Genomic DNA, 110696 nt, shown 5'->3' on the forward strand with positions numbered 1-110696 from the left:
CAGGATGATCATCGCCACCTGGATGTTGGCGACGACGATGTCCCAGAGCACCACCAGCACGTATTCGATCGCCACGAAGGGATGGCTGACCTTGGGCCGGTTCGGCCAGTAGGGCCCGGTCAGGGCGGGCACGACCAGCGCGAGGATCGCGCCGAGCAGCAGGTTGCCGAGGCTGACGTGGTTGACCAGCATCAGCCAGACCAGCACCAGCGCGACGCTCAGGATCGGGTGGGGCATCAGGCGTTTGAGCATCTCAACCCTCCAGGTCCGTGCCGAGCACGGCGCCGACATAGCCCGCGCGGTCGAACAGCTGCGCCGACGTGCGTTCGAGGTATCCGGCCGCCGGTCCGGCGAGCAACGAGAGCAGCACCAGAAGAGCGAGCGCCGCCATCGAGGGCGCCAGCTCCATCGGGCGCGCGGCGGGCGGCATCGGGGCCGCGACCTCGTCCCCGGCCAGCACGGCGGCGGGCGTGGCGGTGGATTTCCAGAACAGGACCGAGCCCGCGCGGGCAAAGCCCACGATGGTGAAGAGCGAGCCCGCGAGGATCGCGGTCCAGGCCCAGGGCAGCTCGGCGGGATCGCGCATCACGTCCAGCACGAAGAGCTTGCCGAGGAACCCGCTGAGCGGCGGCATCCCCGCCATGCCGATCGCGGCGGCGAAGAAGAGCGCGGCAAAGAGCCCGTTCTGCTGCGTGACCGGCATCGCCGCGAGCCCGTCGACCTCGCGCCGCGTCACCACGAGGTCGGCGATCAGGAAGAGCGCCGCCGCCGCGAAGGTCGAATGCACGAGGTAGTAGAGCGCCGCCGTCGTCGCCTCGGGCGTGAAGGCCGAGATCGCGATCATCAGCGTGCCCATGGAGCCCACGACCGAGAAGGCGATCAGCGGCATGAGCCGGCGCGCGCCCAGCACCCCGACGGCGCCGATGGCGATCGTGACGATGGCCGCCGGGAAGAGCCAGGAGCCCGCGACGCCCTCGGTCGCCGCGATCTCGGGCCCGAAGGCGAGCGTGTGGACGCGAAGGATGGCATAGGCGCCGACCTTGGTCATGATCGCGAAGAGCGCGGCCACCGGCGCGGGTGCGTTGGCATAGGTGCCGGGCAGCCAGAACTGCACCGGGAAGAGCGCGGCCTTCACCGCGAAGACGATCATCAGGAGCATCGTCGCCACCCGGACCAGCGCCGCGTCCTCGACCGGGATCTCGGCCAGCCGCACCGCGAGATGCGCGATGTTGAGCGTGCCGGTCGTGGCATAGAGCGTGCCGAGCGCGAAGAGGAAGAGCGTGGAGCCCGCGAGGTTGATCACCACGTATTGCAGCCCCGCCTGCAGCCGCGCCTTGCCGCCCGAATGGATCATCAGCCCGTAGGAGGCGATGAGCAGCACCTCGAAGAAGACGAAGAGGTTGAAGACGTCCCCCGTCAGGAAGGCGCCGCAGATGCCCATGAGCTGGAACTGGAAGAGCGCGTGGAAATGCCGCCCCCGGTTGTCCCAGCCGGTGGCGATGGCGTGGATCAGCACGATCAGCGCCAGCAGCGAGGTCAGGAAGACCATGAGGGCCGACAGCCGGTCGAGCACGAGCACGATGCCATAGGGCGCCTCCCAATCGCCGAGCTTGTAGACATGGGTCTCGCCGCTGGTCGCGAGGATCAGCAGCCCGACCGAGATCGCGGCGAGGAAGATCGTGCCGGTGACCGAGGCGGCGCGGGCCAGCGAGATGTCGTGCCGCATGACGAAGCCGATCAGCGGCGCCAGCATGGCGGGCAGGATGACGGGGGCGATGATCCAGTGGTTCATTGCGCGCCGTCCTCCGCATCCGTCCGCGGCCCGTCGAGGTCGATCCGGTCATCGCCGGATTCGAGGTAGGACCCGAGCGCGATCATCACCAGCACCGCCGTCATCCCGAACGAGATCACGATGGCCGTCAGCACCAGCGCCTGCGGCAGCGGGTCGGTGTAGATGCCGTCCCCGTACTTGTCGAGGATCGGCGGCTCGTTCACCACCAGCCGGCCCGAGGCGAAGATGAACACGTTCACCGCATAGGACAGCAGCGCGAGCCCGACGATCACGGCGAAGGCGCGCATCCGCAGGATCAGATAGACCCCGCCCGCGGTCAGCGCCGCCACGGAGCTTGCCACGACGAGTTCCATCCTATTCCTCCTTCCGTGCCTGCGAGACCCGATCGGAAGGGTCGTAGTCCATCGGCTCGACGTTGATCGTCTCGCCCGCGTAGCGCGCGATACGCGACAGCGAGTAGAGCATCAGCATCACCGCGCCCAGCACCGTCAGGAAGACGCCCAGGTCGAAGAGCGCCGCGGTGGCGAGCTCGAATTCCTCGATCGGCGGCAGGTGCACGTAGCCGAAGGCGCTGGTCAGGAAAGGCTTGCCCGCAAGCCATGCCCCTGCCCCGGTCAGCCCGGCGATCACCACGCCGGTGCCGATCATCGCGTGGTATTCGATCCGCTGCCGCGCCTGTGTCCAGGCAAAGCCCGAGGCCATGTACTGCATCAGCAGCGCGATCGAGATGACGAGCCCCGCGACGAAGCCGCCGCCCGGTTCGTTGTGGCCGCGCAGGAATATGAAGATCCCGACCATTGCGGCGATCGGCAGCATCAGCCGGGTCGCGACCACCATCATCAGCGGGTGACGATCCTTGGAGCGGTCGGTCGAATAATCGGTGTTGCGCAGCCTGCGGCCCGCGGGCCCGGCCAGCAGCGCCTCGAGCAGCGCATAGATCGTCAGGCCGGCGATCCCCAGGACAATGATCTCGCCGTAGGTATCGTAGCCCCGGAAATCGACAAGGATCACGTTCACCACGTTGGTGCCGCCGCCCCCGGTGTAGGAATTGGCGAGGTGGTATTCCGAGATCGTTTCGACGTCGCGCAGCATGAAGGCATAGGCCAGCCCGCCGACCCCGGCCCCCGCCGCGATGGCGATCACCGCGTCGCGGAACCTCCGCCCGCCCGAGCTTTCGACCGGCGAGGTCTTGGGAATGTAGTGCAGCGCCAGCAGCAGGAGCATGATCGTCACGGTCTCGACCGAGATCTGCGTCAGCGCGAGATCCGGCGCCGAAAGGTAGACGAAGCCCACCGAGATCATCAGCCCGATGATCCCGATCACCACCAGGGTCCGGAACCTGTCGCGGTGCATCAGCACGACCGAGATCGTGGCGACGAGCAGCAGCATCCAGCCCACCCAGACGACGGGCGGGATCGGGATCATGCCGCGGGTCTGCACCGGCATGCCGCCGCCGCGCCACGCGAGGTAGCCCGAGATCACCGTGGTCACCACGAAGATCGCGAGGTAGCGGCTGATGGCGCCGTTGTGGCTCCGCTCGGAGATCGCGCGGGACAGCGCGACCGTCCCGCCGACGAGCCGGTCGAAGATCGACTTGGCCTCGGGCCGCGGGGTCGCCAGCCAGAGCCGGTCGAGCGGCGCGTGCAGCGCCAGCAGGATGATCCCGCCCAGCACCGCGATGCCGGACATCCACAATGCGGGCGTGACCCCGTGCCAGATCTTCAGGTGCGGGGCGTAGTCCAGCCCGCCGGTCACGGCATCCGCCGCCACGATGACCAGCGGCTCGACCAGCACCGGCATCACGCCGATCAGGATGACCAGCACGGCGAGGAACGCGGGAGAGGCCCACATGCCGGCGGGCGGATCATGCGGTTTCGACGGGTAATCGTCGCGCACCGGGCCGAAGAAGACATGCGCGATGAAGCGCAGCGAATAGGCGACCGACAGCAGCGCGCCCAGCGTCGCGAGCGCCGGCACGATCCACGGGTTCTGCCACCACTCGGTGTGCGAGGCCTCCTCGAGCATCATCTCCTTCGACAGGAACCCGTTGAAGAGCGGGATCCCCGCCATCGACAGCGCCGCCACCGTGCCGATCACGAAGGTGACGGGCATCAGCCGCCGCAGCCCGCCGAGCCGCTTGATGTCGCGGGTGTGCGTCTCGTGGTCGATGATCCCGGCGGTCATGAAGAGCGCCGCCTTGAAGGTCAGGTGGTTGATGATGTGGAACACCGCCGCGAGCGCCGCCGCCTCGGTGCCGAAGCCCAGAAGCATCGTCAGCAGGCCCAGGTGCGAGACCGTCGAGAAGGCCAGAAGCGCTTTCAGATCGTCCTTGAAGAGCGCGATCAGCGCGCCCAGGACCATCGTGACGAGGCCGGTGGTGGCGACGATGTAGAACCAGGCGTCGGTGCCCGACAGGACCGGCCACATGCGGGCCATCAGGAAGACGCCCGCCTTCACCATGGTGGCCGAGTGCAGGTAGGCCGAGACCGGGGTCGGCGCCGCCATCGCATGCGGCAGCCAGAAGTGGAACGGGAACTGCGCCGACTTGGTGAAGGCGCCGAGCAGGATCAGGATCAGCGCGGGCATGTACCATTCCGACGCGCGGATCGCGTCGCCCGCCTGCAGGATGTCGCTGAGGTTGAACGAACCGACGATGTTGCCGAGGATCAGCATCCCCCCGATCATCGCGAGCCCGCCGGCGCCCGTCACCGCGAGCGCCATGCGCGCGCCCTGCCGGCCCTCGGGCAGGTGCTTCCAGTAGCCGATCAGCAGGAAGGACGAAAGCGAGGTCAGCTCCCAGAAGATCAGCAGAAGCAGGATGTTGTCCGACAGCACGATGCCCAGCATCGCGCCCTGGAAGAGCAGCAGGTAGGTATAGAACTGCCCCATCGGGTCCTCGCCCGACAGGTAGAAGCGCGCGTAGAGGATGATCAGCAGCCCGACGCCGAGGATCATCCCGGCAAAGAGCAGCCCCAGCCCGTCGAGCATGAAGCTGGCCGAGAGGCCGATCTGCGGCATCCATACGAATTCGTCGTGAACCACCTCGCCGTTCATCACGCGGGGCGCGAGGATGAGCAGCATGGTCAGGGCCAGCAGAGTGGGCGCCGCCGTGAAGATCGCGCAGGCGTTGCGTCCGGCGCGGATCATGACGCCGGGCACGAGGGCTCCGATGAACGGCAATAACGCGATGATGATCAGGAAATTGCCGCCGCTCGTCATTGCCTCTCCTCTGTGTCGACTTCCGACGGAATATGCACATACCAGCCCCGGGGTGTCGAGCAAGCCGGTTTCGCAGGCTTTCGGCGCGATCGCGGAAAATCGGCGGCGCTGACGGCGCGCGAAGACCCGGTATTTTCGGGCTCCGCGCCCTCGGATCACGCCGCCCTCACACCATCGTGAAGACGCTGACGTGCCTGCGCCAATCGTCGCAGGCGCCCGGAATGATGGGGGAAACCCGCCTCTGGTCGTCCGTCGCGCGGCGGCACCTGACGGCGGCCCGGGGCGCGCGCGCGCCAGACCGTCATGCCTGCTTCGTGGTCAGGGCCCGCCGCCCGAGCACGCGCCGGGGCCCCTGCCCCTCGCAGAGGGCGGGAAATGGTGCTAGGCCGCCGTGGGTAGCCTTCCCGCGGCGCTGCCCCGGCCGCCGCCCGCATCCCGGACGCCCCTCATGCTGCGACAATTCTACGAATATTACCGCCCCTGGAAGCGGCTCTTCTGGCTGGATTTCGGCTGTGCCGTGCTCTCCGGCCTGCTGGAGCTCGCCTTCCCGCTGGCCGTCGCGGCTTTCATCGACGACCTGCTGCCCTCGGGCGACATGAGCCTGACCGTGCTCGCCGCGATCGGCCTCCTGCTGATCTATTTCGTGAACGCCGGGCTGATGACCATCGTGATCTACTGGGGCCACAAGCTGGGCATCAACATCGAGACCGAGATGCGGCGCCGTGCGTTCGAGCATCTCCAGAAGCTGTCGTTCTCGTATTTCGACCGGGTCCGGACGGGCAAGCTCGTGGCCCGCGTGACCCGCGACCTCGAAGAGATCGGCGAGGTCGCGCACCACGGGCCCGAGGACCTGTTCATCGCCGTGATGACCTTCGTGGGCGCCTTCCTCCTGATGCTCACCATCGACGCGCCGCTGGCGCTGATCACCGCGGCCATCGTGCCGGCCTGCGTCGCCATCGTCACGATCTACGGCGGGCGGATGACCCGGACGTGGCGCGCGATCTATGCGCGGGTGGCCGATTTCAACGTCCGGCTGGAAGAGAACGTCGGCGGCATGCGCGTCGTGCAGGCCTTCGCCAACGAGGACCACGAGAAGGCTCTCTTCGCCAGGGACAACGAGGGCTACCGCACCACCAAGCTGGAGGCCTACAAGGTCATGGCCGCCTCCTCGGCGCTCAATTACATGGGGATGCGGCTGATCCAGGTGGTCGTGATGGTCGTGGGCGCGGTCTTCGTGCTGAAGGGTTCGCTCACCACCGGCGGTTTCGTCGGCTTCCTGCTGCTGGTCAACGTCTTCTTCCGCCCGCTCGACAAGATCGCGGCGGTGATCGAGGTCTATCCCCGCGGCATCGCGGGCTTCCGCCGCTACCTCGACCTCATGTCGACCCGGCCCGACGTTTCCGACCGCGCGGGCGCCACGCCCGCGCCCGCGCTCAAGGGCGCGGTCGCCTTCGAGGCGGTCAACTTCACCTATGGCGGCCCCGGGCCGGTGGTCCGCGACGTCTCGCTCTCGGTCCGGCCGGGCGAGACGATGGCCTTCGTCGGCCCCTCCGGCGCGGGCAAGACGACGCTGCTGGCGCTGGTCCCGCGATTCTACGAGCCGCAATCGGGCCGCATCCTGATCGACGGGATCGACGTGGCGGACATGACGCTGCAATCGCTGCGCCGCCAGGTCGGGATCGTCAGCCAGGACGTCTTCCTCTTCGGCGGCACGCTGCGCGAGAACATCGCCTACGGCCGGCTCGGCGCCTCGGAGGCCGACATCCTCGAGGCCGCCGACCGGGCGCAGCTGACCGAGATGATCGCCGGCCTGCCCGAGGGGCTCGAGACGATCGTCGGCGAGCGCGGCGTGATGCTCTCGGGCGGCCAGAAGCAGCGGGTCGCCATCGCGCGGGCCTTCCTGAAGAACCCGCCGATCCTGATCCTCGACGAGGCGACGTCGGCCCTGGACACCGAGACGGAGCGGCTGATCCAGTCGGCGCTGGAGGATCTGTCGCGCGACCGCACCACGCTCGTCATCGCGCACCGGCTGGGCACGATCCGGGATGCCGATCGGATCGCGGTGATGGACCAGGGCCGGATCGTCGAGATGGGCACCCATGACGAGCTGCGCGAGGCCGCCGGCCGCTACGCGAGCCTCAGCGCGGCCTGAGCGCCATCGGGCGATCTTTGCGAACCGTTCTCAGCGGCATTGACTTGCGACTGATTTGCATTAACAATTTAGGGCAGCGATCAACCCCGACCCCTGGAGCCATTCATGACGCCGAAACTGACCCGGACCGCCTCTCTTGCCGCGCTGGCCGCCGTGCTCGGGACCGGCGCGCTTGCGCAGGACAAGCTGAAGGTCGTCACCACCTTCACAGTGCTCGCCGACATGGCGGCGCAGGTGGCGGGCGACGCGGCCGAGGTCGTGTCGGTCACCAAGCCGGGCGCAGAGATCCACGGCTACGCACCGACGCCGCGCGACATCGTTTCGGCCTCGGACGCGGATCTGATCCTGTGGAACGGGCTCGACCTCGAACTCTGGTTCGAGCAGTTCCTGTCGAACCTCGGCGACATCCCCTCCGTCACCCTGACCGACGGGATCGAGCCGATCTCGATCGCCGGGGGCAGCTATGAGGGCAAGCCGAACCCGCATGCCTGGATGGGGCTCGACAATGCGCTGGTCTACATCGACAATATCGAGGCCGCGCTCAGCGAACACGACCCCGACAACGCCCGGACCTATGCCGAAAATGCCGCCGCCTACAAACAGGCGCTGCGCGACACGCTCGAGCCGCTGCGCGACCGGATCATGGCGATCCCCGAGGACAGGCGCTGGCTGGTCACCTGCGAGGGCGCGTTCTCCTACCTCGCGAAGGATTTCGGGATGCAGGAACTCTACCTCTGGCCGATGAACGCCGACCAGGTCGGCACGCCCCAGCAGGTCCGCGCGGTGATCGACGGGGTGCGCGCGCATGACATTCCGGCCGTCTTCTGCGAAAGCACCGTCAGCCAGAAACCCGCCCAGCAGGTTGCGCGGGAAACCGGCGCGGCCTATGGCGGCGTGCTCTATGTCGATTCCCTGTCCGAGGCGGATGGCCCGGTGCCCAGCTACCTCGACCTTCTCACCGTCACCTCGCGGACCATCGCCGATGGGCTCGCGGGCGCCGAGTGACCCTTTCGCCAGGACCCTTTCCCAGCATGGACGCCCTTTCTCCCGACGCCCCTTCCGACCTGCGTGACGGCCTTGCCGCCCGCGACGTGACGGTCACCTACCGCAACGGCCACACGGCGCTGTGGAACGCGTCCTTCGCGATCCCGCGGGGCACGATCACCGCGCTCGTTGGGGTGAACGGCGCGGGCAAGTCGACGCTCTTCAAGGCCCTGATGGGCTTCGTCCCGGCGGCCAGGGGCGAGATCTCGATCCTCGGGCTCCCGGTCCGCGAGGCGCTGAAGAAGAACCTCGTCGCCTATGTCCCGCAGGCCGAGGAGGTCGACTGGGCTTTCCCGGTGCTGGTCGAGGACGTGGTGATGATGGGGCGCTACGGGCACATGGGCTTTCTCCGCCGTCCCTCCGCCGCGGACCGCGCGGCGGTGGATGCGGCCCTCGGCCGGGTCAGCATGCGCGACTACCGCAAGCGCCAGATCGGAGAGCTCTCGGGCGGCCAGCGCAAGCGCGTCTTCCTCGCGCGCGCGCTTGCGCAGGACGGTCAGGTGATCCTGCTGGACGAACCCTTCACCGGCGTCGACGTGCAGACCGAGGCGCAGATCATCGACCTGCTCCGCGAATTGCGCGCCGAGGGGCGGGTGATGCTGGTCTCGACCCACAACCTGGGCTCGGTGCCGGAATTCTGCGACCGCACCGTGCTCGTGAAGGGCACGGTGCTGGCCTACGGGACGACCGAGACGACCTTCACGCGCGAGAACCTGGAAGAGGCGTTCGGCGGCGTCCTGCGGCACTTCACGCTGGGCGGCGAGGCGCTGCACGACGATGCCGACGCGCGCGCCGTCACCATCTTCTCCGACGACGAACGCCCGCTCGTGCATTACGGCGACCGGCTCCAGAAGCGGGACGCGGAATGATCGCCACCCTGCTCGAGCCCTTCGCCTACGGCTACATGACCAACGCGATGTGGGTCTCGGCCCTCGTCGGCGCGGTCTGCGCCTTCCTGTCGGCCTATCTGATGCTCAAGGGCTGGTCGCTGATCGGCGACGCGCTTTCGCATTCGGTGGTGCCGGGCGTGGCCGGCGCCTACATGCTGGGCCTGCCCTTCGCCCTCGGCGCCTTCGCGGCCGGAGGGCTGGCGGCGGGCGCGATGCTGTTCCTGTCGGAACGCTCCGGGCTGAAGGTCGACGTGATCATCGGGATGATCTTCACCTCCTTCTTCGGCCTCGGCCTCTTCATGGTCTCGGTCAGCCCCGTCTCGGTCTCGATCCAGACGATCACCATGGGCAACATCCTCGCCATCACGCCCGAGGACACGATCCAGTTGGCGATCATCGGCTTCGTCTCGCTCGCCGTGCTGCTGGCGAAGTGGAAGGACCTGATGGTCACCTTCTTCGACGAGAACCACGCCCGCACCATCGGCCTGCGGCCGACGCTGCTCAAGGCCGTGTTCTTCGTCCTGCTCTCGGCCAGCGTGGTCGCGGCGATGCAGACCGTGGGCGCCTTCCTCGTGATCGCCATGGTCGTCACGCCGGGCGCGACCGCCTACCTGCTCTGCGACCGCTTCCCCCGGCTGATCGCGCTCTCGGTCGCCATCGGCGCGCTGACGAGCTTCTTCGGCGCCTACGCGAGCTACTTCCTGGACGGGGCGACCGGCGGGATCATCGTGACGCTTCAGACACTGATCTTCCTCGGGGCCTTCCTGCTGGCACCGAAACACGGGCTCCTGGCCGCGCGCCGCAAGGCCGCCGCGGCGCTCCGCGACGGACCGGGGGCCGCATGATGGAGGCGCTCGCCCTGCCCTTCCAGTTCCCGTTCATGCAGAACGCCTTCCTGATCTGCGTGATCGTCTCGGTCCCGACGGCGCTGCTGTCGTGTTTCCTCGTGCTCAAGGGCTGGGCCCTGATGGGCGACGCGGTCAGCCATGCCGTCCTGCCGGGGATCGTGCTGGCCTATATCTTCGGCTTCCCGCTCATCCTCGGCGCCTTCGCCGCCGGCATGACCTGCGCGGTGGCGACGGGCTACCTGTCGGGCAACAGCCGGGTGAAGCAGGATACCGTCATGGGCGTCGTCTTCTCGGGGATGTTCGCCGTCGGGATCGTGCTCTACGCCTCGATCTCGACCAGCATCCACCTCGACCATGTGCTCTTCGGCAACATGCTGGGTGTCGAGCGGCACGAGCTGATCACCTCCGGGGTGATCGCTTCCGTGGTCGCGGGGGCGCTGGTGATGAAGTGGAAGGACCTCCTGCTGCACGCGTTCGATCCGGCGCAGGCGCAGGCATCGGGCCTGCCGGTCGGGCTGCTGCACTACGGCCTGCTCGCCGCGCTGTCGCTGACCATCGTCGCGACGCTCTCGGCCGCGGGCCTGATCCTGGCCGTGGGCCTGCTGATCGCGCCCGGGGCCATCGCCTTCCTCGTCGCGCGGGAGTTCCGGAGCATGCTTCTCGTCTCGGTCCCGGTCTGCATGCTCGCCATGCTGGGCGGCACCTACGCCAGCTTCTACCTCGACAGCGCCCCGGCCCCGACGATCATCCTCATCCTGACCGCGCTGTTCCTGCTGGCCTTCCTGCGGCGGCAATGGCTGACACGCCGGGCGTCCCGCGCGCGGGTGGCGGCGGGGGGCGCCTAGGCGCCCGCGACGCGCGCAGCGTATCGACGGCAGGCGCCGTGCTGGTCAGGTTGAACGGTTTTTGTGGGGGCAAGTGGCGGAGAGACAGGGATTCGAACCCTGGAGACGGTTTCCCGCCTACACACTTTCCAGGCGTGCGCCTTCGACCACTCGGCCACCTCTCCGGTCCGGCCCTATTACCGCGACCCCGCGGGCAGTCGCAAGGGGGAAAAAGCGGGAAATTTCAGACCTGCGCCATCCATTGCAGCGGGACGTGGCGGAAGCCGTCGCCCTCCCGGACGAGGTGACCGACGGCCGGAAAGGGCACGTGGTAGCCCGCGTATTTCACCCCCTCGTCGGCGATCCGGCCGAGCAGGTTCATCCGGGTCTCGACCGCTCGGTCCGGGTCCATGTCGAAGGCCGCCTGCCATTCGGGATGCGCCATGAAGAGCGCGGGGTGGTTGGTCGTGTCGGAGATGAAGATCATCACCTCATCGCCCGAGCGGACCTCGAAGGCGGTGTGACCGGGCGTGTGGCCGCGGGCGTCGATGGCGATGATCCCGGGCGCGACCTCGTCGCCCCACTGGTAGTGATCGACGGCGTCACCTAGGGCGGAGAAGACACGCTCCACCCCGTCGAAGGCGCCCTGCATCGCCTCGGGGGCAGCGGCGCGGTGGTCGGGGTCGGTCCAGAAGGCCCATTCGGGCGCCGGGACGCGCACACGGGCCTTCGGGAAGACCGGATCGCCGGCCTTGTTCACCAGCCCGTTGATGTGATCGCCGTGGAAATGGGTGACGAGGACCGTGGTGACGTCCTCCGGTGCCACGCCGCAGGCGGCGAGCCCCCGGTGCAGGAAACCGGTGGTGGGCGAGCCCGTGTCGGCGAAGCCCGCGTCGATCAGGATGACCTCGTCCCCGGTGCGGACCATGACCGGCGTAAAGGTGATGGGCAGCACGTCGGGCGCCATCCGCGCGGCCTCGAGCGCCGCATTCATCTCGTCGAGCGAGGCGTTGCGGATGAAGCCCCCGGCCAGCGGCCGCAGCGCGAAGCCGTCGTTCAGGGCGGTGACGAGCATGTCGCCCACGCGGTGGTGATAGGCGCTGGCAGGCTGGGCGACGGGATCGGGCATGCGGGGCTCTCCTGAGGTCATGCCACGGATGCTAGGACCGGGCCCCGCAGCGCGCAATGCCGGGGCTCAGTCCACCAGCGAAATCCGCACCCGGCGGTTCAGCTTGCTCTTCTTTTCGATCTTTCCGAAGGCGATGCGTCCGATTTCGCCCGTCCGCTTCACATGGGTGCCGCCGCAGGGCTGGAGGTCGACCTGCTCCGCCCCCTCCCCGATCCGCACCAGACGGATCCGTCCGGCGCCGCGCGGCGGCTGCACCGACATGGTCTTCACGAGCCCCGGGTTCTGGTCCAGCTCGGCCTCGGTGATCCAGGTCTCCGAGACCTCGAGATCGCGGGCGATGAGCGCGTTCAGCGCCTCCTCGAGCGCCTGCTTGTCCTCGGGCGCCTCCGGCATGTCGAAGTCGAGCCGCCCCTGCCCTTCGGAGATCTGGCCCCCCGTCACCGGCAGCGGGATCACGACCGACAGCAGGTGCAGGGCGGTATGGACGCGCATCAGGGAATGGCGCCGCTCCCAGTCGAGATGCTGGTAGAGCTCGGTCCCCACGGGCGGCAGCGCGGCCCCCTCGGCGGGCACGAGGACGATGTCATCCCCCTCCCCCTTCACTGTGGTCACGACCTCCATCGAGCCGCCGTCCCATGTCAGGCGGCCGCTGTCGCCGGGCTGGCCCCCGGCTGTCGCGTAGAAGAGCGAGGCGTCCAGCACCACGCCGCCCCTGTCGGTGTGCGACAGGACGGTGCCGGGTGCTTCGGTCAGATAGGCATCCTCGCGGTAGAGCAATTCGGTCAACGTGCGTCTCCATCTGCGTCGTCGGGACCGGCATCGGTGTCGCTCTCGTCGAGATGCGCCTGCGAGCCGCGCTGCGCCTCGGCGACGTCGCGCAATTCGCCGGGGGTCAGCGTCTCGGTCCGGGCGGTGCCGGTCAGCGCCTCGGGATTGCGGAGCCAGAGGTCCTGCTGCGGGAACGGGATCTCGATCCCCTCCTGCGCGAAGCGTTCGGCGATCTGGTGGTTCATCTCGGTCTGGACCGCGAGCATCTGGTTGATGTCGCGCAGGATCGCCCGCACCTCGAAGTCGAGCGAGGAGGCACCGAAGCCCTTGAAGAAGACATAGGGCGGCGGGTTCAGCAGCACGATCGGCTGCGCCTCGGCGATCTCCTTGAGGATCCGTTCGACCCGGCGCGTGTCGGTGCCATAGGCCACGCCCACGGGCAGGATCAGACGGCCGACGAGGTTGCCGCGCGTCCAGTTGGTGACGGTGCCCGAGATCAGGTCCGCGTTCGGCACGATCACGTCCTGCCGGTCGAAGGTCTCGATCCGGGTGGAGCGGACGGAGATCGAGCGGACGTAGCCCATGTTGGGCCCGACCTCGATCCAGTCGCCCTCGGACACCGGGCGCTCGATCAGCAGGATGATGCCCGAGACGAAGTTCGACACGATGTTCTGCAGGCCGAAGCCGATCCCGACCGAGAGCGCGCCCGCCACGTAGCCGAGCGCCGAGAGGTCGATCCCGGCCGCCATGATGGCGATGAGCCCGGCGAAGAAGATCCCCACATAGCCCAGACCCGAGACGATGGCCGCCTGCGCGCCGGGGTCCATCTTGGTCTTGGGCAGGATCGTCGTCCGGAGCGTGCTCTGCACCAGCCGCGTGGCGAAGACGCCCAAGATCAGGACGATGATCGCCGTCAGGAAGATCGAAGGCGAGATGGTGATGTCGCCGAAGGTGAAGCCGGTGACGAACCGGTTCCACATCTCGGTGATGTCGGTCAGACGCGCGCCCCAGATGATCGCGAAGATCGGCACCGAGGCGACCATGAGCAGGAAGCCCATGAGCACCGGCACCAGCGCATCGCGCGCGCCCTCGCTGTTGCGGGTGGCCAGCACGTAGATCTCGGTCGCGACCCGCTGGAGGATGACGATCACGCCCAGAAGCTGGAGCGAGAAGATCGTCGGGAAGACGATCGCATAGCCCGCGTTGAAATAGCCGATCCCGGCCAGCAGCGGACCCACGATGGCCACGAGGATGACGAAGCGCGCCAGCAGGTGCATGAGCTGGCGCCCGAAGCTGACCGCGGCGTCGTCCTCTGACAATGCCTCGGAATGGCTCAGGATCAGGCGCGCGACGCGGAAGAGCATGACGCCTGCGACGACGATCAGCGGATAGAGCACCACGTTCAGCGAGGCGCCCGACCAATCCTCGGCCTCGCCGAATTCCTTCAGCAGGATGTAGATCCCCATGATCAGGCCGAGGAAGGTGGAGTGCACACGCCCCTCGAGCCGGGCCTGCGAACTCAGCCGCAGCGGTGGCGGCGGCACGTCGCCGATCGGGAAGATGCTGACGCCGACCCAGCGGGCCACCGCGAAGGCGATCACCGCGCCGGGGATCACCTGCAGCAGCGCGGTCAGCTTCGCGCCCGCGGCTCCGAGGATGATGATCGCGGTCAGCAGCGCGATCGTGCCGACCACCGGCAGGACGACCTGCCCGAGCGAGATCACGAAGCCTGCGATGTAGCGCTGTGCCGAACGCTCGTTGCCCAGGACCCGGAGCGTCAGCTTCTCGATCCACCAGCGCCCGCGGAGGATCAGGAGCAGGCCGACCGCGAAGAGCAGCAGCGCGATCGGCAGATGCTCCCGCACGGCGTCGCGGACTTCGGGGTCCCCGAACCTCGTCGCGGCTTCGTCCCAGAGCGCCTCGAACCCGTCGGCGAGCGAGGCGAGCGCCTCGGGCCAGTTCAGCGGGTTGAGCGGCGCGGGCCCGCGTTCCAGGAGGCGCGAGGTGGAGCGTTCGCGCAGCGTCCGGTCGATGGCCCGGATCAACGCATCGGCCCGGTTCCATGCGACCTCGGCCGCGGTGACGGGGGCCTGAAGCTCGGCCAGCTGGGCGTTCAGCGCGTCCCGCTGCTGCGCGATCTTGGGCGCCTCCTCGGTGCCGTCCTCTGGGGGCGGTCCAAGCGCCTCGATCTGCGCCTGCGTGGTCGCGATGGCCTCGGCGTTGACGCTCTGCGCGGCCTCGAACCGGTCGCGCCAGTCGACCAGCTCCTTGCGCAGCGCCTCGAGCTCTTCGTCGGTCGCGTCCCCCGAGGCTATGGTGGTCTGCGCCTCGGCCGCGAAGGTCTCCCATGCGGCATAGTCGATCTCGACCGCGTCGGCGGGCGTCGCGGCGGGCGCGGGCTGGGTGTCCTGCGCGGCGGTCCGGAGCGGCGCCGAGAGGACGAGGCTCAGCGCCAGCAGGCAGAGGCTCAGGAAGGAAGCGGCACGTGACATCGGATCAGGAGAAGACGCCCGGGATGGAACGCGGCGCCTCGGTCAGCCAGCCGGGGGTCGGCAGCCCCTTCTCGCGCAGGAACTCCGGGTTGAAGAGCTTGGACTGGTAGCGGTTGCCGTAGTCGCACAGGATCGTCACGATCGTGTGCCCCGGCCCCATCTCCTTCGCCATCCGCACCGCGCCCGCGACGTTGATGCCCGAGGAGCCGCCGAGGCAGAGCCCCTCGTCCGAGAGCAGGTCGAAGACGTAGGGCAGCGCCTCCTCGTCGGTAATCTGATAGGCGAGGTCGGGCCGGAAACCTTCGAGGTTGGCGGTGATCCGCCCCTGCCCGATGCCCTCGGTGATGGACGTGCCCTCGGGCTTCGCCTCGCCTTCCATGTAGAGGCTGTAGACGCCCGAGCCCATCGGATCGGCGAGCCCCATCTTCACGCCCCTGGGCTGAAGCGCCATGCCGATGCCCGCGAGCGTGCCGCCCGAGCCGACCGAGGCCACCACGCCGTCGACCTTGCCGTCGGTCTGCTCCCAGATCTCGGGCCCGGTGCTGTCGATATGGGCCTGCCGGTTGGCGGTGTTGTCGAACTGGTTCGCCCAGATCGCGCCATGCGGTTCGGATTTCGCGAGCTCCTGCGCCAGCCGGTCGGAATAGCGGACGTAGTTGTTCGGGTTCTTGTAGGGCGCGGCCGGCACCTGCACGAGATGCGCCCCCGCGAGCCGGAGCATGTCCTTCTTCTCCTGGCTCTGGGTCTCGGGGATGACGATGACGGTCTTGAACCCCATGGAGGCGCCGACGAGCGCGAGCCCGATGCCGGTGTTTCCGGCCGTGCCCTCGACGATGGTGCCGCCCGGCTCCAGTTCGCCCCGTTCGATCGCGTCGCGGATGATCCAGAGCGCGGCACGGTCCTTGACCGATTGCCCGGGGTTCAGGAACTCGCATTTCCCGAGGATGGTGCAGCCCGTCTCCTCGCTCGCGCGGCGCAGCTTGATGAGGGGCGTGTTGCCGACGGCCGAGGCCAGGTCCTTGGCGAATTTCATGGATCAGCTCCTCCGAATGCGTCCGCTGGTGGACGAGACTTAGACGCCGCGCGGTAGGGACTCAAGCCATGCCGCGCAAACGGGGACGTTCGCGCTGAAGCCAGAGCATCAGGAGGATGAGTTGCGCGTTGTTCGCCTCCCCGCGGGACAGAAGCTCCATCCCCGCCTCGAAGGGCAGAAGATGCGTCCTGATGTCCTCGCCCTCGTCCTCCAGACCGCCGCCGCCCTCGGGCAGGTCCGGCAGGTCGCAGAGCCCGACATAGGTGTAGAGATATTCCGACAGCGTGCCGGTGCTGGGATAGTAATGCGCGACCGGCAGCAGTTCGCGCAAGGCAAGGCCCGCCTCCTCCTCGCATTCGCGCAGCGCGCAGGCCTCGGGCGTCTCGCCGGGGTCGATCCGGCCCGCGACGGGCTCCAGCACCCAGGGGTAGCGCGCGCCGCGGCACCAAGGGCCAAGGCGGAACTGTTCGGTCAGCAGGATGCGGTCGCGTCCGGGGTCGTAGGGCAGCACCACGGCGGCATCTGCCGCCAGGTAGGTCTCGCGCACCAGCGTCTCGCTCTGGCCGCCCGAAAAAAGCGGATGGCTCAGCCGGTCGCGCCGGGTGACGAAGAAGCCTGCGTGCGGATAGTCGCGTCCGGCAAGCGCGACGCTGTCCGCCCTCATGTCGGTGCCGCGTTCGGGCCGGGCCATGCCATCGGCCCGAAGCGCGGAGGCCGCCCGCCCGAGGAAGCTGCCCCAGAACTGGCCGATGACCGCAGGCTCGACCGCGCCGTGCATCTCCATCGCCTCGGCGGCGGCGCGGCAGAGCATGTCGCCCCAGTCGCGCGTCCACTCCTCCAGCCGCCAGGGCCGGTCCTCGTGCGCCTGCCGCTCGCCGGGCATCCAGACGCGTGCGGTGACGGGGCCCGCGTCGGTCCGGACCTCGCGTTCGATGCCGGGATAGTCCGAGATCATCTCGTACCAGTCGAGCCGGGCGAGCGCCGTCTCGCTCACCTCGTAGAGTGTGCCCTCGGCCACGGCCCCGGGCGCGGCTACGATGGCGGGATAATCCGCGCCTGCGGCCTGCAGCACGGCAAAGCCCGGCAGACGCGCGGGGCGGGCATGGACCCGCTCCCCGGCGACGATTTCCATGAGCGGGACGTGACGGAGAGTGCCATAGGCAAAGACCCGTGGCATCGGCTAGTTCCACCGCCGCGCGGCGATCTCGGTCAGCACGCCCGCGATGCAGCCGCCGATCACCAGCGTCAGGATGATGTTGGCATGCAGCAGGTGCTGGCCGTAATTGCCGCCGATCCGGACCATGTCCTCGATCCCCTCGACCGGGCCGCGATAGCGCCGTTCCAGCGCAAGGCGCAGCATCTCGTTCGCGGTGACGAGCGCCAGCACCCAGAACACCGTCGCGGCGGCGGCGGTCATGCCGACGCTCATCGCGATCGCGGCACCGAGCGCCCCGGTCGCGCGCGAGCCCAGCACCCTGTAGCCGCAGACGAAGCCCACAACCACGGACAGGGTGACGAACCAGCCGAAATTGTAGCTACCGTAGACCGCGAGCAGCTCGGTCTTCACCAATCCGGACACGATCCAGGCCAGGAAGGCGGTGAGCGCCCCCGCGACCACCTTGGGCATCGTCATCATGAGGTCAGCGCGGCCTTGTCACTGTGATCTGGGTCACGTCGCAGTTACCGGAGGCGAAGGTCGCCGCGCAAGACGTCAGGTAGAAATTCCACATCCGCCGGAAGCGGTCGTCGAAGCCGAGGGCGGCGACATTGTCCCACTTCTCGTTGAACGTGTCGTACCAGCGCCGGAGCGTCTGGCTGTAGCTCGGCCCGAACTCGATATGGCGCGCGACCGAAAGGCCCGCCTTCTCGACCTCGGCCTTCAGCACGGCCGGGCTGGGCAGCATGCCGCCCGGGAAGATGTATTTCTGGATGAAGTCGACCCCCCGGCGATAGGCCTGCCAGCGGCCGTCGTCGATCGTGATGATCTGCAGCGTGGCGTTGCGGCCGGGCTTCAGGCTCTTGTGCACGGTGTCGAAATAGGACGGCCAGTAGCGTTCGCCGACCGCCTCGAACATCTCGATCGAGGCGATGCCGTCGTAGGTGCCGCGCTCGTCGCGGTAATCCTGCAGGCGAAGCTCCACGAGGTCCGAGAGCCCGGCCTTCTGGATCCGCGCCTGCGCATAGTTCAGCTGCTCGCGCGAGATCGTCAGCCCGGTGACCTTCAGCCCGCGCTCCTTCGCGGCATATTCGGCGAACCCGCCCCAGCCACAGCCGATCTCGAGCACGTGCTCGCCCGGCTTCACGTCCATCTGGTCGACCATGGAGGCGTATTTCGCCGTCTGCGCCGCCTCGAGGCTTTCCTGCCCGGTCGCGAAGAGCGCCGAGGAATAGGTCATCGTCTCGTCCAGCCAGAGGGAATAGAAATCGTTCCCGAGGTCGTAATGGTACGAGATGTTCCTGCGCGCCTGCTTCTTGGTGTTGCGGTTCATCCAGTGGCGCATCCGCTCGTAGACGCGGACGAAGGCCATGCCCGGGAAACCGTCGTAGAGCGCCTCGTTCCCCATGTAGAGGAAGTCGAGGAAGGCCTGCAGGTCGGGGGTGGACCACCAGCCCTCGAGATAGGCGTCGCAGAAACCGAGATCGCCCTCGCGGATCAGGCGGGCGAAGGTGTCGGGATTGTGGATATGCACCTCGGCCACCGGCCCGGGCGACTGCCCCTCGGCCCGGAAGACGCGCCCGTCGGGCAGGTGAATGTCGAGCCGCCCGGTCGGGATGGTCTTGGCCACGTCGAACACCCGCGCCATGTAGCGCGGCAGGTCCGCCTGCCCCCTGGTCTCGGTCAGGATCATGGGTAACTCCTTACCATTTGGTAAATGCTATGCGCCGCGCGGGGGCGCGGCAAGTCTTTCGGGCCGGCCCGTCAGGACCGTGCCTCCTCATAGGCCGCGAGTGCCCGGTCGCGCCCCTCCTTGAGCCCCACGATCCGGTCGGGGTCCGGATCGCCGGGGTCCATGCGCCAGCTCCGGGGAATCGCGTCGAAATAGCTCAGCGCGGTCCGGGTCGGCTGCGCCTCGCCCTCCGCCAGCCAGCGGCGGCGGTAGGCGCGGTCGGGATCGAAGCGTTCGGCCTGCGTCTCGGGGTTGAAGACGCGGAAATAGGGCGCCGCATCCGGACCGGACCCGGCGACCCATTGCCAGCCGAGCGCATTCGAGGCCGGGTCCCAGTCGACAAGGCATTCCTCGAACCACTTCTGGCCGATCCGCCAGTGGCACAGCAGATGCTTGCAGAGATAGCTCGCGACGATCATCCGCGCCCGATTGTGCATCCGCCCGGTGACGAAGAGCTCGCGCATCGCGGCATCGACCACCGGCTCGCCGGTGCGGCCGCGCTTCCATGCGATGACCTCCTTGCGGCGATCATCGTCGTTCCACGGGAAATCCCGCCATTCCTCGCGCCAGTTCTCCTCGGTGATATGCGGGGTGTGGAAGACGAGGTGATGCGAGAACTCGCGCCAGGCGAGCTCCTTGCGGAAGGTCTCGGCCCCCTCGCCCGAGGCGTCGAGCGACCTCGTCCAGAGCGTCAGCGGAGAGATCTCGCCCAGCGTGAGGTACTGGCTCATCCCCGAGGTGCCGTCCTCGGCCAGCATGTCGCGCGCACCGGCGTAATCGTCGATCCGGCGCGCCACGAACTGCCCGAAGCGCCGGTTGGCGGCCGCCTCGCCCGCATCGACATGCTCCGCCACCACCGCGGCGCCGCGGTTCATCGCCCCGCCGAGGCTCCAGTCGGCCAGCCTGTCGGAGCGGGGCCATCTGTCCGGTGCCGTCAGGTCGGGCTTCGGACAGGGCGCGGGCAGGTCGCGGCCCTTCACGGCCTTCCAGTACGGGGTGAACACCTTGTAGTAGCCGCCCTGCCCCGTTTCCACGGTCCAGGGTTCGAAAAGCAGGTGGCCCGGGAAGCTCCTGGCCTCGAGCCCGTCATCGCGCAGCCCGGCCTTGACCCGCTCGTCCCGCTCGCGCGCGGCGGGCTCGTAGAGGCGCGACCAGTAGATCGTGTCGGCGCCGGTCTCCTCGACCAGCTCGCGCAGCACCTCGAGCGCCGGGCCCGCCCGCAGCACCAGACGGGAGCCGGCCGTCTCGAGCGCCTCGGCGAAGACCTCGAGCCCGCGCTCGAGCCGCCAGCGCGGCGCGGCGCCCATGTCATCCACCACGGCATCGCGGATGAAGACCGGCACGACCGGCCGCCCGCCCTCGGCCGCGGCCCTGAGCGCGGGGTGGTCCGCCAGCCGCAGATCGCGCCGGAACCACATGATACAGGGGGATTTTCCGCTCATCTCTGCCTCGCTCTTTCCCGTGTTACGCACCCCGCCGCCCGGCCGGATCAATCGCGCGCCGCCGGCCCTTGCGGCAGGTCCGCGATGTCAGCCACGAAAAAGGCCGGCCGGAGTTTCCCCCGGCCGGCCCGTGAACGCCCGTCATCGCAAGCCTTGCGCTCAGCCCAGCTTGCGCTCGGCCTGAAGCCCGCTCCAGATCGTCCAGCACATCATCAGAAGCACGATGGTGAAGGGCAGACCCGTCGAGATCACCATCGACTGCAGCGAGGCGAGCCCGCCCGCCGAGAGCAGCAGCACGAGGGCCACGGCACCTTCGAAGACGCACCAGAACACCCGCTGGGGCACCGGCGCATCGACCTTGCCGCCCGCGGTGATCGTGTCGATGACCAGCGAACCGGAGTCCGAGGAGGTCACGAAGAAGACGATCACGAGGACGATCCCGATCAGCGAGGTGATCCCCGTCAGCGGCAGCTCGTCGAGCATCTTGAAGAGCTTCAGCTCGAGCGGCGCGTCGACCGCCGCGGTGTAGCCCGCGTGGACGACCTGGTCGATCGCGACGCCCCCGAAGACCGACATCCACAGGACGCAGACCAGCGACGGGATCAGCAGGACGCAGATCACGAACTCACGCACCGAACGGCCGCGCGAGACGCGGGCGATGAACATGCCCACGAACGGCGACCAGGAGATCCACCAGGCCCAGTAGAACGAGGTCCAGCCCTGCATGAAGTTCACGTCCTCGCGCCCGATCGGGTTCGCCAGCGCCGGCAGGTACTGGAAATAGGCCAGCAGGTAGTCGAAGAAGCCGGTCATGATCGCGACGAAGCCGCCGACGACGAGCACGAAGAGCAGCAGCGCGAAGGCCAGGCCCATGTTGATCTCGGACAGGATCTTCACCCCGCCGTCGAGGCCGCGGAGGACCGAGATCAGCGCGATCGCGGTGATGCTGGAGATCAGCAGGACCTCCATCGTCGGCCCCACCGGGATGCCGAAGAGCTCGTTCAGGCCCGCGTTGGCCTGCGTCGCGCCGAAGCCGAGCGAGGTCGCAAGGCCGAAGAGCGTGGCAAAGACCGCGAGCGTGTCGATGATGTGGCCCCACCATCCCCAGACACGTTCGCCGAGGATCGGGTAGAAGGCCGAGCGGATCGTCAGCGGCAGGCCCTTGTTGTAGCTGAAGAGCGCGAGCGCCAGCGCCACCACCGCGTAGATCGCCCAGGGGTGCAGGCCCCAGTGGAAGATCGTGGCGGCCATGCCGAGGCGGGCCGCCTCGACCTCGTCGCCCTCCGCGGCACCCAGAGGCGCCCAGTCGGTGCGCACGCCGTCCTCGCCCACGGAGACGCCGCCGAAGGACGACGCGTAGTGGCTGAGCGGCTCGGACACGCCGTAGAACATCAGCCCGATGCCCATCCCGGCCGCGAAGAGCATCGCGAACCAGCCGATGTAGTTGTAATCGGGCGTCGCATCGGCGCCGCCCAGACGGACCGAGCCCACGGGGGTCACGATCAGCAGCAGGCAGAACAGCACGAAGATGTTCGCCGCGCCCAGGAAGAACCAGTCGAAGCCCTTGGTCACGGTGTCGAAGAGCCAGCTGAAGGCGTCGCCCGCCTGTTCCGGCAGGGCCAGCGTGTAGAACACGAAGGCCACGATGCTGAGACCCGAGATCAGGAAGACCGGGTTGTGGATGTCGAAACCGAACGGCCCGACCGAGCCGTCGATATTGTCCTGTCCGATCTCGTATTCGGTGTCGATGATATCCGAATGGCCTTCCGGCTCCGGAATACCCTGATTGGCACTTTCATCCGTCATTCTTGTGTCCCTCCTGCCTGTTATCGTTTGTGGGGATCATCCGCGCACCACCAGCACCGAGACCTTCGCATGTGTCGCGATCGTCCCGCCGTTGGAAGGCCAGATGTAGTCGGTGATGTTGGGAACGTGGCTTGCCATGACCACGAGGTCGGCGCCGGTCTCGTCCACCGCCTTGAGCAGCGTGGGATCGAGGTCGGTCGACGGGTCGTGGCTGGTCATCGCGTGCGCCGTCGCCTTGTGGCCGTGCTTGCCCGCCTCGGTCTCGGCGAAGGCCTTGAGCTTCTCGGCGAACTCCTGCGGCGAATGCGCGACCGATGACGGCGTGGCGGCTGAAACGCCGACATAGGTGACCGTGGCGCCGTAGAGCCCGGCGAGGTCGGCCGCGCATTTCAGCGCGTGGCCGAGCTTGTCCACATGGGCAAGATCGACCGGTATCATGATGTTCGAAAACACATTTTCCTCCGTTTCATGCGCGGAGGGCGGCCCTAACCGGGGCCGTCGTCGCACTCGGTCGCGGGGTCATGGGGGCCCCGTCTCCGCGCTGTCCGTCTTGACGGGCCTGCCGATCGCAACGCCCGGTGATGGAGCGAAGGTATAGCTGACCGGGGCCGGCGGACAACCGCCTGCGCCCGTTTTTCGGGCAGAAACGACACCTTGCGCCGTTTCCGCCCCACGTATTGCCGTAACGTCAGCCGTTCACGTCGACAACCACCCGGCCCTTCACCTGGCCCTTCAGGATGTCGGCGCCGAGCTTCGGCAGGTCCGACAGGGTCGCGGGCTGGACCATGGCGTCGAGCTTGTCCATCGGCAGGTCCTTCGCGATGCGCTGCCAGGCCCGCACGCGGTTGTCGTAGGGCTGCATCACGCTGTCGATGCCCAGGAGGTTCACGCCGCGCAGCAGGAAGGGCACCACGGTCGCGGGCAGCGCCGCGCCCCCGGCCAGCCCCACGGCCGCGACCGAGGCGCCGTATTTCATCTGCCCCAGCACCCGCGCCAGCATCGCGCCGCCGACCGCGTCAACGCAGCCCGCCCAGGTCTCGGATTCGAGCGGGCGCTTGGTGGTTTCGGCCAGGTCCTCGCGCGGCACGATCTGCGTCGCGCCGAGGCTCCTGAGGTAATCGGCGGTTTCGGGCCGCCCCGTGACCGCCGCGACCTCGTGGCCGAGGTTGGCCAGGATCGCGGTCGCGACGGACCCCACGCCGCCCGCCGCGCCGGTCACGAGCACCGGCCCGTGGCCCGTCTTCAGCCCGTGATCCTCGAGCGCCATGACCGCCAGCATCGCGGTGAAGCCCGCGGTGCCGACCGCCATCGCCTGCGAGGTCGACAGCCCCTCGGGCAGCGGCACCAGCCAGTCGGCCTTGACCCGCGCCTTCTGGGCATAGCCGCCCCAATGCGCCTCGCCGACGCGCCAGCCGGTCAGCACGACCTTGTCACCGGGCTTGTAGCGATCGTCCGAGGACTCCTCGACCGTGCCGGCGAAGTCGATCCCCGGCACATGCGGATACTTCCGCACCAGCCCGCCGCCCTTGGGCGAGAGGCAGAGCCCGTCCTTGTAGTTCACGGTGGAATACTCGACCGCGACGGTAACCTCGGCCTCGGGAAGGTCCGACAGCGCGAGAGACTTGACCTCGGGGCTGGCGGTGCCTTCGTCGTCCTGCGACATGACGAGCGCGTTGAACATGATATTCCTCCTGGTATTTCAGATATTTTGGGATCGAAGCTCAGGCACCGCCTTCACGACGCCCCCGGCATGACGAACAAATCCGTGTCCTCGGTCTTCGCGCCTGCCGCGGTGAGCATGGCGTGGATCTGACCCCGGTGATGGGTCTGGTGATTGAACATGTGCATGACGCAGAGCGCGTAGGGCATCGTCACCTCGCGCCCGACGGCGCCCGAGACCCAGGTCAGCTTGCCGGTCAGATCGACCGCATGCAGCGACTCGGCCCAGAGCTCGATCCTGCCGTCGAGGCGGAAGCGCTCGGCCTCCCAGGCGGAGGACGTGGGATTGAGATCGCGGCTCTCGCGGATCGAGACCGCGGGCTTCTCGACATCCGAGAAGCGCGACATCCACATCCGGTCGCCCCAGAGAAGATGGTTCGCCGTGCCGAGGATCGACCCGAAGAACGCGCCCCGTTCGGCGGTCAGCTCCGCCTCGGGCAGCTGCGCCATCGCCCGACGGAGGCAGCCGTTCTGCCACGTGTTGTAGCGGGCCATGGTGGCGCAATAGGCAGGCGTGATCATCGGCGCGTCCCTTCGTCCGGCCCGTTGGTTCGGGGGTGGTTCGGCGGGGTGGTTCGGGCGCGATATTCACAACCCCTGCAACCGGATGGCAAGCCCCCCTGCCGGATCACCGCCGGGCGAGCGCCGCGTTCAGGACCGAAACGACGGCCTCGGCCGGCACCTCGGAGGTCACGAAGGCCTGTCCGATCCCGCGCGCGAGGATGAAGCGGAGCTGGCCGTCCACGACCTTCTTGTCCTGCCCCATGAGCGCCAGAAGCGCCTCGGCATCCGGCAGATCGCCGGGAATGTCGGCGAGCGTGGTCTTCATGCCCATGGCCCGCAGATGCGCCGCGACGCGGGAGGGATCCTCCTGCGGGCAGAGCCCCAGCTTCGCCGAGAGCTCGAAGGCCAGCAGGCAGCCGATCGCCACGCCCTCGCCGTGCAGCAGCCGGTCGGAATAGCCGGTGGCGGCCTCGAGCGCGTGGCAGAAGGTGTGGCCGAGGTTCAGCAGCGCCCGGTCGCCCTGCTCGGTCTCGTCACGGGCGACGATCTCGGCCTTCATCTCGCAGGAGCGGCGCACGGCGCGGATCCGCGCCTGCCGGTCGCCGCGGGCGAGCGCCGGGCCCTCGGCCTCCAGCCAGTCGAAGAAGGCCGCGTCGCCGAGCAGGCCGTATTTCACCACCTCGCCGTAGCCGGCGAGGAAATCCCGCTCCGGCAGGGTCGACAGGATCCCGGTATCGCAGAGCACCAGCGCCGGCTGGTGGAAGGCGCCGACCAGGTTCTTGCCGTGCCGCGTGTTGATCCCGGTCTTGCCGCCGACCGAGCTGTCGACCTGCGCCAGCAGCGAGGTCGGGATCTGCACGAAGCGCACGCCCCGCCGCAACACGGCCGCCGCAAACCCCGCGAGGTCTCCGATCACCCCGCCGCCAAGTGCGACGACCACGTCGCGGCGTTCGACCTTCTCGTCGAGCAGCCATTCGACCGCGCGTTCGAACTGCGGCCAGCCCTTCGTCGCCTCGCCCGGCGGCAGGGCCAGCGCCGACATCGCGATGCCCTGCGCCGAAAGCCCCTCCCGCAGCGTGTCCAGATGCAGCCCCGCCACCGTCTCGTCGGTCAGGACCGCCACCCGCGAGCGATGCAGGTAGGGCGCGATCAGGGCCCCGGCGCGCGGCAGCAGCCCCTCGCCCACCTGGATGTCATAGGCGCGTTCGGCCAGCTCAACACGGACGGTTTCGATCATGTCTTCTCCAGGACGTCGGGCCGGTTCAGCAGGACCTTCACCACCCGCCGGGCCATGTCGTGCAGCGTGTAGGACGGGTCGGCGCGCACGCGCAGCTCGGCCAGCGCATAGATCGGCACGCGCTTGCGGTAAAGCTCCGACAGGGTCGCGCGCGGGTTCGGCGTGCGCAGCAACGGCCGCGTGTCGCGGTGGCGCACCCGGCTCCAGAGCAGATCGAGATCGGCATCCAGCCAGACGGCGACGCCCTTGTCATGGATCTCGGCGCGGTTGGCCTCCTGCATGTAGGCGCCACCCCCGGTCGACAGGATGCCCGGCGCCTCGACCAGCAGCCGCGAGATCACCTGCGCCTCGCGCTCGCGGAAGAAGGGTTCGCCGTCGCGGGCGAAGATCTCGGGGATGGTCATGTTGGCCGCGTGTTCGATCTCGGCATCCGAATCGAGGAACGGCACATCGAGGATGTCGGCCAGCACGCGCCCGACGGCGCTCTTGCCTGCCCCCATCATGCCGACCAGCACCACGGTCTTGTTCAGTCGGTACCCCATGCCCATCCGCTTCGGCTGTCATTCGCTCAAAATCTCGCGCGCGGCCCTGAATGACGTGATCTTGATGAAATTGCCAGTTATAAGAGATGAAAAAGGAGCCTACGGGACTCCACGAAAAGACAGGCAAGGTTACAGCGGGCAGGCACGGACATGTTTTTCGTAATACGTTGGCTCTTTTTTCTGGCGGTTCTGCTGGGCATCGCCCTGATCGCCTACGCCTATATCGGACCATTCTTCGGTGTGGATTTCTCACCGCCGCAAAGCGAAGTCAGGACGCCCGTTACCCTGGATGTCGATTAGACCTGCAACCTTTGCCCTGATCCCGTTTCTCGCGGTCGCGCAGACCGCGGCGGCCCAAGCCCCCATCTCCGCCATCCAGTGGCTCGACGAGGTGGATTCGCTCGCGGCCCTCGCGCCGCCGGACCGCCGCACGACCCGGCCGGGCACCTCGCTGCTGACCGAGCCGCCGGTGAGCGACGGTGCCGAGGTGCCGGACGTGGTGGTCATGCCGCTCGACCGGCCGGCCGACGGACCCGTGGGCCTGATGCCCAAGGGAGTGACCGGCCTTCCGGTCGAGCTCTGGCGCGGCTCGGATCCCGAACGCGTGGCAGGGATGCTGGCGCGGCTCGATCTCGAGGATCTGCCCGCGATGCAGGCCCTGCTCTATTCGCTCCTGCTGACCGAAGCCCTGCCGCCGATGGCCGAGGAACAACGCCCCGACATGCTGATCGCCCGGGTCGAGGCGCTGACCGAGCTCGGCGCGGTCGACCCCGCCATGGCGCTCATCGAACATGCCGGGCCCGAGCGTCATCCCGATCTCTTCCGCCGCTACTTCGACCTTGCCCTGCTGTCGGGCGACGAGGGCGCGGCCTGCGCCCGCCTCGCCCTGCGCCCGGACCTGTCGCCCGACTACGCCTCGCGCGTCTATTGCCTCGCCCGGACGGGCGACTGGCAGGCGGCGATGGTGACCTACGGCTCGATGGTCGCGCTTGGCGAATTCTCCCCCCGGCTCGAGACGCTGCTCCAGCTCTTCCTGGAACCCGAGCTGATCGAGGGCATACCGCCGCTCGCCCCCTCGGCCGAGGTGACGCCGCTCGTCTTCCGGCTGGAAGAGGCGATCGGCCAGCCGCTCTCCACCACCACCCTGCCCCGCGCCTATGCGATCTCGGACCTGCGCAAGGTCTCGGGCTGGAAGGCCGAGCTCGAGGCGGTGGAACGTCTCGCCCGGACCGGCGCGGTTTCGGAGGCGCGGCTGATCGGCGTCTACGGCGAACGCAAGCCCGCGGCCTCGGGGGGCATCTGGGACCGGGTCGCCGCCGTGCAGGCCTTCGACGCGGCGATGGAGGCCCGCGACCCCGAAGAGATCGGCAACACGATCACCGCGGCCTGGGCCGCGATGCGCGAGGTCGGCCTGCAGGTGCCCTTCGCCCGGCTCTACGGCGAGCGCCTGATCGACATCCCGCTGGCCAGCCGCCCGGCGCAGCGCATCGCCCTGCGGGTCGCCCTGCTTTCGCCCGCCTACGAGACCGCGGCGCAGCGGATGCCGGCCGAGGGGCGCGAAGAGGCCTTCCTCGTGGCTCTGGCCCGGGGCCGGACCGAGGGCGTCGCCGCGCCCTCCGCCCGCGCCCGCGCCGTGGCGTCGGGATTCGCGCCCGGCGCACAGCCGATCGACCGCAGCTTCGAGCTGGCCAGGGAGAACCGGCTGGGCGAGGCGATCCTGCAGGCGATGGAGCTCTATTCCCGCGCCGCGGCCGGCGAATACAAGGACGCCACCCTCGCCTTCGCCACCTTCCGTTCGGTCGGGCTGGAGGACACGGCCCGGCGCGCGGCGCTGCAGATGCTCATCCTCGACAGGCGGGATTGAGCCCGTGGCCGACACCCGCTGGATCTCGGCTTTCCTCGAGGCGCAGGCCGCCGAGCTCGGGGCCGCCCAGAACACCCTGCTGGCCTACGGGCGCGACCTGAAGGATGTCTCGGCCTGGCTCGCCGGGCGCGACCGCGATTTCGCGACCGCCGCGCGCGGGGACGTGGAGGCCTACCTCGTCCACTGCGACGCGCAGGGCTTTTCGCGCGCCACGCGGGCGCGGCGGCTTTCGGCGATCAAGCAGCTCTACCGCTTCGCCTTCGACGAGGGCTGGCGCGCGGACAATCCGGCGATCCAGATCCGCGGCCCCGGGCGCGACAAGCGGCTGCCGAAGACGCTCACCGTGGAAGAGGTCGACCGCCTGATCGCCGCCGCGCACGACACCGGCCGGACGCCGGCCGACCGGGTGCGCAACACCTGCCTCGTGGAGCTGCTCTACGCGACCGGGATGCGGGTGACGGAGCTGGTCTCGCTGCCCGTATCGGCCGTCCGTGGCGATCCCCGGATGCTGCTGATCCGCGGCAAGGGCGGCAAGGAGCGGATGGTGCCGCTCTCGGCGCCTGCGCGCGAGGCGATGACCGCGTGGCTGGCCCTCCGCGACACCGAGGAGGAGGCCGCACGGGCGAAGGGCAAGCCGCCGTCGCGGTTCCTGTTTCCCTCGCGCGGCAAGCTCGGGCACCTGACCCGGAACCGGTTCTACCTGCTGATCAAGGAGATCGCGGTCGCGGGCGGCGTCTCGCCCGACAAGGTCACGCCGCACACCCTGCGCCATGCCTTCGCCACGCACCTTTTGGCGGGCGGCGCCGATCTGCGCGCGATCCAGACCCTGCTCGGCCATGCCGACCTGGCCACGACCGAGATATACACCCATGTCCTCGACGCGCGGCTCAAGGAACTGGTGGAAGAGCATCATCCGCTGATGAAAGCCCGCGACTGAGCCGCGACATTCCCGACACTGACGCGACGCGGAGGCCGTGCAGATCTTGAACGCCGCCCGCCCGCGGCCCATAACCTGAGCATCCCACCCCTCATCGACGGACCGAAAATGGAAGACGCCAGCACGATCTACGACGCAGCCTTCTGGAGCTTCGCAGGCGCGATCCTTCTGCTGCTGGTGCTGTCGGCCTTCTTCTCGGGCTCCGAGACGGCTCTGACCGCGGCCTCGCGCGGCAAGCTCAAGGCCCAGGCCGACAAGGGCTCCAAGGGCGCCGAGCGCGCCCTTGTCATCACCGAGGACAACGAGCGGCTGATCGGCTCGGTCCTGTTGGGCAACAACCTCGTCAACATCCTCGCCACCTCGCTGGCGACCGCGCTCTTCACCCGGGCCTTCGGCGAGGGCGGCGTGGCGCTGGCCACGCTGGTGATGACCCTCCTCGTGCTGATCTTCGCCGAGGTGCTGCCGAAGACCTACGCGATCACCAATGCCGAGACCGCGGCGGGACTCGTCTCGGCCCCGATCAAGATCGTCATCACCGTCTTCGCCCCGGTCGTGACCGCGGTGCGCGCCTTCGTGCGCCTGGTGCTGCGGCTCTTCGGCATCCGCACCGACCCCGAGGCCAATGTGCTGGCCGTCCGCGAGGAGATCGCGGGCGCGCTGAACCTCGGCCATTCCGAGGGCGTGGTCGAGAAGGAAGACCGCGACCGGATCCTCGGCGCGCTCGATCTGGGCGACCGGACGGTCGAGGAGATCATGCTCCACCGTTCGCGAATCGAGATGATCAACGCGGCCGATGCGCCCGAGGACATCCTGGCCCAGTGCCTCGAGAGCAACCACACGCGCCTGCCGGTCTACGCCGACGATCCCGAGAACATCACCGGCGTGATCCACGCCAAGGACCTGCTGCGCTACATCCACAAGCTCTCGATCGGGAGCGGCCGGACGCCGGATGCCGCGATGCGCGACTTCAACCTGTCCGACGTCGCGATGGCCCCCTATTTCGTGCCCGAGACGACGACGCTGGACGAACAGATGCGGCAGTTCCTGCGGATGCGGTCGCATTTCGCGCTGGTCGTGGACGAATACGGCTCGCTTCAGGGCCTGATCACCCTCGAGGACATCCTCGAGGAGATCGTGGGCGAGATCACCGACGAATTCGACCCGGCCGCCGACCTGCAGGTGCGCCGCGGCGAGGACGGGCAGTTCCTGGTGGACGGCGCGATGACGATCCGCGACCTGAACCGCGCGATGGACTGGACGCTGCCGGACATCGAGGCGAACACGGTGGCGGGGCTCGTGATCCACGAGGCGCAGACGATCCCGACCACCGGCCAGGTCTTTTCCTTCCACGGCTTCCGGTTCGAGGTGGTGGCGCGGAAGGACAACCGGCTCACCCGGCTGAAGATCCGGCCGCTCTGAGCCTGCGGGCGGGCCTGTTCCGGCCCGGGGCCGGATGTCGGGCTGCTGCCGGCGCGGGCGGCGGTCCGCTTCGAGCTTCGGATGTCCGTGCCAATGGCGGTTGCGGAGGGGGCGCTGCCCCCGTCGGGCCGCTGGCCCGACTCCCCCGGAGTATTTCCGGAAAGATGAAGCGGGGACCTGCGCCCGGGCGGCACGCCGGGCGCAGCGGGTCCGGGCGGTTACTCGGCGGCCTCGTGCATCTCGTCGTCGACATGGGCGATCCGGGCGCCGGACTTCGACGTGGTGACCACGTTCAGCGACTTGAGCTTGCGGTGCAGCGCCGAGCGCTCCATGCCGACGAATTGCGCGGTGCGCGAGATGTTGCCGCCGAAGCGGTTGATCTGGGTGAGCAGGTATTCCCGCTCGAAAGCCTCGCGCGCCTCGCGGAGCGGCATGGTCGCCAGCGCGCCGGCCAGGACCACGCGGCCTTCGCTGTCGCCCTTCTCCTCCTCCTTCGGCACCTCGTCGACGCCGATCTCGTCCCGCGCCTCGCCCAGGATCAGCACCCGCTCGATCACGTTGCGCAGCTGGCGGACGTTGCCGGGCCAGTTCATCGTCTGCATCAGAGCCGCGGCCTCTTCGGAGAGCACCCGTTTCGGCAGGCCCTGCGAGGCGTGCAGTTCCTCGATGAAATGCTCGGAGAGCAGGGGGATGTCCTCGCGCCGGTCCGACAGGCTCGGGACCGCGATCGGCACCACGTTGAGCCGGTGATAGAGCTCTTCGCGGAAGGTGCCGGAGGCGATCTCGTCCTCGAGCACGCGGGCGGTGGAGGAGATGACGCGCAGGTCGACCCGCACCTTGTCGGTGCCGCCGATCCGCGTGAAGGTCTGGTCCACCAGCACCCGCAGCAGGCGCGACTGGGTGCCGAGCGGCATGTCCGCCACCTCGTCGAAATAGATCACCCCGCCGTGCGCCTCTTCCAGGAGCCCCTTCTCGACCCCGCGCTCGGGCGTCTCGCGGCCGAAGAGCACCTGTTCCATCCGGTCCGGGTCGATCGAGGCGCAGGGCACCACGACGAAGGGCGCGGTCGCGCGGCTGGAATGGGCATGGACGTAGCGCGCCGCCACCTCCTTGCCGGAGCCGGCGGGGCCGGTGAACATCACCCGCCCGTTCGACTTGGTGACCTTCTCGAGCTGGCCCACCATCGTGCGGAAGGCCGCGGAATTGCCGATCATCTCGGCGCTGACATTGTCCTTGCGCTTGAGCTGGTTGTTCTCGCGCCGGAGCCGCGAGGCCTCCATCGCGCGGCGGATCACCACGAGCAGCTGGTCGATGTTGAACGGCTTCTCGATGAAGTCGTAGGCGCCCTGCTTGATCGCGGCGACGGCGATCTCGATGTTGCCGTGACCCGAGATGATCACCACCGGCACGTCCGGGTTGTTCCGCTTCACGTGCTTGAGGATGTCGATCCCGTCCATCTTGCTGTCCTTCAGCCAGATGTCGAGGATCATCAGCCCGGGCGGTTCGCTGTTCAGCTCGGCCATGCATTCGTCCGACCCGCCTGCCAGTCGCGTCGTCAGGCCTTCGTCTTCCAGAATGTCCGAGATCAACTCGCGGATGTCGCGCTCGTCGTCTACAATCAGAATGTCACTCATGTGCCTCTCGCTCTCTGTCACGGACGTCCTGACGCGGGCTCTCCGGCTTGAGGGGAAGCCGGATCACCGCGGCGGCGCCTCGGTGGCTGCACCCGGGAAATGCGGGCGCATCTTCGAGGGCCAGCGTTCCGCCGTGCTCCTCGATGATCTTCTTGACGATGGGCAGGCCGAGGCCGGTGCCCTTCTCGCGCGTGGTGACATAGGGTTCGAAGAGCCGCGCGCGGTCCTCCGGAAGCCCGATGCCGTTGTCCTCGATCCGGATCAGGGCGAAGGGATCGCCCGCCTCGGATGTCTCCCGTGCGCCGGTGACGTGGATCGCCGGGGCGTAGCCCTCGGGCGCGCCCTTCTCGCGCAGCGTCTCGGTCGCCTCGCCGGCGTTCTTGATGAGGTTGGTCAGCGCCTGCCCGATCATCGTCGCATCGACCTGCGCCGGCAGCGTCGCGGCGGTGACATCCGAGGTGATCGCGACCTCCGGCTGGCCGGATTGCTGCAGCAGCACCGCGTCGCGCAGAAGCTGGGCGATGTCCTCGTCCCGGCGGTCGGGTTCGGGCATGCGCGCGAATTTCGAGAATTCGTCGACGATCCGGCGCAGGTCGTTGGTCTGGCGCACGATCACCTCGGTCAGGCTCTCGAGGCTCTCGGCCTGCGCCTCGTCGAGGTGCCGGGTGAACTTGCGCTTGATGCGTTCGGCCGAGAGCTGGATGGGGGTGAGCGGGTTCTTGATCTCGTGTGCGATCCGCCGCGCCACGTCGCCCCAGGCCGCCATCCGCTGCGCGGTGACCAGGTCGGTCACGTCGTCGAAGGCCACCACGTAGCCCTCGCGCCGGCCTTCCGCGTTGCGGCGGGTCGCCATGCGGACCAGCAGGTTCTCAACCCGGCCGTTGCGCGAGACCCTGATCTCTTCCTGCACCACCTGCTTCTCGGCGGCGCGGAGCTGGTCGAAGAGCTGGCCGAACTCGGGCACGGCCACGGCGATGGCGAGGTTCTGCTTCTCCTGGTCCCAGGCCAGCAGGCGTTCGGCCGAGCGGTTCACGAAGGTCACGCGGCCCTCGGCGTCGAGCCCCACGACCCCCGAGGTCACCGAGGACAGGACGGAATCGAACAGCCGCCGCCGGTTCTCGATCTGGCGGTTGTTCTCGAGCAGGGTCTCGCGCTGGCGTTTGAGCTGCCGGGTCATCTGGTTGAAGTAGCGCCCCAGCATGGCGATCTCGTCGTCGCCCTTCTCCTCGATCACCTGCACGTCCAGATCGCCCGAGCCGACCTGCTGGGCGGCCCCGGTCAGCCGGCCGACGGGGCGCGACAGGCGTTCGGCGAACCACAGCCCCAGCCAGATCGCGGCGAGCACGAGGATCATCGCGAAACCGAGGTAGAGCAGCCCGAATTCGAACAGCACCCTGCCCCGCTCGCTTTCGAGCTGCTGATAGAGCTGGACGGTCTGCTGGGTGTTGTCGAGCAGGCTCAGAAGCTCGCCATCGACCTCGCGCGAGACATAGAGCATCCGGTCGGCGAAGCGCCCGAGCGGCATCAGCGCGCGGAATTCGTTGTTGTCCCAATCCTCGATCAGCGTGAAGCCGTCCGCCTTGGCCTCGGCGATCTCGGCATCGGTGGGGCGTTCGAAGTCGAAGAGGTAGGAGCGTTCGCCCCGCGCCCGGATCTCTCCGGTGCCGTCGATCACGTAGGCCTCGCGCAGGCCCCGCTGGATCTGGGTCTGGCCCAGGGTCAGGACCTGGCGCAATTCGCCGTCGGACATGAAGACCGCCACGTCGCGCGCGCCCTCGATGTAGTTCGCCAGCGCGCGCGCGTCCTCCTCGAGGTCCTGCCGGTGCTCCTGCTCATAGGCCCTTGCGGCCGAGAGCGAGGCGCCCACCACGTTGCGGACCCGGTCCGAGAACCAGCCCTCGAGCCCGACGTTGATGGTGAGCGCGGCGAAGATCGCGACCGTCACCGCGGGGATCAGCGCCATCAGGGCGAAGACGCCGGTCAGCCGCAGGTGGAGCCGGGATCCGGCCGAGCGCGCCCGCCGCGCGGCGATCATCTGTGCGACGCGCTGGAGCACCAGCGCCGCCACGACGAGGATGTAGACAAGATCGGCCAGCAGGACGAGGCGGAGCGCAAGCCCGGAGGCCCCCTGGTCCAGAGGGCCGAGCACAAGGTACGTGGCCACGGCCAGCACCGGCCCGAGGATCACCAGACCCAGGGTCGCCGCGTTCTGATACCGCCGCTGCCTGCGGAGACGGCTCAGCCGCTCCCAGCTCGATGTTCGTGCCCGGGTTGCCACAGGCATCCCCCGCCTACATGCGTGATCTTTCGATCACCACCGCCATATATTGTGACTCGTCATGAGAGAGGACTCTCATCGGCCACTGTTCTGTTGCGGTTTTACATCAATTTGCGGCGGCGTGTCACGCGAATATCAAGGTCGGTGATCTTTTTGCGCAGCGTATTCCGGTTGATCCCGAGCAGATCCGCGCATTTCGCCTGGTTTCCCCCGGTGGCGTCGAGCGCGATTTCTATAAGCGGCAGCTCCACTTCGCGGAGGATCCTCGCGTAGAGCCCCGGGGGTGGCAGCATGTTGCCGTGCAGGTCGAAATACCGCCGAAGGTGGCGCGCGACCGAGGCCGAGAGCTTCTCGGTGTCGCCTCCGCCCAGCACCGGCTCGGTCTCGGGCTGGTTGCCGAGCACCGCCTCGACTTCGGCGCGGGTGATCTCGTCGGCGCGCGCGGTGAGCACCAGCCGCCGGATCGCGTTCTCGAGCTGGCGGACGTTGCCGGGCCAGGAATAGGCGCGCATCATCTCGACCGCGTCATCGGCGAGGTAACGTTTCGGCAGCCCGTCGCGCTCGGCCCGTTGCAGGAAATGCTCGACCAGCAGCGGGATGTCGTCGACCCTTTCGCGCAGCGAGGGGACGTGGATCGTCGCGCCGCAGAGACGGTAATAGAGGTCCTGCCGGACCTTGCCCTCTTCCATCGCGCGGTTCGGATCGGTCTGGCAGGTCGCCATGAAGCGCGGCAGCGTGTCGGTGGGGCCGTCCATCATCCGCACGATCCGGGCCTGGATCTCGGGGTCGAGATCCGCGATCTCGTCGAAAAGCACGGTGCCGCCCTTGGCCCGCGCCAGCACCCGCGCCGGGCCTTCGAGGTCCTGCAGATCGGCCCCGGATGCGGTGACGAACGGCAGGTTGCGCCGGTCGGAGAAATCGTGGATCGCCCGCGCGATCAAGGATTTGCCGGTGCCGCTCTCGCCCGAGATCATCACCGTCAGGTCGGTGTTCATCACCCGCGCCACCAGCCGGTAGAGCGATTGCATGCCCGCCGTCCGCCCGACCAGCGGCAGCTCGTCCGGGCGCTCCACCTCGTCCGGCGCCGAGGACGGGCCCGAGGGCATCCGGCGCTTCTGTTCCAGCGCCTTCGCGGTGCGCTTCATCAGGTCCGGCAGATCGAAGGGCTTGGGCAGGTAGTCGTAGGCCTCGGCCTCGGCCGCCTGGATCGCGGTCATGATCGTGTTTTGCGCCGAGATCACGATCACCGGCAGCCCGGGCCGGTCCTGCGCGATTTTCGGCAGCATTTCCAGGCCATTGCCGTCGGGCATCATGACGTCCGAGATGACCACGTCGCCCTTGCCCTCGCCGACCCATCTCATCAGCGTGGTCAGGGACGAGGTCGCATGCACCTTGCAGCCCGCGCGGGTCAGGGCCTGCGTCAGGACCGTGCGGATCGTGCGGTCGTCGTCCGCCACCAGAACGGTACCATCCATCAGCTGCTCTCCTTCTTGGTTTTCCTGGCGCGGGGGGCCATGGGCAGGGAAATGCGGAACACGGTGTGGCCGGGCACGGAATTGACCGAGATCCAGCCCTCGTGGTCCGAGATGATCTTGCTCACCAGCGCGAGGCCCAGCCCGGTGCCGTTCTCGCGCCCCGAGACGAAGGGGTCGAAGATCTGGTCCGCGATGTCGGGCGGCAGGCCGGGGCCGTCGTCGATGATCTCGATCTGGAGCGGCAGGGACCGCCCGCCGCCATCGGCGCGGCGCAGCCGGAAACTGTGCTCGAAATAGGTATGGAGCCGAATGGTTCCGCCTTCCTTTCCAGCGGCTTGCGCGGCGTTCTTCAGAAGATTCAGCACCACCTGCAGAAGCTGGTCCGGATCGCCGATTGCCGCGGGCAGCGAGGGATCGTAATCCTCGATGATCTTCATGCTGGCCCCGAAGCCCAGGAGCGCGGAGCGCCGCGCCCGGTCCAGTACGTCGTGGATGTTCACGGGCCGCAGGTCCGGCAGGGTCAGGTTGCCGAACTGCTCCACCTGTTCGAGCAGCTTCACCACGCGCCGCGTCTCGGCCACGATCAGGTCGGTGAGCTCGCGGTCCTCGGCGTCGAGGCCCATGGACAGAAGCTGCGCGGCCCCGGTGATCCCGGCGAGCGGGTTCTTGATCTCGTGCGCCAGCATCTCGGCCATGCCGATGGCGGATTTCGCCGCCGACTTCACCGAATGGTCCTGCGTCATCCGCCCGGCCAGTTCGCGCGGGGAAATGAGGAAGAGCATGTAGCCCGGCCGGTCCGACAGCGGCGCGATCTGCAGGTTGCAATGCAGCGGCGCGCGCTCTCCGGTGCCGACGTCCACGTCGTTGACGAAGAGCGGCGAGGCGGTCTCGCGCGCGCGGTTGAAAGCGTCCTCGAGCGGGGAATTGATCATCACCCGTTCCCAGACGTTCTGGCCCCGGATCGACCGCGACGAGGTGTTGAGGAAGCCCTCGGCGGCGGGGTTGATCTCCTCGATCCGGTCCTCGGGGTCGAGCAGCAGCGCCGGCACCGGCAGCGAGGCCCAGATCGCGTTGTCTTCGAGGCTCATGCCGCCTGCCTCTCGGCACCGGCGGCACGGAGCGCGCGCGGCAGCAGGGAAAGGACCTCGGCCGGATCGGGGCTGCGCAGGATGCGCTGGCGCAGCTCCGGCGCGGTCCCGGTGCGGTCCATGTACCAGCCGAGGTGCTTGCGCGCGACGCGGGCGCCGAGGTCCTTGCCGTAGAAGGTGAGGATCGCCTCGTAATGCGCGGAAACCATGTCGGAAAGCGAGTCGCCTTCCGGGATGCGCGGCGCCGGCGCGCCGAACAGCTCGTGCCCGATCAGGGCGGGCAGCCAGGGCTGGCCCTGCGCGCCGCGGCCGACCATGACGCCGTCCGCGCCCGAGAGCCGCAGCGCCTCGCGCGCCGCGGCGGGCGAGGTGATGTCGCCGTTGGCGATGACGGGGACCGAGACCGCCGCCTTCACCGCACCGATCGCCGCCCAATCGGCGCGGCCCTTGTAGAACTGGCAGCGCGTCCGGCCGTGGATCACGATCATCCGCACGCCCGCCGCCTCGGCCCGGCGCGCAATGTCGGGGGCGTTCAGGCAATCGTCGTCCCAGCCGAGCCGCATCTTCAGCGTGACGGGCACGTCCACCGCGGCCACCACCGCCTCGATCAGCGAGAGCGCATGATCCGGCTCGCGCATCAGTGCAGAGCCCGACAGCCCGCCCACGACCTTCTTCGCCGGGCAGCCCATGTTGATGTCGATCACCTGCGCGCCCTGGTCGGCGACCTGCCGCGCGGCCAGCGCCATCCATTGCGCGTCGCGCCCCGCGAGCTGCACCGAGGTCCGCGCCCGGCCGAGCCCCAGCTCGGCCTTCTCGCGCACGCCGGGCTTGCCCTGCACCATCTCCTGGCTCGCCACCATCTCGCTCACCACCAGCCCCGCGCCGAAGCCCGCGACGAGGTCACGGAACGGGAGGTCGGTGATTCCGGCCATCGGGGCCAGCATCACGGGCGGGTCCAGCGTCAGGGGATCGGTGCCGGGGGTCATATGCCTATTCCTTGTGCAATACTCACTGGCTAGCCCATGTTCCGACCATGCTCAATCTATCCTCCTACGGCAGAATCCCAACATCTGCATGTCCGCCCAAAATTTAGGCATTAGGGCGGCCAAAATCAGGGCGATTGCCCTGCCCCGCCCGACCCCCTATGCAGGGCGCGACATGTCGGGGAGAGCGATGCGGACAGCCGCCATCATCGTCGCCGCGGGGCGCGGCACGCGGGCCGGGGGCGGGTTGCCGAAGCAATGGCGCCCCCTCGCCGGGCGGCGCGTCGCGGACTGGACGCTCGCGGCCTTCGCGGCCGCCGGCATCGGGCGGATCGTGGTGGTGCTGCATCCCGATGACCGGGCGATTCCCCTGCCGGGCGGCGTGATCCGCGTGACGGGCGGCGCAACCCGCGACGCCTCGGTCCGGGCCGGGCTCGAGGCGCTGGCGGCCGAGGCGCCCGACGTGGTGCTGATCCACGACATCGCCCGCCCCTGCGTCACCCCCGCCCTGATCGCCCGCGTCCTTTCCGCGCTCGACACGGCCGAGGCCGCGGCCCCCGGTCTGCCGGTCTCGGACGCGCTCTGGCAGGGGCGCGACGCCCGGGTGGCGGGCACGCAGGACCGCGCGGGCCTCTACCGCGCGCAGACCCCGCAGGGCTTCCGCTTCGGGAAGATCCTCGCCGCGCACCGCGCCCACCCCGGGGGCGCCGCGGATGATGTCGAGGTCGCCCGCGCCGCGGGGCTCGACGTCGCGATCGTTGCGGGCGACGAGGCCAACATCAAGATCACCACGCCCGGGGATTTCGCCCGGGCCGAGACTTTCCTGAGAGGACAGCCCGCCATGCAGCTTCCCGACATCCGGCTCGGCAACGGCTACGACGTGCACCGGTTCAAGGCGGGCGACCATGTCGTCCTCTGCGGCGTGCGGGTGCCGCATGACCGCGCGCTCGAGGGCCATTCGGATGCGGATGTCGGCATGCATGCCATCACCGACGCGATCTACGGCGCGCTGGCCGAGGGCGACATCGGGCGGCACTTCCCCCCGTCGGATCCGCAGTGGAAGGGTGCGGCGAGCGAGATCTTCCTCGCCCATGCCGGCGATCTGGCCCGCGGCCGCGGCTTCGCCATCGGCAATGTCGACTGCACGCTCGTCTGCGAGCGGCCCAAGGTCGGACCCCATGCCGCGGCGATGCAGGCCGAGATCGCGCGTATCCTCAAGATCGATGCCGCGCGGGTTTCGGTGAAGGCCACCACCTCGGAGCGGCTCGGCTTCACCGGCCGGGAAGAGGGCATCGCGGCGCTGGCGACCGCCGCGCTGATCGGACAGCAGGGAGAGACACATGCGGGCTAGCCATCTGGTCGCAACATTCGGCGGCGTCGGGAACATCCCGACGGCCCCCGGCACATGGGGATCGCTCGCGGCCCTGCCCGCGGCCTGGGTGCTGCATGCGGTCGGCGGGGCCTGGCTGGTGGTGATCGCCATCCCGGTCGCCTATCTTGCCGGCCTCTGGGCGACCCGGCAGGAGGCCGCGGCGACCGGCCTCCACGATCCGCAGCACGTGGTGATCGACGAGGTCGCCGGACAGTGGGTCGCGCTGCTGCCGGTCCTGATCGGCGCGGATCACGCGGGCGTCGACGTGCTGGCCCTCTGGCCCGGCTGGATCGCGGCCTTCGTGGGCTTCCGGCTCTTCGACATCTGGAAACCCGGCCCCGTGGGCTGGGCGGACCGGCGCGACGACGCGGTCGGCGTGATGCTGGACGATATCGTCGCGGGCGTCATGGCGGCGCTGCTGGTGGTGGCCCTGGCCGCGGCCTATCACGGCTGGATCATGCAGGGATGATCGTGGAAATGCGCCGCCCCCGTCCAGGAACGGCGCATTCCATCACTCAATAGGAATAATCGAGCTCGGTTTCCCTGATCGCCACGTTGCCGCTGGCCGCCTTGACGGCGGCACGCGGCGGTTCGGGGTCAGCCCCGATCCGGTCGATCAGCTGCGCACGGAACATCCGCCGCTGCGTTGCGGCCGCCAGGTCGCGATCGGAATCGCTCGCCGGTTCGTCCCGCCGGTCATAGGCGGTCCGGGCTTCGGTCGCACTCTGTCCCACGGGCGCAACACCCTGCGAGCCAGTGACCGCGGACGTGGAGGACGGCGCGGGCGTATCCCCGCCATATCCGTTCCCCGCCGCTGCGGCCTTCGCCGAGCCCTTGCCCGACGACGTTTCACCCGAAGCGGCACCGCCGCTCGTCCTTTCCGTGGAAGAAGACGAGGACCGCGCCTCTACGGGTGCCGTGGTGGGCTGAAGCAATGCGGAGACACTGCCCAGCCCGATGGATGAAAGCATACGGCCTTCTCCTTTCGGTTTGGTGCATTCAAATGCAACAGTTTGATGAAACGCGGGAACGCGGTCGAAATAAGGCCCGTGCGTGACGGTTGGTTGACGTCGACAATGGTGCACAACTTGCCCTTGTCGCCGCGTCAGCCTAGCCTGCGCCGAAGTTGAGGAGAGGTCGAAAAATGGGCGAAACGGAACTGGCGCGCGCGGTGCTGGAGGCCTGCAAGGCGAAGGGTCTGCGACTCGCCACCGCGGAATCCTGCACCGGCGGCATGGTGGGCGCGGCCCTGACCGGGATCGCGGGATCCTCGGCCGTCGTGCTGGGCGGCGTGGTGGCCTATGCCAACAGCGCCAAGCGGGATCTGCTGGGGGTCGGCGCCGACACACTGATGGCGCATGGCGCGGTCAGCGAGGAGACCGCGCGCGAGATGGCCGAAGGCGCGCTGCGGGCGCTCGGGTCGGACCTCGCCGTCTCGATCACCGGCATCGCGGGCCCGGGCGGCGCGGGCGACAAGCCCGAGGGCCGGGTCTGCTTCGCCATCGCCGGCACAGGAAGGGAGACGGACAGCGAGACGCGCGATTTCGGCGCCATCGGCCGGGCACAGGTCCGTGCCGCATCGCGGGACCGGGCGCTGGACCTGCTGCTGGCGGCGGCGGAGAAAGCCTAGCCGTAAAGCGCGTGCGCGCGGTTCTCGAAGGCGCGCACGATGCGCTGCATCGCCTCGTTGAAGACGACGCCGATGATGCTCTGCAGCAGGGCGTTCCTGAATTCGAAATCGACGAAGAAATCGACCTCGCAGCCGCCCTCCACGTCGCGGAAGGCCCAGTTGGACTTCATGTACTTGAAGGGCCCGTCGATGTATTCCGTGTCGATCTTCTTCTGAGCGGGCCAGAGGGTGACGCGGCTGCCGAACTTCTCGCGGAAGACCTTGAACGAGATCACGAGGTCGGCCTCCATCACCTCGCCGCCGTCGATGGGGGTGGTGGACCGGACGCGGGCCGCGGCGCACCACGGCAGGAACTCCGGATAGGCGCCGACATCGGCCACGAGATCGTACATCTGATCTGCCGTGTAGGGCAGAACCCTGGTTTCCGAATGTGTCGGCATGTCACTCCCGCTGCGGCTTGTTCCTGCGCCCCCATGTCGTAGAGTGGCGCCGCGAGTTCAAGGGGATACAATGTCAGAGCGTCCATATGTCATCGACGAGATGATCAGCGCCAAGTCCATCGCCGCCCGGGTCGAGGACCTGAGCCGCAAGATCAAGGACGAGTTCCCGAAGGGCGAGCGGATCGTGCTGGTCGGCCTGCTGCGGGGTTCGTTCATCTTCATCGCCGACCTCGTGCGCGAACTCGGCGACCGGGACGTGGAGGTCGATTTCCTCGAGGCGTCCTCCTACGGAAATTCGACGGAATCGAGCCGCGAGGTGCGCATCCTCAAGGATCTGCGCGGCGAGATCGAGGGCCGCAACGTGCTGGTGGTCGAGGACATCGTGGACACCGGCTACACGCTCAGCCACGTGATCCACCTGCTCTCCGCCCGCAAGCCCAAGAAGCTGAAGACCATCGCGCTGCTCGACAAGCCGACGCGCCGCGAGGTGGATTTCAAGGCCGACTGGATCGGCTTCGAGATCCCGGACGAATTCGTCGTCGGCTACGGGATCGACTACGCCCAGTGCAACCGCAACCTGCCCTTCATCGGCAAGGTCCGTTTCATCTGAGATGCCGGTGCAATGGCTGCTCCGGATGGTGACATGGGCGCGCAACCCGCCCTCCGCCGCGCGGGTCTGGCTGGTGCTGGGCGTGGTGGCGGCCTGCCTCGCGATCTGGGGCATCGAACAGCTCGTGGGCTTTCCAGAGGATTGGGCGCCGGCCCGCGCGCCCGTGCAGCTGCGCTGATGAAATGTGCGCCGCCGCACACGGCGTGTTCGGCGGAAATTTTCGCCTTTCACGAATTCGTCAGAGTGTTCGGCCGCGCGGCCTGCTACCGTTGACGTATCGACAACCAGGCAACCCCCGACGGGAGACCAAGATGAAGAAGCTGTTTCTGGCCACCGCCGCTCTGGCAACTCTGGGCATGACCTCGGCCGCGATCGGCCAGGACCAGAAGAACCCCGCCGTGGAAGCGCGGCAATCGCTGATGCATCTCTACGCCTTCAACCTCGGCACGCTTGGGGCCATGGCCAAGGGCGAGATGGAGTATGACGCCGAGGCCGCGCAGGCGGCGGCCGGCAACCTCGCGAAGCTGGCCTCGGTGAACCAGATGGCGATGTGGCCCGAGGGCACCGACAACGCCTCGATCGAGGGCACCGCCGCCCTGCCCGCGATCTGGGAGGACGGCTCGGACATCGGCGACAAGGTGCAGGCGCTCGAAGAGGCGACCGCGGCGCTGGCCGACACCGCCGGTGACGGGGTCGAGGCGATCCAGGCCGGCATGGGCGCCGTAGGCGGCGCCTGCGGGGCCTGCCACAAGGCCTACCGCGCCTCGAACAACTGACCTGACACCGCGCCGGATCCCGAGATGAAGGCTTTCGTTACCCTGCTGTTCCTTGCCGTCCTCGGCGGCGCGGTCTTCTGGTATGTCACCCGTCCCGGCACCGCCGGGGCGGAGACCTATGCCGGTCTCACGGGCGATGCCGCCCGGGGCGAGACGGTGTTCTGGGCGGGCGGTTGCGCCTCGTGCCACGCGGCGCCGGGCGCCGAGGGCGAAGAGCGGCTGGTGATGGCCGGCGGCACCGCGCTCGCCAGCTCCTTCGGCACCTTCTACGCGCCCAACATCTCGCCCGATCCCGAGGCGGGCATCGGCGGCTGGAGCGTTGCGGATCTGGGCAACGCGATGCAGGCCGGGGTCGCGCCCGGCGGCGCACATCTCTACCCGGCGTTCCCCTACACCTCCTACACCAAGGCAGAGCCGCAGGACATCGCGGACCTGCATGCCTTCATGGCCACGCTGCCCGCCTCGGACGCGGCGAACAAGGCGCATGACGTGGGCTTCCCCTACACCATCCGCCGGCTGCTCGGCGGCTGGAAATCCCTGTTCCTCGATGACGCCTGGGTGCTGACCAACGCCACCACCGACCGGCTGGCCCGCGGACGCTATCTGGTCGAGGCGCTCGGCCATTGCGGCGAATGCCACACGCCGCGCAACCGGCTGGGCGGGCTCGACACCGCGAACTGGCTGGGCGGCGCGGCCAATCCGGCGGGCGAGGGACGGATCCCCAATATCACGCCCGGCGGGCTCGACTGGTCCGAGGCGGACATCGCGGAATACCTGAAGAGCGGCTTCACGCCCGAATTCGACGTGGCCGGCGGCGAGATGGCCGAGGTCGTGCAGAACACCGCGCAGCTGAGCGACGAGGACCGCGCGTCGATCGCGGCCTACCTGAAGGCCGTCCCCGCGGTCGAATCCGCGGCGCAGTGAGGGGCGACGCCCCCCTCAGCGTTCGGACTTCTTCACCCAGCTTCCGGATTCGTCCGACCAGTACTGCGCGCCGCAGCCCGCGGCGGTCAGCTCCCGCCACTGGCTGCGGGCCCGTTCCAGGGCCGCCGCGTCCCCGCCGTCGAACAGGATGCAGACCCGGTCGAGCCCGTTGACCTCCTCGGCCGTGACCTGCGCGCCCTCCACGCTCATCACGCAGGTGGCCCCGTTGGGGGCCTCTGCCTCGGTCGTCAGCAGCACCGGCTGGAGCGCGTCATGCGGCCCGCCCGCCTGACCGTGCGGCAGGAACCCGTCCTCGGGCTCCAGCCACAGCTTCTGGTCGAGCCAGTCGAGGTAGCGCGGGTTCCGCCCGCGCACCGCGACCCGCCAGCCACGCTTCAGCGAAGCCTCCAGCAGCCGGGGCAGCGCCGCTTCGAGCGGCTGCTGCGTCAGGTGGTAGAAATAGGCCGCGCCCATGTCAGGACTCGTAACCGTCCTTCACCAGCCGGTCGAGCGCCAGCACGCCCCAGCCGGTGGCCCCTTTCGGTGCCGTCGCGCTGTCCGAGGTCCTGAGCGCCACGCCCGCGATGTCGATGTGGCACCAGGGCGTCTCGTCCTTCACGAAGCGCCGCAGGAACTGCGCCGCGGTGATCGAACCGGCGGGCCGGCCGCCGACGTTCTTCATGTCGGCGATGCGCGACTTGAGCTGGTCGTCATAGACCTGCCCCATGGGCAGGCGCCACGCGCCCTCGCCCTCGCTTTCGGCGGCCTTCAGGAGCTTGCCGCAGAAGGCGTCGTCGTTCGAGAAGACGCCCGCGTTCTCGTGCCCGAGCGCGATGATCATAGCGCCCGTCAGCGTCGCCAGATCGACGATGCCCGAGGGTTTGAACCGCTCCTGCGTGTACCAGAGCACGTCGCAGAGCACGAGCCGGCCCTCCGCATCCGTATTGATGACCTCGATCGTGTCGCCCTTCATCGACTTCACCACGTCGCCCGGACGCTGGGCATTGCCCGCGACCGTGTTCTCCACAAGCCCGACGAGGCCCACGACATTCGCCCTGGCCTTGCGCAGCGCCAGCGTCCGCATGACGCCCGAGACGACGCCCGCGCCGCCCATGTCCATCGTCATGTCCTCCATCCCGGCGGCGGGCTTCAGCGAGATGCCGCCGGTGTCGAAGACGACGCCCTTGCCGACGAAGGCCAGGGGCGGCTCGTCGCCGCCGCCGTTCCATTCCATCACCACGACCTTCGAGGGCATGACCGAGGCCATGCCGACCGCCAGAAGCGCGTTCATCCCGAGCTTCCCGAGATCGGCCTCCTCCAGCACCTCGACCTTCAGCCCGAGGCTCTCCATCTCCTTCAGGCGGCGGGCAAATTCCTCGGTGGTCAGCACATTGGCGGGTTCGTTCACCAGGTCGCGGGTGAAGAAGACGCCTTGGGCCGCGGCCAGCAGCGGGCGGGCGGCGGCCTCGGCCTCCTCGGGCTTGGCGGCCATGACCTTCACCTCGCCCTTCGCATCGGCCTTCTTCGTCCGCTGCGCATCGAAATCATAGGCCATCAGCGCCGCGCCGAGCGCCACGTCGGCCACCCGCCGGGTCCCCCCCGCGAGCAGCAGCGTGCCCGCCTTGCCCAGCGACTTGCCCAGAAGGCCGCCGGCCTTGCGCGCCTCGCTCAGCGTGGCGGCGCGCGGCAGGTGCAGCACGACCAGCTTCTCGGCGGCCAGCCCCACGGGCCAGTCGATCACCGCGCCCTCGCCCGGCTTCTTGCCGCTCCAGCCCTCGCTCTCGACCAGCCGCGCCAGCGCGCCCTTCGTCAGCCGGTTCACCCGGCGGGCGGCGGTGTCGAGCTTGCCCGCCTCGCCGATGATGACGGCGACGGTGCCCTCGGCGCTGGCGATGGCCTCGATGTCGGTGGCGTGGAAAGAGATGGAAACCGGCTCGGTCACGGGCTGCTCCTGTGATTGCTAGGGGATATGTCGCGCGGCAGGCTATCCGCGCCCCGCGGCATTGGCCAGATAGGAGTTTTCCCCGCCCGGCCTTTCGGCTAGCTTGGAGCGCAGAACAGGGGCCGGCAGGGCCCCGGGCCGAGCGGGAGACTTGAGGGACGTGGCACGCTTCGACAGATACCTGCTGTCGCAGTTCCTGCTGCTCTTCGGCTTCTTCGCGCTGGTGCTCGTGTCGATCTTCTGGATCAACAGCGCCGTGCGGCTCTTCGACCAGCTCATCGCGGACGGCCAGAGCGCCGGGATCGTGCTGCAATACACGCTGCTGTCGCTGCCCCGGGTGATCGGGATGGTGCTGCCGATCGCGGGTTTCGCGGCGGTGGTCTATGTCACCAACCGGCTTGCGGGCGACAGCGAGATGGTGGTGCTGCGCTCGTCCGGGATCTCGCCCTGGCGGTTGGCGCGCGGGGCCGTCGTCTTCGGCCTCTTCGTCGCCGCCGCGGCCTCGGTCATCGCGCACCTGCTGCTGCCGCTCTCGAAGCAGGAACTTGCCGAGCGGCAGCGGGCGCTGACCCGCGACGTCACCGCCCGGCTGCTGAGCGACGGCACCTTCCTGCACCCGACCGAGGGCGTGACCTTCTACATCCGCCAGATAGACCCCGACGGGACGCTGAACGACATCTTCCTGTCGGACCGCCGCGACCCGGCCCGGACCGAGGATTTCACCGCCCGCCGCGCCTATCTCGTCAATGCCGCCGAGGACCAGGACGAAGGATCGCGCCCGAGCCTCGTGATGATCGACGGCAGCGTGCAGTCGCTGAACGAGGAAACGCGCCGGCTGACGGTCACGCGATTCGACGATTTCTCCTACGACCTGACGCGGATGATCGGGGACGCCACCGCGCCCGACCGCAGTGCCGAATACATGCGGACGTGGCGCCTGCTCAGCGATCCCGAGGGGGTGGCCGCGGAGACGGGCGAAAGCCTCGGCGCGGTCGTCGAGGAGGCGCATGCCCGGTTCCGCGACGCGGGCATCGCCTTCGCCGCCGCGCTGATCGGCTTCGGCGCGATGATGGCGGGCGGGTTCAGCCGCTTCGGCGCGTGGCGGCAGATCGGGCTGGCCGTGCTGATGCTGGTGGCAGTGAAGATGTCGGAAAACCTCTGCGCGGGCGTGGTGGTGGAAGCGCCCTCGCTCTGGCCGGTGAGCTACCTTCCGGTCGTGCTGGGGCTGGCGCTGGCGGCGACGCTGCTCTGGTGGGCGGGCCGGGTCAAACGGCTGCCCGCTTCGGCCGGGGCGGCGCCGGCATGATCCTGCATTTCTACTTCGCCCGGCGTTTCCTGAAGTCCTTCCTCGGGCTGATGCTGGTCTTCACCCTGCTGATCATGCTCTTCGACCTGATCGAGCAGATCCGGCGGCTTTCGGACACGACGGCGGGCTTCTCACAGGCGCTCGGCCTGACGATGCTGCACGTGCCCGAGACGCTCTACGAGATGATCCCCCTGATCGTCGTGCTCGCCACCGTGGCGATGTTCGTGGGCCTCGCGCGCTCGTCCGAGCTGGTGGTGACGCGGGCCGCGGGCCGGGCGGCACTGGTGTCGCTCATGTCGCCGGTGCTGGTGGCCTTCGGGATCGGCGTCTTTGCCCTCGCACTGCTGAACCCGATCGTGGCGGTCACGCTCAAGCGCTATTCGGCGATGACGGAATTCTACCTCTCGGGCTCGAACGCCGCGCTTTCCTTCAGCTCCGAGGGGCTCTGGCTCCGGCAGGGCGACGATGACGGGCAGACGGTGATCCATGCGGGCCGCGCCAATGCCGAGGGCACGCAGTTCTACGGTGTCACCTTCTACGGATACGCGCCCCAGGGCGGGCTCACCAGCCGCACCGAGGCCGAGAGCGCGGAGCTGCTCGACGGGGAATGGCTGCTCACGGACGTGAAACGCTGGCCGCTCGACGCGGGCGGCAACCCCGAGGCGCTGGCTGAGACGGCCCCGACGGTGCGCGTGCCCTCCTCGCTGACCGTGGACAACATCCGCGACAGTTTCGGTGAGCCTTCCGCGATTTCCATCTGGGACCTCCCCGCCTATACCGCGGCGCTGAAGGAGGCCGGATTCTCCGCCCGCCGCTATCTCGTCTGGATCCAGACCGAGCTTGCGCGGCCCTTCTTCCTCATGGCGATGGTCCTCATCGCCGCCGCCTTCACCATGCGGCACGCGCGCTCCGGCAAGGTCGGGCTGGCGGTGCTGACATCCATCCTGATGGGGTTTTCGCTGTACTACGTGAAGAACTTCGCCCAGATCCTCGGCGACAACGGCCAGATCCCGATCTGGGTCGCCGCCTGGGCCCCGCCCGTGGCGGCCCTGATGCTTTCGGTCGGCCTCGTGCTGCAGATGGAGGACGGCTGATGCGGCGGCTCCGCTTTCTTGTTCTCGCGCTGATCGGGCTGCTGCCGCTGCCCGCCGCGGCGCAGGATGCCGCGATGCTGATCGCCGACCGGGTCTTCCTCGACGGGCGCGAGACCGTCGTCGCCGAGGGCCGCGTCGAGGCGCTGCGCGACGGCGTGCGCCTGCAGGCGCAGCGGATCGTCTATCACCAGGGCACCGGCCGGCTCGAGATCACCGGGCCGATCACCCTCACCGAGCAGAGCGGCCGCGCCGTGGTGCTGGCCGACAGCGCCGAGCTGGACGAGGACCTGCGCAACGGCCTGGTGCGCGGCGCGCGGTTGATGCTCGACCAGCAGGTCCAGCTTGCCGCCCGCGAGCTCGACCGCAGCGAGGGCCGGTATTCGCAGCTCTACAAGGCCACGGTGTCCTCCTGCCACGTCTGCAACGACGGCCGCCCGCCACTGTGGCAGATCCGCGCCCGCCGGGTGATCCACGACCAGCAGGAACGCCAGCTCTACTTCGACAACGCGCGGTTCGAGGTGCTGGGCGTGCCGATCTTCTGGCTGCCCCGCCTGCGTCTGCCGGACCCCTCGCTGAAGCGCGCGACCGGGTTCCTGATCCCCTCGCTCAACCGCGATTCCCGCCTGGGGACCGGGGTGAAGGTGCCCTATTTCATCAAGATGGGCCAAAGCCGCGACCTGACGCTGACCCCGTTCTGGTCATCGAACACCCGGACGCTGGAATTCCGCTACCGCCAGGCCTTCCGCACCGGCCGGATCGAGGTCTACGGCGCCGTCTCGGACGACGACCTGCTGCCCGGAGAGCTGCGCGGCTATATCGACGGCCGCGGCGCCTTCGCGCTGCCGCGGGACTTCCGGCTCGAGTTCGACGTGGAGGGCACGCTGGATGACGCCTATCCGACCGAATACGATTATCTGGACAAGGACCGGCTGGACAGCCAGCTGGCGGTGAGCCGGGTCCGGCGCGACGAATACATCCGCGGCGCGCTGACCAATTACCACACGCTGCGCGAGGACGAGGACGACGCCAACATCCCCTCGCTGATCGGCGACATCACCTATGAACGGCGCTTCTTCCCGCGCCGCATCGGCGGCGAGCTCCGGCTCGGGACCGAGCTGCACAGCCATTACCGCTATTCCGATCTGGACGTGGACGGCCCCGATCCGGACACCGTCGTCGACGGCCGTGACGTGACGCGGCTGACCGTCGATGCCGCCTGGCTGAACAGCTGGACCCTGCGCAGCGGCATCCGGGCCGAGACCGAGGCCGGCGTCGCGCTGGACAGCTTCTGGACCGGTCAGGACATGTCCCTGCCCGCCACCCAGAGCGGGGCGGCGCCGCGGCTCGGCGTGACCTTCCGCTGGCCGCTGAAGAAGGTCGGCGCGTCGGGCGCGGTACACGTCCTCGAACCGCTGGCCCAGCTGGCCTGGACCGGCGGCGATGACCTGGAGGTCGCCAACGACGAGAGCACGCGGGTCGAATTCGACGAGGGCAACCTCCTGGCGCTCTCCCGCTTCCCGGCGCCCGACCGCCGCGAACGCGGCTGGCGCGCGGCCGTGGGCTTCAACTGGACCCGGTACGCCGTGTCGGGCTGGCAGAGCCGCCTGACCGTCGGACAGGTGATCCGCGACGAAACCGACGGCGACTTCCACCTCTCGTCCGGGCTCTCGGGCCGGTCCTCGGACCTTCTTGTCGCCGGCCAGCTGATCGGGCCCGAGGGCCTCGCCTTCACCGCGCGCAGCATCATCCGCGACCGCTCCGACCTGACCAAGGCCGAGGCGCGCGCCAGCTGGATCACGCCCGGTGTCGCGGTCGGGGCGAGCTATCTCTGGCTCGACGACGACCCGCGCGAGAACCGGGCCGACACGATCTCGGAATGGGCGGTCGACGGCACCGTCCGGCTGGCCGAGAACTGGCTCGGCTCGGCCAACTGGCGCTACGACCTTGCCAGCAACGCAACCGCCGAGGCGGGCGTGGGCCTGACCTACATCAACGAATGCGTCGAGATGGAGTTTTCGGCCTCGCGCCGCTTCACCTCGTCCACTATTGTCACCCCATCGACGGACTTCAGCTTTACCATCGGCTTGCGGGGCTTCTCCGGCAATGCCGACGGGCAACGCTTCACCCGGACCTGCAAATGACGTATCGAGCACGCATGACGACCACAGGCAAAAAGATCGCGCGCCTCGGCGCCCTCCTCACCGCCCTTGTTCTGGGGCAGCCGGCCATGGCGCAGAACCTCTTCGCGCCGGTCGTGAAGGTCGGCGATTCCGTCGTGACAGGCTACGAACTGGCGCAGCGGACCCGGATGCTGGAGATCCTGAACGCCCCCGGCGATCCGGCCGAACTGGCCGAGAAGCAGCTGATCGAGGACCGGCTGAAACTGGCCGAGGCCGCGCGGTTCGGCATCACCGTCAGCCCCGAGGACCTGGCCGCGGGGAAAGAGGAATTCGCCGCCCGCGCCAACCTGAGCGCCGACGAGTTCACCGCCGCGCTCGCCCAGGCCGGCGTCGCCGAGGAAAGCTTCGACGCCTTCGTCCGCTCCGGCATCGCCTGGCGGCAACTGGTGCGCGGCCGTTACGGCCGGCTGGTGACCATCGACCAGCAGGACATCGACCGTGCGCTCACCACCGCCCCCAACGGGGAAGCCGTGCGGGTCCTGATCTCGGAGATCTTCATCCCCACGCCTCCCGGACGGGAAGCCGAGGCGCAGGCGCTGGCCGAGCAGATCTCGCAGATCGGCACGCTGGAAGGCTTTGCCGATGCCGCGCGGCGCTATTCCGCCGCACCGTCGGGCCGCGCCGGGGGCCGGGTCAACTGGATGCCGCTGGCGGACCTGCCGGCGAACCTGCGGGGCGTGATCCTCGGGCTGAAGCCCGGGCAGGTCAGCCGCCCGCTGCCGATCCCCGGCGCGCTGGCGCTGTTCCAGCTGCGCGCGATCGAGGAAGGCGGCTACAAGCCCTACGAGGTCGTCGCGATGGATTACGCCGCCTATTACATCGCCGGCGGCCGCTCGGAAGAGGCGCTGCGCCGCGCCGCCGAGATCAAGTCGCGGGTGGACCAGTGCGACGACCTCTACGGCATCGCGCAGGGCCAGCCGCCGAGCGTGCTGGACCGCGGCCGCAAGACCGTCGGAGAGATCCCTCAGGACGTGGCCTATGAGCTCGCGAAGCTCGACAAGAACGAGGTCTCGACCGGCCTCACCCGGTCGAACGGGCAGACGCTCGTGTTCCTGATGCTCTGCGATCGCGAGACGCAGCTTGCGGCAGAGGTCGACGAGCAGGCGGTGCAGACCGAGCTGCAGAACCAGCAGATCGACCGTTTCGCGAACCAGTTGCTGGCGCGGCTCAAGGCCGAAACCCGCATCGTCCGTTACTGAGGTCGGCGCGTGGCCGGGATCGACACCCTCCCGCCGCTGCGCGAGGTCATTGCGACACATGGGCTGAGCGCGAAGAAGGCGCTTGGCCAGAACTTCCTGCTGGACCTGAACCTGACCGCCAAGATCGCGCGGCTGGCGGGCGACATGTCGGGCTGCGACGTGCTCGAGATCGGGCCCGGTCCCGGCGGGCTGACGCGCGGCCTCCTGGCCGAGGGCGCGCGCCGCGTGCTCGCGATCGAGAAGGACGCCCGCTGCCTGCCCGCGCTCTCCGAGATCGCCGCGGCCTATCCCGGCCGGCTCGAGGTGGTGAACGGCGACGCGCTCGAGGTCGATCCGCTGGCACATCTCACGCCGCCGATCCGGATCGCGGCGAACCTGCCCTACAACGTCGGGACGGAGCTGCTGGTGCGCTGGCTGACGCCCGATGCCTGGCCGCCCTTCTGGGACAGCCTGACGCTGATGTTCCAGAAGGAGGTGGCCGAGCGTATCGTGGCCGCGCCCGGCTCCAAGGCCTACGGGCGGCTTGCGCTGCTGGCCCAGTGGCGGGCCGAGGCGGAGATCGTGCTGACCCTGCCGCCCGAGGCCTTTACCCCGCCGCCCAAGGTCTCTTCGGCCGTGGTGCACCTGACCGCCCTGCCCGAACCGCGCTACCCGGCCGATCCCAAGGTGCTCGAACGGGTCGTGGCGATGGCCTTCAACCAGCGCCGCAAGATGCTGCGTGCCGCGCTCCGGGGGCTGGCGCCCGACATCCAGGACCGGCTGGAAGCCTCCGGAATCAAGCCGACCGACCGGGCCGAGACCGTGAGCCTCGAGCAGTTCTGCGCGCTCGCACGGAACATCGCCGCGGTGTAACCGGCGCGGGCGGGGCCACGCCCTTCCGGCCGGACCCGGCGGGCACCCGGCGTCGGCCGACCTGCGTGCCGGAGCCGGAACCGGGCGGCCTTTCCTGGCGTCGCGCGGGGACGGACAGCCCGGGCGGGCTGTCACGCGGTCTCGGAGACCGGCCACGGCACCCGCGCCTCGCTCCCGGGTTGAGCGGGGCCCGGGCGCCCTCTGCCGATTGACAATCCCGCAGCGCGCGCGCCCATTCGGCGCCATGGCCCTGATCCGCACCAATCCCGCTTTCCGCCTTCTCATCTCGGCCAGTGCCGCATCGAACCTCGCCGACGGCATCGCCGCGCTCGCCCTGCCCTGGCTCGCCACGCTGGTCACGCGGGACCCGGCGCTGATCGCGCTCGTCGCCTTCGCGACGCGGCTGCCGTGGCTGCTGTTCTCGGTCCCCGTGGGCGTGCTGGTCGACCGGCGGGACCGGCGGCGGCTGATGGCGCAGGCCGACGCGATCCGGATGCTGCTGAGCCTGGGTGTCGTGGCGCTGATCGGCGCCGCGCCAACCCTGCCGCTGGCCGAGGAAACGCCGCGCTACGTGTTGGGCCTCGCCGCGCTGGCCTTCCTGCTGGGCGCGGCCGAGGTCGTGCGGGACAATGCCGCGCAGACCCTGCTGCCCGCGCTGGTCGACCGCGACGGGCTGGAGACGGCGAACGGCCAGCTCTGGAGCGTCGAGCAGGTGATGGGCGCCTTCGTCGGCCCGCCGCTGGCCGGGCTGCTGATCGCCGTCGCCGTGCCCGCGCCCTTCCTGCTGGACGCGGTGGCCTTCGGGCTCGCGGCCTGCCTTGTCTGGATGATCGCCCTGCCGCCCCGGGCCGCGCCCGCACGCCGCAGCGTGCTGACCGAGATGGCCGAGGGCTGGCGCTGGATGCGGGGCGAGCGGATGCTCTTCCGGGTCGCGGTGATGCTGGGGCTGCTGAACTTCCTCGCGACCGCCATGCTGACCGTGCTGGTGCTCTACTCGCAGGACATCCTCGGCCTTGGCGCCGGGGGCTACGGCGTGCTGCTCACCGCCGGTGCGGCGGGCGCGGTCGTGGCGGGCATCTGGGGCCCGCGGCTCGTCGCCCGCACCGGCAGCCGGAAGGCCGTGGTGCTGGCGCTCGCGCTGATGGCCCTGCCGCCGCTGGTGATCGCGCTCACCGCCTCACCCGTCCTCGTGGCGCTCGCGCTCTTCCTCGAGACCGTGGCGGGCATGGTTTGGAACATCGTCACCGTCTCATGGCGGCAGCGGCTGATCCCGGACGCCCTTCTGGGCCGGGTGAACGCGATCTACCGATTCTTCGGCTGGGGCATGATGCCGCTCGGCGCGCTGTTCGGCGGCTGGGTCGTGGCGCTGGCCGAGCCGGGGCTGGGTCGCGAGATGGCCCTGCGCCTGCCCTATCTCATCGCCTGCGCGGGCTTTGCGGCGATGTTCCTCTACGGACGCCGCCGCCTGAGCTTCTGAAACGCAAGAGGCCGCCCGGTCGGGGCGGCCCTGCGGCACGGCTGGCGGACATCGGGGCGGAGATCACTCCGCCGCGGTCTGGGCCCCCTCGTCGGGCGCATCGCTCGCTTCGTCCTTCTTGGGTTTCTTGGCGCGGCTGCGCGGGGCGCGCTTCGGCTTCGCCTCGGGCGCCTTGCTCTCGGGCGTCTCGACAAGGCCGGTGTCCTCGGTCTCTTCCGAGGTTTCCATCACGCCCAACACGTCGCTCTGGCCCGAGTTTTCGCTGCGGGCGGGCTGCTGCTGCGCCTGCTGGTCGGGCTGCGACTGGCCGTCGTTGCCGTTGCCGTCCTTGTCCTGCCGCTGCGCGCGTTCGCGGTCGCGGTCGGCCTGGCGCTGGCGGTTTTCCTGTTCCTGCTGCTCGCGCTTCTGGTCCTGCTCACGCTGCGCCTCGGCGAGCATGCGCAGGTAGTGTTCCGCGTGCTGCTGGAAGTTCTCGGTCGCGACACGGTCGTTCGAGAGCTGCGCGTCGCGGGCGAGCTGGTTGTACTTTTCGATGATCTGCTGCGGCGTGCCGCGCACCTTGCCCTCGGGTCCCGAGCTGTCAAAGACCCGGTTGACGATGTTGCCGACCGACCGGTTGTTGCGGTTCGACTTGTTCCGCGAACGTGATTTCGAAGATCTCATATGTCCTGTATTCCAGCCTGTTTATCCCGTTGTCGTGCGGCCCGCGAAGCGCCTCATGCGCGTCCTTGTCTTCGGTCGACGACTGTGTCCGGCTTGGAGTCATGTGGGACGACCCTAGTGGGTGTCCGCCGCTATGACGTGATACCGAGTAAACATCTCACTGCGGTAAAGACAAGGGTAAAGTCGGGCAATTCGCCGTTTTTCCGACTGTCTAGCGCAGGATTGCGGGTTTTTACCCCCTGCGGGCGCTGACAACCCGGTCTCTGCCATCAATGTCGGCATGAACCGCCGCCGCGTCAAGGCCCGCGGCCCGGAAGATATCCACAACGGCGGCCCCCTGCCGGTGCCCGATCTCGACCAGGAGACGACCGCCCGGTGCCATGTGCGCGGGCGCGGCGGCGGCAATGGCGCGGTAGGCCGACAGCCCGTCGCCGCCCGGCGTCAGGGCGAGGTGCGGCTCCCAGTCCCGGACCTCGGGCGCGAGATCCGCCATCTCGTCCGCGGTGATGTAGGGCGGGTTCGAGACGATGAGGTCGAACGCCCCCTCGACCGCGCCGAACCAGTCGGAGCGCACGAGCCTCACCCGGTCGGCCAGCCCGAGCGCCGCCGCATTGCGGGCGGCGACGGCGAGGGCGGCCTCCGAAAGATCGGTCGCGACGCCGGTGGCCGCGGGGCGCTCGGCCAGCAGCGACAGGGCGATGGCGCCCGTCCCGGTGCCGAGGTCCAGCAGCCGCGTGAACGGCGCCTCGAGCGCCAGCGCGACGAGCGTCTCGGTCTCGGGGCGCGGATCGAGCGTGTCGGGCGTGACCTCGAACCGGTGTTTCCAGAAGGCGCGGGTGCCGGTGATCTGGCTGACCGGCTGGCGCTTCAGGCGCGCCGCGATCGCGGCCTCGAAGCGTGCGGCGACCTCGGGCGGGAGGGGGTCGCGGAGCAGGCCCATGAGCGCGTATCGCGGCGTCTCCCGGCCGAAGGCATGGGCCATCAGCGCCACCGCGTCGCCCTGGCCGTTGTCGATACCGGCGGCCGAGAGGCGCTCTGCGGCCTCGCGCATCACCTGGAAGCCGGGTGTCACAGCCCTTCCTCGGCCAGCAGCGCGGCCTGATGGTCGGCGATCAGCGCGTCGATGATGTCGTCCAGATCGCCCTGCATCACCGCGTCGAGCTTGTAGAGCGTCAGGTTGATCCGGTGATCGGTGATGCGTCCCTGCGGGAAGTTGTAGGTCCGGATCCGTTCCGAGCGGTCGCCCGTGCCGACCTGCGATTTGCGGTCCGCGGCGCGGGCATCGGCGGCGCGCTGGCGCTCCATGTCGAAGAGCCGGTTGCGGAGGACCTGCATCGCGATGGCGCGGTTCTGGTGCTGGGATTTCTCGGAGGAGGTGACGACGATGCCGGTCGGGATATGGGTGATCCGGACGGCGCTGTCGGTCGTGTTGACGTGCTGGCCGCCGGCGCCGCTCGCCCGCATCGTGTCGATGCGGATGTCGTTCGGGTCGATGGCGATGTCGACCTCCTCGGCCTCGGGCAGCACCGCGACGGTGGCGGCAGAGGTGTGGATGCGGCCACCCGACTCGGTTTCGGGCACGCGCTGGACACGGTGCACGCCGCTCTCGAACTTCAGCCGGGCAAAGACCCCCTCGCCCCGGACCGCGGCGACGGCTTCCTTGACGCCGCCGAGCTCGGTCTCCTGGTATTCCACCATCTCCATCTTCCAGCCGCGCGCCTCGGCGTAGCGCTGGTACATGCGCAGCAGATCCCCCGCGAAAAGCGCCGCCTCGTCGCCGCCCGTCCCGGGCCGGATCTCGATCATCGCGGGCCGCGCGTCGGCGGCGTCCCTGGGCAGGAGCGTCAGCTGCAGCGCATGCTCGGCCTCCGGCAGACGGGCGCGGAGGGCGGGCAGCTCCTCCTCGGCCAGCGCCTTCATCTCGGGGTCGGCGAGCATCTCCTCGGCATCGGCCAGATCGCCCTGCAATTGCTGCCAGTCGCGGATCTGCTCGACGACGGGCCGCAGCTCGGCATATTCGCGGCCAAGCGCGGCGATGTCGCCGCCGCCCTGGCTCATGCGGGCCTCGATATAACCGAACCGGTCGAGGATTTTCTGGAGACGTTCTTCGGAGATCATGCCGGTCTGTCCCCTATGTTGGATACTTGGTCAAGGGGCTCCGGCGTGGTATCAATTGACCATGCGTCACCTCGCCCTCCTCGTCCTGATCGCCACGCCCGCCGCCGCCGATGTCAAAGGCCCCGGCGGCAAGGTCGTGGAATGCTACTGCACCGACACGCAGGGCGCGCGCGTCGAACTGGGCGAGACGATCTGCCTGCAGGTCGACGGACGGATGTTCATGGCCCAGTGCCAGATGAGCCTCAACGTGCCGATGTGGCGCGAGGTGCGGGCGGGGTGCCTGTCCTCCCGCCTATCCCCCGAGCCGGAAGTCGGCCAGCCACCGCTCGACGCGCCGCTCGTTCACGCCCAGATCTGACCGGCCGAAGCGGGCACGGGCGAAGATCACCAGCTGTCCGTCCTGCACGGTGACGGTGGTGTAATCCGGAAAGCCCCAGACCCGCGACCGGGTGACGTAGGTGATGAACCCGGCGCGCGGGCTGCCGGCCAGCGTTTCGGTGCGCGGGGTGGCGCGGATGATCCGGTCGATCCTCTCGAGCGGCACGTTGCCCGCGGGCACCGCACGCTGCACCCCGTTCGGCATGTCGACCGCCTCGGCCGTCCGGGGCGCGACATGCCAGTCCTCGGGGTGCGAGGGGGCGAGACGTATCCACGCCTGAAGCCCCGCGACACCCAGGATCAGAGCGACGATGACCCACCACATCCTGCGTTTCCCCTTCCGCGTCATGACCCAGGAACCCCGAACGGGACGGAACGGCAAGGGCCTACCTGCGGGTCCAGCACCAGAGCGCGATGATCTCCATCGCCACATGCGCGCCCGCGACGGCCGTGGCGCCGGTCGTGTCGAAGGGCGGAGAGACCTCCACCACGTCGCCGCCGACAAGGTTCACCCCCGCGATGTCGCGCAACAGGATCGCCGCCTGCCCCGAGGAGAGCCCGCCCCAGACCGGCGTCCCGGTGCCCGGCGCGAAGGCCGGGTCGAGCGCGTCGATGTCGAATGTCAGATAGGCCGGGTGGTCTCCGACGATCTCCCTGATGAGCTGCGCCACCGCCTGCGGCCCCTGCTCGTGCACCGCGCGGGCGTCGATGATGTTCATCCCCCAGCTGTCGGGGTTCGTCGTGCGGATGCCGACCTGCACCGATTTCGCGGGGTCGATCAGCCCCAGCTTGATCGCCTTGTAGACGAAGGTGCCGTGGTCGATCCGCTCGAAATCGTCGTCGGCCCAGGTATCGGAATGGGCGTCGAACTGGATCAGCGCCAGGGGGCCGTATTTCTCGGCATAGGCCTTGAGGATCGGGAAGGTGACGAAATGGTCGCCGCCCAGGGTGACGGTGCCGACATCGGCGGCGAGGATCCTGCGGATATGCGCCTCGATCAGGCCCGGCGTCTCCCAGACCTTGGCGTAATCGAAGGCCACGTCGCCGTAATCCACGATGGCGAACTCGCTCAGCGGGTCGAAATCCCAGCCGTAGGGCGGATCGTAGGGCTGCAGGGTCGAGGCCTCGCGGATCGCGCGCGGCCCGAACCGCGTGCCGGTCCGGTGGGTCACGGCCTGGTCGAAGGGCACGCCCGTCACGGCGAGGTCCACGCCGGCGAGGTCCTTGGTGTACTTCCGCCGCAGGAACGAGGTCGCCCCCGCGAAGGCGTTCTCGAAGGAAAGGCCCTTCAGGTCCTCCCGCGTGAAGGCATCGTCGATCTTCGTCTTCGCATCCTCGAGCGCCATGGTCCCCTCCCTCAGTCCACCGGTTGCGCCGATTCGACCAGCCGCACGAAGTAGCTGGCGCCGAGCGGCGCGATCTCGTCGTTGAAATCATAGCCGGGCTGGTGGAGCCCGTCGCCCTCGCCCTGGCCGATCACCATGTAGGCGCCGGGGCGGGCCTCGAGCATGTAGGCGAAATCCTCCGCCCCCATCTCGCGGTTTTCCTCGTGCACGACCTGATCGGCGGGAACCACGGCGCGGGCCGCCTCGGCCGCGAAGAGCGATTTCTCGGGGTCGTTCACGGTCGGCGGGTAGCCGTGGTCGTAGTCGAGCTTGGCCTTCACCCCGAAGGCCAGCGCCTGCCCCTTCACGATCTCCTTCATCCGCCGCTCGGCCATCTCGCGCACCTCCGGCAGGAAGCTGCGGACGGTGCCGTTGATATAGGCGGTTTCGGGGATCACGTTGTCGGCGCTTCCGGCGTGGATCTGGGTGACCGACAGCACGATCTCCTCGCGGGCATAATGGTTGCGGCTGACGATGGTCTGGAGCGCCTGCGCGATGGCGACGGCGGCCATGATCGGATCCCGCGTCTCCTGCGGGTTGGCGGCATGGCCGCCCTGCCCCTTGATGCGGATATGGAACGTGTCGTCGGAGGCCAGCACCGGCCCCGGCCCGGTCATGAAGGTCCCGAGCGGCATCCCCGGCGCGTTGTGCACGGCATAGACCTGCGCCACGTCGAAACGGTCCAGCGCGCCTTCCCGCACCATCACGCCCGCGCCGCCGCCAAGCTCTTCCGCCGGCTGGAAGATCAGCGCGACCCGGCCCGAGAAGTTGCGCGTCTCGGCCAGGTATTTCGCGGCGCCGAGCAGCATCGCGGTGTGTCCGTCATGGCCGCAGGCGTGCATCTTGCCGGGGATCTTCGATGCGTGCTTCGCCCCCGTCGCCTCGACGATCGGCAGCGCGTCCATGTCGGCCCGCAGCCCGATCGTGGGACCCGCGCCGCGCCCGTTGATGATCGCCACCACCCCGGTCTTCGCGATCCCCTCGTGGATCTCGTCGACGCCGAACTCCTTCAGCCGTTCGACCACGTAGGCGGCCGTCTCGTGGCAGTCGAAGCCCAGCTCGGGATGCGCGTGCAGGTGCCGCCGCCAGGCCTTCATCTCGTCGGCGAAGCCTGCGATGCGGTTGATGACGGGCATGTCTGGACTCCTCGGGGCGCCTGTTATTGGGTGGCACTGAACCGCAATAAAGGAGGCGCCGCAATGGGGGACAGCCTGATCCACGACCCTGACGGCGGGTTACCCCGTCTGCTCGAAATCATGGCCCGGCTGCGCGATCCCGAGACCGGCTGCCCCTGGGACATCGAGCAGGATTTCGCCTCCATCGCGCCCTACACGATCGAGGAGGCCTACGAGGTCTCGGACGCGATCGAGCGCGAGGCCTGGGGCGAGCTGAAGGGGGAACTCGGGGACCTGCTGTTCCAGACGGTGTTCCATGCGCAGATGGCCTCGGAGCGCGGGCTTTTCGATTTCCACGACGTGGCTGACGTGATGTCCGACAAGATGGTCGCGCGCCACCCGCATGTCTTCGGCGACGAGAGCCGGGACAAGTCGGCCGCCCAGCAGACCCTGGACTGGGAGAAGATCAAGGCCGAGGAGCGCGCCGCGAAGGCGCAGAAGGGCGTGCTGGACGGCGTGGCGCTCGGCCTGCCGGCACTGATGCGGGCGGTGAAGCTGCAGAACCGGGCGGCACGGGTCGGATTCGACTGGCCCGGCGCGGGGGAGGTGCTGGACAAGATCCGCGAGGAGACGGAAGAGCTGGTCGAGGCCCGCGACCGGCTGGGGCCCGAGGAGATCGAGGAGGAATTCGGCGATCTGCTCTTCGTGATGGCCAACCTCGCGCGGCACCTGAAGGTCGATCCGGAGAAGGCGCTGAGAGGTGCGAACGCCAAGTTCACGAGACGTTTCAACAGGATAGAAGAGAAACTGAAGGCGATGGACAAAGGGCCCGAAGACTCGGACCTCGCCGAGATGGACCGCCTCTGGGACGAGGCCAAGGCCGAAGAGCGCAAACCCGCCTGATCACGGACGCGTGATCGGACGTTGCGAAAGCCGTATTGATCCTAGCAAAACACTCAGGATATTCCTGCCGTGAATCACAGGGAGGTCCCGATGACCGCATTTCTCCGCACCACCGCCCTTGCCGGCGGGATCGCCGCGCTTGCCGCCGGCTCCGCTCTGGCCGAGGAGGTCAATCTCTATTCCTATCGCCAGCCCGAGCTTCTGAAGCCACTGACGGACGCCTTCACCGAAGAGACCGGCATCGCCGTGAACGTCGCCTTCCTCGAGGACGGCATGGTCGAGCGTCTGACGGCCGAGGGCGACCGTTCGCCCGCTGACCTGGTGCTGACGGTGGACATCTCGCGCCTCGCCTCGGTGGTCGATGCGGGCGTCACCCAGCCGGTGGAAAGCACCGTTCTGACCGATCACGTCCCCGCCGCCTTCCACGATCCCGACAATCACTGGTGGGGCCTGACGACCCGCGCGCGGATCATCTATGCCAGCAAGGACCGCGTCGAGGACGGCGAGGTGACGACCTACGAGGATCTCGCCGATCCCAAGTGGGAAGGCCGGATCTGCACCCGCTCCGGGACGCACGCCTACAACGTCGCGCTGGTCGCCGCCTACCTGCACCATCACGGCGAGGAGGCCACGAAAGACTGGCTCGAAGGCGTGAAATCCAACCTCGCGCGCAAGCCGCAGGGCAACGACCGGGCGCAGGTCAAGGCGATCTGGGCCGGCGAATGCGACATCGCCATCGGCAACACCTACTACATGGGCCAGATGCTCGAGGACCCCGAGCAGACCGAATGGGCGAACTCGGTCGACATCGTCTTCCCGACCTTCGAGGGCGCCGGCACGCACATGAACATCTCGGGCATCGCGATGACCAAGGCCGCGCCCAACAAGGAGAACGCGCTGAAGTTCATGGAATTCCTCGTCTCGCCCGAGGCGCAGGAGATCTATGCCGAGGCGAACCACGAATACCCGATCGCCCCGGGCTCGGAACCGAGCGATCTGGTCAAGGGCTGGGGCGAGTTCACGCCCGACGACGTGAACCTGATGGACCTCGCCGCGCTGCGCCCCGACGCGCTGCGCCTGATCCAGGAAGTCGATTTCGACGGCTGAGCCCTTGCCGCTGCAGGACGTCGAGCGGCCCGCCCCCCGGCGGGCCGTTTCTCATTCCGTCATCTCGCGCTGGCGCATCGGCATCCGGTCGATCAGTGCGAAGAGCCGGTCGGGCGTGACCGGGTGGTCCTCGCGCAGTTTCACGCCGCCATCCTTGCCGACCAGCAGCACCGCGAACCCGTCGAGCGCCAGCCCGGTGCGCAGCCGTCCGAGCGCCTTGGGGTCGGTGTCGGTCAGCACGACGATGTCGCGGTCCCTGAGGCCCGACCGCACCGCCGACAGCATCTCGATCTGGCGGCGCACATCCGGGTCCTCGGCCGAGGCGCCGAAGATGACGACCGGGCGCTTCTCCCAGCGGTAGGCGGAGAGATCCCCCGTCTCGGCCGGAAGCGGCCGGATCAGGTCGCCGTCCCTGGCGCGTGCGCCCCCGGCCAGAAGCAGGGCGCCGGCGCCGAGGGCAAGGCCGATGAGGGGCAGGATCGGGGGCATGGCATCATCCTTCGCTGTGCAAGGGTCTACGCGCGGACCCCCGATCCGGTTCAGACCGGGCCGATCCGCCCCGCGCAAGCCCGCTCATGCGATGAGCGTGACGCCTTTCATCCCGCCGATGGTCGCGAGGTCCTGGGCATAGCTTTCGGCCAGCCGCCCGGCCTGCTCCGGCGTGAAGCGGGCAAAGCCCAGATCCGCGCGCGCCTCCGCGTGTTCGGCGATCACCGCCTGCCACTCGGCGCGGGCCAGCGTCTCGCCTGCGCGGTAGCGCGCCTGCAACGCCGCAAGCGCCGTGTCGGTGGCCGATAGGTTCCAGGCCCGCCCCGGCTCTTCCAGCCCGGTGACCGCGCCCTCCGGCAGGAGCCTTGCCAGAAGCTCCCGGCTCTCGCCGCGCAGGGCATAGTCGATCACGGTCAGCCGTTCGGGCCGCAGGCGGCGCCGGAAGGCGGTGATCACGGCTGGCCAGCCCCGGTCGATGCCGGCCATCGCCTCTGCGATCTCGCCGAAGGGCGGGACGGGATTGTCCTCGGCCCGCTTGCGATAGGCCGAGACGAAAAGCGCGTCATAGGGCCGGACCACGATCAGCACGTGCCTGAGCGGCAGCGGCAGGCCGGCCGCCAGCACCGTGGCACGCCGCCGGACGGCCGGAAAGAACTGGCCCTGGTAGAAGTGGAACATCCGCCCGGCGATGTTCTCTTCGCTCAGCACCATTGACCGGCCCGGCGTCATATGCGCCCCGAGCGTGTCCTGAACACCCGCGATCCAGCCTTCGTCGGGCGTCTTGCGGTGGCGCGGATGCGGCAGCCGCAGCGCCAGCCGTCCGCCCTCGGCCCCGTCGCGGCCCGGGTAGGCGAGGTCGAAGCCCGCCGCCTCCAGCCGCGGCCGGTTCAGCGCGAGGCAGGCCTGGAACGAGCTCGTGCCCGTGCGGTGCGCGCCCGCGTGGATGTAGATGCCCGGTGCCATGGTGCGCTCTCCGTCTTCGGGCAGCATCCTCCAGAACCCGCCGATGCGCAATCGCCCGGTGGACTTCCACCCGGCTGCACGGCACTGTCCCGCGACATCGCAAAGAGGACCCACATGAGCGCACGCAGGATCATCATCGACACCGACCCCGGGCAGGACGACGCCGTCGCCATCCTGCTGGCGCTGGCAAGCCCCGAAGAGATCGAGGTGCTCGGCATCACCGCCGTGGCCGGCAACGTGCCGCTGTCGCTGACCGCGAAGAACGCGCGGATCGTGTGCGAACTGGCGGGGCGCCCGGACGTGAAGGTCTTCGCGGGCTGCGACCGTCCGCTGTCGCGCCGCCTGGTGACGGCCGAGCATGTCCATGGCGAGACCGGGCTCAACGGGCCGAAGCTGCCGGATCCCGAGATGCCGCTGCAGGACCGGCACGGCGTCGATTTCATCATCGAGACGCTGCGCGCCGAACCCGCCGGGACGGTGACGCTCTGCCCGCTCGGGCCGCTGACGAACATCGCGATGGCCTTCCGCCTGGCGCCCGACATCATCGAGCGGGTGCAGGAGATCGTCCTGATGGGCGGCGCCTATTTCGAGGTCGGCAACATCACCCCGGCGGCCGAGTTCAACATCTACGTCGATCCGCAGGCCGCCGACATCGTCTTCCGCGCCGGCGTGCCGATCACGGTGATGTCGCTCGACGTGACGCACCAGGCGCTGGTCACGAAGGAGCGCAACGACGCCTTCCGCGCCATCGGCAACCGCGCGGGCGAGGCCGTCGCCGCGATGACCGACTTCTTCGAGCGTTTCGACCTCGCGAAATACGGCAGCAAGGGCGCGCCGCTGCACGATCCCTGCGTGACGGCCTACCTGATCCGGCCCGAGCTCTTCACCGGACGGCACATCAACGTCGAGATCGAGACGCGATCCGAGCTGACCATGGGCATGACCGTGGCCGATTGGTGGGGCGTCTCGGGCCGTGAGCCCAATGCGATGTTCATGGGCACGATCGACAGCGACGGCTTCTTCGCGCTCATCACCGAAAGGCTGGCCCGCCTATGACGGCATTGCATCTTGCCGGGCCGGACGATGCGGGGCGGCTCCTGCCGATGATCGCGGCCTTCCACGAGGAGACCGGGATCTCGCAGAAACCCGAGGCCCGGGCCGAGGCGCTGATGCCCCTGCTCGAAGGCTCGCCCTACGGGGTCGCCTACCTCGTGGGTCCGGCACGGGCGCCGATCGGCTACGTGGTGATCTGTTTCGGCTGGTCGCTCGAAATGGGCGGCATGGACGGGTTTCTCGACGAGATCTACATCCGCCCCGGCGTGCGCGGGCGCGGGATCGGCTCGGAAGTGCTGCAGAACCTGCCGAAGGCGCTGGCGGGCGCCGGGCTGAAGGCGCTGCATCTCGAGGCGCGACGGGATGATCCCCGGATCGAAGGGTTCTACCGGCGCAACAAGTTCGAGCTCCGTCCGGACACGGTGCTGATGACGCGGAGGCTGTGATTGCGGCGGCGGGGTGAACCCCGCCCTTGCGCACCTCTCACGCCCCGCACGATGGAGCTAGCCGCATCGGGGTTCGGGCGGAGAGGGTCCGCCCTTCTCCGGCCCCCCACTGGCAATCCCCCTGCCCCGCACCTAGATCCCTCCCATGACCCTCGCGCTTCGCTTCGACAACAGCTACGCCCGCCTGCCGGACGGCTTCTTCACCCGCCTCGCCCCGACCCCGGTCGCGGCGCCGCGGCTGATGGCGTTCAACCGTCCCCTCGCCGAGGAGCTGGGCCTGACCGACATCCCGGACGAGGCGACCCTCGCGGCCATCTTCTCGGGCAACACCCCGCCCGAGGGCGCGGCCCCGCTGGCGCAGGCCTATGCCGGGCACCAGTTCGGCGGCTTCAACCCGCAACTGGGCGACGGCCGGGCGATCCTGCTGGGCGAGGTGATGGACCGGGAGGGCAAGAGGCGGGACCTCCAGCTCAAGGGCTCCGGCCCCACGCCCTATTCCCGGATGGGCGACGGCCGCGCCTGGGTCGGGCCCGTGCTGCGCGAATACGTGGTCTCCGAGGCGATGCATGCGCTCGGCATCCCCACGACCCGTGCGCTTGCCGCCGTGGCGACCGGTGAGGATATCCAGCGCGAGACACGCCTGCCCGGCGCGGTGCTGACACGGGTCGCCTCCAGCCACATCCGCGTCGGCACTTTCCAGTATTTCTTCGCGCGGCGCGACCTCGACGCGCTGAAGGCGCTCAGCGACTACGCGATGCAGCGCCATTATCCCGAGGCCGAAACCCCCGAGGACTTCCTCGAGGCGGTCATCGCGCGCCAGGCCCGGCTGATCGCCCGGTGGATGTCGGTCGGCTTCATCCACGGCGTGATGAACACCGACAACACCAGCGTGTCCGGCGAGACGATCGACTACGGCCCCTGCGCCTTCATGGATGCCTACCACCCCGGAACGGTCTATTCCTCGATCGACCGGGGCGGGCGCTATGCCTACCAGAACCAGCCCGGGATCATCGCCTGGAACCTCGCGCAATTCGCCTCCTGCCTCGTGCCGCTGATGCCGGACGAGGACGCGGCGATCAAGCGCTTTACCGAGATGGTCCAGGCCGTCCCCGACCGGGTGCACGCGGAATGGCTGACGATTTTCCGCGCGAAGCTGGGGCTGACTTCGGCGCGGGAGGAGGACGAGCGCCTGATCGTCGACCTGCTGACGCTGATGGCCGAGGGGCAGGCCGATTTCACCAACACCTTCCGGGCGCTCGCCACCGGCAGGGCGCGCGACCAGTTCACCGACCGCGCGGCCTTCGACGCATGGCAGGCGCGCTGGACCGCCCGGGCGGAGGGAGAGCCCGATCCGGCGGGGCTGATGACGCGGACGAACCCGGCCTACATCCCGCGCAACCACCGGGTCGAGCAGATGATCGACGCCGCGCTCGAGCATGACATGGCCCCGTTCCAGCGGCTGAACGACGTGCTCTCCCGGCCGTTCGAGGACCAGCCCGGGGCCGAGGATCTGACCCGTCCGCCGCTGCCCGGCGAGGCGGTTCAGGCCACCTTCTGCGGCACCTGACGGCGGTTGATGAGGTAGATCCCGACCGCCACCAGCCCCAGACCGGCCAGGACCAGGGGGCGCAGCGGCTCGCCCAGGATGGCCCAGGCGAAGAAGACCGAGAAGACCGGCGTGAGGAACGAGAAGCTCGCCACCGTCGAGGCCGGGTAGATCCGGATCAGCAGCAGCCACGCCATGAAACAGAAGAGCGCCACCGCCACCACCTGGTAGGCCATCAGCCAGACATGCACCGGCTCGAAGTCGCGCACCAGAGGGCCGAAGAAGAAGGCCGCCAGCAGCAGGAAGGGCGACGAGACCCCGAGCTGCCACAGCAGCGTCGCCTCGCCCGGCACCCGGCTCATCGCCGAGGCGCGCAGCAGCATCCCGACCGCCGCCCAGCCGATCGCGCCCACGAAGGCGATGATGTCGCCGGTCAGGTCGGCGTGGCCGCCCTCCTGATCGCTCATCACCAGCACCACGGCGACGAGGCAGAGCACGAGGCCCAGCGACTTCGTCCGGGTCAGACGCTCTCCGGGCAGCAGGAAATGCGCCATCAGCGACAGGTGCACGGGCATCGTGTAGAACATGATCGACACATGCGAGACCGAGGTCATGTCGACCGCCACGTAGAGGCACAGGAACTCGAACGCGAAGAGCCCGCCCAGCCAGAGCCCCGCCTTCACGATGGAGCGGTCGACGGGGAACGGGATCCGGCGCGCCAGCACCCAGACGCCGACGCAGGCCGCCGCCACGGCCGATCGCAGGCCCGACTGGAAGACGGGCGACAGCCCCTCGGACGTGAGCTTCATCACCACCTGGTTGGCGCCGAGAATCAGGGAGATGAAGATGAGGAGCGACGCGCCCTGCGCGTCGATACGGGCCTTTTGCATGGCGGCATCAAACCCTGCGGCGCCGCAGGGTCAAGGGCCCTACTTGCGGAATCTGCGGAAGTAGCGGGGATTGTTCTTGACGAAATCGTGGATCGCCGAGGTCAGCGAGCCGAGCCTCTGCTTCTTGAGATAGGCAAAGCCGAACGAGGCCCCGATCAGCGCGCCCACGGTGTCGACCATCAGGTCCTTCATCGTGTCGGGCAGACCGGATTTCTGCATGTTCATGCCGAAGGTCTGGTCCATGCCGTATTCGAAGATCTCCCAGAGCGCCCCGACCGAGAGCGCAAAGCAGAAGCCGAAGAACGAGATCGCGACCGGCGGCGCCGAGTAGCGGTCGCCCTGGAACATCATGAAGACGAGAACGAAGCCGATCATCCCGAACCCGACGGCGCTGCCGAAATGCAGCACCATGTCCCACCACCAGTACTTGTCGTAGAAATCGTGCACTTCGCCCAGGAACAGCGTCATGCCCACGAAGACCGTGGTGGCCGCGATGAAGCCGCGCGGCACGTGGATCTCGGCCCATTTCGCGATGTAGGCCGGCGCCATGGCAAGGCCCAGCGTCGCGAAGGAGATGAAGGCGAGCGAGAGCTGCCCGGTGATCAGCGCATCCAGTCCGAACAGGAGCAAAACCGCCCATATTCCGAGGGTCAGCCAGGCCTGGCCCTTATACATCTTCCCTTGCCTTTCGCTTCGTGGCTAACGTGACGATATGAAACGAGATAAGCTGCGCGTCGCAACCTACAACCTTCAGAAATGCGTGGGCCTCGACATGCGCCGGCGTCCGGACCGCTCGCTGGTGGTCATCGGAGAGCTCGATGCCGATCTGGTGGTCCTTCAGGAGGCCGACAAGCGCGTCCCCCCGCGCCCCGCCGCCCTGCCCCACGAGATGGTCGAGGCCGAGGGCTGGCGCATCGCCGACATGGGCCACCCGGCGAATTCACTGGGCTGGCACGGCAACGCGCTTTTGATGCGCGGCGATGTGGAGGTGCGCGAGACCGGCCGGATCGAGCTGCCGGGGCTGGAGCCGCGCGGCGCGATCCGGGTGGATGTCGAGACCCGCATCGGCCCGCTCCGGGTGGTGGGCACCCACCTCGCGCTGATGCGCCGCTTCCGGCTGCTGCAACTGGGCGCCATACGCCGGGCGCTGGAACGGCTGGACGAGATGCCCACCCTGATCGCCGGGGATTTCAACGAATGGGGCGACGCGCAGGGGCTGCAGAGCCAGCTCGGGCCCTACCGCATCCTGTCCTCCCGCCCCTCCTACCCCGCGCCGCGCCCGATCGCGGCCCTCGACCGCTTCGCCATCGGACCGGGGCTCAGGGCCTCGGTGCCCCGGCCTGTCACCGGACAACCGGCGCGGATCGCCTCGGATCACCTGCCGATGTGGACCGACGTGTCGCGGGAGTGAGGGCGGGCCGTCTGCGGTCCTCCCTTGCCGACATCCCCCGTCGTTTTGCTTGACCGGTTGCCCCATCCGGCTTGTAAGTGCTTCGTTTATCTTGTTAACCTTTACGTCAACAAATACGCGGGAGACGTCACGATGGATCGGGAACGCCAGCAGACGCTTGGATCGTCCGTATCCAAGGCCTCGATCTCGATCGTGCTGACGGACCCCACGGCCGAGGACAATCCGATCTTCTTCGTCAACGACGCCTTCCAGAGGGTCACCCTGTACAGCCGCGAATTCGCCCTGGGTCGAAACTGCCGCTTCCTGCAGGGTGAACAGACGGAGCCCGAGGTGCTGGACGAGATCCGGGCAGGGATCGCGGCCCGGAAAGAATTTCAGGTGACGATCACCAATCACAAGGCGGACGGCACGCCGTTCCGCAACCAGCTCCTGATTTCGCCGGTGACAGAGAAGGACGGCACGGTCTCGGCCTTCTTCGGGGTGCAGCGGGAACTGCACGGCGACAACGGCGGCCCCGAGCAGGACATCCAGGCGCTCGACCTTCTCCGCGAGCTGCAACACCGGGTGAAGAACCACCTCTCCATGGTCGTCAGCATGATCCGGATGCAGGCATCGCGGAAGGTCACGCCAGCCTCCGTCCAGGCCGTGGGCCGGCGGGTGGAAGCGCTGGCGCTGCTCTACGAGGAGATGTTCGACGCCACCATGGGCAGCGGCTCGGGCGAGACCATCCGCACCGGGGCCTACCTGAGCCGCATCGCCTCGGTCGTGTCGCGGATCGCCGGACAGAGCGCCATCCGCATCAACGTGGAATGCGAAGAGATCGACCTGCCGGTCGATCAGGCCGCCCGGCTCGGGCTGCTGCTGTCGGAACTGCTGACCAACGCGCTCGAACATGCCTTCAAGGGTCGCGACAAGGGCCTCATCGACGTGCGCTTCAAACGGTTGAGCGAAGGCGGCGTCCGCCTCACCGTCGAGGACGACGGCATCGGCCTGCCCGAGGGCAGCAACTGGCCCTATGAAGCCGAGACCGTCGAGGTCCAGCAGGAGCGCGCGGAGCGCTCGGACGGCACGCTGGACACCACCGGGCACGACGGCCATTCCGGCGTCGGCGGCACGATCATCACCGGGCTGACGCAGATGCTGTCGGCAAGGCTCGACGTGAACCGGGCGCTGCAGGGCACCATCGTCACGGTGGATTTCCAGCCCTCCTGACGTGCCATGGAGCGGAGGGGCCCGGAATACCGCGGCCGCCCCCTTGCCCCCCGCCCCCATCTCCGCGCATGGTCGCGGGAACCAAGACCGGGGCCCTCAATGACCATTCTCCAGATCGCCTCCCTGCTGATCGTGCTGGCCGCGACCTTCGGGGCGATCAACTATTTCCTGCTCAAGCTGCCGCCCTCGATCGGGATCCTCGTGGTTGCGCTGCTCGCCTCGCTGACGGTGCTGGGCCTCGACCTGCTGATCCCATCGACCCGGATCGCCGAGGACATCCGCGGCATCGTGCTGGGCATCGACTTCTCGGACGCGCTGCTCGACGGGATGCTGGGGCTGCTGCTCTTCGCCGGCGCGCTGCACGTCAAGGTGCAGGACCTGCGCGAACAATGGGCGGCCGTCTTCCTGATGGCCACCATCGGGGTGATGCTCTCGACCGCCGTGGTGGGCTTCGGCTTCTCGTGGATCACGGGCATGCCGCTCATCATGGCGCTGGTCTTCGGGGCGCTGATCTCGCCCACCGACCCGGTGGCGGTGCTGGGCGTGCTGAAGGCCGCGAACCTGCGGAAATCGCTCGAGACGCAGATCGCGGGCGAGAGCCTCTTCAACGACGGTGTGGGCTACGTGGTCTACCTGATCCTCGTCAGCCTCGCCTTCCCCGTGCTGGCGGGCGGCGGCCATGGCGAGGCGGATGCGGCGGGCGTGGGGTCGCTCTTCCTGCGCGAGGCGGGCGGCGGCGCGGTGCTGGGGGTGGTGCTGGGCTGGCTTGTCTTCCGCGTCATGCGGCATATCGACGATCCCTCGCTCGAGGTGCTGATCACCCTGGCGCTGGCCTTCGGCGGCTACGAGCTGGCCGTCGCGCTGCATGTCTCGGCGCCGATCATGGCGGTCTGCGCGGGCCTGCTGATCGGCGACGTCGGCGCGCGCCACGGGATGAGCGAGCAGACGCGCGAATACGTCGAGACCTTCTGGACGCTGATCGACGAGATCCTGAACGCGGTGCTCTTCCTGCTGATCGGCGTCGAGGTCTTCGCGATCGTCTTCGATGTCGACGATGTGCTGGCCGCCCTGATGGCGATCCCGCTGGCGCTGGCAGCCCGGCTCGCGGCGGTCGCGGTGCCCGTGCTGATGCTGCGCCCGTTCCGCGGCTTCGCGCAGGGCACGGTGCCGATCATGACATGGGGCGGGCTGAAGGGCGGGATCTCGGTGGCGCTGGCCCTGGCGCTGCCCGACAGCGACTGGAAGCCGACGATCCTGACCGCGACCTATTTCGTGGTGATCTTCTCGATCATCGTTCAGGGGCTGACCGTCGGTCGGCTGGCAAGCAAGGTGGGACGGGAACCGGAACTGGTATGAGGTGGATCATCCTGATGCGCGCCGTGAACGTCGGCGGGACCGGAAAGCTGTCGATGAGCGAGCTGCGGCAGGCGCTCGAGAAGGACGGGGCGGAGGCCGTCGCGACCTACATCCAGTCGGGCAACCTCGTCCTCACGCTCGACGAGCCGGACCCGCGCGCGGTCGAGGCGCGGATCGGCGCCCTGGTCGAGGCGCAGTTCGGCATCCGTCCGGGCGTGATGGCCTTCGCGCCCGAGACGATCGACGCCGCGCTCGACGGCACGCCCGGCCCGGAGCCGGACGAGCCGCAGCACATGTACATGCTCTTCTTCACCGGCACGCCGAACGCGGACGTGGCCGCGCGGCTCGAGGAGTTCTGCACGCAAGGGGAAGAGGTCATGCTGGGGGCGTCCTGCCTCTACCTGCATGCGCCGGACGGGCTCGGCCGGTCGAAGCTGGGCCGGAAGGTCGAAACGGCGCTCGGCTGCCCCGCGACCGCGCGGAACCTGAATTCGGTGCGGAAAGTGCGCGAGATGGTGTGAGGGGGGCGGCGGTGCGCCGTGGGCCCGCCGATCAGCCCTGCAACAGCGCACCTGTCCCAAATCGCCTTGCCCTTCCCCGGCGGAACGGGCACTTCTCTGGCGGCAGAGGAGTGCCCTGAATGACCACCGCCCAGACCCCGCCGGTACGGCAGCCGATTTCGGACACGTGGCGCGCGGTGATCTGGATGTCGGGCGCGGTCGTCTCGTTCATCTCCATGGCCATCGCGGGCCGGGCCGTCAGCTTCGAGCTCGACACCTTCGAGATCATGATGTGGCGAAGCTTCATCGGCGTGGCCATCGTCTGTGCCGTGCTCAGCGCGCGCAACCGCTGGCACGAGGTCTCGACCCGCCACATGGGGCTGCAGGTGGTCCGCAACCTCGCGCATTTCACCGGGCAGAACCTGTGGTTCTACGCGATCACGGTGATCCCCCTGGCGCAGGTCTTCGCGCTGGAATTCACCTCGCCGCTCTGGGTGCTGGTGCTCTCGCCGCTGGTGCTGGGCGAGAAGCTCACCCCCACGCGGGGTCTTGCGGCGCTGATCGGCTTCGCGGGGATCCTGATCGTCACCCGCCCCTCGCCCGCGACGCTGAACCTCGGCCTGCTCTGCGCCGCGGGCGCCGCCGTGGGCTTTGCCCTGACCGGCGTGCTGACCCGCCGGCTGACCCGGACGGTGAGCGTCTTCTGCATCCTCTTCTGGCTGACCGTGCTGCAGGCGATCTTCGGCCTGATCTGCGCGGGCTATGACGGCGACATCGCGCTGCCGAGCCTCGCCAGCCTGCCCTGGGTCGTGCTGATCGGCTGCGCGGGGCTGCTCGCGCATCTCTGCCTGACCACCGCCCTCTCGCTCGCCCCCGCGACGGTCGTGATGCCCATCGACTTTGCCCGCCTGCCGCTCGCCGCGATCATCGGCGCGATGCTCTATGCCGAGCCGCTCGATCCCTACGTCCTGCTGGGCGCCGCGGTGATCTTCGGCGGCAACTATCTCAACATATGGAAAGAGACACGTGCGTGATTGCACAGGGATCGGATTGCGGATCCGCCCGTGAAGGCGCTTGATGCCGCCATGCAGCAGAAAACCATCTCTCCGGCGGCCTGGGGCCAGCTCCTCCTTCTCGGCTTCATCTGGGGCGGGTCGTTCATCGCGATCCAGACCGCGGTGCACGAGGTCGGTCCCTTCACCTCGGTCCTGCACCGGACGTTCTGGGCCGCGCTGCTGCTCTGGGGCGTGGTCCTCGCGCTCAGGCTGAAGATGCCGCGGGACGCCGCCACCTGGGGCGCGTTCTTCGTGCAGGGCGGGCTGAACAACGTGATCCCCTTCACGCTGCTGGCCTTCGGCACGAAGCACCTCGAGACCGGGCTCGTGTCGATCTTCAACGCCTCGACGGCCGTCTTCGGCGTGCTGATCGCGGCCATCGTCTTTGCCGACGAGCGGCTGACCCTCCGCAAGGCGGGCGGCGTCGCCATCGGCTTCCTCGGCGTGGTCGTCGCCATGGGCACCGAGAACCTGCACGAGCTCGACCTGCGCTCGCTCGCGCAGCTCGCCTGCATCGGGGCGGCCTTCTGCTATGGCTGCGCGGGAAGCTGGGCGCGGTCCCGGCTCGGCCATCTGGAACCGCGGGTCGCGGCCACCGGCATGCTCACCGCCGCGACGCTGATGATGATCCCGCTGACGCTGATGTTCGAGGGGATGGTCAGCTTCGACCTTCTGCCGCAGACCTGGATCGCCATCGCCTATTACTCGCTGATCGCCACCGGCGGCGCCTTCCTGCTCTACTACTCGATCCTCGCCAAGGCGGGAGCCGGGAACCTGATGCTGGTGACGCTGCTGGTCGCCCCGATCGCCATCCTGATCGGCGCCGTGGTGCTGGGCGAGGCGCTGCATCCGCGCCATTACGCGGGCTTCATCCTGCTGGCGCTCGGGCTTGCCGTGCTGGACGGGCGCATCCTGAGCCTGCTCTCACCGGGGCGCCGCAATAGGGTTTGACCCCTTTCCCCCGAGCGCCTAACACCCTGCGGGCAAACGAGGGATGGCGATGATCTACGAAACGGCCGAGGACTGGCGCGCGGCCCCGCACAAGCGGGTGATGCTCTTCGGCATGTCCGGACTTGGCAAGACGCATGTCTCGACCCTGCTGCGCGACAGCGGCGAGTGGTTCCACTATTCGGTCGATTACCGCATCGGCACCCGCTACATGGGCGAGCACATCGCCGACAACGCCAAGGCGCATGCAATGAAGGTGCCGTTCCTGCGGGAGCTGCTCTTGTCGGATTCGATCTACATCGGGTCGAACATCACCTTCCACAACCTCGCGCCGCTCTCGACCTACCTCGGCAAGCCCGGCGATCCCGACAAGGGCGGCCTGCCCTTCGAGGAGTACATGCTCCGCCAGGCCCAGCACCGCGAGGCCGAGATCGCCGCGATGCGCGACACCGCGCATTTCGCCGCCCGCGCCGTCCGGCTTTATGATTACCCGCATTTCGTCTGCGACACCTCGGGCTCGATCTGCGAGGTCTGCGATCCCTTCGACCCGGCCGACCCGCTGCTGGCCGAGCTTTCGGAAACCGCGCTGCTGGTCTGGATCAAGGGCTCGGACGATCACACCGAAGAGCTGATCCGCCGTTTCGACCGGGCGCCGAAGCCGATGTATTACCAGCCGGACTTCCTGCACAGTTCATGGGCGGCCTATGGCGAGGAAACCGGCACGGCCCCCGAAAAGGTCGATCCCGACGCCTTCGTGCGCTGGACCTACGCCAAGGCGCTGGCCCATCGTCAGCCGAGATACGAGGCGCTGGCCCGTCGCGGCGTGACCGTGACCGCCGATGCCGTCGCCGCCGTTCGTTCGGCCGAGGAATTCAACGAGATGATCGCCCGCGCCCTTGAGGCGCGCTGAGGCGTCCACCATCTGAAACCGCAACCGACAGAGGCCTGACACGATGCCGATCAAGATCCCCTCCGACCTGCCCGCCTACACCGTGCTCACGCGCGAGGGCGTCATGGTCATGGACGAGGATCAGGCGGCCCGGCAGGACATCCGGGCGCTGCGCATCGCGCTGCTGAACCTCATGCCGAAGAAGATCCAGACAGAGATACAATTCTCGCGGCTGATCGGGGCGACGCCGCTCCAGATCGAGCTGTCGCTGATCCGGATGAGCGATCACCTGACCCGCAATACCGCCGCGGAGCACATGGAGGAGTTCTACCGCCCCTTCGCGGAGGTCGAGGCGACGGGCGAGAAGTTCGACGGCCTCATCATCACCGGCGCCCCGATCGAGCATCTGCCCTTCGAGGAGGTCACCTACTGGGACGAGCTGACCCGCGTCTTCGACTGGGCGAAGACCCATGTGCATTCCACCTTCGGCGTCTGCTGGGGCGGGATGGCGATGATCAACTACCTGCACGGCGTGCCGAAACACATGCTGGAGGCCAAGCTCTTCGGGATCTATCCGCTGAAGAACCTCGACCGCGCCTCGCCCTACCTGCGGGGCTTCTCGGACGCCTGCACGATCCCGGTGTCGCGCTGGACCGAGATCCGGCAGGCCGATCTCGACAAGGTGGAGGGGCTGCGGACCCTGCTCGCGGATGCCGTGACGGGGCCCTGTCTGGTGGAGGATCCGGCCAACCGGGCGCTCTACATCTTCAATCATTTCGAATATGACAGCGACACGCTGAAACAGGAATACGATCGGGACGTGTCTTCGGGAGAGCCGATCGAGGTGCCCGTGAACTATTACCCGAACAACGACCCGTCCCAGCCGCCGACGAACCGCTGGCGCAGCCATGCGCATCTGCTCTACGGCAACTGGATCAACCAGATCTACCAGACGACCCCGTTCGATCTCGATGCTATTGGCGCTTAGGATCCTCGCGGCCCTCGTCCTGATCGTCGCGGTGGTGGCCGTGGCGACATGGTGGCGCGCCTCGGCCCGGAAGGCCGCGGCGGAAGCGGCCTATCCGCCCGAGGGACAATTCGTGGCGGTGGAGGGCCATCCGGTCCACTACGTGCAGAAGGGCGCGGGCCCGGACGTGGTGCTGATCCACGGCGCCTCGGGCAACACGCGGGACATGACGTTCTCGTTCATGGACCGGCTCACCGGCCGCTACCGGGTCACGGTCTTCGACCGCCCCGGTCACGGCTACACGCCACGGCTTGCGCTCTCGGGCGTGACGGTCGCCGACCAGGCGGACCTTCTGCTGGGCGCGGCGGAGCAGCTCGGCGTCACCCGGCCCGTCGTTGTCGGCCAGAGCTTCGGCGGCGCCGTCGCCATGGCCTGGGCCGTCCGCCATCCGGAGCAGACGGCGGCCGTCGTCTCCATCGCCGGGGCCACGCATCCGTGGGAGGGCGCGCTCGACAGGCTCTACGCCACCGTCGCCGCGCCCTGGATCGGGCGGCCGCTCGCGTGGCTGATCTCGGCCTGGGTGCCCATGGGATACGTCGAATCCCAGGTCGAGGGCGTCTTCACCCCGCAGACCGAACCGGAAGGCTACGCCCAGCAGATCGGGCTTGGCCTGATCATGCGGCCCGAGAACCTGCTCGCCAATGCGCACCAGAGGACCGACCTGCGCGAGGAGCTGCGCGTGATGCGTCACGAATATCCGGACCTCATGATGCCGATCGAGATCCTCCACGGCACCGCCGACGATATCGTCGGCCTCGAGGTCCATGCCGAAAAGCTGGCGCAAGAGGCCCCCGACGCCCATCTCACCACGCTGCCCGGCATCGGTCACATGCCGCACCACGTCGCGCCCGGGGCGGTCGAGGCTGCCATCGACCGGGCTGCCGCAAAGGCCGGATTGCTATAGCCCCTGCCCGGCTCCATATTACGGGAAAAGAGGAATTCCCGCATGGACCTGCCTTTCGACGGCGCGATCACCGAGTACTTCGAGAAAGACGCGCCCAACGAGATCCGCAACGCGATCAAGCGCGCCGACAAGGACGACATCATCGGGTCGGGCTTTCCCTATTCCGAGCGGATGAACCGGAAGACCTACGACAAGGATCTCGAGGCGCTCCAGGTCGAGATGGTCAAGTTGCAGGCCTGGGCGAAGGAAACCGGCGCGCGCATCGCCTGCGTCTTCGAAGGCCGCGATGCCGCCGGCAAGGGCGGCACGATCAAGCGTTTCCGGGAGTATCTCAATCCCCGCGGCGCCCGCGTCGTGGCGCTCGGCAAGCCGACCGAGACCGAGGCGCAGCAATGGTATTTCCAGCGCTACATCGAACACCTCCCCTCGGGCGGTGAGATCGTCTTCTTCGACCGCTCCTGGTACAATCGCGGCGTGGTGGAGACGGTGTTCGACTTCTGCACGGCCACGGAGCGCGAGCATTTCTTCAACCAGGTCCCCCAGTTCGAGAGGATGCTGGTCGACGAGGGCATCCACCTCTTCAAGTTCTGGCTGAACGTGGACCGGGCCGAGCAGCTGCGCCGCTTCATCGACCGCGAGCGCGACCCGCTGAAACAGTGGAAACTGTCGTGGATCGACGTCGAGGGGCTGAAGAAGTGGGACGAATATTCCGCGGCGATCGTCGAGACGCTGGAGCGCAGCCACACCGAGCACGCGCCCTGGACCGTGATCCGCTCGGACGACAAGCGCCGCGCCCGGCTCGCGGCGCTGCGCCGGGTGCTGCACGCGATCGACTACGACCGCAAGAACGAAAAGGCCATCGGCAAGCTGGATCCGCAGATCTCGGGCGGGCCGGACCTCTGGGATGAATAAGAAGCGCGGCTATCACCACGGCAACCTCCGGCAGGCCCTGGTCGAGGCGGCGCTGGCCCTGATCGAGGAGAAGGGCCCGACCGGCTTCACCCTGTCGGAGGCGGCGAAGCAGGCCGGCGTCACCCCGGCCGCCGTCTACCGCCATTTCGAGGGGCGCGAGGACCTGATCGCCGAGGCCGCGCGACAGGGCTACGAGATCTTCTCGGACGTGGTCGAATACGCCTACGAGAAGGGCCAGCCCTCGGCGCTGGCGGCCTTCGAGGCGACGGGGCGCGCCTATCTCGCCTTCGCGCGGAAGTATCCCGGCCATTACATCGCCATGTTCGAAAGCGGGATCTCGGTGAACCGCACGCCCGAGCTGGCCGCCGTGTCGCGCCGGGCGTGGAACGTGCTGGAGAAGGCCGCGGCCGACCTGTCGCAGCACATCCCCGAGGGCAAGCGCCCGCCCGCCTCGATGTTCTCGGCCCATATCTGGGCGATGTGCCACGGGGTGGTGGAGCTGTTCGCCCGGAACTCTCCGGGCACGCAATCGCCCTTCCCGCCCGAGGACCTGCTGGAAAGCGGCATCGGCATCTACCTGCGCGGGCTGGGGCTGATCGCCCCGGACGCGGAGGGGCATTAACCGAACCTGAAGGACTGCGATGGCAGGCTGGGAGGGAATGCCCAGCACGGAGGTCCCGCATGTTCGCCCCCTTCCTCGCCCCCCGGCCCGCCCCGGCCGCGGACGTGAAAAAGGCCGCCCCGGGGGACGGCCTTTTCCGCAAACCTGTCGAAACGGATCAGCGCTTCGAGAACTGGAAGCTCCGGCGCGCTTTCCGCTTGCCGTATTTCTTCCGTTCCACGACGCGGCTGTCGCGGGTCAGGAAGCCTGCGGCCTTGAGGGCCGAACGCAGGGACGGATCGTAAAGCTGCAGCGCTTTCGAGATGCCGTGCTTGACCGCACCGGCCTGGCCCGAGAGGCCGCCGCCCGCGACGGTCGCCATCACGTCGAACTCGCCTTCGACACCGGCAACGGTGAAGGGCTGCTTCAGGATCATCTGGAGCACCGGGCGGGCGAAGTAGGTGTTCATTTCCTTGCCGTTCACGGTGACCTTGCCGGAGCCCGGCTTGATCCAGACGCGGGCGACCGCGTCCTTCCGCTTGCCGGTCGCGTAGGAGCGGCCCAGCTCGTCACGGACGGGCTCACGCGAGGCTTCGGCTTCGGCGACGACGCCACCGATATCCTCGGTCACGGCGCCTTTCAGCTCTTCGAGCGAATTGATCTGGTCGGCCATCATGCGCTCCGCGTGTTCTTGGCGTTCATGGATTTCACGTCGAGCACTTCGGGCGACTGCGCCTCGTGGGGGTGCTCGGCGCCGGCGTAGACGCGCAGGTTGGTCATCTGCTTGCGGCTCAGACGGTTGCCCGGGAGCATCCGCTTGACGGCCATGGTGACCAGACGCTCGGGGTGTGCCCCGTCGAGGATCTGACCGGCCGAGCGCGACTTGATGCCGCCCGGGTAGCCGGTGTGCCAGTAGTGGTTCTTGTCGGTGCGCTTCTTGCCCGTCAGCTGGACCTTGTCAGCGTTGATCACGATGACATTGTCGCCCATGTCCATATGGGGCGTGAAGGTCGGCTTGTGCTTGCCGCGCAGCCGCGTGGCGACGATCGAGGCAAGACGGCCCAGCACGATGCCCTCGGCATCGATGATGATCCATTTCTTGTCGATGTCTGCCGGGGTAGCGGTAAAGGTTTTCATGTCGCTTCCTGAGACGTGGAATTCGGATTGCGCTGTTCTAAGCATTTCCCGCGCACGGTCAAGCGGCGTGAACCGGATTAAATCACGCGATTTCAAGCGCTTGCAAAATAGGTATAAAAATACCCCACAAACTCGGCCCTTCGCGACCCTCCCTGCGCCCGCCGGCATGCGGACACGCCGCGCGCCGGTGCCGTTTCGCCGCCGCCTCGCCCCGCTCCGCCCTGTGGCGGGGGTGTCCGGAAACGGCGCATGGCGCCTCTGCCCCTCACGACATGCAACGCCGAAATCCGCGCCGCCAGGGTCCGCCGTGCGCCGCGGCGGGCCTCACCGCTCCGGCGGGATCGAATAGGTCAGCGTCGCGCGCGCCACCGGCTCCGACTGCCCCTCCGACCGGATCAGCACGTCGCCGACGGCCAGCACGCGGCCCAGCTTCAGAAGCCGGCACTCCGCGATCAGGTCCACGCCCGCGGCGGGCTTGCGCATGAAGTCGATCGAGCAATTCGTGGTGACGGCCAGCGCCTTCGGCCCGATCATCGCCAGCAGCGCGAGGTAGACGGTGACATCGGCCAGCGCGAACATCGTCGGGCCCGAGATCGTGCCCCCGGGCCGCAGGTGGCGATCGTCCACCGGCAGGCGCACGGTGATCTCCCTGTCGCCGACGTGATCCACGACATAGCCCCGCGCCTGCGCGAACTCTGCCGCGATGAAGTCATGCAGCGCCGCGATATCCATCTGCACCGTCATTCTTTCCCTCCCTGCAATGCGGGCCTAGAGTTCCCGTAAAGGCTAGGGAGGCACAAGATGGCAATTCTGGAACGTCACGACACCGGCGCGATCGCCCATCTGAGGATGAACGCGCCCGAACGGCTGAACGCGCTCTCGGACGCGATGCTCGAGGCGCTGCGATCCGAACTCGACCGGTTGCGCGAGGATCGCGCGATCCGGGTGGTGATCCTGTCCGGCGCCGGCAAGGCCTTCTGCGCGGGTCACGACCTGAAGGAGATGCAGGCCGGCCGGCAGGCCGAGGACGGCGGCGCGGCCTATTTCGCCGACCTCTTCACCCGCTGTTCCGCAGTGATGCGGGCGATCCGCACCCTGCCCCAGCCGGTCATCGCGCGGCCGCACGGCATCGCGACCGCGGCGGGCTGCCAGCTGGTCGCCTCATGCGACATGGCGGTGGCGGCCGAGGGCACGCGCTTCGGGGTGAACGGGGTGAACATCGGGCTCTTCTGCTCGACCCCGATGGTCGCGCTGTCGCGCAACATCCCCCGCAAGCAGGCGTTCGAGATGCTGACCACCGGCAGTTTCATCGACACCGCGCGCGCGCTCGAGCTGGGGCTGATCAACCGCGCGGTGCCCGAGGAGGTGCTCGAGGCCGAGACGATGGCGCTGGCCGAGACGGTTGCCGGCAAGCTGGGCTCGGCCGTGCGAATCGGGAAGGAGGCGTTCTACGCCCAGCTCGAGATGGGGCTCGACGAGGCCTATGGCTACACCGGAGAGGTCATGGTGCGGAACATGCTGGACCGGGACACCGAGGAGGGCATTTCCGCGTTCCTGGAAAAGCGTCCGCCGGAATGGCGGCAATAATCCGCTCACCTTTTTGCCGCAAATGCGCGGTGCGCGTGGCGAAGATCACGAAATCGCCGCAATGTTTTCGCGCCCCGGCATGAGCTTACTCAACCTTTACACGAACCTGAAACCAAATGTGGACGGCCGGCCCAGCTTTTGCCCCATTTGCCAACGGTTTGAATTGAGCGCAGGGTCGAATTGCGACGACGTTTTGACGACAGTGGGTCACCGCACGCAAGCAGTCCCTCCGGGCCGCTCTCTCTCTCTCAGGCCTTCGACGACTTGTGAGCGGTGACCCACGCCCCTTCCCTCCCCGAATGGTGACCGGAGCCGGCCCGCGCAGGCTTTCCAAAGGCGCGGCTTTCGCCTAGATCGCGCCCCATGGACAAGACATTGCATATCGTCGGCGGCGGCATGGCCGGGAGCGAGGCCGCCTGGCAGGCGGCGAACATGGGCGTCGACGTGGTGATCCACGAGATGCGGCCGAAGGTCGGCACCTTCGCGCACCAGACCGGCAACCTGGCCGAGATGGTCTGCTCGAATTCCTTCCGCTCGGACGACGACGAACAGAACGCCGTGGGGCTCCTCCACTGGGAGATGCGGGCGGCGAACGGTCTGATCATGGGCGCGGCCGACAGGCACCGCCTGCCCGCCGGCGGCGCGCTGGCCGTCGACCGCGATCCCTTCTCCGAACACGTGACCGAGGTGCTGCGCGCCCATCCCCGCATCCGCGTCGAAGAGGGCGAGGTGAGCGCCCTGCCCGACGACGGCCACTGGATCTTCGCGACCGGGCCGCTGACCTCGACCGCCCTCGGCCAGGCGATCCAGGCCGAGACCGGGGCCGAGCGGCTGGCCTTCTTCGACGCCATCGCGCCGATCGTCTATGCCGAAAGCATCGACATGGACGTCGTCTGGGCCCAGAGCCGCTATGACAAGGGCGAGACGGAGGCCGAGCAGAAGGCCTACCTCAACTGCCCGATGACCAAGGATCAGTACGAGGCCTTCATCGACGCGCTGCTCGCCGCCGAGAAGACCGAGTTCCACGAGGGCGAAACCGCCGGGTATTTCGACGGCTGCCTGCCGATCGAGGTCATGGCCGAACGTGGCCGCGAGACGCTGCGCCACGGGCCGATGAAACCCGTGGGGCTGACCAATGCCCACAAGCCCGACGAGAAACCCTACGCGGTGGTCCAGCTGCGGCGGGACAATGCGCTCGGGACGCTGTTCAACATCGTCGGCTTCCAGACCAAGATGAAATACGGCGCCCAGACGGAGGTCTTCCGGATGATCCCGGGGCTCGAGAACGCGAGCTTCGCGCGGCTCGGCGGGATCCACCGGAACACCTTCCTCAACTCGCCCACCCTGCTCGACGACCGGATGCGCCTGCGCTCGCGGCCACACGTCCGCTTCGCCGGGCAGGTCACCGGGGTCGAGGGCTACGTGGAAAGCGCCGCCATGGGCCTTGTCGCGGGCCGGTTCGCCGCGGCCGAGATCCTCGGCCAGCCGCTGGCGCCGGTGCCGCAGGACACCGCCATGGGCGCGCTCATCCATCACATCACCGGCGGGGCCGAGGCCAAGACCTTCCAGCCGATGAACGTGAACTTCGGCCTCTTCCGCCCGCTCGAGGACGTGCGCGGCGGGCGCCGGGGCCGGAAGGACCGCTACAAGGGCTACACGGACCGCGCCAAGGAGGCCTGGCAGGGCTGGCTCGCGGGGCAGGATACGGCGGCGCTTGCCTGAGGGCGGGAGCGACCCCATATCTTGGGTTCGACAGACCCCGAGGACCCGAAAGATGCTCTACCTGCTTGCCCTGCTCCTGCCCCCGCTGGCGATCTTCCTCGCCGGACGGCCGATCCTGGGCATCGTGATCTTCTTCATCTGGCTGCCCGCCATCCTTCTGTCCGGGGGGCTGGGGCACCCGATCTTCATCCTTCTCGCGTGGCTGGTGATCCACGAGCGCCAGACCCGCTGGCTCTCGCGCCGGGACTGAGGACGACGCAGGCGGCCGGGGCAAGCAAGGTTCGGGCCCGGCCGTTCTCTCCGCACCCGGTTGGCAGTCGCGGTCACAGCGTGGCTCTCCGCATCGGCGAAATGTCATCGAGCGCGCCCATCATCTGACCGGCGATTCCGCTGACCGGGCGTCGGGCATCGGCCGCCGCCTCGCGCCGAGACACCGCAACTGGACCCCCCGCGCGGCCCGCGCTACCATTCCACCATGCAGGACGATTTCCTCGACAAGGTCTACGACCTCGAGACCCCCGACGCCTTGCGGCGGCATTACGATGCCTGGGCCGCGCGCTACGACGCGGACCTCGAAGCGCAGGGCTATGCCACCCCGGGCCGCTGCGCCGCCGCGCTGAAGGCGGCGGGGCTGTCGCGCGATGCGGCGATCCTCGACATGGGCTGCGGCACGGGCCTGTCGGGCCGGGCGCTGCGGGCCGAAGGCTTCACCACGATCGACGGTGCCGACGTCTCGGCGGGGATGCTGGAGGTGGCCGCCGGGACCGGCGCCTACCGGCAGCTCGTCAACACCGCCGAAACCGGGCTTCCGACCGGGCCCTATGCCGCCGTGACCGCCATCGGCGTGATCGGCGCGGGCGCTGCCCCGGCGGCGCTCTTCGACGATTGCCTCGCGGCGCTCTCCCGCGGCGGGCTCTTCTGCTTCTCGTTCAACGACCACACGCTCGAGATGCCGGAATACACCGCCCGGCGCGACATCGCGCTGGCCTCGGGCCGGGTCTCGCTCGTCTCGGAGGACACCGGCGTGCACATCCGCGGGCTGGGATCGACCTCCAAGGTCTACGTGCTGAAACGCAATTGAGCTTCCGCACCCGCTTCGCCCCCTCGCCCACCGGGCCGCTGCACCTGGGCCACGCCTATTCGGCCCTGACCGCGCATGACATGGCGCGGGCGGCGGGCGGGCAGTTCTTCCTGCGCCTCGACGATATCGACCAGAGCCGCGCCCGGCCGGAATGGGCCCGCCTGATCGAGGACGATCTGGCCTGGCTGGGCATTGCCTGGGACGCGCCTGTGCACCGTCAGTCCGAGCATCTCGACCGCTATCGCGCCGCCCTCGACCGGCTGGCGGCCCGCGGGCTGACCTATCCCTGTTCCTGCACCCGGCGCGACATCGAGGCCGCCGCCTCCGCCCCGCAGGAAGGCGTGCCCCTGTTCGGGCCCGACGGGCGCATCTACCCCGGGACCTGCCGGGGCCGGAAGATGTCGGAGGCCCGGCCCACGGACGCCATCCGCCTCGACCTCACCCGCTGCCCCGAGATGGCGCTGGACTTCACCGAGACCGGGCCCGCCCACGCCGGACGGCATGTGGTGACCCGCGACGGGCTGCTCACGCATGTCGGAGACCCGGTGCTGGCGCGGCCGAACATGGCCGCCTCCTATCACCTGTCGATCGTGATCGACGACGCGGACCAGCGGATCACCCATGTCATCCGGGGCGAGGACCTGTTCGAGGCGACCCGGCTCCAGCGGGCGCTCCAGCATCTGCTGGATCTGCCGACGCCGCTCTACCATCACCATGCGCTGATCCGCGACGAGGCGGGCAAGCGGCTGGCCAAGCGCGACGACGCCCGCGCCATCGCCCGCTACCGCGACGAGGGCGCCACCCCGCAGGACATCCGCGCGATGATCGGCCTGGCGCCCGCGGCCTAGACCATCGGCTTCAGGATCTCGCGCTCCCCGCCCGGCGTGACGGAGGTGTAGAAGCAGCTGCGCCGGTTGGTGTGGCAGGCCGGCCCCTCCTGGCGGACCAGCACGAGAATGCAGTCCCGGTCGCAATCCACCCGCATCTCGACAAGGCTCTGCAGGTGGCCCGAGCTCTCGCCCTTGCGCCAGAGCGCCTTGCGCGACCGCGACCAGTAGGTGACGTGTCCGGTCTCCAGCGTCTCGGCCACCGAGGCGGCGTTCATCCATGCCATCATGAGCACCTCGCCCGAGGCCTCGTCCTGGGCGATGGCGGGGATCAGGCCGGCTGAATCGTAGGTGAGCGAAGCGGGATCGAAGGCCATTGCGGAAAACCCTTTTGCATCGGCGGCGGGAGCCCCTATCTATGCAGACGAGACCCGAAAGGAAATCCCATGTCCGGCGAGAGCGACCTCATCAAGCTCTATTCCACCCGCATCCTCGGCCTCGCCGCGGACATTCCGCGGCAGGATCGGCTGGCCGATCCCGACGCGACGGTGAAGCGCCGCGCACCGCTCTGCGGCTCGACCGTGACCGTGGACCTGCGGGTCGAGGACGGCAGGATCGCCGATTACGGCCAGGAGGTGCGCGCCTGCGCGCTCGGCCAGGCCGCCGCCAGCATCGTCGGCGCCAATATCGTCGGCTGCACCCGGGAAGAGGTGCACGCCGCCCGCGACGCGCTGAAGGCCATGCTGAAGGAGGACGGGCCCACCCCGCCCGCGCCCTTCGCCGATCTCGAGGTGCTGCGCCCGGCGCAGGAGTACAGGAACCGCCACGCCTCGATCCTGCTGTCGCTGGAAGCGACGGCCGAGGCGATGGACAGCCTGCGCCAGAGCGACTGCGCTTAACCTCCCGTTCGGACCTCTCGGGCTATACCCCGCGCCACGTCACAGGTGCGAGGCGCGATGAAACAGGACCCGGCCCCCAGGGCGGACACTCCGGCAGGCGGACGGCCCGACCGGCTCGCCAAATCCGCCGTCTCGCTCGGGCGGGAGGTCGTGGATATCGCGGCTTTCCTCGAACGGCTGGACGAGGACGGGCAGGCGCAGCTCGACGCGCTCGCCGCGCTGACCGAGAATTCGGATCACCTGGTCCAGATCAACGCGGGCGTGTCGGAATCGCTCAAGGCGCTGGCGACGATCGTGCAGGACGCGCTCGGCGCGCTCGACACCTCGGTCGAGAACATGCAGGCCTCCGGGCGCGTCGGCGATCGTCTGAACGTGCAGGCCCGCGACATGACCGCCCGGTCGGAAGAGGTGCGGCCGGTGCTCGACGCGGTGCGCGTGAACAACGACCAGATCCTGACCATCGCCGCGCAGGTGAACATGCTGGCGATCAACGCCAAGATCGAAGCCGCCCGGGCGGGGGATGCCGGGCGCGGCTTCTCGGTCGTCGCGGATGCGATCAACGAATTGTCGACCCGGACCGGCGCCGCCGCGCAGGACGTCACCCGCAATGTCGCCAACCTCGCCGACTGGCTCGAACGGATGCAGGGCGCGATCACCGCGCTCGACGCGACGCTCGCCGAACTCGATGCCCGCGCCACGACCTCGGCCGACCTGCTCCGCGCCGCCTGGACCCGGATCAGCGGCGCCGGCGACCAGGCCCGGCAGGTTCGCGAGGACGCGGGCGCGGCGCAGGAGAAGCTGAAGGACTTCCCGCCCCTCCTGACACGGATGGGCGATCTCGTCTCCTCCGGCGCCCGGGGGGTGGCCGACGCCCATCACCGCCTCGGCCGGCTGGTCGACATGTCCGAAACCCTGGTCCAGGACAGCGTGGCGCTCGGCGGCGAGACCGAGGACAGCCGCTTCATCGCAGAGGTGCAGGCGCGCGCCGCCGCCGTCTCGCAGGCCTTCGAGGCGGGGGTGGAGGCCGGGCGCATCTCGATGTCCGACCTCTTCGACAGGGCCTATCAGCCGGTGCGCGGCAGCAACCCGCCCCAGCACATGACCCGCTTCACCCGCTTCACCGATGCGGTGCTGCCCGCGATCCAGGAGCCCGCGCTCGACTTCGACCGCCGCGTCGTCTTCTGCGCCGCCGTGGACCGGCGCGGCTACCTGCCGACGCACAACCGCAGGTTTTCGGGCAGACCGCGGCGGGATCCGGTCTGGAACGCCGCGCATTGCCGCAACCGCCGGATCTTCGACGACCGGGTCGGGCTGAAGGCGGGCGGCAATACCGAACCCTTCCTCCTCCAGATCTATCGCCGGGACATGGGCGGCGGGAACTTCGCCATCATGAAGGACCTTTCGGCGCCGATCTTCGTGAAGGGCCGGCACTGGGGCGGGCTGCGCCTGGCCTACCGCTTCTGAGACCCCGTGGCCACAACCCCGGCCACCGCGCCCCGCCCGGTGGCTGAAAACGCCCCCTGCGCCCTTGTGCGTCCCGGCGTCCCGGTGATGATGCGCGCAGGAGGACAGGGCAGATGAACAATCCCGACCGCATCCCCGTCATCGTCGGCGTGGGCCAGATCAACGACCGCCGCGAGGAGGACCGCGCCGCGGGCCTCGACAGCCTCGCACTGATGGAGGCCGCGCTCCGCCGGGCCGAGGCCGATGCCGGGGGCGCGTGGCTCTCCGCGCTCGACACGCTCTCCACGGTCGACCAGATCTCCTTCCCCGACCTCACGGGCATCGCCCCGGCCCTCGCCGACCGGCTCGGCGCCAGCCCCGCGGTGGCCGAGACCACCAAGATGCCGCATGGCGACAGCCCGATCCGCCTGCTGAACCGCGCCGCGAACCGGATCGCCGCCGGAGAGGCCACGATCTGCGCCATCGTCGGGGCCGAGGCGCTGCGCACCGCCGCCGCCCGCGCCGCGGCCGAGGGCAAGCGCCCCGGCGACATTCTGCGCGGCTCGCCCAAGCGGAGGGTGAACCCCTATCGCCGCGCCTTCGGGCTGGTCGCGCCGACGGACATGTACCCGCTCTACGAAAACGCCTGCCGGCATGCCTGGGGCCAGGACCTCGCCGCCGGCCAGGCCGAGACCGGCCGCCTCTGGGAGGGGCTGTCGCGCACCGCCGCCGAAACCGCGGGGGCCTGGATCCGCGATCCCGCCACCGCCGAAGAGATCACCACACCCTCGCCCGCGAACCGCCCCGTCGCGCATCCCTATCTCAAGCTCATGGTGGCCAATGCCTCCGTCAACCAGGGCGCGGGCTTCCTCGTCACCTCGCTGGCCGAGGCGCGCCGCCGCGGCATCCCCGAGGCGCGGCTCGTCCATGTCGGCGCCGGCGCGGCCGCGCAGGAACCCTACGAGATCCTCGACCGCCCCGGTTTCACCGCCTCCCCCTCGATGGAAACGGTGCTCGCCCGCACGCTCGACTTCAACGGGATGACCGCGGCGGACCTTGCGCTCGTCGAGCTCTATTCCTGCTTCCCGGTCGTCCCCAAGCTCGCCCGCCGGAGCCTCGGCTGGCCCGAGGATCGCCCGGTCAGCACCTTCGGCGGCCTGACCTTCGGCGGTGCGCCGGTGGCGAATTACATGTCCCACGCGGTCGTCGCCATGACCCGCGCGCTGCGCGGCACCGCTGACCGGGGGCTTCTCTATGCCAATGGCGGCATCGTCACGACGAACCACGCGATCGTCATTTCCGGCGCGCCGCTCGACACCGCCCTGCCGCGCGACCCCGACGTGCAGGCCGAGGCGGACGCGAAACGCGCCCCGGCCCCCGCGCTCGACGAGGATCACGAGGGCCCGGTCACCGTGGAAAGCTGGACCGTCCTCTACGACCGGCAGGCCCGTCCGTCCCGTGGCATCGTCGTCGCCCGCACGCCCGCGGGCGCCCGCACCCTGGCCGAGGTCCCGGCCGAGGACGCGGCGCTCATCGCCACGCTCACCGACGGCGCCCTCGATCCGGTCGGGCTCGCGGGCCGGATCACGGCCGCAGACGGCACCCGCCGCTTCACGCGCTGATCCCGCCTTCCTCTGGTCCGCGTATCCTCGGGGGGCGCCTGCGCCCGCGCAGGCGATCGGGGGGCAGACAGCCCCCCGGCGCGCGGACCGGGCTCGATGCCCGGGCCGCGCGCGCCCGTGGCGACGGGCCCCGCCCGGCGCAACGCTTCGGCGCGACGGTCAGTCGAGGCCGGGCCAGCCCAGCCGGGAGAACCCCGCCGCCTCTTCCGCCGCGAGGATCGCCGCCAGCTGTCCCGCCAGGCCCGGCGCGCGGGCCGGGAACACCCCGTCGAGCGCCGCGGTCCCGATCGTGAACCCCCAGGCCCCCGCCGAACAGAGCGCCGCGATCTGCGCGGGCTTCACGACCGATCCCGCCACCACCACCGGCTTTCCGACAGCCCCCGCGACGCGGGCGATCAGCGCCTCGACCTCGCCCGTATAGCGCCAGGCCAGCAGATCCAGCCCGTCGACCCCGTCGAGCCCCGCCAGCTCCACCGCCGAGGCGACGATCGCCTCGGCCGGACCATGCAGCACGGAGGGGATCCCCGCGACCCGGCCCGGGAAGGGCATGTAGCGCAACCCCGAGCCCGCCACGATCGGCGCCACCTCGCGCCCCCGCGTGCCGCCCAGCAGGACATCCACCCCGATCCGAAGCGCCGCCCGGGCCGAGGCGATCTCGCTCTCGCGGTCCTCCGATACGACCTCGAGATAGCAGGTCCCGCCCGCTCCGGCGATCCGGTCCCGCAGCGCCGTCAGCCGCGCCTCGGGCAGGCCCACGTCCTTGAAGCCGATGTGGCGCACCCCCGCCTCGAGCGCGACGTCGAGATGGGCCTCGGCCTCCTCGACGGTGCGGTCGTTGCGGGTGAGCATGAAGATGAAGGGCATCAGCCGGCCCCCGCCCCCGCGCCCTGCCGCGACGCCACCAGCCTGCGCGCCATCGCAAGCGCCGTCTCCATGCTCTCGGCCGAGGCGATGCCCTTTCCCGCGATGTCGAAGGCCGTGCCGTGATCCGGCGAGGTCCGCACGAAGGGCAGCCCGAGGGTCACGTTCACCCCCTTCTCGAGCCCGAGGTATTTCACCGGGATCAGGCCCTGGTCGTGATATTGCGCCACCACCACGTCGAACCGGCCCGCGCGGGCCTGCATGAAGACCGTGTCGCCCGGCCAGGGGCCCGAAGCGTCGATCCCCTCGTCCCGGGCCGCGGCGATCGCGGGGGCGATGATCTCGATCTCCTCCCGGCCGAACAGACCGCCCTCGCCCGCATGGGGGTTCAGCCCCGCCACCGCGACCCGGGGCCGCGCGATGCCGAAGGCGCGCGCGCCCTCGTCGGCCAGCCGGATCGCCGACATCTGCGCGGCGAAATCCGCCTGCGCGATCGCATCGCGAAGGGCGGTGTGGATCGTCACCAGCACCACGCGCAGCTCGTCATTGGCCAGCATCATCGCCACCCGCCCGGCGCCGCCGTGATGGGCCAGCATCTCGGTATGACCCGGGAAGGGCACGCCCGCGGCCGCGAGCGCCTCCTTGTGGATCGGCGCCGTGACGATCCCCGAGACCGCGCCCTCTCGCGCCAGCCGGATCGCGGTGAGGATCGCCTCCGCCGCCGCCTGGCCAGCGCCGGCATCCACCCGGCCATAGGCGGGCGCCTCCATCCCCCCGCAGACCGGCAGCAGGCGAAGATGCGCCGCGCTCCGGGCAGGTTCCGAGACCTCGGCCACCTCCTGCACCGGCGTCCCGGGGGCGATCAGCGCCACGGCCCGGTCGAGCGCCGACCGGGGGCCGACCATGACGACATCGGGCGCACCGAGCGCTGCCCGCACCGCGATCTCGGGGCCGATGCCCGCGGGGTCTCCGAGCGTGACGGCCAAGGGGTTCGACATGGTGCATTCCTTGCTGGTGATCGCCCCGAGCCTAGCCAACCCCGGCAAGGGTGGAAAGCGAGCGTGTAGAGATTTCCCGATCGGAAAACCCCGGAAAGGTTCCCGTCCTCGCAAAAAATTTATGCGCACCATTACGCGGAACCATCCGCCCCGACCTGACGTTCGACCGACATACAGGCAGCCACCGCGTTGCCCTGACACGAGGAGACCTTGAAGATGAAACATCTGCTGCTGACGACGGCTCTCGTCACCGCGACCGCGGCTGGCGTGCATGCCCAGTCGACCGACACCAACACCAACACCGCTGCCTCCGGCACGATGAGCAGCGAAATGTTCCGCGCCGAAAGCACCCCGGACGAACTGCGCGCTTCCGACTTCCTCGGCATGCGCGTCTACGCCTCTGCCGAAGGCGCCTCCGAGGACGTCTACGAGGGCGCCCAGGAAGGCTGGGAAGACATTGGCGAGATCAACGACGTCATCCTGAACCGCGACGGCGAAGTGCAGGCGGTTCTGGTCGACATCGGCGGCTTCCTCGGCATCGGCGAACGCCAGGTGGCCGTGGACATGGATGCGCTCGAATTCGTGTCCGACAGCTCCACCGCCGAGAACGACGGCGACTTCTTCCTGGTTCTGACGGCCGACCGCGCGACGCTCGAAGGCGCCCCGGCCTACGGTGCCGCCGCTGACGGCGCGATGACCGACCAGCATGTCGCCGCCGAAGCCGAAGCGGAAACCGAAGAGGCCACCCAGGCGGCCGAAGCGGAAGCCGAAGAGGCCGGCGAAGAGATGGAGCAGACGGCCGAGAACGTCGAGGCAGAGGCCGAAGAGGCCGGCGCCGAGATGGAGCAGACCGCCGAGAACGTCGAGGCAGAGGCCGAAGAGGCCGGCGCCGAGATGGAGCAGACGGCCGAGAACGTCGAAGCCGAGGCCGAAGAGGCCGGCGAGGAGATCGAGCAGAGCGCCGAGAACGCCGCCGAGGAGACCGAGCAAGAGGTCGAACTGGCAGCTGACGCCACTGCAGACGCCGCAGCCGAAGCCGGTGAAGAGGTCGAACAGGCCGCGGACGAAGCCGGTGAGGAAATCGAGGAAGTCGGCAACGAAGTTGCTCTGACCGACTCCACCGCGCCTGAAGCCGATGCCGAAGCCACCGCGTCCGCTGACGCCAATGCCGAGATGGACACCACCGCCGGCACCTCTGCTTTCGGCGCCGACTTCGCCCGTGAAGGCTACTCGGACGCAGGTATGGAATACCTGACGACCGAAAACCTGACCGGCGCCCGGGTCTACGACACCAACGACAAGTGGGTCGGCGAGATCTCGGAACTGGTGATCGACGATGAAGGCAAGATCACCGACGCGATCGTCGACGTCGGCGGCTTCCTCGGGATCGGCGAAAAGCCGGTGGCCCTTCAGCTTTCGGACCTGAAGATCCTGCGTCAGGATGAAGGTGACGAAGTGATGGTCTACACCGCCATGGCCGAAGACGAACTGAAGTCCATGCCGGAGTTCGAGAAGGAGTAATTCTCCTCGGATAGGACCTCTCCTGGTCCACATCAGGCCCGCCGGATCTCCGGCGGGCCTTTTGTCATGGATGCGGAACCGCCCCATGGCAGCCCGCGTTCACCATGGGAAACCAGGGATCCGAACCCACCATGAACGCTTTATCATCCGAACTGACGGATGCGCCCGCCGCGTCCGCCCCCCTCGCCGATGCGATCTGCGTTATCGTCAACCCGGGCAGCGGGCGGCGGGCGGGTCAGCTGTCGCTGGAGGAAATGGAAGAGCGGATCACCGCCCTTCCCCGCCGGACCGAGATCCGCCACGCAACCGACGGCGCCGATATCGGCAGACTGGCCCGCACTGCGCTCGAGGAAGGCTACGGCACCATCGTGGCCGCCGGCGGCGACGGCACGATCTGCGCCGTCGCGGCCGAGATCGCGGGCAAGGACGTGAAGATGGGCGTGATCCCGATGGGCACGTTCAACTTCTTCGCGCGCGGGCTCGGCATTCCGGAAGAGGTCGACCCCGCGGTCGCCCTCCTGGACAGCGGGACACCGCGCGGCGTGACCGTCGGCGAGGTGAACGGCGAGATCTTTCTCAACAACGCGAGCCTCGGCGCCTATCCCGCGATCCTCGACCAGCGCGAAGGCATCTACAAACGCTGGGGCCGGTCCCGGATCGCGGCCTACTGGTCGGTGCTGACCGCGCTGGCCAGCTTCAAGCGCCCCCTCCGGATGCAGATCACCGTGGACGGGACGCGCTACCGGCGCCGCTCCGCGCTCGCCTTCGTGGCGATGAGCGCCTACCAGCTCGAGGAATACGAGCTCGACGGCGCGGAGGCGGTCCGTGACGGGCAATTCGCGCTCTTCATGGCGCCCGACGTCGGCCGCTTCGGCCTGATCATCCAGGCGATGCGGCTGGCAGGGCGGCAGATGCGCCCGGGCCGCGACGTGGAGCTCATCACCGGGCGCGACATCCTGATCGAGACCAACCATTCGAAACGCCTGCTGGCACGCGACGGAGAGAAGGAACGGATGAACGATCCCTTCCACTTCATCGCCCGGCCGGATGCGCTTCACGTGCTGGCCCCGCCACAGACGGAGGACACCGTCCACGCATGACCCGACTGATCCACCTGTCCGACCTTCACTTCGGGCGCGACCGGCCGGAACTGCTCGTTCCCCTGATCAATGCCGTGAACGCCGCCAAGCCCGACCTCGTCGCGATCTCGGGCGACCTGACCCAGCGTGCGCGCGAGAGCCAGTTCAGCGCGGCGCGCGCCTTCATCGACCGGATCGAGGCGCCCGTCCTGTCCGTGCCGGGCAACCACGACATCCCCATTCACCGGCCCTTCACGCGCTTCTTCCGCCCGTTTCATTACTACAAGCGCCGGATCGACCGGAACCTGACGCCGACGGCCGAGCTCGGCGGGATGACGGTGATCGGGCTGAACACCGTGGACCGCTACCGCTGGCAGCGCGGCCGGATCCGCTCGCGCCAGGTGCGGCGCGCCTGCGGCATCGCGGGCAAGGCGCCCGCGGACAATTTCGTCATCCTCGTCGCGCACCATCCGTTCGAACATGCGCCCGGCAGCACCGACAAGCGGCTGATGCGCGGCGCGGACAAGGCCCTGAAGAAGCTCGCCAAATGCGGAGTGGACGCGATCCTGTCGGGCCATCTGCACGTCTGGCGGACCGAGCCCTTCCTGACGCGCCCCTTCGGCGCCGGCATCCTGCAGGTCCACGCGGGCACGGGGCTGTCCACCCGGCAGCGCGGCGAGCCCAACGATTTCGCCTGCATCGACCGCGAGGGGGACGTGCTGCGCGTCGCCCGCTGGATCGCGGACGAGGACGCGGTCTTCCACGAGAGCACGATCCGTCACTTCGGCCGGACAGAGGCGGGCTGGCGCACCGTCGATGGCCAGGGCCCGGTGCCCGCCGGCATGGGACCGGCGGCGGAGGCGCCCGTCGGCCAGCAGGCGAACGCGTGATGGAACGCCCTGTCAGGTCAGATGCGGCGGCTCCAGGCCATCACCATCGCGGCTGCCGCATCGGCGAGGTGCCGGCGTCCCTGCATCTGGAGCCGGGCCGAGGCCGAGCCGATCCGTTCGAGGTCCCCGGCAAGCGTCCCGGCATGCGCCCGCACCTGTTCGGCGGCATCGTCGGCGATCTCGAACTGGGAGCCGAGGATGTAGCGCCCGCCCCTGCCGACCGGATGCAGGAACAGCAGGTTGGTGAAGGGCGATCCGTCCTGGCGGACGTTCCGCAGGATGACCTGACACTCTGCGCGACTGGCGATCGCAGCGCGGATTTCCTCGCGCGCATGGCGGTTGTCCTGCCGCGCCCCGGCCTGGAGGAACCGGCAGTTGTTGCCCTCCACATCGCTCGCCCGATAGCCGGTCAGCGCCTCGAAGCGGTGGTTGGCGAAGAGCAGCGGGCAATCCGGCTGTTCCGGGTCCGCGAGGCTGAGCGCCACGCCGGAGCGGTCGAACACGGCGCGAATTCGTTCAAGATTGGGATCGTCGGTCATTGCACATCCTATCGTCCTTGGACCACATTAGCGCCGGCGCGGCTGCGGGCAAATCCAGGACCCGCCATTGACGGGGGCAGATGCAGGACCGCATGAAGGACGAGCAGGACACCACGACCGAAACGGAGCACGCTGGCACGGGGACGCCCGTGATTCTCGGCGTGGGCGCCTCGGCCGGCGGGCTTGAGGCGTTCCAGACCCTTCTCGGATCGCTTCGGAACAACGACGATTTCGCGCTCGTGCTGGTCCAGCACCTCGATCCGGAACACGAGAGCATGCTGCCCGAGCTGCTGTCGCGCCGCACCACCATGCCGGTGAAGGCGATCAAGGACGGCATGAAGATCGAACCGGGCAACATCTACCTGATCCCGCCGGCCTATGCGCTCGACATACGGGGCGACGTGCTGCACCTGTCGGAGTTCGACAGCCCCCGCGGCCTGCGCCGACCCATCGACCGCTTCCTCGAGTCGCTGGCCAGCGCGCAGGGGCCGAACGCGGCCGCCGTCATCCTGTCGGGCACCGGCTCGGACGGGGCGCAGGGCGTGCGCGCGATCAAGCAGGGCGGCGGGCTCGTCTTCGTGCAGGAACCCCAGGACGCCAAGTACGACGGCATGCCCCGCGCCGCGCTGTCGACCGGGGCGGTGGACATGTCGCTGCCCGCCTCCGACATCATCTCGGTCCTGCGCGACTTCCACACGCGGGTCACCGGGATCACCCCCGCCATAGAAAGCGACGCCGAGTTCATCGAGAAGGTCGCGCGCACCCTGCGCTTCCGGACGGGGCACGATTTCCAGGGCTACAAGACCGGCACGCTCCTGCGGCGCATCTCGCTGCGGATGTCGGTGCTGGGGCTCGAACGGCCCTCGGACTACCTGCGCAAGCTGATCCAGGACGAGAGCGAGGCCGACAGGCTCTTCCGCGACCTGCTGATCAATGTGACCTCGTTCTTCCGCGACCGCGCCAGCTTCGAAATGCTGCGCAAGAAGGTCCTGCCCGACCTGCTCGACGGCAAGGGCCAGGGCGACGAGGTGCGGATCTGGATCCCCGGCTGCTCCTCCGGGCAGGAGGCCTACACCCTCGCGATGATCTTCGCCGAGGAGATGAGCCGCCTCGACTGCCACGCCCGCCTCGCCGTCTTCGGCACCGACATCGACGAGGAGGCGCTGGCCGAGGCGCGCGCCGGCACCTATCCCAACACCATCGCGACCGAGGTCCCGGACGAGCTGCTCGACCGCTGGTTCGTCGCGCGGCGGGATGGCTACGAGGTGCGGCGCGAGTTGCGCGACATGGTCCGCTTCTCGTCGCAGAACCTGCTGAAGGATCCGCCGTTCTCGCGCATCGACCTCGTCACCTGCCGTAACGTGCTGATCTATTTCGACAACAAGCTGCAGGACACCGCGCTCAAGGTCTTCCATTACGCACTGCGCCCGGGCGGCTGGCTGATGCTGGGCTCGTCCGAATCCGCGCGGACCGAAGGCGATCCGTTCCTCGAGGTTTCGAGCGAGCATCGGATCTATCAGCGCGACAAGGCGCCTGCCCGCCCCCTGGACCTGCCCCGCCAACGGCTCCAGACCCTGCCGCCGAGCCCGCCCGGCAACGAGCGCCCGCGCGAGCGCGAGGGCGCGACCGACATTCCCGACGCCGCCCTCGACGCGCTGCTCGAACGGCACGTGCCGCCCTACCTCATCCTCGGTCCGGACGATTCCATCACCGTCGTCGGACGCGGGGCGGACCGGTTCCTCAAGCTGCCCGAGGGCCGCACCACGCTCGGCGCCGGCGCCATCGTGGTGCCCGCCCTGCGCCAGGCGCTGAAGCGGGTGCTCACGGGCCTGTCGCTCGGCGACCACAGCTATCGGCGCATCAACGTCACCGACCTTGGCGAGGGGCTGCCCGAGACGATGACGCTGGGCGCCGCGATCCTCCGGGACGGCACGCGTCTGGTCACCTTCGAGACGGCGGAATCCTCCGTCGACACCTCGAACCTCGAGAGCGACACCCAGATCGTCATCGACGACGATTACGTCGCACAACTCGAATCCGAGCTCGACAGCGCCCGGCAGACGGTGCGGACGACGGTCGAGGAGCTGGAGACATCGAACGAGGAGCTGAAAAGCTCCAACGAAGAGATGATGTCGATGAACGAGGAGCTCCAGTCCGCGAACGAGGAGCTCTCGACCACGAACGAGGAATTGCAGACCAAGCTCTCGGAACTGGCGCGGGCCAATTCGGACCTCGCCAATTTCATGGAATCGACGCAGATCGCGACCGTCTTCCTCGATTCGGAGCTGAAGCTCAGGAACTTCACCCCGGAGGCGGTCGGCTGGTTCCGCTTCGTCGAACAGGACCGCGGCCGCGACATCCGCGACATCGGCACCCGGCTCGACATGGAGCAGCTGGCGGAGGGGTGCAAATCCGTCATCCGCTCCGGCATGCCGCTCGAGATCGCGCTCAGCACCATGGATGGAAATGCCGACGTGATGGTCCGCATCGCCCCCTACCTGACCGAGGCGCGGGACGCGGGCGGCGTGGTCTTCTCGATCTTCGACGTCACCGAGCTGTCGCGCTATGCCCAGGCCGCCGAGAAGGCCACCGCGCAGGCAGAGGCGCGGATGGAAGAGCTGGAGCAGTTCTACCGCGTCTCGCCGACCGCCATGGGCGTCGTCGATCACGAATACCGCTACATCCGCGCCAACCCGCAGCTGGCCGCGATCAACGGCGTGTCGCCCGAAGACCATATCGGCCGCCTGATGACCGAGATCGTGCCCGACGTCGCCGATTCCAAGATCAACGCCGCCCGCCAGGTGTTCGAGACCGGGCAGCCCCTGATCGGACGGATCGTGCGCGGCACCAGCGGCGGCGAGGCGCATTTCTGGCGGATGGACTTCTACCCCCTCACCGTGCCGAACGGGCCCGAGGGCGACGTCCGCGCCGTCGGTTTCAACGTGACCGACATCACCGAGATCATGAACCTGCAGGCCGACCTGCGCCGGATCATGCGCGAGCTGCAGCACCGGGTGAAGAACATGCTCTCGAACGTGATCGCGCTGGTGAACCGGGCCCGGCGCGAGGACGGCGATCCGAAGGTGACGCTCGACACCCTGGCGCAGCGCATCCGGGCGCTCGCCAACACCCACAACCTGCTGACCGCCGAGAACTGGACCTCGGCCGCCCTGCGCGACGTGGTGGCGATGGAGCTCAGCGACATCTACGGCGAGGACCGTGTGACGATGAAGGGCCCGCCGGTCCGGCTCAACGCGCGCGCGACGCTCGCCGTCGGCATGGCGGTGCACGAACTGGCCACCAACGCGGCCAAATACGGCGCCTTCTCGAAGGAGGAAGGCCATGTCCAGCTGCGCTGGAGCCGGATCGACGAGGGCGACGGCGAGACCTTCGTGCTGCGCTGGCAGGAGAGCGGCGGACCCAGGGTGAGCCCTCCCGAGGGCGGCGGCTTCGGAACCGTGCTGATGCGGTCGATGGTCGAAGGCACCCTCGGCGGAACCATCAAGACCGACTGGAACCCGGAGGGCCTTGAACTCGTTATCGAATTACCATGGGCAACGGCGACGGAAGTGGATTACGACAGTGACGTGGACCCCCTCAGGCAAGCGGATCCTGTACCTTGAGGACGAGGCGATCATCGCCCTCGATACGACGGATACGCTCCGCGACATGGGGTTCGGCACGATCGACCTCTGTCACTCTCTCGAAATGGCCGAAGCCGCGCTGAGCAGCGCGGCCCCGGACCTCGCCCTGCTCGACGTGAACCTCAGCCACGGCCGCACGTCGCTCGACCTGGGTCGGCGGCTGCGCGAGGCCGGAGTCCCCGTGGTCTTCGCCACCGGATATTCCGCCGACAGCCTCCCGCTCGACGAGACGGCCGTTGTCGTGGAGAAGCCGCTCACCCCCGCGTCGCTCGAACGTGCGCTGCACCAGGCCGCCGATTCCGCCGGCAGCCGGGCGCCTGACGCGTGACCGCTTTGCCACAACGATCTGACGCGGCGTGACGCGAGGGAACTTGTCGAGCCCCGCCGGTGTTGGGCCGTAAAAGAGACACCGAGGCTAGGCATGAACCGGAACACCAGGGCTCTCATCGCACTGATACACGAACTCGACCGGAACCTGTCCTGCTGCGACAGCGTCGTCGCTGGCACGCATTGGCAGCTGGTCGAGGACATTGCCGCCCGCCGCGCACGCGCCGTGGCGACCCTGCGCGCCGTGCTGCGCTGGTACGGCGAATGCGTGCCCACCCGGCGCGCCCGGCCCGATCGCGCGCGTGCGACCGTCGGGGATCTCGTCGCCGCCGATCGCGACCTCGCCCGCGCCTACGAACATGCCAGGACCGTCGCCGATGACGATGCGCCCGAGGCCCGCCTGCTGGCCGAGCAATTCCAGACCATGCTGGAAGACCGCGCCGAACTGATCCGGCAGGTGTCGCCCTTTCCAGCCTCCCGCGAACACCGGCACCCCCGCGCGCTCCACGCCTGACCGCAGGGGCCTGTCGCCCCCTCTTCATCCGGGATAAACCCACTTCCGCCATCATGCCGCCATGGGCGCCGTCCGTAATGACGGCAGCCGGATGAAGCGGAGTGCATGAATGACAGGAAACGAGGACTCGGACGCCGCAATGGCGTCGCAACGGCACCGCCGGCTGTTCGAGCTGCTCACCCAGGCCGAACGGCAGCGCAGACGGGCGACCGTCCCGCCGGCGTCTCCGCCTCCGCACCCGCAGAGCCTCGACGATGTCTCCCGGATGGCCCTTCTATCGCTCGGTTGCGCGCCCGAGCCACACCCGCGCCGCCTTTTCGGGCCGCGCTGAACCGCTCACCCCCGGAACCCGGTCGCGACGACGAACTTCTCGGAACTGTCCGACCGGGACGACGGCGGCTTCATGTTCGCGACCTTCGTGAACTTCTGCTTCAGCAGCTTCTGCAGCTCGCCCTCCGCGCCGCCGGCCAGCACCTTCGCGACGAATGTCCCGTTTTCGGCCAGCACATCGAAGGCCAGGTAGGCCGCCGCCTCGCAGAGCGCGATGATCCGCAGGTGGTCCGTCTGCTTGTGCCCCGAGGAGGCCGCCGCCATGTCGCTCATCACGACATCGGCCTGGCCGCCCAGCCAGTCCTTCACCTTCTCGTCCGCATCGTCCTCCATGAAGTCGAGCTGGTGGATCTCGGCGCCCGGGATCGGGTCGACGGCCTGCAGGTCCACCCCGATGATCCGCCCCACGGCCTTGCCGCTCTTCTCGCCGAGCGCGTTGATCCGCGGCACGGCCACCTGGATCCAGCCCCCCGGCGCACAGCCGAGGTCCACCACCCGCGCCCCCGGCACGAGGAAGCGGAACTTGTCGTCGAGCTCCATGATCTTGAACGCCGCACGCCCGCGATAGCCCTCGGCCTTCGCGCGCTGCACGTAGGGATCGTTGAGCTGCCGCTGCAGCCAGCGGGTCGAGGACAGCTTCCGCCCCCGCGCCGTCTTCACCTTCACCGTCAGATCCCGCTGACCGCGCCCCGACGTGTTCTTTCCCGTAGGCTTCTTCGCCACGCCAGACCCTTTCTCCGGACCACCAGCTTCATCTTTCCGGAAATACTCCGGGGGAGTCGGGCCAGGGGCCCGACGGGGGCAGCGCCCCCGCCCTTCGGTATTCACGTGAGCGGCCCCATATCAGAAGGGACCGTCCTCCAGAACCCCGTCCGCGCTCATCTGCGCGTAAAGCAGCCCCTCGCGCAGCCCGCGGTCCGCGACCGACAGACGGTCGGTCGGCCAGCACCGCAGGAGCGCCTGCAGGATCGCCGCCCCGGACATGATCAGCGCCTGCCGGTCCTGCCCGATCCGCGGATCCTTCCGCCGCCCCTCGGGGCCGAGTTCGAGATACTGCCGGATCACCTTGTCGATCTGGTCCGAGGTCATCCTGAGCCCGTCCACCTTGGTCCGGTCGTAGCGCTTCAGCCCGAGGTGCGAGGCCGCCACGGTCGTCACGGTCCCCGAGGTGCCGACGATCTGGAACCCCTCCCGCGTCTGCTCGTCCTTGTAGGGGGCGAATTCGGCGAGGCTCTCCTCGAAGAACCACGACATCAGCGCGAAACGGGCCGAATCGTCCTCCACGTCGCGGAACTGGTCGCGCAGCGTCGCGACGCCCAGCGGGACCGAGATCCAGTCGACCACCTTGGCCGCCGGGAACGGGCTCTCCTGCGGGTGGAAGCCCGCGTGCAGACGCATGATCGCGCGCGGCCGCTCGAGATGCGGAACCGAGGAGAGATCGATCCACACGAGCTCGGTCGATCCGCCGCCGATGTCGACCACCAGCAGCTGCTCGGTCCGGGTGGAGACGAGCGGCGCGCAGGACACGACGGCGAGCCGCGCCTCCTCCTCCGGCTGGATGATGTCGAGCCGCAGGCCGGTCTCCTGCCGCACCTCGCTCAGGAACTGCTTGCCGTTGGTCGCGCGGCGGCAGGCCTCGGTCGCCACCAGGCGCATCCGGCGCACGCCGTGGCGTTCCAGCTTCTGACGGCAGACCCGGATCGCCTGCAACGCGCGCGCCATCGAGCTGCGGCCCAGCCGGCCGGAGCGTTCCAGCCCGGATCCGAGCTGGACGGATTTCGAGAAACTGTCCACCACATGGAACTGGCTGCCCTTCGGCTGGGCAATCAGCATGCGGCAGGCATTCGTGCCGAGATCCAGCGCAGCGTAGAGCTCCGACGGGTCTGGCGGTTTAAGTGCGGCGCTTTCGACCGGTTTCGGGAATGCGCCCGCACCTTCGGGACGCTTGGGCGCCATAGCACGCCCTCCATTTCGAGTTGCCTCCGAAGGTAGCGAGGCCGGGTCCGATAGGCAAGGTTCGTCCCGGCCTCCCCCGCCGCACATTGACTGTGGGCCGGGTTTGCGCCCGCGGGCATTGCCTCTGGAGCCATCGCACGAAGCTGTGAACCGGTGCGGCCCCCGGCCCCTGCCCGCACGATTCGCCTCCGCGCCGCCCGCGGGCCGGGCGGAGGTCGCTCTTTCGACGCACGATGTCGAAAACGGCACCGGCGCGCGTCATATTCCGGAGTAGAAGCGCGACAGAGACCGGAGGAAGACCCGACATGCCCGACATCACGATCGTCTACTGGCGGGACATTCCGGCGCAGGTGATCGTGGGCAAGGGACGCCGGGGCGCGAAGGTGCAGCTATCCGAGCGCTTCGAACAGGCCATCGACCGCGCCGCGATGAAGTCGGGCGCGGCCGGGACCGACGCCTACCTTGCCGAATGGCGCAAGGTGGCGGCGGGCACGGCCGACGGCGCACCGGAGGAGGTCGCCGGTTCCGAGGCCGCCCGGATCGAGGCGGAATACGATGCGGACCGGATCAGGACGTTGATCGGGAACGACGGATGGGCTTGAATGCCCGTATGCTGAGGGAGGCTCTGATGGCACTTTTGAACTTCAAACGCCGCGAAACGGCCGCCCCGGCCAACGGGCAGCTCGAGGGGTTCATGTCCGGCTATTCGATCGAGGTGATGCCGCGCACCGCCGAGAAGGTCGAGGATTTCCGCGACCTCCTGCCGAAGGGCACCCGGGTCTACATCGCCCATATCGACGGGACCGAGATCGGGGACATGGTCGCCACCGCGAAGCGCATCGCCGGCGAAGGTTTCGAGGTGATGCCGCACTTCCCGGCCCGCTCGATCGCCGACAAGACGACGCTGGCCGACTGGATCGCCCGCTACCAGGGCGAGGCCGGGATCGACCAGGCGCTGCTTCTCGGCGGCGGCATCCCGCAGCCCCGCGGCGACTTCCATTCCTCCATGCAGCTGATCGAGACCGGGCTCTTCGACCAGGCGGGGTTCAAGCGCCTGCACGTCGCGGGCCACCCCGAGGGCAACCGCGACATCGACCCCGACGGCGGCGACGCCATGGTGATGGAGGCGCTGCGCTGGAAGCAGGACTTCACCACCCGCACCGACGCGAAGGTGGCCATGGCCACGCAATTCGCCTTCGAGGCCGCGCCCATCATCGCATGGGCCGACCGGCTCAAGGCGGCGGGGATCGAGATCCCGATCCATGTCGGCATCGCCGGTCCCGCGAAGCTCCAGACGCTCATCAAGTTCGCCATTGCCTGCGGCGTCGGCCCCTCGCTGAAGGTGCTCCAGAAGCGCGCGATGGACGTGACGAAGCTGGTGCTCCCCTACACCCCCGCCGATGTGCTCGCCGACCTCGCAGCCCACAAGGCCGCGCATCCGGACAGCCTGATCGAGCAGGTCCACGTCTTCCCGCTGGGCGGCATCAAGTCCGCGGCCCAGTGGATCACCGAGAACGCGGGCACCGCGGGCCTGCCCGCCGCACAGGCCGCGCGGGGCTGACCGGCCCCCGCCCCCCCGACGTGACACCGACATTGCAGCGACCCCGTCTCGCGGGGCCCAAACCACAGGGATTCCCATGACCCGCACCGTGCTCGAAAGCAAGACCAAGACCGTCGTGATCGGCTTCGACGAACCCTTCTGCGTCATCGGCGAACGCATCAACCCGACGGGGCGCAAGAAGCTCGCCGCCGAGCTCGAGATGGACGATTTCTCGACCGTCGAGAAGGACGCGGTCGAGCAGGTCGCCTGCGGCGCCATGGTGCTCGACATCAACTCGGGGGCGGTCTTCACCAACAGGATGGCCGACGATCCGCGTTATGCGGACAACAATTTCGTCGAGCCGATGCTGATGCCCGAGCTGGTGAAACGGGTGCAGTCCCTGGTCGATGTGCCCCTCTGCATCGACTCGAGCGTGCCGGGCGCCCTGGAGGCGGGGCTCGCCGCCGCCGAGGGCCGGCCGCTCCTGAACTCCGTTACCGGCGAGGAGGACCGGCTGGAGCTCGTCCTGCCGCTGGTCAAGAAATACAACGTGCCGGTCGTGGCGATCTCGAACGACGACACCGGCATTTCCGAGGATCCGGACGTCCGCTTCGCCGTCGCGAAGAAGATCGTCGAGCGGGCGGCGGATTTCGGCATCCCCGCGCATGACATCGTGGTCGACCCGCTCGTCATGCCGATCGGCGCCATGGCGAGCGCGGGACAGCAGGTCTTCGCGCTGGTCCGGCGGCTGCGCGACGAGCTGGGCGTAAACACCACCTGCGGCGCGTCGAACGTCAGTTTCGGCCTGCCGAACCGGCACGGGATCAACGCGGCCTTCCTGCCGATGGCGATCGGCGCGGGGATGACCTCGGCCATCATGAACCCGGTCCGCCAGGTCGAGATGGAGGCGATCAAGGCCGCCAACATGCTGATGAACCACGACCCGAACGGGAGCGCCTGGATCGGCTTCTCCCGCGTGCTCGACGCCGTGAAGGAGGGCGCGACCTTCCCCGAGGCGGCCCAGGCGGCGGCAGAGGGTGGCGCGGGCCGAGGCGGCCGTCGACGTCGTCGGGCCTGAGCGGGCGAGCCGGGCTTGAGCCCGTCCTGCATTTCCGGCTCGCAGGGCGGGGGTCTCCCCGCCTTCGCCCTCTCCGCACGGGCGCCGACTGCCTAGATCTCCGCAGGGTGCGATCTCCCACTCAGCATCCGCACTCACCACAAGCAAGCGCCGGCCCGTGGGATGGCGCGTCGCAACCGTCGAACCTCTCGATTTATGGCAGCCGTGGTAGCTCCCATGCCGACAGCAAGCGCCAACGTCACCAAAGCGCCAGCCCGCGTTCGTCGGGCAAAAGGTCCCCCGGACCTTTTGCAGACCCTCCTCACCGGGCCGGCGCTTGTCCGGCGCCGTTCGGGCTTGAGTCCGGACCTTGGGAATTGCTCAAGCGGCAAGAACCCGCGGCTTTCGGAAAACCCCGCCCCACCACCGCGGTCCGGGCTTGAGCCCGGCTTAGGCCATCTCCACCGAGTAGCTCTCGATCACCGTGTTCGCGAGCAGCTTCTCGCACATCTCGGTCACCGTCGCCTCGTCGGTGCCATCCGCCAGGTCGAGCTCGATCACCTTGCCCTGCCGGACGCCGTTCACGCCCTCGAACCCCAGCGAGCCGAGCGCGTGGCGCACCGCTTCGCCCTGCGGATCGAGCACCCCGCTCTTCAGCATCACATGCACGCGTGCCTTCATCGCCTGCCCCTCAGTTCCGTTCAGTTGATCAACGTCGGCTTCGTGACGTTGGTGCTTGCCTTAGGCATTATCCCGAGCCGCCGCGCCACCTCGGTATAGGCGTCGGTCAGGGAGCCGAGATCCCGGCGGAACACGTCCTTGTCGAGCTTCTGCCCCGTTTCCACGTCCCAGAGCCGGCAGGAATCCGGCGAGATCTCGTCGGCCACGACGAGGCGCTGGAAATCGCCCTCGTAGACCCGGCCGATCTCGATCTTGAAGTCGACCAGCTTGATGCCGACGGCCATCATCACGCCCGACAGGAAATCGTTCACCCGGAGCGCAAGCGCCAGGATGTCGTCCATGTCCTGCTGCGACGCCCAGTTGAAGGCCGCGATATGCTCTTCGGTGACCATCGGGTCGCCGAGCTTGTCGTCCTTGTAGTAATACTCGACGATCGGCCGCGGGAGGGGCATGCCCTCCTCCAGCCCGAGCCGCTTCGACAGCGAGCCCGCGGCGTAGTTGCGGACGACGACCTCGAGGGGAATGATCTCGCAGGCGCGGCAAAGCTGTTCGCGCATGTTCAGGCGGCGGATGAAATGCGTCGGCACCCCGATCCCGTTCAGCCCGTTCATGAAGAATTCGCTCAGGCGGTTGTTGAGGACGCCCTTGCCCTCGATCACGTCCTTCTTCTGCGCGTTGAACGCGGTCGCGTCATCCTTGAAGTACTGGACGATCGTGCCCGGCTCCGGGCCTTCATAGAGAATCTTCGCCTTGCCTTCGTAGATCTTCTTGCGCCGTGCCATGAGGTCTCCGCGTCCGCGGCGGGCCGAGTCCCGCCTGAACGCCCTCATATGTCATGGGCGGGTTTGCCGCAAGCGATGGCGCGGGCGGACACGGGTTTGAGACTTGCACGAGAGGCGGTGCCGGGTCATATCGGAGGAAACCTGGCAGCAAGGGGATCCGCCATGAGCACCTTCGACGAACGCGAGAACGCCTTCGAGAACAAGTACGCCCACGACGAGGAAATGAAGTTCCGCGCCGAGGCGCGCCGGAACAAGCTGCTCGGCCTCTGGGCCGCCGAGATGCTGGGCAAGACCGGCGACGACGCGACCGCCTATGCCGCCGAGGTGGTGAAATCCGACTTCGAGGAAGCCGGCAGCGAGGACGTCGTGCGCAAGGTCGCGGGCGATCTGGGCGACAAGGCCGATGCCGACACCGTGCGCCGCAAGATGGACGAGCTGCTGATCGTCGCCAAGGGCCAGCTCGTCAAGGAAAACTGAGCGCTGCCAGAGCTTTCGCCGGTCCGCCCGGCACAGACGGCCCGCCCCCGCGCGGGCCGTTCGCGTTTCGGGGGCACCGCCCCGCGCAGCAGTTTCCGGCCAATTCGCCCTGCTTTCCACCCGATCGTTAAGAGGCGGGTAAGCCCCGCGCGTCACCTTGCGGGCAACAGGGATGGCCGGAGTGTGGGACATGATGCGACAGCGGGCGCGCGCGGTGGCGGCGCAGAGGATCATCCGGGTGGCAGGCCCGCTCGGGTTCGGGGCGATCTGCCTGATGCTGCTCGGCGACCGGCTCTCGGGGATCGAGGCGCAGGCGGTCCTGTCCACCCTGCGCGAGGTCCATCCGCTGCAATGGCTCGCCGCGCTCGCCGCGACATGGGTCAGCTTCTGGGCGGTCGGCCGCTACGACGCGGTGGTGCACGGCAGCCTCGGCACCGGCATCGCCCGGCGCGAGGCGATGCGCGCGGGCGCGGCGGCGATCGCGCTGGCGCAGGTGCTGGGCCTCGGCGTGGTCACCGGCGCCCTTGCCCGCTGGCGCATGCTGCCGGGCCTCTCCGCCTTCGACGCCGCGCGGGTCTCGGGCGCGGTGGCGCTGTCCTTCCTCGCGGGCTGGGCGGTGGTCGCGGCGGCGGCAGAGCTGCTCCTGCCATCCGGCATCATGCCCTGGGCGGTCGCGCTCGCCATCCTCGGGCTGGCGGCGGCCCTCGCGGTGCTTGCCGTGCTGCGCGGAGAGGTGCGGCTGCGCGGCCGCCGCATCCGCCTGCCCAGCCTGCCCGCCATGACGACGATCCTCGGCCTCACCGCGCTCGACACGATCGCGGCGGCGCTGGCGCTGCATTCGCTGCTGCCCGCCGAAACCGCGCCGGGCCTCGCCGCGATCCTGCCCGCCTATCTGATGGCCCTCGGCGCGGCGCTCCTGACCGGCACGCCCGGCGGCGTGGGGCCCTTCGAACTGGCGCTCCTGACGCTGCTGCCGCAGGTGCCCGAGGCCGACCTGCTGGCCGGGATCCTCGGCTTCCGGCTGGTCTATTACGCCCTGCCCGCCTGCCTCGCGCTGATCGTGCTGGCCCGGCCTTTGCCGCCGCGGGCGGCCGATCCCGGCGCAGGGCGTCTGTCTCCGGCCCCGCCGGCCGGCATCGCCACCGCCCCGCGGGCGGAACTGGGCATCGCCCGGCAGAACGGCGCCTGCGGGCTCGCGGCGCGCGGCTCCGAGGCGGCGGTGGTCGAGACCGGACAGGCGTTCGTGCTGCTCTTCGCTGCGGCCCATGGCCCCCTCCCGCCGCTGCTGCCCGCCCTCGCCGCCCTCGCCCGCGACCGGACCCGCGTCGCCTGCGCCTACAAGATCGCGGCCCGGGACGCCTGTCTCGCCCGGCAGGTCGGCTGGCGTGTCGCGCGGATCGCGGACGAGGCGGTGCTCGACCTCGCCCGCTTCACCTTCGACCACCCCGCCCGCAGCCAGCTCCGCCGCAAGCTGCGCAAGGCCGAGAAGGCCGGGCTGACCATCCGCCGGGCCGAGGCCTTGCCGCTGGCCGACATGGCCGCCGTCGATCGGGCATGGACCGCGCGGCACGGAACGGCGCGCGGGGTCACGATGGGGGTCTTCAGCCCCGCCTACCTGCGCGGCCAGACCGTCTGGCTCGCCGAACGCGACGGGGCGCTGGTCGCCTTCGTCACCTTCCACAGAGGCCGGACCGAATGGACGCTCGACCTGATGCGCCACGGCGACACGCTGCCGGACGGCACCATGCACGCCCTCGTCGCCGCCGCCATCGCCGAGGCCCAGGCCGCCGGCGTGCCCCGCCTCTCGCTTGCGGCGCTGCCCGCAGTGCCCGCCGGGGAGGGTCCGCTGACCGCCCGGCTGCGCGCGGCGATCGCCCGGCGCGGTGGCGGCGAGGGGCTCACCCGGTTCAAGACCGCCTTCCACCCCCGCCGCGCGCCGCTCTACGCGGCCGCTCCGGGGCCTGCCGCCCTTGCGCTGGCGCTCGCCGACCTTGCGCTCAGCGTGCACCGTCCACCGCCTCCCGCCATTGCCTTTGCCCCGGCGACGTGACAGATCTGGACCCGACGCACGCGACATGGAGACGCCCGATGACCGACGCCCTCACGGCCCTGCTGCAAGAGCGTGACTGGCTGATGGCCGACGGAGCCACCGGCACCAACCTCTTCAACATGGGGCTCGGCGCGGGCGATGCGCCCGAGCTCTGGAATGTCGATGCGCCCGAGAAGATCCGCGCGCTCTATGCTTCGGCGATCGACGCGGGCAGCGATCTCTTCCTGACCAACACCTTCGGCGGCAACGCCGCCCGGCTGAAGCTGCACGACGCCCAGTCACGGGTGCGCGAGCTGAACCGCGCCGGCGCCGAGATCGGACGCGAACTCGCCGACAAGGCCGGCCGCCCGGTCGTCGTCGCAGGCTCCGTCGGCCCGACCGGAGAGATCATGGCCCCGATGGGGGCCCTCACCCACGCGGCCGCGGTCGAGATGTTCCACGAACAGGCCGAGGGCCTGAAGGACGGCGGCGCCGACGTGCTCTGGCTCGAGACGATATCGGCCCCCGAGGAATACCGGGCCGCCGCCGAGGCCTTCGCGCTGGCCGGCATGCCCTGGTGCGGCACGATGAGCTTCGACACCGCCGGCCGCACGATGATGGGCATGACCTCCTCGGACATGGTCGCGATGGTCGAGAAACTGCCCAACCCGCCGATCGCCTACGGCGCCAATTGCGGCGTCGGCGCATCGGACCTGCTGCGCACCGTGCTGGGTTTCGCGGCACAGGGGTCCGAGCGCCCGATCATCTCGAAGGGCAATGCGGGCATTCCCAAATACGTCGACGGCCACATCCATTACGACGGCACGCCCGAGCTTATGGCGGATTACGCGGTCATGGCCCGCGACTGCGGCGCGACGATCATCGGCGGCTGCTGCGGCACCATGCCCGAACATCTCGAGAAGATGCACGAGGCGCTCTCCACCCGCCCGCGCGGCCCCCGGCCCACGCTGGACGAGATCGCCGAGACGCTCGGCGGCTTCTCCTCGGCCAGCGACGGCACCGGCGACGACGCCGGCCCCGCCCGCCGCCGCACGCGCCGCCGCGCCTGAGCCCGCGCGCCGCGCGCGCGCCAGGCAGGGCCGCAGGCCGCCGCGGCCCCGCCGCGGCTCGTCCATCGGGCGCGGACGCCCCGCATCATCCTCGACAGGGCGCGCACTGGGGCAGACCTGCCCCTGAACCGCGTAACGGCCCGACCACGGCAACAGGGCGCCCCGTTCCCCTGTCTGGGTCGGATGGCCACAGGCTTCCTTCCCCCGGATCGGGGGAAGGCCAGGATGGGGGCTGATGGGGTCGTGTGCCGAAGGCACCGCTGGATCGCGCCTGGAACGAGGCCCCGTCGTGCAGCTTCGGAGAGAGCGCCCGCGCGTCGACACCTTCGAGGCAATTGACGTTCACCCCCGCCAGCCGGGTCCCGTCCGGCATCTGGCCGACCGAGTGGCTCCGGATCCCGCAGGTCGCGCAGACGAGGTGCTGGATCGTCCCCGTGCTGAACCTCGAGGTCGAGATCCGCCTCCTAGGCGACCGCCCCGCACTGGCAGCTTCCGTGACAGGTCTCCGTTCCCATGGCAGCCTCCTCAGCCGAACAGGTCCATCTGTGCCCCCCGTGGCACCGGGGGCCGGAAGAGGTCGCACCTGAGCGGCGGCAGCGCCCGGTCGAGCCCGAGCCGCCGCGCCGCGCGGGCGAACCTCTGCCCGATCATCTGGGCATGATGCCCCTCGCCGCGCATCCGCTTTCCCCATTGCGCATCGTAATCCTTGCCGCCGTGCATCTCGCGCACCCGCGCCATCACGCGGCCCGCGCGGTCGGGATAATGCTCCTCCAGCCAGTCGCGGAAGAGCGGCGAGACCTCGAGCGGCAGGCGCAGCATGATCCAGCTCGCCGCCACCGCGCCCGCCTGCGCCCCGGCCTCCAGCAGCGCCTCGATCTCGTGATCCGTCAGCCCCGGCACCACCGGCGAGGTCATGATCCGCACCTCGACGCCCGCCTCCGTGAGGCGCCGGATCACCTCCAGCCGCTTGGCGGGCGCCGGCGCCCGCGGCTCCATCCGCCGGGACAGCACGGGGTCCAGGGTCGTCACCGAGATCCCGACCCGCACCAGCCGGTCCCGCGCCATCTCGGACAGGATGTCGAGGTCGCGCAGGATCAGCGTGCCCTTGGTCACGATGCCCACGGGATGGCGCGCCTCGCGCAGCACCTCGAGCATCGCGCGCGTCACGCCGTAGCGCTTCTCGATCGGCTGGTAGGGGTCGGTGTTCGTCCCCATGGCCAGCGTCGCGACCTTGTAGGATTTCGCCGCCAGCTCCTTGGCCAGCAGCTCCGCCGCCCCCGGCCGCGCCACCAGCCGCGTCTCGAAATCGAGCCCCGCCGAAAGCCCCAGCCAGGCATGGGTGGGGCGGGCGAAACAGTAGATGCAGCCGTGTTCGCACCCGCGGTAGGCGTTCACCGACCGGTCGAAGGGCAGATCGGGCGAGCTGTTGTAGGTGATGATCTTCCGCGCCCGCTCCTCCGAGACCTCGGTGCGCAGGACGGGCAGGTCCTCCTCGATGTCCCATCCGTCGCTCTCGGCCTGGCGCAGCTCGCGCTCGTAGCGGCCCGCACGGTTCGACCGCGCGCCGCGTCCCCGCAGCCGTTCGGGCGCGACGCGGTGCGCCGCGAGGCTGGTGTCGGGATCGGGGGTCCGGGGCGGCAACGGCATCCTCCGAGGATGGAACATTAAGTGAACATTTGCAATCCCCCCGCTATGGATGTGCCTCGGGCGACACCGCGCCTTCACAATCCGCGTCCGAGGTCGGTTCGATCGCCGCCTATGTCGCAATTCGGCCAGTGCCCTGCGGCCAATTGCCCGATGGGTGGGGCAGAACAGCCCGGGCCGCTCCCCGCCCGGCGAGAGAAGGATGGCATGGCCCATGTCTGACGACGACGAAGAAATCATCCTCGCGGATCTGAACGACGAGGAACTGGTCCAGCAGATGTTCGACGACCTCTACGACGGTCTCAAGGAAGAGATCGAAGAGAGCGTGCACATCCTGCTCGAGCGTGGATGGGAACCCTACCGCATCCTGACGGAGGCGCTCGTCGGCGGCATGACCATCGTCGGCAACGACTTCCGCGACGGCATCCTCTTCGTCCCCGAGGTGCTGCTCGCCGCCAATGCGATGAAGGGCGGGATGGCGATCCTGAAGCCCCTGCTGATCGCGACCGGCGCGCCGCGCATGGGCAAGATGGTGATCGGCACCGTGAAGGGCGACATCCACGACATCGGCAAGAACCTCGTCTCGATGATGATGGAGGGCGCCGGGTTCGAGGTGGTCGATCTGGGCATCAACAACGCGGTCGAGAAGTATCTCGAGGCGCTCGAGACCGAGCAGCCGGATATCCTCGGCATGTCGGCCCTGCTGACGACCACGATGCCCTACATGAAGGTCGTGATCGACACGATGAAGGAGAAGGG

The 110696-nt window shown here is 68.9% G+C and carries 109 protein-coding genes and 1 tRNA gene (2 of these 110 running past the window's edge); 60 read left to right on the forward strand and 50 right to left on the reverse strand.

All coding sequences use genetic code 11. The annotated features are described in order from the left end of the window. The 4 genes in view from Q344_RS0105805 to Q344_RS0105820 are tightly spaced (at most 1 nt apart) and all read right to left on the reverse strand, a layout consistent with a single transcriptional unit that may run on beyond the window. Positions 1–252 carry the 5' portion of a Na+/H+ antiporter subunit E gene (locus Q344_RS0105805; RefSeq protein ID WP_028285862.1) on the reverse strand. 240 nt of this gene lie to the left of the window's left edge, so only the first 252 of its 492 coding nucleotides appear in the window; it begins with the start codon at positions 250–252; the stop codon falls past the left edge of the window. A gap of 1 nt (position 253) precedes the next feature. After that, a complete protein-coding gene (locus tag Q344_RS0105810; RefSeq protein ID WP_028285863.1) occupies positions 254–1792 on the reverse strand; it encodes a monovalent cation/H+ antiporter subunit D in 1539 nt (512 codons plus the stop codon). Continuing rightward, positions 1789–2145, reverse strand: coding sequence for a Na+/H+ antiporter subunit C (locus tag Q344_RS0105815; protein ID WP_028285864.1), 357 nt, complete (start codon positions 2143–2145; stop codon positions 1789–1791). The genes Q344_RS0105810 and Q344_RS0105815 overlap by 4 nt, the downstream gene beginning before the upstream one ends. Before the next feature lies 1 nt (position 2146). After that, on the reverse strand, positions 2147–5011 hold the full coding sequence (locus tag Q344_RS0105820) for a monovalent cation/H+ antiporter subunit A (protein ID WP_028285865.1): 2865 nt from the start codon (positions 5009–5011) through the stop codon (positions 2147–2149). Between the two features lie 448 nt (positions 5012–5459). On the opposite strand from Q344_RS0105820, the gene Q344_RS0105825 reads away from it, so the two are divergent. The 5 genes from Q344_RS0105825 to Q344_RS0105845 all read left to right on the forward strand — a co-directional run bounded on the left by Q344_RS0105825 (position 5460) and on the right by Q344_RS0105845 (position 10790). Further along, positions 5460–7163, forward strand: coding sequence for an ABC transporter ATP-binding protein (locus tag Q344_RS0105825; protein WP_028285866.1), 1704 nt, complete (start codon positions 5460–5462; stop codon positions 7161–7163). A 105-nt stretch (positions 7164–7268) separates the two neighbouring features. Continuing rightward, positions 7269–8168 carry a metal ABC transporter substrate-binding protein gene (locus Q344_RS0105830; RefSeq protein ID WP_028285867.1) on the forward strand — a complete coding sequence of 300 codons (900 nt, stop codon included), beginning with the start codon at positions 7269–7271 and terminating at the stop codon, positions 8166–8168. A 26-nt stretch (positions 8169–8194) separates the two neighbouring features. Next, positions 8195–9076: a manganese/iron ABC transporter ATP-binding protein gene (locus Q344_RS0105835; protein WP_028285868.1), complete on the forward strand. Its 882-nt coding sequence runs from the start codon at positions 8195–8197 to the stop codon at positions 9074–9076. Beyond that, the gene (locus tag Q344_RS0105840; RefSeq protein ID WP_229669138.1) at positions 9073–9942 is read left to right on the forward strand and encodes a metal ABC transporter permease; all 870 of its coding nucleotides are present in this window, start codon (positions 9073–9075) and stop codon (positions 9940–9942) included. Before Q344_RS0105835 ends, Q344_RS0105840 begins: the two co-directional genes overlap by 4 nt. Then, positions 9939–10790, forward strand: a complete 852-nt coding sequence (locus Q344_RS0105845; protein ID WP_028285870.1) for a metal ABC transporter permease — start codon at positions 9939–9941, stop codon at positions 10788–10790. The genes Q344_RS0105840 and Q344_RS0105845 overlap by 4 nt, the downstream gene beginning before the upstream one ends. 74 nt (positions 10791–10864) lie before the next feature. Here Q344_RS0105845 and Q344_RS0105850 read toward each other — a convergent pair. The 15 genes from Q344_RS0105850 to Q344_RS0105920 all read right to left on the reverse strand — a co-directional run bounded on the left by Q344_RS0105850 (position 10865) and on the right by Q344_RS0105920 (position 26329). Beyond that, positions 10865–10954: transfer RNA gene (locus Q344_RS0105850), tRNA-Ser, on the reverse strand. A gap of 59 nt (positions 10955–11013) precedes the next feature. Further along, entirely contained in the window at positions 11014–11898 is an 885-nt protein-coding gene (locus tag Q344_RS0105855; RefSeq protein WP_051630304.1) for an MBL fold metallo-hydrolase, read from the reverse strand. 66 nt (positions 11899–11964) lie between these two features. Then, the gene (locus Q344_RS0105860) at positions 11965–12684 is read right to left on the reverse strand and encodes an alanyl-tRNA editing protein (RefSeq protein ID WP_028285872.1); all 720 of its coding nucleotides are present in this window, start codon (positions 12682–12684) and stop codon (positions 11965–11967) included. Then, positions 12681–15158 (reverse strand): DUF3772 domain-containing protein, encoded by a 2478-nt coding sequence (locus Q344_RS23180; RefSeq protein ID WP_036538370.1) that lies wholly within the window; start codon positions 15156–15158, stop codon positions 12681–12683. Before Q344_RS23180 ends, Q344_RS0105860 begins: the two co-directional genes overlap by 4 nt. Positions 15159–15162: 4 nt before the next feature. Then, entirely contained in the window at positions 15163–16191 is a 1029-nt protein-coding gene (locus Q344_RS0105870) for a cysteine synthase A (protein WP_028285873.1), read from the reverse strand. A 61-nt stretch (positions 16192–16252) separates the two neighbouring features. Further along, the gene (locus Q344_RS0105875) at positions 16253–17368 is read right to left on the reverse strand and encodes a gamma-glutamylcyclotransferase (protein ID WP_028285874.1); all 1116 of its coding nucleotides are present in this window, start codon (positions 17366–17368) and stop codon (positions 16253–16255) included. A gap of 3 nt (positions 17369–17371) precedes the next feature. Then, complete coding sequence (locus Q344_RS23185; protein WP_169739178.1) at positions 17372–17824, reverse strand: TrgA family protein; 453 nt, start codon at positions 17822–17824, stop codon at positions 17372–17374. Between the two features lie 7 nt (positions 17825–17831). After that, a complete protein-coding gene (locus Q344_RS0105885; RefSeq protein ID WP_028285875.1) occupies positions 17832–19040 on the reverse strand; it encodes an SAM-dependent methyltransferase in 1209 nt (402 codons plus the stop codon). 71 nt (positions 19041–19111) lie between these two features. Then, entirely contained in the window at positions 19112–20521 is a 1410-nt protein-coding gene (locus Q344_RS0105890) for a cryptochrome/photolyase family protein (RefSeq protein WP_028285876.1), read from the reverse strand. 159 nt (positions 20522–20680) lie between these two features. Beyond that, a complete protein-coding gene (locus Q344_RS0105895) occupies positions 20681–22327 on the reverse strand; it encodes a BCCT family transporter (protein ID WP_028285877.1) in 1647 nt (548 codons plus the stop codon). Positions 22328–22363: 36 nt separating this feature from the next. Then, complete coding sequence (locus Q344_RS0105900) at positions 22364–22780, reverse strand: universal stress protein (RefSeq protein WP_028285878.1); 417 nt, start codon at positions 22778–22780, stop codon at positions 22364–22366. A 235-nt stretch (positions 22781–23015) separates the two neighbouring features. After that, the gene (gene acuI / locus Q344_RS0105905; protein ID WP_028285879.1) at positions 23016–24008 is read right to left on the reverse strand and encodes an acryloyl-CoA reductase; all 993 of its coding nucleotides are present in this window, start codon (positions 24006–24008) and stop codon (positions 23016–23018) included. 53 nt (positions 24009–24061) lie between these two features. Next, positions 24062–24568: a DinB family protein gene (locus Q344_RS0105910; protein ID WP_028285880.1), complete on the reverse strand. Its 507-nt coding sequence runs from the start codon at positions 24566–24568 to the stop codon at positions 24062–24064. A 106-nt stretch (positions 24569–24674) separates the two neighbouring features. Then, complete coding sequence (aroB, locus tag Q344_RS0105915) at positions 24675–25787, reverse strand: 3-dehydroquinate synthase (RefSeq protein WP_028285881.1); 1113 nt, start codon at positions 25785–25787, stop codon at positions 24675–24677. Continuing rightward, positions 25784–26329, reverse strand: a complete 546-nt coding sequence (locus tag Q344_RS0105920; RefSeq protein WP_028285882.1) for a shikimate kinase — start codon at positions 26327–26329, stop codon at positions 25784–25786. The genes aroB and Q344_RS0105920 overlap by 4 nt, the downstream gene beginning before the upstream one ends. Positions 26330–26479: 150 nt before the next feature. Between Q344_RS0105920 and Q344_RS26325 the strand changes: the two genes are divergently transcribed. The 4 genes from Q344_RS26325 to Q344_RS0105940 all read left to right on the forward strand — a co-directional run bounded on the left by Q344_RS26325 (position 26480) and on the right by Q344_RS0105940 (position 30549). After that, on the forward strand, positions 26480–26629 hold the full coding sequence (locus Q344_RS26325; protein ID WP_169739179.1) for a hypothetical protein: 150 nt from the start codon (positions 26480–26482) through the stop codon (positions 26627–26629). Next, positions 26619–28193: a hypothetical protein gene (locus tag Q344_RS0105930; protein WP_028285883.1), complete on the forward strand. Its 1575-nt coding sequence runs from the start codon at positions 26619–26621 to the stop codon at positions 28191–28193. The genes Q344_RS26325 and Q344_RS0105930 overlap by 11 nt, the downstream gene beginning before the upstream one ends. Further along, complete coding sequence (locus Q344_RS0105935) at positions 28189–29130, forward strand: site-specific tyrosine recombinase XerD (RefSeq protein ID WP_028285884.1); 942 nt, start codon at positions 28189–28191, stop codon at positions 29128–29130. Before Q344_RS0105930 ends, Q344_RS0105935 begins: the two co-directional genes overlap by 5 nt. 108 nt (positions 29131–29238) lie before the next feature. Beyond that, on the forward strand, positions 29239–30549 hold the full coding sequence (locus Q344_RS0105940; protein WP_028285885.1) for an HlyC/CorC family transporter: 1311 nt from the start codon (positions 29239–29241) through the stop codon (positions 30547–30549). A 218-nt stretch (positions 30550–30767) separates the two neighbouring features. Here the strand turns inward: Q344_RS0105940 and ntrX are convergent, their stop codons facing one another. The 5 genes from ntrX to dusB form a co-directional block, all read right to left on the reverse strand. Further along, positions 30768–32183: a nitrogen assimilation response regulator NtrX gene (gene ntrX / locus Q344_RS0105945; protein WP_028285886.1), complete on the reverse strand. Its 1416-nt coding sequence runs from the start codon at positions 32181–32183 to the stop codon at positions 30768–30770. Next, positions 32176–34467, reverse strand: a complete 2292-nt coding sequence (locus Q344_RS0105950; RefSeq protein ID WP_036538372.1) for a sensor histidine kinase NtrY-like — start codon at positions 34465–34467, stop codon at positions 32176–32178. Before Q344_RS0105950 ends, ntrX begins: the two co-directional genes overlap by 8 nt. 95 nt (positions 34468–34562) lie before the next feature. Then, entirely contained in the window at positions 34563–35936 is a 1374-nt protein-coding gene (locus Q344_RS0105955; RefSeq protein WP_028285888.1) for a sigma-54-dependent Fis family transcriptional regulator, read from the reverse strand. Continuing rightward, positions 35936–37024 carry a two-component system sensor histidine kinase NtrB gene (locus Q344_RS0105960; RefSeq protein WP_028285889.1) on the reverse strand — a complete coding sequence of 363 codons (1089 nt, stop codon included), beginning with the start codon at positions 37022–37024 and terminating at the stop codon, positions 35936–35938. Before Q344_RS0105960 ends, Q344_RS0105955 begins: the two co-directional genes overlap by 1 nt. Beyond that, a complete protein-coding gene (dusB, locus tag Q344_RS0105965; RefSeq protein ID WP_028285890.1) occupies positions 37021–38010 on the reverse strand; it encodes a tRNA dihydrouridine synthase DusB in 990 nt (329 codons plus the stop codon). Before dusB ends, Q344_RS0105960 begins: the two co-directional genes overlap by 4 nt. Before the next feature lie 187 nt (positions 38011–38197). On the opposite strand from dusB, the gene Q344_RS0105970 reads away from it, so the two are divergent. Continuing rightward, positions 38198–39358 carry a bifunctional 2-C-methyl-D-erythritol 4-phosphate cytidylyltransferase/2-C-methyl-D-erythritol 2,4-cyclodiphosphate synthase gene (locus Q344_RS0105970; RefSeq protein ID WP_028285891.1) on the forward strand — a complete coding sequence of 387 codons (1161 nt, stop codon included), beginning with the start codon at positions 38198–38200 and terminating at the stop codon, positions 39356–39358. Then, positions 39348–39848, forward strand: a complete 501-nt coding sequence (locus Q344_RS0105975; protein ID WP_028285892.1) for a phosphatidylglycerophosphatase A family protein — start codon at positions 39348–39350, stop codon at positions 39846–39848. Before Q344_RS0105970 ends, Q344_RS0105975 begins: the two co-directional genes overlap by 11 nt. Positions 39849–39894: 46 nt before the next feature. Here the strand turns inward: Q344_RS0105975 and Q344_RS26035 are convergent, their stop codons facing one another. Next, the gene (locus Q344_RS26035) at positions 39895–40350 is read right to left on the reverse strand and encodes a hypothetical protein (protein WP_156954631.1); all 456 of its coding nucleotides are present in this window, start codon (positions 40348–40350) and stop codon (positions 39895–39897) included. A gap of 173 nt (positions 40351–40523) precedes the next feature. Between Q344_RS26035 and Q344_RS0105985 the strand changes: the two genes are divergently transcribed. After that, on the forward strand, positions 40524–41009 hold the full coding sequence (locus Q344_RS0105985; RefSeq protein ID WP_028285894.1) for a CinA family protein: 486 nt from the start codon (positions 40524–40526) through the stop codon (positions 41007–41009). Here Q344_RS0105985 and Q344_RS0105990 read toward each other — a convergent pair. Further along, positions 41006–41449, reverse strand: a complete 444-nt coding sequence (locus Q344_RS0105990) for a type II toxin-antitoxin system RatA family toxin (protein ID WP_028285895.1) — start codon at positions 41447–41449, stop codon at positions 41006–41008. The two genes, Q344_RS0105985 and Q344_RS0105990, sit on opposite strands and share 4 nt — an antisense overlap. Before the next feature lie 70 nt (positions 41450–41519). On the opposite strand from Q344_RS0105990, the gene hpt reads away from it, so the two are divergent. The 4 genes from hpt to Q344_RS0106010 all read left to right on the forward strand — a co-directional run bounded on the left by hpt (position 41520) and on the right by Q344_RS0106010 (position 43759). Beyond that, a complete protein-coding gene (gene hpt / locus Q344_RS0105995) occupies positions 41520–42059 on the forward strand; it encodes a hypoxanthine phosphoribosyltransferase (RefSeq protein WP_028285896.1) in 540 nt (179 codons plus the stop codon). 7 nt (positions 42060–42066) lie between these two features. After that, positions 42067–42237 carry a hypothetical protein gene (locus Q344_RS26330; protein WP_169739169.1) on the forward strand — a complete coding sequence of 57 codons (171 nt, stop codon included), beginning with the start codon at positions 42067–42069 and terminating at the stop codon, positions 42235–42237. A gap of 133 nt (positions 42238–42370) precedes the next feature. Beyond that, entirely contained in the window at positions 42371–42835 is a 465-nt protein-coding gene (locus Q344_RS0106005) for a c-type cytochrome (RefSeq protein WP_028285897.1), read from the forward strand. Positions 42836–42859: 24 nt separating this feature from the next. Continuing rightward, the gene (locus Q344_RS0106010; protein ID WP_028285898.1) at positions 42860–43759 is read left to right on the forward strand and encodes a c-type cytochrome; all 900 of its coding nucleotides are present in this window, start codon (positions 42860–42862) and stop codon (positions 43757–43759) included. A gap of 15 nt (positions 43760–43774) precedes the next feature. On the opposite strand, the gene Q344_RS0106015 is transcribed toward Q344_RS0106010, so the two are convergent. Together Q344_RS0106015 and Q344_RS0106020 are read right to left on the reverse strand one after the other, a co-directional pair. Further along, on the reverse strand, positions 43775–44233 hold the full coding sequence (locus Q344_RS0106015) for a DNA polymerase III subunit chi (protein ID WP_028285899.1): 459 nt from the start codon (positions 44231–44233) through the stop codon (positions 43775–43777). A gap of 1 nt (position 44234) precedes the next feature. After that, positions 44235–45701 carry a leucyl aminopeptidase gene (locus tag Q344_RS0106020; RefSeq protein ID WP_028285900.1) on the reverse strand — a complete coding sequence of 489 codons (1467 nt, stop codon included), beginning with the start codon at positions 45699–45701 and terminating at the stop codon, positions 44235–44237. A 160-nt stretch (positions 45702–45861) separates the two neighbouring features. On the opposite strand from Q344_RS0106020, the gene lptF reads away from it, so the two are divergent. The 6 genes from lptF (at position 45862) to Q344_RS0106050 (ending at position 53809) form a co-directional block, all read left to right on the forward strand. Next, positions 45862–47007 (forward strand): LPS export ABC transporter permease LptF, encoded by a 1146-nt coding sequence (gene lptF / locus Q344_RS0106025; protein ID WP_028285901.1) that lies wholly within the window; start codon positions 45862–45864, stop codon positions 47005–47007. Further along, on the forward strand, positions 47004–48101 hold the full coding sequence (lptG, locus tag Q344_RS0106030; RefSeq protein WP_028285902.1) for an LPS export ABC transporter permease LptG: 1098 nt from the start codon (positions 47004–47006) through the stop codon (positions 48099–48101). Before lptF ends, lptG begins: the two co-directional genes overlap by 4 nt. Continuing rightward, complete coding sequence (locus Q344_RS0106035; RefSeq protein ID WP_036538375.1) at positions 48101–50242, forward strand: LPS-assembly protein LptD; 2142 nt, start codon at positions 48101–48103, stop codon at positions 50240–50242. The genes lptG and Q344_RS0106035 overlap by 1 nt, the downstream gene beginning before the upstream one ends. Before the next feature lie 14 nt (positions 50243–50256). Beyond that, the gene (locus tag Q344_RS0106040) at positions 50257–51480 is read left to right on the forward strand and encodes a peptidylprolyl isomerase (RefSeq protein WP_028285904.1); all 1224 of its coding nucleotides are present in this window, start codon (positions 50257–50259) and stop codon (positions 51478–51480) included. A gap of 9 nt (positions 51481–51489) precedes the next feature. Continuing rightward, positions 51490–52332, forward strand: a complete 843-nt coding sequence (gene rsmA / locus Q344_RS0106045; RefSeq protein WP_028285905.1) for a 16S rRNA (adenine(1518)-N(6)/adenine(1519)-N(6))-dimethyltransferase RsmA — start codon at positions 51490–51492, stop codon at positions 52330–52332. Positions 52333–52576: 244 nt separating this feature from the next. Next, complete coding sequence (locus tag Q344_RS0106050) at positions 52577–53809, forward strand: MFS transporter (RefSeq protein ID WP_028285906.1); 1233 nt, start codon at positions 52577–52579, stop codon at positions 53807–53809. A 63-nt stretch (positions 53810–53872) separates the two neighbouring features. Here Q344_RS0106050 and Q344_RS0106055 read toward each other — a convergent pair whose 3' ends face one another. The 3 genes from Q344_RS0106055 to prfA form a co-directional block, all read right to left on the reverse strand. Further along, positions 53873–54472: a DUF4167 domain-containing protein gene (locus tag Q344_RS0106055; protein WP_028285907.1), complete on the reverse strand. Its 600-nt coding sequence runs from the start codon at positions 54470–54472 to the stop codon at positions 53873–53875. A 232-nt stretch (positions 54473–54704) separates the two neighbouring features. Further along, positions 54705–55523 carry a peptide chain release factor N(5)-glutamine methyltransferase gene (gene prmC / locus Q344_RS0106060; RefSeq protein WP_036538791.1) on the reverse strand — a complete coding sequence of 273 codons (819 nt, stop codon included), beginning with the start codon at positions 55521–55523 and terminating at the stop codon, positions 54705–54707. 17 nt (positions 55524–55540) lie between these two features. Beyond that, positions 55541–56590, reverse strand: coding sequence for a peptide chain release factor 1 (gene prfA, locus Q344_RS0106065; protein ID WP_028285909.1), 1050 nt, complete (start codon positions 56588–56590; stop codon positions 55541–55543). Positions 56591–56651: 61 nt separating this feature from the next. Between prfA and Q344_RS0106070 the strand changes: the two genes are divergently transcribed. After that, positions 56652–56948, forward strand: a complete 297-nt coding sequence (locus tag Q344_RS0106070) for a hypothetical protein (RefSeq protein ID WP_028285910.1) — start codon at positions 56652–56654, stop codon at positions 56946–56948. On the opposite strand, the gene Q344_RS0106075 is transcribed toward Q344_RS0106070, so the two are convergent. The 3 genes from Q344_RS0106075 to Q344_RS0106085 form a co-directional block, all read right to left on the reverse strand. Beyond that, positions 56883–57293, reverse strand: coding sequence for a DUF1499 domain-containing protein (locus Q344_RS0106075; RefSeq protein ID WP_036538377.1), 411 nt, complete (start codon positions 57291–57293; stop codon positions 56883–56885). The genes Q344_RS0106070 and Q344_RS0106075 overlap by 66 nt on opposite strands. 61 nt (positions 57294–57354) lie before the next feature. Then, the gene (gene speB, locus Q344_RS0106080) at positions 57355–58314 is read right to left on the reverse strand and encodes an agmatinase (RefSeq protein WP_028285912.1); all 960 of its coding nucleotides are present in this window, start codon (positions 58312–58314) and stop codon (positions 57355–57357) included. Between the two features lie 11 nt (positions 58315–58325). Beyond that, positions 58326–59489 carry a M20 aminoacylase family protein gene (locus tag Q344_RS0106085; RefSeq protein ID WP_028285913.1) on the reverse strand — a complete coding sequence of 388 codons (1164 nt, stop codon included), beginning with the start codon at positions 59487–59489 and terminating at the stop codon, positions 58326–58328. A gap of 63 nt (positions 59490–59552) precedes the next feature. Here Q344_RS0106085 and mazG point away from each other — a divergent pair, with 63 nt between their 5' ends. Both mazG and Q344_RS0106095 read left to right on the forward strand, forming a co-directional pair. Further along, positions 59553–60371 carry a nucleoside triphosphate pyrophosphohydrolase gene (mazG, locus tag Q344_RS0106090; RefSeq protein ID WP_028285914.1) on the forward strand — a complete coding sequence of 273 codons (819 nt, stop codon included), beginning with the start codon at positions 59553–59555 and terminating at the stop codon, positions 60369–60371. Positions 60372–60461: 90 nt separating this feature from the next. Further along, positions 60462–61478 (forward strand): Fe(3+) ABC transporter substrate-binding protein, encoded by a 1017-nt coding sequence (locus Q344_RS0106095; RefSeq protein WP_028285915.1) that lies wholly within the window; start codon positions 60462–60464, stop codon positions 61476–61478. A gap of 51 nt (positions 61479–61529) precedes the next feature. Here the strand turns inward: Q344_RS0106095 and Q344_RS0106100 are convergent, their stop codons facing one another. Together Q344_RS0106100 and Q344_RS0106105 are read right to left on the reverse strand one after the other, a co-directional pair. Beyond that, entirely contained in the window at positions 61530–61967 is a 438-nt protein-coding gene (locus Q344_RS0106100; RefSeq protein ID WP_028285916.1) for a DUF4174 domain-containing protein, read from the reverse strand. A gap of 84 nt (positions 61968–62051) precedes the next feature. Beyond that, positions 62052–62930: a hypothetical protein gene (locus tag Q344_RS0106105; RefSeq protein ID WP_028285917.1), complete on the reverse strand. Its 879-nt coding sequence runs from the start codon at positions 62928–62930 to the stop codon at positions 62052–62054. A 114-nt stretch (positions 62931–63044) separates the two neighbouring features. On the opposite strand from Q344_RS0106105, the gene Q344_RS0106110 reads away from it, so the two are divergent. The 3 genes from Q344_RS0106110 to Q344_RS0106120 all read left to right on the forward strand — a co-directional run bounded on the left by Q344_RS0106110 (position 63045) and on the right by Q344_RS0106120 (position 65996). Then, positions 63045–63986: a nucleoside hydrolase gene (locus Q344_RS0106110; protein WP_028285918.1), complete on the forward strand. Its 942-nt coding sequence runs from the start codon at positions 63045–63047 to the stop codon at positions 63984–63986. Beyond that, the gene (locus Q344_RS0106115) at positions 63983–64429 is read left to right on the forward strand and encodes a GNAT family N-acetyltransferase (protein ID WP_028285919.1); all 447 of its coding nucleotides are present in this window, start codon (positions 63983–63985) and stop codon (positions 64427–64429) included. The genes Q344_RS0106110 and Q344_RS0106115 overlap by 4 nt, the downstream gene beginning before the upstream one ends. A 145-nt stretch (positions 64430–64574) precedes the next feature. After that, complete coding sequence (locus Q344_RS0106120; protein ID WP_028285920.1) at positions 64575–65996, forward strand: protein adenylyltransferase SelO; 1422 nt, start codon at positions 64575–64577, stop codon at positions 65994–65996. On the opposite strand, the gene Q344_RS0106125 is transcribed toward Q344_RS0106120, so the two are convergent. Together Q344_RS0106125 and Q344_RS0106130 are read right to left on the reverse strand one after the other, a co-directional pair. Beyond that, a complete protein-coding gene (locus Q344_RS0106125) occupies positions 65972–66865 on the reverse strand; it encodes a DMT family transporter (protein ID WP_028285921.1) in 894 nt (297 codons plus the stop codon). The genes Q344_RS0106120 and Q344_RS0106125 overlap by 25 nt on opposite strands. A 39-nt stretch (positions 66866–66904) precedes the next feature. Beyond that, positions 66905–67540, reverse strand: a complete 636-nt coding sequence (locus tag Q344_RS0106130; RefSeq protein WP_028285922.1) for a DUF2238 domain-containing protein — start codon at positions 67538–67540, stop codon at positions 66905–66907. A 37-nt stretch (positions 67541–67577) separates the two neighbouring features. Here Q344_RS0106130 and Q344_RS0106135 point away from each other — a divergent pair, with 37 nt between their 5' ends. The 11 genes from Q344_RS0106135 (at position 67578) to Q344_RS0106185 (ending at position 77701) form a co-directional block, all read left to right on the forward strand. After that, on the forward strand, positions 67578–68276 hold the full coding sequence (locus Q344_RS0106135; RefSeq protein ID WP_028285923.1) for an endonuclease/exonuclease/phosphatase family protein: 699 nt from the start codon (positions 67578–67580) through the stop codon (positions 68274–68276). Between the two features lie 132 nt (positions 68277–68408). Next, on the forward strand, positions 68409–69488 hold the full coding sequence (locus Q344_RS0106140) for a PAS domain-containing protein (protein ID WP_028285924.1): 1080 nt from the start codon (positions 68409–68411) through the stop codon (positions 69486–69488). A 99-nt stretch (positions 69489–69587) separates the two neighbouring features. Further along, complete coding sequence (locus Q344_RS0106145) at positions 69588–70844, forward strand: cation:proton antiporter (protein WP_028285925.1); 1257 nt, start codon at positions 69588–69590, stop codon at positions 70842–70844. Then, positions 70841–71365: a DUF1697 domain-containing protein gene (locus tag Q344_RS0106150; protein ID WP_028285926.1), complete on the forward strand. Its 525-nt coding sequence runs from the start codon at positions 70841–70843 to the stop codon at positions 71363–71365. The genes Q344_RS0106145 and Q344_RS0106150 overlap by 4 nt, the downstream gene beginning before the upstream one ends. 119 nt (positions 71366–71484) lie before the next feature. Continuing rightward, positions 71485–72378 carry a DMT family transporter gene (locus Q344_RS0106155; protein ID WP_051630308.1) on the forward strand — a complete coding sequence of 298 codons (894 nt, stop codon included), beginning with the start codon at positions 71485–71487 and terminating at the stop codon, positions 72376–72378. 51 nt (positions 72379–72429) lie between these two features. Beyond that, positions 72430–73350 carry a DMT family transporter gene (locus Q344_RS0106160; RefSeq protein ID WP_036538792.1) on the forward strand — a complete coding sequence of 307 codons (921 nt, stop codon included), beginning with the start codon at positions 72430–72432 and terminating at the stop codon, positions 73348–73350. Positions 73351–73399: 49 nt separating this feature from the next. Beyond that, positions 73400–74257: a hypothetical protein gene (locus Q344_RS0106165; protein WP_028285929.1), complete on the forward strand. Its 858-nt coding sequence runs from the start codon at positions 73400–73402 to the stop codon at positions 74255–74257. A gap of 43 nt (positions 74258–74300) precedes the next feature. After that, entirely contained in the window at positions 74301–75224 is a 924-nt protein-coding gene (locus Q344_RS0106170; protein WP_028285930.1) for a homoserine O-succinyltransferase, read from the forward strand. Continuing rightward, complete coding sequence (locus Q344_RS0106175) at positions 75208–76167, forward strand: alpha/beta fold hydrolase (RefSeq protein WP_084178310.1); 960 nt, start codon at positions 75208–75210, stop codon at positions 76165–76167. The genes Q344_RS0106170 and Q344_RS0106175 overlap by 17 nt, the downstream gene beginning before the upstream one ends. Before the next feature lie 42 nt (positions 76168–76209). Continuing rightward, a complete protein-coding gene (gene ppk2 / locus Q344_RS0106180) occupies positions 76210–77079 on the forward strand; it encodes a polyphosphate kinase 2 (RefSeq protein WP_028285932.1) in 870 nt (289 codons plus the stop codon). Further along, positions 77072–77701 carry a TetR/AcrR family transcriptional regulator gene (locus Q344_RS0106185; protein WP_028285933.1) on the forward strand — a complete coding sequence of 210 codons (630 nt, stop codon included), beginning with the start codon at positions 77072–77074 and terminating at the stop codon, positions 77699–77701. The genes ppk2 and Q344_RS0106185 overlap by 8 nt, the downstream gene beginning before the upstream one ends. 157 nt (positions 77702–77858) lie before the next feature. Here Q344_RS0106185 and rpsI read toward each other — a convergent pair whose 3' ends face one another. The 3 genes from rpsI to Q344_RS0106200 form a co-directional block, all read right to left on the reverse strand. Beyond that, complete coding sequence (gene rpsI, locus Q344_RS23190) at positions 77859–78353, reverse strand: 30S ribosomal protein S9 (RefSeq protein WP_036538381.1); 495 nt, start codon at positions 78351–78353, stop codon at positions 77859–77861. Continuing rightward, positions 78353–78817, reverse strand: a complete 465-nt coding sequence (gene rplM, locus Q344_RS0106195) for a 50S ribosomal protein L13 (RefSeq protein ID WP_028285935.1) — start codon at positions 78815–78817, stop codon at positions 78353–78355. Before rplM ends, rpsI begins: the two co-directional genes overlap by 1 nt. Positions 78818–79141: 324 nt before the next feature. Further along, positions 79142–79561 carry a PaaI family thioesterase gene (locus Q344_RS0106200; RefSeq protein WP_028285936.1) on the reverse strand — a complete coding sequence of 140 codons (420 nt, stop codon included), beginning with the start codon at positions 79559–79561 and terminating at the stop codon, positions 79142–79144. Positions 79562–79618: 57 nt separating this feature from the next. On the opposite strand from Q344_RS0106200, the gene Q344_RS0106205 reads away from it, so the two are divergent. From Q344_RS0106205 to gluQRS, 5 genes are all read left to right on the forward strand, one after another. Further along, positions 79619–80404, forward strand: a complete 786-nt coding sequence (locus Q344_RS0106205; RefSeq protein WP_028285937.1) for an enoyl-CoA hydratase — start codon at positions 79619–79621, stop codon at positions 80402–80404. 363 nt (positions 80405–80767) lie between these two features. Further along, the gene (trmFO, locus tag Q344_RS0106210; RefSeq protein ID WP_028285938.1) at positions 80768–82126 is read left to right on the forward strand and encodes a methylenetetrahydrofolate--tRNA-(uracil(54)-C(5))-methyltransferase (FADH(2)-oxidizing) TrmFO; all 1359 of its coding nucleotides are present in this window, start codon (positions 80768–80770) and stop codon (positions 82124–82126) included. A gap of 52 nt (positions 82127–82178) precedes the next feature. Beyond that, positions 82179–82376 (forward strand): hypothetical protein, encoded by a 198-nt coding sequence (locus Q344_RS0106215; RefSeq protein WP_028285939.1) that lies wholly within the window; start codon positions 82179–82181, stop codon positions 82374–82376. A 225-nt stretch (positions 82377–82601) separates the two neighbouring features. Beyond that, positions 82602–83207, forward strand: a complete 606-nt coding sequence (locus Q344_RS0106220) for a class I SAM-dependent DNA methyltransferase (RefSeq protein ID WP_028285940.1) — start codon at positions 82602–82604, stop codon at positions 83205–83207. Continuing rightward, complete coding sequence (gluQRS, locus tag Q344_RS0106225; protein WP_028285941.1) at positions 83204–84055, forward strand: tRNA glutamyl-Q(34) synthetase GluQRS; 852 nt, start codon at positions 83204–83206, stop codon at positions 84053–84055. Before Q344_RS0106220 ends, gluQRS begins: the two co-directional genes overlap by 4 nt. On the opposite strand, the gene hisI is transcribed toward gluQRS, so the two are convergent. Next, a complete protein-coding gene (gene hisI, locus Q344_RS0106230; RefSeq protein ID WP_028285942.1) occupies positions 84052–84411 on the reverse strand; it encodes a phosphoribosyl-AMP cyclohydrolase in 360 nt (119 codons plus the stop codon). The two genes, gluQRS and hisI, sit on opposite strands and share 4 nt — an antisense overlap. A 69-nt stretch (positions 84412–84480) precedes the next feature. On the opposite strand from hisI, the gene Q344_RS0106235 reads away from it, so the two are divergent. From Q344_RS0106235 to Q344_RS23195, 3 genes are all read left to right on the forward strand, one after another. Continuing rightward, complete coding sequence (locus Q344_RS0106235) at positions 84481–84933, forward strand: iron-sulfur cluster assembly scaffold protein (RefSeq protein ID WP_028285943.1); 453 nt, start codon at positions 84481–84483, stop codon at positions 84931–84933. Positions 84934–84990: 57 nt separating this feature from the next. Next, positions 84991–86397, forward strand: a complete 1407-nt coding sequence (locus Q344_RS0106240; protein WP_028285944.1) for a methyl-accepting chemotaxis protein — start codon at positions 84991–84993, stop codon at positions 86395–86397. Between the two features lie 113 nt (positions 86398–86510). Next, positions 86511–87998 carry an acetyl-CoA acetyltransferase gene (locus Q344_RS23195; protein WP_036538384.1) on the forward strand — a complete coding sequence of 496 codons (1488 nt, stop codon included), beginning with the start codon at positions 86511–86513 and terminating at the stop codon, positions 87996–87998. A 159-nt stretch (positions 87999–88157) separates the two neighbouring features. Here the strand turns inward: Q344_RS23195 and Q344_RS23200 are convergent, their stop codons facing one another. Together Q344_RS23200 and pdxA are read right to left on the reverse strand one after the other, a co-directional pair. After that, positions 88158–88862: a nitronate monooxygenase family protein gene (locus tag Q344_RS23200; protein ID WP_051630309.1), complete on the reverse strand. Its 705-nt coding sequence runs from the start codon at positions 88860–88862 to the stop codon at positions 88158–88160. Next, positions 88862–89857, reverse strand: coding sequence for a 4-hydroxythreonine-4-phosphate dehydrogenase PdxA (gene pdxA / locus Q344_RS0106255; protein WP_036538385.1), 996 nt, complete (start codon positions 89855–89857; stop codon positions 88862–88864). Before pdxA ends, Q344_RS23200 begins: the two co-directional genes overlap by 1 nt. A 216-nt stretch (positions 89858–90073) precedes the next feature. Between pdxA and Q344_RS25005 the strand changes: the two genes are divergently transcribed. The 3 genes from Q344_RS25005 to Q344_RS23220 all read left to right on the forward strand — a co-directional run bounded on the left by Q344_RS25005 (position 90074) and on the right by Q344_RS23220 (position 93347). Then, complete coding sequence (locus tag Q344_RS25005; protein ID WP_051630311.1) at positions 90074–91378, forward strand: PRC-barrel domain-containing protein; 1305 nt, start codon at positions 90074–90076, stop codon at positions 91376–91378. A gap of 131 nt (positions 91379–91509) precedes the next feature. Further along, positions 91510–92478, forward strand: a complete 969-nt coding sequence (locus Q344_RS0106265; RefSeq protein ID WP_169739180.1) for a diacylglycerol/lipid kinase family protein — start codon at positions 91510–91512, stop codon at positions 92476–92478. Next, positions 92475–93347: a metallophosphoesterase family protein gene (locus tag Q344_RS23220; protein WP_051630315.1), complete on the forward strand. Its 873-nt coding sequence runs from the start codon at positions 92475–92477 to the stop codon at positions 93345–93347. Before Q344_RS0106265 ends, Q344_RS23220 begins: the two co-directional genes overlap by 4 nt. Before the next feature lie 17 nt (positions 93348–93364). Here the strand turns inward: Q344_RS23220 and Q344_RS0106275 are convergent, their stop codons facing one another. Further along, a complete protein-coding gene (locus Q344_RS0106275; protein WP_036538387.1) occupies positions 93365–93886 on the reverse strand; it encodes a PAS domain-containing protein in 522 nt (173 codons plus the stop codon). Between the two features lie 92 nt (positions 93887–93978). Here Q344_RS0106275 and Q344_RS23225 point away from each other — a divergent pair, with 92 nt between their 5' ends. The 3 genes from Q344_RS23225 (at position 93979) to Q344_RS0106290 (ending at position 98371) form a co-directional block, all read left to right on the forward strand. Beyond that, positions 93979–97509 carry a CheR family methyltransferase gene (locus Q344_RS23225; protein ID WP_051630523.1) on the forward strand — a complete coding sequence of 1177 codons (3531 nt, stop codon included), beginning with the start codon at positions 93979–93981 and terminating at the stop codon, positions 97507–97509. Continuing rightward, entirely contained in the window at positions 97469–97858 is a 390-nt protein-coding gene (locus Q344_RS0106285; RefSeq protein ID WP_036538388.1) for a response regulator, read from the forward strand. Before Q344_RS23225 ends, Q344_RS0106285 begins: the two co-directional genes overlap by 41 nt. Before the next feature lie 93 nt (positions 97859–97951). Next, the gene (locus tag Q344_RS0106290) at positions 97952–98371 is read left to right on the forward strand and encodes a hypothetical protein (protein WP_028285949.1); all 420 of its coding nucleotides are present in this window, start codon (positions 97952–97954) and stop codon (positions 98369–98371) included. Positions 98372–98707: 336 nt separating this feature from the next. On the opposite strand, the gene Q344_RS0106295 is transcribed toward Q344_RS0106290, so the two are convergent. Both Q344_RS0106295 and Q344_RS0106300 read right to left on the reverse strand, forming a co-directional pair. Then, positions 98708–99424, reverse strand: coding sequence for an RlmE family RNA methyltransferase (locus Q344_RS0106295; RefSeq protein WP_028285950.1), 717 nt, complete (start codon positions 99422–99424; stop codon positions 98708–98710). 120 nt (positions 99425–99544) lie between these two features. Next, positions 99545–100657 (reverse strand): Ppx/GppA phosphatase family protein, encoded by a 1113-nt coding sequence (locus tag Q344_RS0106300; protein ID WP_028285951.1) that lies wholly within the window; start codon positions 100655–100657, stop codon positions 99545–99547. A 305-nt stretch (positions 100658–100962) separates the two neighbouring features. Between Q344_RS0106300 and Q344_RS0106305 the strand changes: the two genes are divergently transcribed. From Q344_RS0106305 to Q344_RS0106315, 3 genes are all read left to right on the forward strand, one after another. Next, positions 100963–101259 (forward strand): virulence factor, encoded by a 297-nt coding sequence (locus tag Q344_RS0106305; protein ID WP_028285952.1) that lies wholly within the window; start codon positions 100963–100965, stop codon positions 101257–101259. 26 nt (positions 101260–101285) lie between these two features. Then, the gene (locus Q344_RS0106310) at positions 101286–102218 is read left to right on the forward strand and encodes a methylenetetrahydrofolate reductase (RefSeq protein ID WP_036538391.1); all 933 of its coding nucleotides are present in this window, start codon (positions 101286–101288) and stop codon (positions 102216–102218) included. Between the two features lie 76 nt (positions 102219–102294). Continuing rightward, positions 102295–103275, forward strand: a complete 981-nt coding sequence (locus tag Q344_RS0106315) for a methyltetrahydrofolate cobalamin methyltransferase (RefSeq protein ID WP_028285954.1) — start codon at positions 102295–102297, stop codon at positions 103273–103275. A gap of 429 nt (positions 103276–103704) precedes the next feature. On the opposite strand, the gene purS is transcribed toward Q344_RS0106315, so the two are convergent. Together purS and purC are read right to left on the reverse strand one after the other, a co-directional pair. Continuing rightward, positions 103705–103935, reverse strand: a complete 231-nt coding sequence (gene purS, locus Q344_RS0106320) for a phosphoribosylformylglycinamidine synthase subunit PurS (protein ID WP_028285955.1) — start codon at positions 103933–103935, stop codon at positions 103705–103707. A gap of 20 nt (positions 103936–103955) precedes the next feature. After that, the gene (purC, locus tag Q344_RS0106325) at positions 103956–104717 is read right to left on the reverse strand and encodes a phosphoribosylaminoimidazolesuccinocarboxamide synthase (RefSeq protein WP_028285956.1); all 762 of its coding nucleotides are present in this window, start codon (positions 104715–104717) and stop codon (positions 103956–103958) included. A gap of 162 nt (positions 104718–104879) precedes the next feature. On the opposite strand from purC, the gene Q344_RS0106330 reads away from it, so the two are divergent. The 3 genes from Q344_RS0106330 (at position 104880) to bmt (ending at position 108293) form a co-directional block, all read left to right on the forward strand. Beyond that, positions 104880–105194 (forward strand): DUF1476 domain-containing protein, encoded by a 315-nt coding sequence (locus Q344_RS0106330; protein WP_028285957.1) that lies wholly within the window; start codon positions 104880–104882, stop codon positions 105192–105194. 190 nt (positions 105195–105384) lie between these two features. Next, the gene (locus Q344_RS23230; protein ID WP_051630316.1) at positions 105385–107244 is read left to right on the forward strand and encodes a phosphatidylglycerol lysyltransferase domain-containing protein; all 1860 of its coding nucleotides are present in this window, start codon (positions 105385–105387) and stop codon (positions 107242–107244) included. Between the two features lie 38 nt (positions 107245–107282). Further along, positions 107283–108293, forward strand: coding sequence for a betaine--homocysteine S-methyltransferase (gene bmt, locus Q344_RS0106340; RefSeq protein ID WP_028285958.1), 1011 nt, complete (start codon positions 107283–107285; stop codon positions 108291–108293). Between the two features lie 525 nt (positions 108294–108818). Here bmt and Q344_RS0106345 read toward each other — a convergent pair. After that, positions 108819–109940, reverse strand: coding sequence for a PA0069 family radical SAM protein (locus tag Q344_RS0106345; protein ID WP_084178313.1), 1122 nt, complete (start codon positions 109938–109940; stop codon positions 108819–108821). A gap of 211 nt (positions 109941–110151) precedes the next feature. On the opposite strand from Q344_RS0106345, the gene Q344_RS0106350 reads away from it, so the two are divergent. Beyond that, a protein-coding gene (locus Q344_RS0106350; protein WP_028285960.1) for a corrinoid protein crosses the window boundary here: on the forward strand, positions 110152–110696 show its 5' portion. It continues 160 nt past the right edge of the window; 545 of the gene's 705 nt are visible here — the first part of the coding sequence; its start codon is at positions 110152–110154; its stop codon lies beyond the right edge, outside the window.

Source organism: Pseudooceanicola nanhaiensis DSM 18065 (assembly GCF_000688295.1).
In the GTDB taxonomy this organism is placed as follows: Bacteria; Pseudomonadota; Alphaproteobacteria; order Rhodobacterales; family Rhodobacteraceae; genus Pseudooceanicola; species Pseudooceanicola nanhaiensis.

Excerpts from the sequence above, each read along its gene's own strand:
- Q344_RS0105810 (WP_028285863.1), bottom strand. The coding sequence starts at position 1,792 with ATGAACCACTGGATCATCGCCCCCGTCATCCTGCCCGCCATGCTGGCG.
- Q344_RS0105815 (WP_028285864.1), bottom strand. The coding sequence starts at position 2,145 with ATGGAACTCGTCGTGGCAAGCTCCGTGGCGGCGCTGACCGCGGGCGGG.
- Q344_RS0105820 (WP_028285865.1), bottom strand. The coding sequence starts at position 5,011 with ATGACGAGCGGCGGCAATTTCCTGATCATCATCGCGTTATTGCCGTTC.
- Q344_RS0105825 (WP_028285866.1), top strand. The coding sequence starts at position 5,460 with ATGCTGCGACAATTCTACGAATATTACCGCCCCTGGAAGCGGCTCTTC.
- Q344_RS0105830 (WP_028285867.1), top strand. The coding sequence starts at position 7,269 with ATGACGCCGAAACTGACCCGGACCGCCTCTCTTGCCGCGCTGGCCGCC.
- Q344_RS0105835 (WP_028285868.1), top strand. The coding sequence starts at position 8,195 with ATGGACGCCCTTTCTCCCGACGCCCCTTCCGACCTGCGTGACGGCCTT.
- Q344_RS0105840 (WP_229669138.1), top strand. The coding sequence starts at position 9,073 with ATGATCGCCACCCTGCTCGAGCCCTTCGCCTACGGCTACATGACCAAC.
- Q344_RS0105845 (WP_028285870.1), top strand. The coding sequence starts at position 9,939 with ATGATGGAGGCGCTCGCCCTGCCCTTCCAGTTCCCGTTCATGCAGAAC.
- Q344_RS0105855 (WP_051630304.1), bottom strand. The coding sequence starts at position 11,898 with ATGCCCGATCCCGTCGCCCAGCCTGCCAGCGCCTATCACCACCGCGTG.
- Q344_RS23180 (WP_036538370.1), bottom strand. The coding sequence starts at position 15,158 with ATGTCACGTGCCGCTTCCTTCCTGAGCCTCTGCCTGCTGGCGCTGAGC.
- Q344_RS0105870 (WP_028285873.1), bottom strand. The coding sequence starts at position 16,191 with ATGAAATTCGCCAAGGACCTGGCCTCGGCCGTCGGCAACACGCCCCTC.
- Q344_RS0105875 (WP_028285874.1), bottom strand. The coding sequence starts at position 17,368 with ATGCCACGGGTCTTTGCCTATGGCACTCTCCGTCACGTCCCGCTCATG.
- Q344_RS23185 (WP_169739178.1), bottom strand. The coding sequence starts at position 17,824 with ATGACGATGCCCAAGGTGGTCGCGGGGGCGCTCACCGCCTTCCTGGCC.
- Q344_RS0105885 (WP_028285875.1), bottom strand. The coding sequence starts at position 19,040 with ATGATCCTGACCGAGACCAGGGGGCAGGCGGACCTGCCGCGCTACATG.
- Q344_RS0105890 (WP_028285876.1), bottom strand. The coding sequence starts at position 20,521 with ATGAGCGGAAAATCCCCCTGTATCATGTGGTTCCGGCGCGATCTGCGG.
- Q344_RS0105895 (WP_028285877.1), bottom strand. The coding sequence starts at position 22,327 with ATGACGGATGAAAGTGCCAATCAGGGTATTCCGGAGCCGGAAGGCCAT.
- acuI (WP_028285879.1), bottom strand. The coding sequence starts at position 24,008 with ATGTTCAACGCGCTCGTCATGTCGCAGGACGACGAAGGCACCGCCAGC.
- Q344_RS0105910 (WP_028285880.1), bottom strand. The coding sequence starts at position 24,568 with ATGATCACGCCTGCCTATTGCGCCACCATGGCCCGCTACAACACGTGG.
- aroB (WP_028285881.1), bottom strand. The coding sequence starts at position 25,787 with ATGATCGAAACCGTCCGTGTTGAGCTGGCCGAACGCGCCTATGACATC.
- Q344_RS0105920 (WP_028285882.1), bottom strand. The coding sequence starts at position 26,329 with ATGGGGTACCGACTGAACAAGACCGTGGTGCTGGTCGGCATGATGGGG.
- Q344_RS26325 (WP_169739179.1), top strand. The coding sequence starts at position 26,480 with ATGTTTTTCGTAATACGTTGGCTCTTTTTTCTGGCGGTTCTGCTGGGC.
- Q344_RS0105930 (WP_028285883.1), top strand. The coding sequence starts at position 26,619 with ATGTCGATTAGACCTGCAACCTTTGCCCTGATCCCGTTTCTCGCGGTC.
- Q344_RS0105940 (WP_028285885.1), top strand. The coding sequence starts at position 29,239 with ATGGAAGACGCCAGCACGATCTACGACGCAGCCTTCTGGAGCTTCGCA.
- ntrX (WP_028285886.1), bottom strand. The coding sequence starts at position 32,183 with ATGAGTGACATTCTGATTGTAGACGACGAGCGCGACATCCGCGAGTTG.
- Q344_RS0105950 (WP_036538372.1), bottom strand. The coding sequence starts at position 34,467 with ATGCCTGTGGCAACCCGGGCACGAACATCGAGCTGGGAGCGGCTGAGC.
- Q344_RS0105955 (WP_028285888.1), bottom strand. The coding sequence starts at position 35,936 with ATGGATGGTACCGTTCTGGTGGCGGACGACGACCGCACGATCCGCACG.
- Q344_RS0105960 (WP_028285889.1), bottom strand. The coding sequence starts at position 37,024 with ATGAGCCTCGAAGACAACGCGATCTGGGCCTCGCTGCCGGTGCCGGCG.
- dusB (WP_028285890.1), bottom strand. The coding sequence starts at position 38,010 with ATGACCCCCGGCACCGATCCCCTGACGCTGGACCCGCCCGTGATGCTG.
- Q344_RS0105970 (WP_028285891.1), top strand. The coding sequence starts at position 38,198 with ATGCGGACAGCCGCCATCATCGTCGCCGCGGGGCGCGGCACGCGGGCC.
- Q344_RS0105975 (WP_028285892.1), top strand. The coding sequence starts at position 39,348 with ATGCGGGCTAGCCATCTGGTCGCAACATTCGGCGGCGTCGGGAACATC.
- Q344_RS26035 (WP_156954631.1), bottom strand. The coding sequence starts at position 40,350 with ATGCTTTCATCCATCGGGCTGGGCAGTGTCTCCGCATTGCTTCAGCCC.
- Q344_RS0105985 (WP_028285894.1), top strand. The coding sequence starts at position 40,524 with ATGGGCGAAACGGAACTGGCGCGCGCGGTGCTGGAGGCCTGCAAGGCG.
- Q344_RS0105990 (WP_028285895.1), bottom strand. The coding sequence starts at position 41,449 with ATGCCGACACATTCGGAAACCAGGGTTCTGCCCTACACGGCAGATCAG.
- hpt (WP_028285896.1), top strand. The coding sequence starts at position 41,520 with ATGTCAGAGCGTCCATATGTCATCGACGAGATGATCAGCGCCAAGTCC.
- Q344_RS0106005 (WP_028285897.1), top strand. The coding sequence starts at position 42,371 with ATGAAGAAGCTGTTTCTGGCCACCGCCGCTCTGGCAACTCTGGGCATG.
- Q344_RS0106010 (WP_028285898.1), top strand. The coding sequence starts at position 42,860 with ATGAAGGCTTTCGTTACCCTGCTGTTCCTTGCCGTCCTCGGCGGCGCG.
- Q344_RS0106015 (WP_028285899.1), bottom strand. The coding sequence starts at position 44,233 with ATGGGCGCGGCCTATTTCTACCACCTGACGCAGCAGCCGCTCGAAGCG.
- lptG (WP_028285902.1), top strand. The coding sequence starts at position 47,004 with ATGATCCTGCATTTCTACTTCGCCCGGCGTTTCCTGAAGTCCTTCCTC.
- Q344_RS0106035 (WP_036538375.1), top strand. The coding sequence starts at position 48,101 with ATGCGGCGGCTCCGCTTTCTTGTTCTCGCGCTGATCGGGCTGCTGCCG.
- Q344_RS0106040 (WP_028285904.1), top strand. The coding sequence starts at position 50,257 with ATGACGACCACAGGCAAAAAGATCGCGCGCCTCGGCGCCCTCCTCACC.
- Q344_RS0106050 (WP_028285906.1), top strand. The coding sequence starts at position 52,577 with ATGGCCCTGATCCGCACCAATCCCGCTTTCCGCCTTCTCATCTCGGCC.
- Q344_RS0106055 (WP_028285907.1), bottom strand. The coding sequence starts at position 54,472 with ATGAGATCTTCGAAATCACGTTCGCGGAACAAGTCGAACCGCAACAAC.
- prmC (WP_036538791.1), bottom strand. The coding sequence starts at position 55,523 with ATGCGCGAGGCCGCAGAGCGCCTCTCGGCCGCCGGTATCGACAACGGC.
- prfA (WP_028285909.1), bottom strand. The coding sequence starts at position 56,590 with ATGATCTCCGAAGAACGTCTCCAGAAAATCCTCGACCGGTTCGGTTAT.
- Q344_RS0106070 (WP_028285910.1), top strand. The coding sequence starts at position 56,652 with ATGCGTCACCTCGCCCTCCTCGTCCTGATCGCCACGCCCGCCGCCGCC.
- Q344_RS0106075 (WP_036538377.1), bottom strand. The coding sequence starts at position 57,293 with ATGTGGTGGGTCATCGTCGCTCTGATCCTGGGTGTCGCGGGGCTTCAG.
- speB (WP_028285912.1), bottom strand. The coding sequence starts at position 58,314 with ATGGCGCTCGAGGATGCGAAGACGAAGATCGACGATGCCTTCACGCGG.
- Q344_RS0106085 (WP_028285913.1), bottom strand. The coding sequence starts at position 59,489 with ATGCCCGTCATCAACCGCATCGCAGGCTTCGCCGACGAGATGAAGGCC.
- mazG (WP_028285914.1), top strand. The coding sequence starts at position 59,553 with ATGGGGGACAGCCTGATCCACGACCCTGACGGCGGGTTACCCCGTCTG.
- Q344_RS0106095 (WP_028285915.1), top strand. The coding sequence starts at position 60,462 with ATGACCGCATTTCTCCGCACCACCGCCCTTGCCGGCGGGATCGCCGCG.
- Q344_RS0106100 (WP_028285916.1), bottom strand. The coding sequence starts at position 61,967 with ATGCCCCCGATCCTGCCCCTCATCGGCCTTGCCCTCGGCGCCGGCGCC.
- Q344_RS0106105 (WP_028285917.1), bottom strand. The coding sequence starts at position 62,930 with ATGGCACCGGGCATCTACATCCACGCGGGCGCGCACCGCACGGGCACG.
- Q344_RS0106110 (WP_028285918.1), top strand. The coding sequence starts at position 63,045 with ATGAGCGCACGCAGGATCATCATCGACACCGACCCCGGGCAGGACGAC.
- Q344_RS0106115 (WP_028285919.1), top strand. The coding sequence starts at position 63,983 with ATGACGGCATTGCATCTTGCCGGGCCGGACGATGCGGGGCGGCTCCTG.
- Q344_RS0106120 (WP_028285920.1), top strand. The coding sequence starts at position 64,575 with ATGACCCTCGCGCTTCGCTTCGACAACAGCTACGCCCGCCTGCCGGAC.
- Q344_RS0106125 (WP_028285921.1), bottom strand. The coding sequence starts at position 66,865 with ATGCAAAAGGCCCGTATCGACGCGCAGGGCGCGTCGCTCCTCATCTTC.
- Q344_RS0106130 (WP_028285922.1), bottom strand. The coding sequence starts at position 67,540 with ATGTATAAGGGCCAGGCCTGGCTGACCCTCGGAATATGGGCGGTTTTG.
- Q344_RS0106135 (WP_028285923.1), top strand. The coding sequence starts at position 67,578 with ATGAAACGAGATAAGCTGCGCGTCGCAACCTACAACCTTCAGAAATGC.
- Q344_RS0106140 (WP_028285924.1), top strand. The coding sequence starts at position 68,409 with ATGGATCGGGAACGCCAGCAGACGCTTGGATCGTCCGTATCCAAGGCC.
- Q344_RS0106145 (WP_028285925.1), top strand. The coding sequence starts at position 69,588 with ATGACCATTCTCCAGATCGCCTCCCTGCTGATCGTGCTGGCCGCGACC.
- Q344_RS0106150 (WP_028285926.1), top strand. The coding sequence starts at position 70,841 with ATGAGGTGGATCATCCTGATGCGCGCCGTGAACGTCGGCGGGACCGGA.
- Q344_RS0106155 (WP_051630308.1), top strand. The coding sequence starts at position 71,485 with ATGACCACCGCCCAGACCCCGCCGGTACGGCAGCCGATTTCGGACACG.
- Q344_RS0106160 (WP_036538792.1), top strand. The coding sequence starts at position 72,430 with ATGCAGCAGAAAACCATCTCTCCGGCGGCCTGGGGCCAGCTCCTCCTT.
- Q344_RS0106165 (WP_028285929.1), top strand. The coding sequence starts at position 73,400 with ATGATCTACGAAACGGCCGAGGACTGGCGCGCGGCCCCGCACAAGCGG.
- Q344_RS0106170 (WP_028285930.1), top strand. The coding sequence starts at position 74,301 with ATGCCGATCAAGATCCCCTCCGACCTGCCCGCCTACACCGTGCTCACG.
- Q344_RS0106175 (WP_084178310.1), top strand. The coding sequence starts at position 75,208 with ATGCTATTGGCGCTTAGGATCCTCGCGGCCCTCGTCCTGATCGTCGCG.
- ppk2 (WP_028285932.1), top strand. The coding sequence starts at position 76,210 with ATGGACCTGCCTTTCGACGGCGCGATCACCGAGTACTTCGAGAAAGAC.
- Q344_RS0106185 (WP_028285933.1), top strand. The coding sequence starts at position 77,072 with ATGAATAAGAAGCGCGGCTATCACCACGGCAACCTCCGGCAGGCCCTG.
- rpsI (WP_036538381.1), bottom strand. The coding sequence starts at position 78,353 with ATGGCCGACCAGATCAATTCGCTCGAAGAGCTGAAAGGCGCCGTGACC.
- rplM (WP_028285935.1), bottom strand. The coding sequence starts at position 78,817 with ATGAAAACCTTTACCGCTACCCCGGCAGACATCGACAAGAAATGGATC.
- Q344_RS0106200 (WP_028285936.1), bottom strand. The coding sequence starts at position 79,561 with ATGACGGTGCAGATGGATATCGCGGCGCTGCATGACTTCATCGCGGCA.
- Q344_RS0106205 (WP_028285937.1), top strand. The coding sequence starts at position 79,619 with ATGGCAATTCTGGAACGTCACGACACCGGCGCGATCGCCCATCTGAGG.
- trmFO (WP_028285938.1), top strand. The coding sequence starts at position 80,768 with ATGGACAAGACATTGCATATCGTCGGCGGCGGCATGGCCGGGAGCGAG.
- Q344_RS0106215 (WP_028285939.1), top strand. The coding sequence starts at position 82,179 with ATGCTCTACCTGCTTGCCCTGCTCCTGCCCCCGCTGGCGATCTTCCTC.
- Q344_RS0106220 (WP_028285940.1), top strand. The coding sequence starts at position 82,602 with ATGCAGGACGATTTCCTCGACAAGGTCTACGACCTCGAGACCCCCGAC.
- hisI (WP_028285942.1), bottom strand. The coding sequence starts at position 84,411 with ATGGCCTTCGATCCCGCTTCGCTCACCTACGATTCAGCCGGCCTGATC.
- Q344_RS0106235 (WP_028285943.1), top strand. The coding sequence starts at position 84,481 with ATGTCCGGCGAGAGCGACCTCATCAAGCTCTATTCCACCCGCATCCTC.
- Q344_RS0106240 (WP_028285944.1), top strand. The coding sequence starts at position 84,991 with ATGAAACAGGACCCGGCCCCCAGGGCGGACACTCCGGCAGGCGGACGG.
- Q344_RS23195 (WP_036538384.1), top strand. The coding sequence starts at position 86,511 with ATGAACAATCCCGACCGCATCCCCGTCATCGTCGGCGTGGGCCAGATC.
- Q344_RS23200 (WP_051630309.1), bottom strand. The coding sequence starts at position 88,862 with ATGCCCTTCATCTTCATGCTCACCCGCAACGACCGCACCGTCGAGGAG.
- pdxA (WP_036538385.1), bottom strand. The coding sequence starts at position 89,857 with ATGTCGAACCCCTTGGCCGTCACGCTCGGAGACCCCGCGGGCATCGGC.
- Q344_RS25005 (WP_051630311.1), top strand. The coding sequence starts at position 90,074 with ATGAAACATCTGCTGCTGACGACGGCTCTCGTCACCGCGACCGCGGCT.
- Q344_RS0106265 (WP_169739180.1), top strand. The coding sequence starts at position 91,510 with ATGAACGCTTTATCATCCGAACTGACGGATGCGCCCGCCGCGTCCGCC.
- Q344_RS23220 (WP_051630315.1), top strand. The coding sequence starts at position 92,475 with ATGACCCGACTGATCCACCTGTCCGACCTTCACTTCGGGCGCGACCGG.
- Q344_RS0106275 (WP_036538387.1), bottom strand. The coding sequence starts at position 93,886 with ATGACCGACGATCCCAATCTTGAACGAATTCGCGCCGTGTTCGACCGC.
- Q344_RS23225 (WP_051630523.1), top strand. The coding sequence starts at position 93,979 with ATGAAGGACGAGCAGGACACCACGACCGAAACGGAGCACGCTGGCACG.
- Q344_RS0106290 (WP_028285949.1), top strand. The coding sequence starts at position 97,952 with ATGAACCGGAACACCAGGGCTCTCATCGCACTGATACACGAACTCGAC.
- Q344_RS0106300 (WP_028285951.1), bottom strand. The coding sequence starts at position 100,657 with ATGGCGCCCAAGCGTCCCGAAGGTGCGGGCGCATTCCCGAAACCGGTC.
- Q344_RS0106305 (WP_028285952.1), top strand. The coding sequence starts at position 100,963 with ATGCCCGACATCACGATCGTCTACTGGCGGGACATTCCGGCGCAGGTG.
- Q344_RS0106310 (WP_036538391.1), top strand. The coding sequence starts at position 101,286 with ATGGCACTTTTGAACTTCAAACGCCGCGAAACGGCCGCCCCGGCCAAC.
- Q344_RS0106315 (WP_028285954.1), top strand. The coding sequence starts at position 102,295 with ATGACCCGCACCGTGCTCGAAAGCAAGACCAAGACCGTCGTGATCGGC.
- purS (WP_028285955.1), bottom strand. The coding sequence starts at position 103,935 with ATGAAGGCACGCGTGCATGTGATGCTGAAGAGCGGGGTGCTCGATCCG.
- purC (WP_028285956.1), bottom strand. The coding sequence starts at position 104,717 with ATGGCACGGCGCAAGAAGATCTACGAAGGCAAGGCGAAGATTCTCTAT.
- Q344_RS0106330 (WP_028285957.1), top strand. The coding sequence starts at position 104,880 with ATGAGCACCTTCGACGAACGCGAGAACGCCTTCGAGAACAAGTACGCC.
- Q344_RS23230 (WP_051630316.1), top strand. The coding sequence starts at position 105,385 with ATGATGCGACAGCGGGCGCGCGCGGTGGCGGCGCAGAGGATCATCCGG.
- bmt (WP_028285958.1), top strand. The coding sequence starts at position 107,283 with ATGACCGACGCCCTCACGGCCCTGCTGCAAGAGCGTGACTGGCTGATG.
- Q344_RS0106345 (WP_084178313.1), bottom strand. The coding sequence starts at position 109,940 with ATGCCGTTGCCGCCCCGGACCCCCGATCCCGACACCAGCCTCGCGGCG.